Origin of the sequence: Lutibacter profundi (assembly GCF_001543325.1) — a bacterium.
Classification (GTDB): Bacteria; Bacteroidota; Bacteroidia; order Flavobacteriales; family Flavobacteriaceae; genus Lutibacter; species Lutibacter profundi.
Window position 1 is genome coordinate 461,372 of record NZ_CP013355.1, and the last position, 115,343, is coordinate 576,714.

The 115,343-nt window shown below is 29.5% G+C and carries 95 protein-coding genes and 2 pseudogenes (2 of these 97 running past the window's edge); 35 read left to right on the forward strand and 62 right to left on the reverse strand.

Translation table 11 applies throughout. The features are described from left to right. Positions 1–770: the 3' portion of a Kelch repeat-containing protein gene (locus Lupro_RS02080; protein ID WP_068205841.1), read on the forward strand. 340 nt of this gene lie to the left of the window's left edge; only the last 770 of its 1,110 coding nucleotides appear in the window; its start codon lies off the left edge, out of view; it ends in the stop codon at positions 768–770. Beyond that, positions 736–1,212, forward strand: coding sequence for a hypothetical protein (locus Lupro_RS02085; RefSeq protein ID WP_068205843.1), 477 nt, complete (start codon positions 736–738; stop codon positions 1,210–1,212). Before Lupro_RS02080 ends, Lupro_RS02085 begins: the two co-directional genes overlap by 35 nt. 56 nt (positions 1,213–1,268) lie before the next feature. On the opposite strand, the gene Lupro_RS02090 is transcribed toward Lupro_RS02085, so the two are convergent. From Lupro_RS02090 to Lupro_RS02110, 5 genes are all read right to left on the reverse strand, one after another. After that, positions 1,269–1,709 (reverse strand): cold-shock protein, encoded by a 441-nt coding sequence (locus tag Lupro_RS02090; RefSeq protein WP_068205845.1) that lies wholly within the window; start codon positions 1,707–1,709, stop codon positions 1,269–1,271. Between the two features lie 251 nt (positions 1,710–1,960). Then, positions 1,961–2,806 carry a 5-oxoprolinase subunit C family protein gene (locus Lupro_RS02095; RefSeq protein ID WP_068205847.1) on the reverse strand — a complete coding sequence of 282 codons (846 nt, stop codon included), beginning with the start codon at positions 2,804–2,806 and terminating at the stop codon, positions 1,961–1,963. Continuing rightward, positions 2,800–3,525 carry a 5-oxoprolinase subunit PxpB gene (gene pxpB / locus Lupro_RS02100; RefSeq protein WP_068205850.1) on the reverse strand — a complete coding sequence of 242 codons (726 nt, stop codon included), beginning with the start codon at positions 3,523–3,525 and terminating at the stop codon, positions 2,800–2,802. The genes Lupro_RS02095 and pxpB overlap by 7 nt, the downstream gene beginning before the upstream one ends. Continuing rightward, positions 3,522–4,250 carry a 5-oxoprolinase subunit PxpA gene (gene pxpA, locus Lupro_RS02105; protein ID WP_068205851.1) on the reverse strand — a complete coding sequence of 243 codons (729 nt, stop codon included), beginning with the start codon at positions 4,248–4,250 and terminating at the stop codon, positions 3,522–3,524. The genes pxpB and pxpA overlap by 4 nt, the downstream gene beginning before the upstream one ends. Position 4,251: 1 nt before the next feature. Continuing rightward, complete coding sequence (locus Lupro_RS02110) at positions 4,252–5,454, reverse strand: Nramp family divalent metal transporter (protein ID WP_068205855.1); 1,203 nt, start codon at positions 5,452–5,454, stop codon at positions 4,252–4,254. 85 nt (positions 5,455–5,539) lie between these two features. Here Lupro_RS02110 and Lupro_RS02115 point away from each other — a divergent pair, with 85 nt between their 5' ends. Continuing rightward, entirely contained in the window at positions 5,540–6,223 is a 684-nt protein-coding gene (locus tag Lupro_RS02115; RefSeq protein WP_068205857.1) for an SIR2 family NAD-dependent protein deacylase, read from the forward strand. On the opposite strand, the gene Lupro_RS02120 is transcribed toward Lupro_RS02115, so the two are convergent. From Lupro_RS02120 to priA, 7 genes are all read right to left on the reverse strand, one after another. Beyond that, on the reverse strand, positions 6,195–6,674 hold the full coding sequence (locus tag Lupro_RS02120; RefSeq protein ID WP_068205859.1) for a DUF6495 family protein: 480 nt from the start codon (positions 6,672–6,674) through the stop codon (positions 6,195–6,197). The two genes, Lupro_RS02115 and Lupro_RS02120, sit on opposite strands and share 29 nt — an antisense overlap. A gap of 61 nt (positions 6,675–6,735) precedes the next feature. Beyond that, positions 6,736–9,876: a TonB-dependent receptor gene (locus Lupro_RS02125; protein ID WP_068205861.1), complete on the reverse strand. Its 3,141-nt coding sequence runs from the start codon at positions 9,874–9,876 to the stop codon at positions 6,736–6,738. A 132-nt stretch (positions 9,877–10,008) separates the two neighbouring features. Next, positions 10,009–12,120, reverse strand: coding sequence for a M3 family metallopeptidase (locus Lupro_RS02130; protein WP_068205863.1), 2,112 nt, complete (start codon positions 12,118–12,120; stop codon positions 10,009–10,011). A gap of 123 nt (positions 12,121–12,243) precedes the next feature. Next, a complete protein-coding gene (rplI, locus tag Lupro_RS02135) occupies positions 12,244–12,696 on the reverse strand; it encodes a 50S ribosomal protein L9 (RefSeq protein WP_068205865.1) in 453 nt (150 codons plus the stop codon). 12 nt (positions 12,697–12,708) lie between these two features. Next, complete coding sequence (gene rpsR / locus Lupro_RS02140; RefSeq protein ID WP_068205867.1) at positions 12,709–13,002, reverse strand: 30S ribosomal protein S18; 294 nt, start codon at positions 13,000–13,002, stop codon at positions 12,709–12,711. Positions 13,003–13,007: 5 nt separating this feature from the next. Further along, positions 13,008–13,349, reverse strand: coding sequence for a 30S ribosomal protein S6 (rpsF, locus tag Lupro_RS02145; RefSeq protein WP_068205869.1), 342 nt, complete (start codon positions 13,347–13,349; stop codon positions 13,008–13,010). Positions 13,350–13,432: 83 nt separating this feature from the next. Next, positions 13,433–15,877, reverse strand: coding sequence for a replication restart helicase PriA (gene priA / locus Lupro_RS02150; RefSeq protein WP_068205871.1), 2,445 nt, complete (start codon positions 15,875–15,877; stop codon positions 13,433–13,435). 129 nt (positions 15,878–16,006) lie between these two features. Between priA and Lupro_RS02155 the strand changes: the two genes are divergently transcribed. Both Lupro_RS02155 and Lupro_RS02160 read left to right on the forward strand, forming a co-directional pair. Then, complete coding sequence (locus Lupro_RS02155; RefSeq protein WP_068205872.1) at positions 16,007–17,032, forward strand: cytochrome-c peroxidase; 1,026 nt, start codon at positions 16,007–16,009, stop codon at positions 17,030–17,032. A gap of 133 nt (positions 17,033–17,165) precedes the next feature. Then, positions 17,166–18,269 carry a hypothetical protein gene (locus Lupro_RS02160; RefSeq protein ID WP_082703842.1) on the forward strand — a complete coding sequence of 368 codons (1,104 nt, stop codon included), beginning with the start codon at positions 17,166–17,168 and terminating at the stop codon, positions 18,267–18,269. Positions 18,270–18,616: 347 nt separating this feature from the next. Here the strand turns inward: Lupro_RS02160 and Lupro_RS02165 are convergent, their stop codons facing one another. Next, a complete protein-coding gene (locus Lupro_RS02165; protein WP_068205874.1) occupies positions 18,617–19,798 on the reverse strand; it encodes a THUMP domain-containing class I SAM-dependent RNA methyltransferase in 1,182 nt (393 codons plus the stop codon). A 133-nt stretch (positions 19,799–19,931) separates the two neighbouring features. Between Lupro_RS02165 and Lupro_RS02170 the strand changes: the two genes are divergently transcribed. Together Lupro_RS02170 and Lupro_RS02175 are read left to right on the forward strand one after the other, a co-directional pair. Further along, complete coding sequence (locus tag Lupro_RS02170; protein ID WP_068211365.1) at positions 19,932–20,660, forward strand: SAM-dependent methyltransferase; 729 nt, start codon at positions 19,932–19,934, stop codon at positions 20,658–20,660. Beyond that, the gene (locus Lupro_RS02175; RefSeq protein WP_068205875.1) at positions 20,657–21,328 is read left to right on the forward strand and encodes a ZIP family metal transporter; all 672 of its coding nucleotides are present in this window, start codon (positions 20,657–20,659) and stop codon (positions 21,326–21,328) included. The genes Lupro_RS02170 and Lupro_RS02175 overlap by 4 nt, the downstream gene beginning before the upstream one ends. A 7-nt stretch (positions 21,329–21,335) precedes the next feature. On the opposite strand, the gene recQ is transcribed toward Lupro_RS02175, so the two are convergent. After that, positions 21,336–23,534, reverse strand: coding sequence for a DNA helicase RecQ (gene recQ / locus Lupro_RS02180; RefSeq protein WP_179945747.1), 2,199 nt, complete (start codon positions 23,532–23,534; stop codon positions 21,336–21,338). 158 nt (positions 23,535–23,692) lie between these two features. Between recQ and Lupro_RS02185 the strand changes: the two genes are divergently transcribed. From Lupro_RS02185 to Lupro_RS02205, 5 genes are read left to right on the forward strand one after another with little or no spacing between them, the layout of a single operon-like run. Further along, the gene (locus tag Lupro_RS02185) at positions 23,693–24,658 is read left to right on the forward strand and encodes a KpsF/GutQ family sugar-phosphate isomerase (RefSeq protein WP_068205876.1); all 966 of its coding nucleotides are present in this window, start codon (positions 23,693–23,695) and stop codon (positions 24,656–24,658) included. Positions 24,659–24,660: 2 nt separating this feature from the next. Continuing rightward, positions 24,661–25,482 carry a twin-arginine translocase subunit TatC gene (gene tatC / locus Lupro_RS02190; protein WP_068205877.1) on the forward strand — a complete coding sequence of 274 codons (822 nt, stop codon included), beginning with the start codon at positions 24,661–24,663 and terminating at the stop codon, positions 25,480–25,482. 1 nt (position 25,483) lies between these two features. Further along, positions 25,484–25,852, forward strand: a complete 369-nt coding sequence (locus Lupro_RS02195; protein ID WP_068205878.1) for a carboxymuconolactone decarboxylase family protein — start codon at positions 25,484–25,486, stop codon at positions 25,850–25,852. Between the two features lie 18 nt (positions 25,853–25,870). After that, on the forward strand, positions 25,871–26,608 hold the full coding sequence (lptB, locus tag Lupro_RS02200; RefSeq protein WP_068205880.1) for an LPS export ABC transporter ATP-binding protein: 738 nt from the start codon (positions 25,871–25,873) through the stop codon (positions 26,606–26,608). Positions 26,609–26,621: 13 nt separating this feature from the next. After that, positions 26,622–27,533, forward strand: coding sequence for a glutaminase (locus Lupro_RS02205; RefSeq protein ID WP_068205882.1), 912 nt, complete (start codon positions 26,622–26,624; stop codon positions 27,531–27,533). Between the two features lie 20 nt (positions 27,534–27,553). On the opposite strand, the gene Lupro_RS02210 is transcribed toward Lupro_RS02205, so the two are convergent. After that, complete coding sequence (locus tag Lupro_RS02210) at positions 27,554–28,318, reverse strand: CDP-alcohol phosphatidyltransferase family protein (protein ID WP_068205884.1); 765 nt, start codon at positions 28,316–28,318, stop codon at positions 27,554–27,556. 80 nt (positions 28,319–28,398) lie between these two features. On the opposite strand from Lupro_RS02210, the gene Lupro_RS02215 reads away from it, so the two are divergent. From Lupro_RS02215 to Lupro_RS02225, 3 genes are read left to right on the forward strand one after another with little or no spacing between them, the layout of a single operon-like run. Continuing rightward, on the forward strand, positions 28,399–29,367 hold the full coding sequence (locus tag Lupro_RS02215) for a YheT family hydrolase (RefSeq protein WP_068205886.1): 969 nt from the start codon (positions 28,399–28,401) through the stop codon (positions 29,365–29,367). A gap of 55 nt (positions 29,368–29,422) precedes the next feature. Beyond that, a complete protein-coding gene (locus Lupro_RS02220) occupies positions 29,423–30,487 on the forward strand; it encodes a putative type IX sorting system protein PorV2 (protein ID WP_227807466.1) in 1,065 nt (354 codons plus the stop codon). Position 30,488: 1 nt separating this feature from the next. Continuing rightward, the gene (locus Lupro_RS02225; protein ID WP_144439094.1) at positions 30,489–31,682 is read left to right on the forward strand and encodes a lipoprotein N-acyltransferase Lnb domain-containing protein; all 1,194 of its coding nucleotides are present in this window, start codon (positions 30,489–30,491) and stop codon (positions 31,680–31,682) included. On the opposite strand, the gene Lupro_RS02230 is transcribed toward Lupro_RS02225, so the two are convergent. From Lupro_RS02230 to Lupro_RS13090, 24 genes are all read right to left on the reverse strand, one after another. Further along, complete coding sequence (locus Lupro_RS02230) at positions 31,662–33,047, reverse strand: exopolysaccharide biosynthesis polyprenyl glycosylphosphotransferase (protein WP_068205890.1); 1,386 nt, start codon at positions 33,045–33,047, stop codon at positions 31,662–31,664. The two genes, Lupro_RS02225 and Lupro_RS02230, sit on opposite strands and share 21 nt — an antisense overlap. Positions 33,048–33,098: 51 nt before the next feature. After that, positions 33,099–33,848 (reverse strand): glycosyltransferase family 2 protein, encoded by a 750-nt coding sequence (locus Lupro_RS02235; RefSeq protein WP_068205893.1) that lies wholly within the window; start codon positions 33,846–33,848, stop codon positions 33,099–33,101. Between the two features lie 7 nt (positions 33,849–33,855). After that, the gene (locus Lupro_RS02240) at positions 33,856–35,145 is read right to left on the reverse strand and encodes a phenylacetate--CoA ligase family protein (RefSeq protein ID WP_068205894.1); all 1,290 of its coding nucleotides are present in this window, start codon (positions 35,143–35,145) and stop codon (positions 33,856–33,858) included. Further along, a complete protein-coding gene (locus Lupro_RS02245) occupies positions 35,135–36,157 on the reverse strand; it encodes a glycosyltransferase family 4 protein (RefSeq protein WP_068205895.1) in 1,023 nt (340 codons plus the stop codon). The genes Lupro_RS02240 and Lupro_RS02245 overlap by 11 nt, the downstream gene beginning before the upstream one ends. Further along, positions 36,129–37,472 (reverse strand): O-antigen ligase family protein, encoded by a 1,344-nt coding sequence (locus tag Lupro_RS02250; RefSeq protein WP_068205896.1) that lies wholly within the window; start codon positions 37,470–37,472, stop codon positions 36,129–36,131. Before Lupro_RS02250 ends, Lupro_RS02245 begins: the two co-directional genes overlap by 29 nt. Further along, on the reverse strand, positions 37,469–38,488 hold the full coding sequence (locus Lupro_RS02255; RefSeq protein WP_068205898.1) for a glycosyltransferase: 1,020 nt from the start codon (positions 38,486–38,488) through the stop codon (positions 37,469–37,471). Before Lupro_RS02255 ends, Lupro_RS02250 begins: the two co-directional genes overlap by 4 nt. A gap of 221 nt (positions 38,489–38,709) precedes the next feature. Further along, a complete protein-coding gene (locus Lupro_RS02260) occupies positions 38,710–38,994 on the reverse strand; it encodes a GIY-YIG nuclease family protein (protein ID WP_068205899.1) in 285 nt (94 codons plus the stop codon). Between the two features lie 337 nt (positions 38,995–39,331). After that, on the reverse strand, positions 39,332–40,726 hold the full coding sequence (locus tag Lupro_RS02265; RefSeq protein WP_068205900.1) for a glycosyltransferase: 1,395 nt from the start codon (positions 40,724–40,726) through the stop codon (positions 39,332–39,334). A 46-nt stretch (positions 40,727–40,772) separates the two neighbouring features. Next, positions 40,773–41,771: a glycosyltransferase family 2 protein gene (locus tag Lupro_RS02270; protein ID WP_068205902.1), complete on the reverse strand. Its 999-nt coding sequence runs from the start codon at positions 41,769–41,771 to the stop codon at positions 40,773–40,775. 2 nt (positions 41,772–41,773) lie between these two features. After that, entirely contained in the window at positions 41,774–43,309 is a 1,536-nt protein-coding gene (locus tag Lupro_RS02275; RefSeq protein WP_068205903.1) for a glycosyltransferase family 2 protein, read from the reverse strand. Further along, positions 43,306–44,460 (reverse strand): glycosyltransferase family 4 protein, encoded by a 1,155-nt coding sequence (locus Lupro_RS02280; protein ID WP_068205909.1) that lies wholly within the window; start codon positions 44,458–44,460, stop codon positions 43,306–43,308. The genes Lupro_RS02275 and Lupro_RS02280 overlap by 4 nt, the downstream gene beginning before the upstream one ends. Beyond that, complete coding sequence (locus Lupro_RS02285) at positions 44,457–45,851, reverse strand: glycosyltransferase family protein (RefSeq protein WP_068205912.1); 1,395 nt, start codon at positions 45,849–45,851, stop codon at positions 44,457–44,459. Before Lupro_RS02285 ends, Lupro_RS02280 begins: the two co-directional genes overlap by 4 nt. Further along, entirely contained in the window at positions 45,848–46,687 is an 840-nt protein-coding gene (locus tag Lupro_RS02290) for a polysaccharide pyruvyl transferase family protein (protein ID WP_068205913.1), read from the reverse strand. Before Lupro_RS02290 ends, Lupro_RS02285 begins: the two co-directional genes overlap by 4 nt. Positions 46,688–46,693: 6 nt before the next feature. Beyond that, positions 46,694–47,575 carry an N-acetylneuraminate synthase family protein gene (locus Lupro_RS02295; RefSeq protein ID WP_068205914.1) on the reverse strand — a complete coding sequence of 294 codons (882 nt, stop codon included), beginning with the start codon at positions 47,573–47,575 and terminating at the stop codon, positions 46,694–46,696. A gap of 581 nt (positions 47,576–48,156) precedes the next feature. Beyond that, on the reverse strand, positions 48,157–49,317 hold the full coding sequence (locus tag Lupro_RS02300) for an acylneuraminate cytidylyltransferase (protein WP_068205915.1): 1,161 nt from the start codon (positions 49,315–49,317) through the stop codon (positions 48,157–48,159). A gap of 60 nt (positions 49,318–49,377) precedes the next feature. Beyond that, on the reverse strand, positions 49,378–50,862 hold the full coding sequence (locus Lupro_RS02305; RefSeq protein ID WP_068205916.1) for a hypothetical protein: 1,485 nt from the start codon (positions 50,860–50,862) through the stop codon (positions 49,378–49,380). Positions 50,863–50,877: 15 nt separating this feature from the next. Then, entirely contained in the window at positions 50,878–52,011 is a 1,134-nt protein-coding gene (locus tag Lupro_RS02310; protein WP_068205917.1) for a glycosyltransferase, read from the reverse strand. A 1-nt stretch (position 52,012) separates the two neighbouring features. Then, positions 52,013–53,077, reverse strand: coding sequence for a glycosyltransferase family 2 protein (locus tag Lupro_RS02315; RefSeq protein WP_068205919.1), 1,065 nt, complete (start codon positions 53,075–53,077; stop codon positions 52,013–52,015). Further along, positions 53,077–53,649, reverse strand: a complete 573-nt coding sequence (locus Lupro_RS02320) for a hypothetical protein (protein ID WP_068205922.1) — start codon at positions 53,647–53,649, stop codon at positions 53,077–53,079. The genes Lupro_RS02315 and Lupro_RS02320 overlap by 1 nt, the downstream gene beginning before the upstream one ends. A 275-nt stretch (positions 53,650–53,924) precedes the next feature. Next, a complete protein-coding gene (locus tag Lupro_RS02325; protein WP_068205923.1) occupies positions 53,925–54,944 on the reverse strand; it encodes a glycosyltransferase family A protein in 1,020 nt (339 codons plus the stop codon). Continuing rightward, entirely contained in the window at positions 54,928–55,857 is a 930-nt protein-coding gene (locus Lupro_RS02330) for an NAD-dependent epimerase/dehydratase family protein (protein ID WP_068205924.1), read from the reverse strand. The genes Lupro_RS02325 and Lupro_RS02330 overlap by 17 nt, the downstream gene beginning before the upstream one ends. Continuing rightward, positions 55,854–56,759, reverse strand: a complete 906-nt coding sequence (locus Lupro_RS13425) for a glycosyltransferase family 2 protein (RefSeq protein WP_068205925.1) — start codon at positions 56,757–56,759, stop codon at positions 55,854–55,856. The genes Lupro_RS02330 and Lupro_RS13425 overlap by 4 nt, the downstream gene beginning before the upstream one ends. Before the next feature lie 11 nt (positions 56,760–56,770). Continuing rightward, on the reverse strand, positions 56,771–57,598 hold the full coding sequence (locus Lupro_RS02340) for a hypothetical protein (protein ID WP_068205926.1): 828 nt from the start codon (positions 57,596–57,598) through the stop codon (positions 56,771–56,773). Between the two features lie 12 nt (positions 57,599–57,610). After that, on the reverse strand, positions 57,611–57,757 hold the full coding sequence (locus Lupro_RS13090; RefSeq protein WP_082703843.1) for a glycosyltransferase family 2 protein: 147 nt from the start codon (positions 57,755–57,757) through the stop codon (positions 57,611–57,613). Between the two features lie 275 nt (positions 57,758–58,032). Here Lupro_RS13090 and Lupro_RS02345 point away from each other — a divergent pair, with 275 nt between their 5' ends. Both Lupro_RS02345 and Lupro_RS13500 read left to right on the forward strand, forming a co-directional pair. Continuing rightward, entirely contained in the window at positions 58,033–58,416 is a 384-nt protein-coding gene (locus Lupro_RS02345; protein WP_068205927.1) for an HU family DNA-binding protein, read from the forward strand. 1,594 nt (positions 58,417–60,010) lie between these two features. Then, a complete protein-coding gene (locus Lupro_RS13500) occupies positions 60,011–60,187 on the forward strand; it encodes an HU family DNA-binding protein (protein ID WP_158499544.1) in 177 nt (58 codons plus the stop codon). A gap of 36 nt (positions 60,188–60,223) precedes the next feature. Here the strand turns inward: Lupro_RS13500 and Lupro_RS02350 are convergent, their stop codons facing one another. From Lupro_RS02350 to Lupro_RS02370, 5 genes and pseudogenes are all read right to left on the reverse strand, one after another. Further along, the gene (locus Lupro_RS02350) at positions 60,224–60,946 is read right to left on the reverse strand and encodes a hypothetical protein (RefSeq protein WP_068205929.1); all 723 of its coding nucleotides are present in this window, start codon (positions 60,944–60,946) and stop codon (positions 60,224–60,226) included. Then, positions 60,940–62,211: an ABC transporter ATP-binding protein gene (locus Lupro_RS02355; RefSeq protein ID WP_068205930.1), complete on the reverse strand. Its 1,272-nt coding sequence runs from the start codon at positions 62,209–62,211 to the stop codon at positions 60,940–60,942. Before Lupro_RS02355 ends, Lupro_RS02350 begins: the two co-directional genes overlap by 7 nt. A 78-nt stretch (positions 62,212–62,289) precedes the next feature. After that, positions 62,290–62,636 (reverse strand): annotated as a pseudogene (locus Lupro_RS13925) (four helix bundle protein). Between the two features lie 101 nt (positions 62,637–62,737). Further along, the gene (locus Lupro_RS02365; RefSeq protein WP_068205932.1) at positions 62,738–63,607 is read right to left on the reverse strand and encodes an ABC transporter permease; all 870 of its coding nucleotides are present in this window, start codon (positions 63,605–63,607) and stop codon (positions 62,738–62,740) included. Between the two features lie 249 nt (positions 63,608–63,856). Further along, positions 63,857–64,918, reverse strand: coding sequence for an NAD-dependent epimerase/dehydratase family protein (locus Lupro_RS02370; protein ID WP_068205934.1), 1,062 nt, complete (start codon positions 64,916–64,918; stop codon positions 63,857–63,859). A 254-nt stretch (positions 64,919–65,172) separates the two neighbouring features. On the opposite strand from Lupro_RS02370, the gene ftcD reads away from it, so the two are divergent. Together ftcD and Lupro_RS02380 are read left to right on the forward strand one after the other, a co-directional pair. Next, complete coding sequence (gene ftcD, locus Lupro_RS02375; RefSeq protein WP_068205935.1) at positions 65,173–66,864, forward strand: glutamate formimidoyltransferase; 1,692 nt, start codon at positions 65,173–65,175, stop codon at positions 66,862–66,864. Between the two features lie 71 nt (positions 66,865–66,935). Beyond that, positions 66,936–69,635, forward strand: a complete 2,700-nt coding sequence (locus Lupro_RS02380; protein WP_068205936.1) for a S9 family peptidase — start codon at positions 66,936–66,938, stop codon at positions 69,633–69,635. Between the two features lie 317 nt (positions 69,636–69,952). On the opposite strand, the gene guaB is transcribed toward Lupro_RS02380, so the two are convergent. The 4 genes and pseudogenes from guaB to Lupro_RS02400 form a co-directional block, all read right to left on the reverse strand. Further along, the gene (guaB, locus tag Lupro_RS02385) at positions 69,953–71,422 is read right to left on the reverse strand and encodes an IMP dehydrogenase (protein WP_068205937.1); all 1,470 of its coding nucleotides are present in this window, start codon (positions 71,420–71,422) and stop codon (positions 69,953–69,955) included. Positions 71,423–71,487: 65 nt separating this feature from the next. Next, positions 71,488–72,996 carry a bifunctional metallophosphatase/5'-nucleotidase gene (locus tag Lupro_RS02390; protein ID WP_068205939.1) on the reverse strand — a complete coding sequence of 503 codons (1,509 nt, stop codon included), beginning with the start codon at positions 72,994–72,996 and terminating at the stop codon, positions 71,488–71,490. Between the two features lie 98 nt (positions 72,997–73,094). Then, positions 73,095–73,781 (reverse strand): alpha/beta hydrolase family protein, encoded by a 687-nt coding sequence (locus tag Lupro_RS02395; RefSeq protein WP_068205941.1) that lies wholly within the window; start codon positions 73,779–73,781, stop codon positions 73,095–73,097. Between the two features lie 56 nt (positions 73,782–73,837). Next, a pseudogene (locus Lupro_RS02400) lies at positions 73,838–74,164 on the reverse strand (hydroxymethylglutaryl-CoA lyase); the annotation flags it as partial. Between the two features lie 301 nt (positions 74,165–74,465). On the opposite strand from Lupro_RS02400, the gene Lupro_RS02405 reads away from it, so the two are divergent. Then, the gene (locus tag Lupro_RS02405) at positions 74,466–74,945 is read left to right on the forward strand and encodes a YfaP family protein (RefSeq protein WP_068205944.1); all 480 of its coding nucleotides are present in this window, start codon (positions 74,466–74,468) and stop codon (positions 74,943–74,945) included. A gap of 190 nt (positions 74,946–75,135) precedes the next feature. Here Lupro_RS02405 and Lupro_RS02410 read toward each other — a convergent pair whose 3' ends face one another. The 5 genes from Lupro_RS02410 to recG all read right to left on the reverse strand — a co-directional run bounded on the left by Lupro_RS02410 (position 75,136) and on the right by recG (position 82,812). Then, the gene (locus tag Lupro_RS02410; protein WP_068205945.1) at positions 75,136–75,999 is read right to left on the reverse strand and encodes a hydroxymethylglutaryl-CoA lyase; all 864 of its coding nucleotides are present in this window, start codon (positions 75,997–75,999) and stop codon (positions 75,136–75,138) included. Positions 76,000–76,023: 24 nt separating this feature from the next. Continuing rightward, positions 76,024–76,641, reverse strand: coding sequence for a LysE family translocator (locus Lupro_RS02415; protein ID WP_227807467.1), 618 nt, complete (start codon positions 76,639–76,641; stop codon positions 76,024–76,026). Position 76,642: 1 nt separating this feature from the next. Next, complete coding sequence (locus Lupro_RS02420; RefSeq protein ID WP_068205947.1) at positions 76,643–77,698, reverse strand: quinone-dependent dihydroorotate dehydrogenase; 1,056 nt, start codon at positions 77,696–77,698, stop codon at positions 76,643–76,645. 384 nt (positions 77,699–78,082) lie between these two features. Next, on the reverse strand, positions 78,083–80,509 hold the full coding sequence (gene pheT, locus Lupro_RS02425; RefSeq protein WP_068205949.1) for a phenylalanine--tRNA ligase subunit beta: 2,427 nt from the start codon (positions 80,507–80,509) through the stop codon (positions 78,083–78,085). A 197-nt stretch (positions 80,510–80,706) separates the two neighbouring features. After that, complete coding sequence (recG, locus tag Lupro_RS02430) at positions 80,707–82,812, reverse strand: ATP-dependent DNA helicase RecG (protein WP_068205950.1); 2,106 nt, start codon at positions 82,810–82,812, stop codon at positions 80,707–80,709. A gap of 90 nt (positions 82,813–82,902) precedes the next feature. Between recG and Lupro_RS02435 the strand changes: the two genes are divergently transcribed. From Lupro_RS02435 to Lupro_RS02445, 3 genes are all read left to right on the forward strand, one after another. Beyond that, the gene (locus Lupro_RS02435) at positions 82,903–83,394 is read left to right on the forward strand and encodes a hypothetical protein (RefSeq protein WP_144439095.1); all 492 of its coding nucleotides are present in this window, start codon (positions 82,903–82,905) and stop codon (positions 83,392–83,394) included. A gap of 194 nt (positions 83,395–83,588) precedes the next feature. Beyond that, entirely contained in the window at positions 83,589–84,797 is a 1,209-nt protein-coding gene (locus Lupro_RS02440) for an RsmB/NOP family class I SAM-dependent RNA methyltransferase (RefSeq protein WP_068205952.1), read from the forward strand. Between the two features lie 74 nt (positions 84,798–84,871). Further along, entirely contained in the window at positions 84,872–87,697 is a 2,826-nt protein-coding gene (locus Lupro_RS02445) for an endonuclease (RefSeq protein ID WP_068205955.1), read from the forward strand. 130 nt (positions 87,698–87,827) lie between these two features. Here the strand turns inward: Lupro_RS02445 and Lupro_RS02450 are convergent, their stop codons facing one another. The 9 genes from Lupro_RS02450 to hisG all read right to left on the reverse strand — a co-directional run bounded on the left by Lupro_RS02450 (position 87,828) and on the right by hisG (position 96,022). Then, positions 87,828–88,514 carry a DUF2461 domain-containing protein gene (locus Lupro_RS02450; protein ID WP_068205960.1) on the reverse strand — a complete coding sequence of 229 codons (687 nt, stop codon included), beginning with the start codon at positions 88,512–88,514 and terminating at the stop codon, positions 87,828–87,830. 44 nt (positions 88,515–88,558) lie between these two features. After that, positions 88,559–89,155 (reverse strand): bifunctional phosphoribosyl-AMP cyclohydrolase/phosphoribosyl-ATP diphosphatase HisIE, encoded by a 597-nt coding sequence (gene hisIE / locus Lupro_RS02455; protein ID WP_068205962.1) that lies wholly within the window; start codon positions 89,153–89,155, stop codon positions 88,559–88,561. Between the two features lie 58 nt (positions 89,156–89,213). Further along, positions 89,214–89,969 (reverse strand): imidazole glycerol phosphate synthase subunit HisF, encoded by a 756-nt coding sequence (hisF, locus tag Lupro_RS02460; RefSeq protein ID WP_068205964.1) that lies wholly within the window; start codon positions 89,967–89,969, stop codon positions 89,214–89,216. Between the two features lie 91 nt (positions 89,970–90,060). After that, entirely contained in the window at positions 90,061–90,807 is a 747-nt protein-coding gene (hisA, locus tag Lupro_RS02465) for a 1-(5-phosphoribosyl)-5-[(5-phosphoribosylamino)methylideneamino]imidazole-4-carboxamide isomerase (RefSeq protein WP_068205966.1), read from the reverse strand. 104 nt (positions 90,808–90,911) lie between these two features. Continuing rightward, positions 90,912–91,493, reverse strand: coding sequence for an imidazole glycerol phosphate synthase subunit HisH (gene hisH, locus Lupro_RS02470; RefSeq protein WP_068205968.1), 582 nt, complete (start codon positions 91,491–91,493; stop codon positions 90,912–90,914). Positions 91,494–91,560: 67 nt separating this feature from the next. Continuing rightward, complete coding sequence (gene hisB / locus Lupro_RS02475; RefSeq protein ID WP_068205969.1) at positions 91,561–92,697, reverse strand: bifunctional histidinol-phosphatase/imidazoleglycerol-phosphate dehydratase HisB; 1,137 nt, start codon at positions 92,695–92,697, stop codon at positions 91,561–91,563. 1 nt (position 92,698) lies between these two features. Continuing rightward, entirely contained in the window at positions 92,699–93,748 is a 1,050-nt protein-coding gene (hisC, locus tag Lupro_RS02480) for a histidinol-phosphate transaminase (RefSeq protein WP_068205973.1), read from the reverse strand. A gap of 114 nt (positions 93,749–93,862) precedes the next feature. Continuing rightward, complete coding sequence (hisD, locus tag Lupro_RS02485; protein WP_068205975.1) at positions 93,863–95,146, reverse strand: histidinol dehydrogenase; 1,284 nt, start codon at positions 95,144–95,146, stop codon at positions 93,863–93,865. Between the two features lie 18 nt (positions 95,147–95,164). Continuing rightward, positions 95,165–96,022: an ATP phosphoribosyltransferase gene (hisG, locus tag Lupro_RS02490; RefSeq protein WP_068205978.1), complete on the reverse strand. Its 858-nt coding sequence runs from the start codon at positions 96,020–96,022 to the stop codon at positions 95,165–95,167. Positions 96,023–96,522: 500 nt separating this feature from the next. On the opposite strand from hisG, the gene purL reads away from it, so the two are divergent. From purL to Lupro_RS02550, 12 genes are all read left to right on the forward strand, one after another. Next, positions 96,523–100,299, forward strand: coding sequence for a phosphoribosylformylglycinamidine synthase (purL, locus tag Lupro_RS02495; RefSeq protein WP_068205981.1), 3,777 nt, complete (start codon positions 96,523–96,525; stop codon positions 100,297–100,299). A gap of 200 nt (positions 100,300–100,499) precedes the next feature. After that, complete coding sequence (locus Lupro_RS02500) at positions 100,500–102,281, forward strand: AMP-dependent synthetase/ligase (RefSeq protein ID WP_068205982.1); 1,782 nt, start codon at positions 100,500–100,502, stop codon at positions 102,279–102,281. A gap of 45 nt (positions 102,282–102,326) precedes the next feature. Then, positions 102,327–104,015 carry a DNA polymerase III subunit gamma/tau gene (gene dnaX / locus Lupro_RS02505; protein WP_068205983.1) on the forward strand — a complete coding sequence of 563 codons (1,689 nt, stop codon included), beginning with the start codon at positions 102,327–102,329 and terminating at the stop codon, positions 104,013–104,015. 50 nt (positions 104,016–104,065) lie between these two features. Further along, complete coding sequence (locus Lupro_RS02510; RefSeq protein WP_068205984.1) at positions 104,066–105,991, forward strand: monovalent cation:proton antiporter family protein; 1,926 nt, start codon at positions 104,066–104,068, stop codon at positions 105,989–105,991. Then, positions 105,991–106,572 carry a MiaE family protein gene (locus tag Lupro_RS02515; RefSeq protein WP_068205985.1) on the forward strand — a complete coding sequence of 194 codons (582 nt, stop codon included), beginning with the start codon at positions 105,991–105,993 and terminating at the stop codon, positions 106,570–106,572. The genes Lupro_RS02510 and Lupro_RS02515 overlap by 1 nt, the downstream gene beginning before the upstream one ends. After that, positions 106,573–107,010, forward strand: a complete 438-nt coding sequence (locus Lupro_RS02520; protein ID WP_068205987.1) for a DUF4268 domain-containing protein — start codon at positions 106,573–106,575, stop codon at positions 107,008–107,010. Between the two features lie 39 nt (positions 107,011–107,049). Continuing rightward, positions 107,050–108,465, forward strand: a complete 1,416-nt coding sequence (gene mnmE, locus Lupro_RS02525; protein ID WP_068205991.1) for a tRNA uridine-5-carboxymethylaminomethyl(34) synthesis GTPase MnmE — start codon at positions 107,050–107,052, stop codon at positions 108,463–108,465. Between the two features lie 411 nt (positions 108,466–108,876). Continuing rightward, a complete protein-coding gene (locus tag Lupro_RS02530) occupies positions 108,877–110,307 on the forward strand; it encodes a Cas10/Cmr2 second palm domain-containing protein (protein ID WP_068205995.1) in 1,431 nt (476 codons plus the stop codon). Positions 110,308–110,309: 2 nt separating this feature from the next. Further along, positions 110,310–112,355: an RAMP superfamily CRISPR-associated protein gene (locus Lupro_RS02535; RefSeq protein WP_068206001.1), complete on the forward strand. Its 2,046-nt coding sequence runs from the start codon at positions 110,310–110,312 to the stop codon at positions 112,353–112,355. After that, the gene (locus tag Lupro_RS02540; protein WP_068206006.1) at positions 112,356–113,843 is read left to right on the forward strand and encodes an RAMP superfamily CRISPR-associated protein; all 1,488 of its coding nucleotides are present in this window, start codon (positions 112,356–112,358) and stop codon (positions 113,841–113,843) included. It abuts the gene before it with no gap. Beyond that, positions 113,830–114,285, forward strand: coding sequence for a TIGR04423 family type III CRISPR-associated protein (locus tag Lupro_RS02545; RefSeq protein ID WP_068206007.1), 456 nt, complete (start codon positions 113,830–113,832; stop codon positions 114,283–114,285). The genes Lupro_RS02540 and Lupro_RS02545 overlap by 14 nt, the downstream gene beginning before the upstream one ends. A gap of 3 nt (positions 114,286–114,288) precedes the next feature. After that, positions 114,289–115,343, forward strand: partial view of a TIGR03986 family type III CRISPR-associated RAMP protein gene (locus tag Lupro_RS02550; RefSeq protein WP_068206009.1) — the 5' portion only. It continues 922 nt past the right edge of the window; only the first 1,055 of its 1,977 coding nucleotides appear in the window; the start codon lies at positions 114,289–114,291; its stop codon lies beyond the right edge, outside the window.

Below are 115,343 nucleotides of genomic sequence, written 5' to 3' on the forward strand. Positions count from 1 at the left end.
TGGGCGGTTATCATGTATTTAAAGATGGCACTGAAGTTTCATCAAATAAAGTACATCGTTATGCTATTAAAAGTAATCGTTTTTTAACAGACGGAACTCCAATTCCAATTCCTATTGATGATCACGTACAAACTGTTTGGAGAGATAGCCTTATTTATATAATTACTGGATGGAGTCAAAAAGAAAACATACCCAATGTTCAAATTTACAATCCATTTAAAAATAGTTGGCAAGTAGGTACTTCTGTACCAAATAATTATAAATTTAAAGTTTTTGGTGCAAATGGTATTATTAGTAAGGATACTATTTATTACTTTGGTGGCGCTGCAATGGGTGAATTTTTCCCAATCCAATTACGTTTAAGAAAAGGGGTTATTAATCCAAAACAACCTACAAATATTATTTGGTCAAGTATTGAATTAGATAGTACATTTAGTAGCTACAGAATGGCTGCAACTATTGTTAAAAATAGTCCTCATTTTATTGGAGGTAGTACTTCATCCTATAATTATAATGGGATAGCTTATGATAAGAATAAAATTTCAATACCAAACAATGCCGATTTTTATTATATAAATGGGAAACTAAAAAAAGCATATAACAAATTATTACCAATGGATTTAAGAGGGATTGCATCAATAAATGATACTGTTCAATATATTTATGGAGGCATGAAAGAAAATAATAAAGTTTCTAATAGCATCTTAAAATTAGCTTGGTATAAAAATTTTATCAATGAAAGTAGCAACAATAAAAGAGTTAAAAATTGAATTAAGCAATCATTCTCATAATGAAATTATAGAATTGTGCTTGAGATTATCAAAATTTAAGAAGGAAAATAAAGAGTTGTTAACCTATCTTTTATTTGAATCTTCAAATGAAAGTGATTATATAAAAACGATTAAAGTTGAAATTGATGAACAATTTGAACTCATAAATACGAAGACCTATTATTTTATAAAAAAAAGTATTCGTAAAATTTTACGCACTATAAAAAAATACATCAGATATTCTAAAAAGAAAGAAACAGAGGTTGAACTACTACTCTATTTTTGTAAAAAATTGATAAATTTCAAACCGTCAATACAACAGAATACGGTTCTTAAAAATATTTATGTACGGGAGATGAAATCGATTGAAAAAAAGATACTTTTTTTACACGAAGATTTACAATATGACTATGGTATAGAGCTACAAAAGTTAATTATTTAAGAAATTATCACTTATTAACCCAAGTAATTAAATAGTAGTTTTTTTTAAAATTAAATTTATATTTTTTTAACCCTTACTGCGTTCATGCCTTTTAAGCCTCTTTCTAACTCAAAGGTAACTTTATCATTTTCTTTAATTTCATCAATTAATCCACTAACGTGCACAAAATATTTTTCTTGAGATTTACTATCAATGATAAAACCAAATCCTTTAGAAGTATCAAAGAAGGATACTTTACCTACTTTATCTTCTTCTGGTTCTTCTATTCTATCTTCTTTTTTAGGGATACCAATTTCAATGGTTGAAGCATCAACTTTTATTTTCCTGGTTGGATCTGGCGGAGTATCAGTCAATTGCCCATATTCATCTACATAAACAAACTCGCTATCTTGCCCTTTTGATTTACGCTCTTCTTTTTTTAGCAGTTTATCTTTTCTTTTTTTTAAACGTTTTTTTTCTCTTTCTTTTTTACCAAATGTTTCTTGTGATCCAGCCATTAATTATATGTTATATTTTTATTGTTACAAACTATTATTTCCTAAACAGTTAAGGTTGTCATTTTAAAACGAGACAGTTAAATTGAAAAAGATAATATATTATTTTATCTAAAGTCGTTAGAATGACCAGTTTTAGTGCTTCATATATTTTATTAAAATACCATTAAAACTTTTGCAAATATAGTGTTTCAAATTCAAAATTCATAAAACAATTTATGTAATTTATTTTTTTATTATGCGAACTAATCATATTAAATTAGTAAAAAATTAAAGATATCGCCTTCTTTTTTTTGTGCTAAAATGGCAATTGACTTTTCTGTTAACTGTAGTACTCGTGGATAACCGCCCGTTGTTTGGGCATCTTTCATTAGTACAATTAACTGACCTGAAGGTGTTAATTGGACAGTTCCAGGTAAAACAGGGCTTGTAAGAATTGATTTATGATGTTTAACAACTATTTCTTTCATCCTATAGCCCATTCTATCAAATAAATTTGAAACAGTATGTTTATTTGAGAGTATTTTTTGTTGCTCTTCTAATGTAAATAAATTAAAATCTGGGCCTTTATAAACTTCTATTACTTTAGTTTCGAAAAATAAAGTTGAACTTTTAATTACTGAATTAGAACTATTTTCAGAATACATATAGCTATTATATAATACGATATCATTTTTATTTAAAGATTTTTTTGAAGTAATTCCTTCATAAAAAGATCTACTATTTAAAACCTTTGCAGTTTTAAAGCCTCCTTTTACAGCCAAATAGCATCGTAATCCTTTTTTAAGCTCTCCAAATGAAAGAATATCACCCTTTTTAATTGAATATTTTTTATAATTAGCAATGGTTATATTGTTAAGCTTTACAGACATTTCAGCTCCTGTTATTGAAAGAATTGTAGGAACTGTAAAAGCTAGTTTTGGCCCAAGCATTGTAATTTCTAATACTGCATCATTTTTCTTATTATTCAATAATGCATTTGCAAAATTTGCTGAAATAATATCCATTGTTCCACTGGTAGGAACACCAATGTTTCTATATCCAAACCTCCCAATATCTTGAATAGAAGTATGTAAACCCGCCTGAAGAATTTTTAGCATAAATCTATTTTTTTTAATGTTACTTCCTTTTTAGATTTTAGCTGTTCAAATTCTTCTTTTGAAATTGAATTGAATTTAACGTTATCACCGGGTATTATTAAACAAGGTTTACTATTTTTTATATTAAAAATTGAAATAGGAGTTTTTCCAATAATATGCCAACCTCCAGGCGAAATTTTAGGATATACACCTGTTTGGTTCCCTCCAATAGCAACAGCACCTTTTGGGACTTTTAAACGAGGTGTATCTCTTCTTTTAAGATGTAATTTTTTTGATAAGCCACCCAAGTATAAAAACCCTGGCAAAAATCCAATACCATATACTGTGTAATAAGTGCTACAGTGTGTTGAAATGACCTCTTCAACACTTATTTTTTTTTGCAAAGCTAAATAAGGTAAATCTATACCAAACTCAATATCATAACAAACAGGTATTTCCCAAGTAGTTTTTTTTAAATTAATATTTTCTACTAGTTTTTTATTATAGATAAATTGTAATTCTTTCTTTAAATCAAAATAATTTATGTTATCTGATTTGTATATCACTAGTAATGAGCTATATATAAAATTAACTTCAAGAATGTGTTTAATGTTTCTTTTTTTTATTTTAAAATTAAAATTACGAATATCATCTAAAATATCAATCGAAATTTGTTGAGGCCATTCAATTAAAATAGCTGATTCTCCAAAAGGTTTATATGTTAATTTAAATGTACTCACAATAAACTTTCACCTACTTTTTTTAGAGATAAATATTTTACAATTTCTACAGCATTTTTAGTGTCTGAATGCACACAAAAAGTAGCAGCTTTTATTTCTTTTTTACTTCCTGTAATTGTGGTTACTTTTTCTTCAGTCAACATTTCTAAAACATGATTAAAAATAGCCTGTTTACTTGTAATTAACGCTTCTTTATTTTTTCTTGAAACCAAACTTAAATCATCATTGTAATTCCTATCGGCAAAAGCTTCATAAATAACAGCAAATCCGTATTTTAAGGCATTTTTTGAGATTACTGAATTATATGGAACATATAACTTAACACTGTTTTTATAAGGTAAAATACTCTCTAAAAATTGAGATGCTAATTCTTCGTTTTTTGCTACATCATTATACAATGCTCCATGTGGTTTTATATGATGTAATGTTGCTCCTTTTTCCTCAATAATTTGAAGGAGGTTATTTATTTGTTTTTGAATTGATTTTTTGAATTTATTTTTTTCAATAACCATTGTCTTTCTACCAAAATTTGCCCTATCAGGATAAGAAGGATGAGCTCCAATTTTGACATGATATTTCATCGCCAATTCTACAACTAAACTCATTGTTTTATTATTTCCTGCATGACCTTTACAAGCTATATTGCACGATTGTATGTAAGGCATTAATAAATCTTCATTATTAATACCTTCACCTACATCACAATTAATCTCTAGCTGTTTCATTTTACAATAATTCAAAAACCTTTAGAACACTTTTAAATCCTAAAATTATGGTAATTAGGATTATAATTCCAGAAATAATATTTTGAAAAATACCATTTTTATAAGTTCCTAAAACAGTTGTTTTGTTAACAATCCACAATAAAAATAAAGCTATAATTGGCAGTAAAATACCATTGGCCACTTGTGCGAATTTTATAATTTCAATAGGGTTAATTTTTAAAGATGAAAATACAACTCCTAACACTAAAATTATAAGCCATACAATTCTAAATTTAAGGTTTTTTAAACCTACATCCCATCCAAAACAGCTTTTAGCTACATAGGCAGCTGCTAATGGTGCTGTAATAGCTGATGTAATACCAGCAGCAAACAATCCTATACCTAAAAAATATTTTGCGAAATTTCCATATAAAGGTTCTAAACCTTTTGCTAAATCTATCCCGTTTTTTATTTCTACTCCTTTCATAGCTGATGCTGCCACAATAATTGACATAGATACAAATCCTCCAAAAACAATAGCTATAAAAGTGTCTTTCCTAGAATATTTCAAATCATTTTTATTTTTCCATTTTTCTTTTACTAAAGAAGCATGTAAAAATAAATTATACGGAACAACAGTAGTTCCTATTAGCCCTATAATGGTTAACGTACTACCATTAGGAAATGAAGGAATAAACATCCCTTTTAACATTAAACTAATATTTGGCTTGGTTATAATTGCTGTTAGTAGAAACGATATACTCATAATTATCACTAAAAAAACTAGACTGCGCTCTAATACTTTGTAATTTCCAATATATAATAACCCAAAAGCAATAACACCAATAATTATAGGGTATAAATAATATAGATTATTGCCAAACAAAGCTGAAATACCCAAAGATGCACCACTTATATTGCCGGCTTCATAAGCCGCATTTCCAACTACAATGGCTGATAAAATTAAAATAATGGTAATTTTAGTAAGTATAGGTGATTTAATTTGCTCTTTTATAACTGAGACTAACCCTTTTTGGGTAATGATACCAATTCTTGCAGACATTTCTTGTAATACAACTGTTGCCACAATAGATAAAGTCATTGCCCAAAGTAATGAATACCCATATTTAACACCTGCAAGTGTGCAAAGAGTTACTGTACCTGGACCAATAAATGCTGCCGCAACTAACACTCCAGGCCCTGTGTTTTTAAACCATTTTATCATTTTATTAAATTTATCAATAAAAACTTTAATCTCAAAAATACCTAAAAACTTTAATATAAATTTTACTTTTGGATAAATTATTAATATGAAAAAAATAGTGGTTCTTACAGGTGCTGGTATTAGTGCTGAAAGTGGTATTAAAACTTTTAGGGATGCTAACGGACTATGGGAAGGTTATGATATTATGGAAGTAGCTTCTCCTATTGGATGGGCAAGAAACAAAGATTTAGTATTAGATTTTTACAATAAGCGTAGATCTCAGTTACTCAACGTTAAACCAAATCAAGGACATAAAGCATTAGTATTACTGGAGAAGAAATACAATGTTACAATTATAACTCAAAATGTAGATGATTTACACGAACGTGCTGGAAGCTCAACTGTTTTACACTTACATGGAGAACTTTTGAAGGTAAGAAGTGAAATAAACCAATCTCTTGTTTATGATTGGAGAAAAGAACTAAAAATAGTAGATGTTTGTGAAGAAGGAAATCAACTAAGACCACACATTGTTTGGTTTGGAGAAGCTGTTCCAATGCTTGATAAAGCTATAGAAATAATAAAGGAAGCTAATATTTTAATAATAATAGGAACATCAATGCAAGTATACCCTGCTGCTAGTTTAATTAATTATACAAAAGATAATATTCCAATGTATTTTATTGATCCAAAACCTACAATTGAACGTCAAAGTTTTTCAAATTTAAAGATAATTGCAGAAAAAGCATCTGTTGGTGTAATTAAAGTGGTAAATGAATTAACTGACTAACGGTAGCAAACAATTTACCATTTGAAATTTGACTTCCTTTTTCAATCAAATCAAAGATTTCTAAATTTCTTGCTTTTGAATATTTTTTTACAGCTTTAAAGTACTCAATACTATCATCTAAAGGGTTTTGTAAAAACCATTTAAAATCAGTTGCGTTTAAAAAATTTTTATCTTTATTTTTAAGTTTAATATAAATTCGTATCATTTCTTTAGCATTACATTTGAATAAATTAATTCCATCATCAGAGATATGTTCTAAGTAGTTTGTTTTTGTTAGTACATCTTCCCAAACCAAATCACTAAATATATTTAATTCCTCTTCAACCATTAAAGGTTTTTCTTTTTTAATGGTACTCCATTCATCAATATCAATTTGCTGAGAAGCTAAAAATTTTGCGAATTCGTTGTGTAATTCTAAAAATTGTTCTTTTGTTAACTGTCGATATTTCATAATTCAGAAAATAAAAAAAACCGCCCAATTTTGGGCGGTTCAAATATAATAATTTTAAAATTTAGAAAATGTAACGCAATCCAAATTGCATTTGCCATCTAGATAATAAAGTAGCATTATACACAAAAGTATCCTGTAAATTAGGGTTAAATGTATATGTTGGTGTTCCTGTGTTATCAACAGTAACCCCAATTGGTTGTACAGCATTCGGTTGTTGTACCAATCCCCAATTTGAATTTAATAAATTTCCAACATTTAAGATATCAATACTAAATTGAATTGCATTTTTATCTCCAACTTTAAGCTCTTGAATAAATTTCATATCTAATTTCCCTCTCCAAGGTGCTAAAGCTCCATAACGTTCAGCATAGCTTCCTCTTCTTCCACTTAAATAATCATCTTGTTGAATAAATTGCTCAAATGCAGCTGCTTGTCCAGCACCTGAAAATTGCATTTGGTTTATTTCATCTGAAGTAGGAACATAAATTAAATCATTTAAATTAGATCCATCATTATTTATATCACCACTATAAGTGTAAGAAAATCTTCCACCTCTAGCTAGTTCATAAAATGAAGAAATGGAGGTTTCCCATTTATCATCAACTCCGTATTGCCAAGTTTTAGATGTTACCATAATAAATCTATGTGTATCACCGTATTTAGAAAATGCTAATACATCATTATTTACATTTCCTAAAGCTGGATTAAAAGCAAATGCATCTCCAGTAATTTCAGCTTCAATTGAGTTTACATCTTTAGAGTTTAAGTAATTATACGCTGCCATAATATACAATCCATTTTCAAAAGTTTGTTGTGCTTTAATAGTTCCATTAAAGGTTCTTCCTTTGTTAGAATTTGTAAAAACGTAAGCGTTGGTTGGGGCTCCCCAAGGTAATAATGTTTTATCTGCAATTGTATAAATAGGTCTATTATCAACACCTGCTAAAGATCCAGATGGTGTTTTTAAGCCCCAGTTTTGTACGTGTGCTCCATTAATATCTTTGGTATAAGCTAAATCGGTTGAAATTATCAATCCACTTTCAAATTTATAATCCAATCCTAAACTACTTCTCCAAACCTGAGGAAATTTAAAATCTGGATCAACAACTTGATAGAAATAAAAATTAGGATTTCCAATTTGGTTTCCTAGCCATACAAAAGGAAAACGTCCTGTAAATAAACCTGTACCTCCTCTTAATTGAACCGTTTTATCTCCTTTTACATCCCAGTTAAACCCTACTCTTGGTGAAATTAAGAATTGATTATTAGGCATTTTTGTTGAGTCAAAGAAAGCAGGGTCACCTGTATCGGGATCAGTGTATTCAAGAAATGGGAAATACGCACTTCCATCATCAATAACATCCTGTGCTTTTCTACTTGAATCAAAAAATAAAGGCTTATCAAAACGAACACCATAAGACAATCTGAAATCTTCACTAATATTCCATTCATCTTGTGCATAAAAAGCCATTTGACCAACGTTTGTTTCAGCTAAAGCCCAAGAGTTATTAGCATTATTGGTATCAAAAACATTTTGAGCATTTGCCATAGCATCAGCTAACAATCCATTTGCAATTCCTGCACGGAAAGCATCCATATCAGCAAAGTCTCCAAAAAATGCACCTACATAACCTCTTGAATCTCCAAATCCATAAACTCCTAAATTAAAAGAATTATCAAATTGAAACTTCTCGAATGAAAAGCCTAATGTATAATTATGATCTCCTTTACTTATGTTTAAATTATTTGTTAACTGAAATACTTTTTGGTCTAATTTATTATTAATTGAAAAAGGCTCATGCCCAGCAACTATATAATTCCCTCCACTTCCATCTTGTATTCTAAAAGCTGGCATTGGAGAAGATTTAGGTACTCTAAAGTCATCAAAATGAGTATATCCAACTTGAAATTTATTAGTTACATTATCAGCTAAAGTAGAATTTAATTCTACTAAAAACGATTGGATATTATTATTAATTTGGTATCCTGAATTTTCAAATTGTAAAATTTGTGAGCTAGGGCCTCTAAAACCTAAAGCTGTTGGATGTGCTGTTAAATCTCTCGATGCATTTAAAAAATTATAAATAAATGCCAAACGATTATTTTCATTGATATTCCAATCTAGTTTTAAAAGACCTTTTGTGCTATTTGAAGCATGTGTAAACCCTTCATAAGCACCAGTATCATATCCTATGCCTGCTAAAGCAGCTTGGACTTCTTGTAAGTCTGATTCTAATACTCTCGATTCATTGATAGCTCCAGAACCCGTATTAGGTAACCAAGATTGTCCTAAATCTGTTCTTTCATCTTTTTCAAAATTAACAAAAACAAATAATTTATCTTTTACAATTGGCGCTCCAACACTAAAACCATATTGTGTTTGCTCTAATTTTGGAACAAATATACTTTCTCCTTTAATTTTACTTCCTGTTAGGTCTTGATTTCTAAAAAAACCATATACCGTTCCAGATACGGTGTTAGTACCACTTTTAGTTACGGCATTAACCGAAGCACCTGTAAAACCTGATAATGTAACATCATAAGGAGCTGTTGAAACAGAGATTTGTTCAATTGCATCTAGTGATACTGGCTGAGCACCTGTTTGACCTCCTGGTGTGGCAGCATCCAATCCAAACGGATTGTTAAAAATTGAGCCATCTAAGGTAAAGTTATTAAATTGATCATTTCTTCCTCCAAATGAGCCATTAGAAGCAGAAGGATCTAAACGTGTAAAATCAGATGCAGATCTAGAAATTGTTGGTAATTTTGTAAGTTCTCTTCTCCCTACACTTGTTTCTGCTCCAGTTCTACTATTATTGAATGTTGAACTTTTTCCTCCAGTAATTACAACTTCTTGTAATTGTTCACTTTCAGGAACCATTTGTACACTTAAATCAAATGCAGTCCCTAAATCTAAATATACATCTGTATATTCTATTGTTTTAAAGCCAATATAGCTAATTGTTATTGTATAAGGCCCTCCAACACGTAAATTTGGTAGTGAATACCTTCCACTCTCAAGTGTCATAGTACCTGCAACTGTTCCCGTGGGGATGTGTTTAGCAATAACATTTGCACCGTACAGTCCTGTTGAAGTGTCATCGGTTACTACTCCTTGAATTTTTGAAGTTGTAACTTGTGAAAAACCTACAACAACAGAAAATACAGTAATTAGTAAAGAAAATAATAATTGTTTTTTCATATGAATTAATGTTAAGTTTAGAATAATTAATTGTTTTCAAATATAAAGAAAAAAGATTACTCAGTTCATGAGTTTTACTTACTTTATTAACGATAAGGTGTTAATTACTTTTACAGAAAAATAAATACTTCCTTAATTTAAACCTCTAGCCTTAATCATAGGTTCAATTTTAGGCGATGATCCCCTAAAATCTTTATACATTTTTTCTAATTCTAATGTATTTCCTTTTGAAAGAATCATATCCCTAAATCGTTGTCCGTTTTCTCTAGTTAGCCCACCATTTTCAGTAAAATAATCATACGCATCATGACTTAATACCTCTGTCCATAAATAAGAATAATACCCCGCAGAATATCCTCCACTAAAAATATGAGCAAAATAGGTAGAACGATATCTTGTAGGAACTTCTTTTAGTAGCAAATGAACCGACTCTAAAGCATCATTTTCAAATTTATTAACATCGGTAATTTTTGTATTTGCAGTAATAGTATGCCAAAGCATATCTAAATTAGAAGCAGCTAATACTTCTGTTATACTATAACCTTGATTAAAAGTACTTGCATTTTTTATTTTATCAATTAATTTATTAGGTATTTTATTTCCGTTTTTATAATTCAAGGCATAATTTTTTAAAATTTCAGGATATAATGCCCAGTTCTCATTAAATTGAGAGGGGAACTCAACAAAGTCTCTTGCCACAGATGTACCAGATAAACTAGGATAATGTTGATTTGCGAAAAAGCCGTGTAAAGCATGTCCAAATTCGTGAAACATTGTTTCAACTTCATCAAAATTCAATAAAGTTGGTTCTCCTTCAGCAGGTTTAGCAATATTCATAACATTATAAATAACTGGTTTTTTGTTGTACAATGTAGATTGTGTAACAAAATTATCCATCCAAGCTCCACCGCTTTTAGAAGGTCTTGCATAATAATCTGCATAAAATAATCCTAGCGTACTACCATCTTCATTAAATAATTCATACGTAATAACATCTTTTTGATATGTTGGAATATCAGTACGTTTTTTGAAAGTAATTCCATACAATTTTTTAGCAGCATAAAAAACACCTTTTTCTAAAACGGTATGTAACTCAAAATATGGTTTAATTTCATTTTCATCTAAATCATATTTCTCTTTTCTTACCTTTTCAGCATAAAAATTCCAATCCCAAGGTTCTAATTTGAACGTTTCTCCTTGTTTTTCTATCATTTTTTGAATTATAGCAGCTTCTTTTCGTGCTTTTGAAGTTGCTGCAGGAACCAATTTTGCAAATAAATCTAATACTGCTTGAGGCTTTTTTGCCATTGTATTTTGCAATTGCCAAGAAGCAAAATTGTTAAACCCCAATAGTGTTGCTTTTTGAGCACGTAACTCAACCATTTTTTTTACCAATTCTTTTGTACTATACTTCCTTCCATTGGTTCTATTCCACCCTGCTTCAAATAATTGTTTTCTAACATCTCTATTTTTTAAATATTGTAACTGGGATTGTTGCGTTGTATTTGTAATAGTTAACAGCCAAGTATTTTCTTTCGTTTTATCTTTAATGTTGGCAATTTGAGTTTCTGAAAATCCATCCAATTTACGTATATCATGAATTTCAATAGTTGCAGCTTTATTTGCTTCTAATAACGTTTGATTAAATGTTGTGCTAAGTGAGGCTAATTGCTCATTAATATCTCTAAGTTTTATTTTATTGTCTTCTGTTAAATTGGCTCCAGCAATCGTGAATTTTTTATAATAATATTCTACTAATTTTAAAGATTCCGAATCTAATTTTAATTTATTACGTTTAGCATAAATATATTTAACTTTTGAAAATAAGGAGTCATTTAAGTATATTTCATCAAAATGTTTTGCCAACAATGGAGCAGTTTCAGATTGCACTTTTTTTAGTAAATCATTAGTATTTGCTGCTGTTAAAGCATTAAATACATTATTAACTCTATCTAACATCTCTTTACTTTTTTCTAGAGCAAGAATTGTATTTTTAAAAGTTGCTTCCTCATTATTTTTTACAATTGAATTTACAGCATCTGTTTGTTGTCTTAAGGCTTCAATATATGCAGGCTTAAAATGCTCATTTTTTATTTCAGTAAAATTAGGAACAGAATATGGTAAAGTACTTTCTTTTAAAAATGGATTGTTCGTTAGGTTATTTTCCATTGGAGTATTTTCTTTCTTTTGATTACATGATAAAATGGTAATCAGCAATATTAACAATAGGGTGATTTTTTTCATGATTGAAATTTTAAATGTATCTGGTAAATTTAGGAATGCTTCGGGGAATTAACAGCTATATTTATTACACAAAAAAAAAGCTCACTTTTTAAAGTGAGCTTTATAAATTTAAATTATCTAATTTTAGTTTGCTTCTGCAATAATTTCAATTGGTATTTCTACAATTACAGCTCTGTGCAACCTAATTATAGTGTTGTATTTACCAAGTCTTTTAATGTTTCCACCTTCAACTTTAATAAATTTTTTGTCAACATCTTGTCCTGCTGTTGCCAAAGCTTCTGCTACATTACTATTATTTATTGATCCAAATAACTTAGAGCCATCACCTGTTTTTGCAGTAATCTTAATTTCCAAAACTTTAATAGCTTCAGCAATTTTAGTTGCATCTTTTATTAGTTTTTCTTCTTTAAAGGCGCGTTGCTTTAATGTTTCTGCAAGTACTTTTTTCGCTGAAGTTGTTGCCAATACAGCAAATCCATGAGGTATTAAATAGTTACGACCATAACCGTTTTTCACAGTTACAACATCATCTTTAAAACCTAAGTTTTCAACGTCTTGTTTTAATATAATTTCCATAATTCCTACCTCTTATTTTAGCATATCTGCAACATAAGGCATTAAAGCCAAATGACGCGCTCTTTTAATAGCGACAGATACTTTACGTTGATATTTTAATGAAGTTCCTGTTAAACGACGAGGTAAAATTTTACCTTGTTCATTAACTAAATACAATAAGAATTTAGCATCTTTATAATCAATATACTTGATACCATTCTTTTTGAAACGACAGTATTTTTTTACTTGTTTAGTGTCAATATCTAATGGAGTTAGGTAACGAACATCACCTTGTTTTCCTGCTTTTGATTGTTGTTCTATAGACATAACTCTTATTTTTTGAATGCTTTATTTCTTTCTCTTCTTTTTTCAGCCCAAGCAATAGCATGTTTATCTAACTTTACAGTTAAATAACGCATAACGCTATCATCTCTCCTAAATTCAAGTTCAAATGGAGTAATTGCTTCTCCATCAACTTTGTATTCAAATAAGTGATAAAAACCACTTTTTTTATTTTGGATTGTATAGGCTAATTTTTTCAGCCCCCAATCTTCCTTTGATATCATTTCGGCACCTTTGGAAACAAGATAGTCCTCGAACTTCTGTACTGTTTCCTTTATCTGAGTATCAGATAAAACGGGATTCAAAATGAAAACAGTTTCGTAATGATTCATAATTAATATTTAAGTTTTACTTTTAAGCGTGCAAATATACAATATAAATCTTACTCAACAAGTGTAAATTAAGGAAAATATTGTTAATAATTGTCTACATCAATATTAAACCGGATAGACCGAAATTCTTTGATCGCCTGAAATGTATTTTTTACACGTAATATGTTTTTTTTAGTGACAATTAAAGAATGTTTTTGAGGAATTTTCACAATTAATGTTCTAATATAATAATTTCTTATTCTAGAGATAGATGGTATTGAAGGGCCTAAAACATTTTCTTTAAAAATAGCCGTTAACGATTTACCTAGCCAGTTTGCAGCTTCATCTACCCTATTAAAATCTTTGTGTCGTAATGTTATTTTTATCAATCTAAAAAATGGAGGATAATGATATTGCCAACGCTCATCTAATTGTTCTTTATACATTTCTTCATAAGAATTAGTAGAAACTTGTTGTAATATTTGATGAAATGGGTTGAAGGTTTGTATGGCTACTTTTCCCCTTTTTTTAACTCGTCCTGCTCTACCTGAAACTTGTACCATTAATTGATAACTTCTCTCATGAGCTCTAAAATCAGGGAAATTCAGCATATTGTCAGCATTTAAGATACCTACTAAGGATACGTTTGCAAAATCTAACCCCTTAGAAAGCATTTGTGTACCAACCAAAACATCAATTTCTTGAGCTTGAAATTTACCTAATATTTTTTGATATCCATATTTTCCACGCGTTGTATCTAAATCCATTCTTCCAATTTTAGCAGTTGGAAATAGTTCTTCTAGCTCTATCTCAATTTGCTCGGTACCAAAACCTTTGGTGTTTAATTTTTCACTTCCGCAAGCGCTACAATTGTGCAGCATAGATTGGCGATAGCCACAATAATGGCAACGCAATTCTTTTTTATAGCTATGAAATGTTAAACTCACATCACATTGTGGACATTGAGGCGAAACACCGCAAGTATCACACTCTACAATAGGCGCATAACCTCTCCTATTTTGAAATAAAATAACTTGTTCTTTATTTTCGATAGCTTCTGTAATCATCTCTATTAAACGATCAGAGAAATGACCTTTCATCCTTTTCTTTCGATGCTTCTCTTTAATATTTACCAGTTCAATTTCAGGTAATAATACATTTCCAAAGCGTCTATTTAATTCAACAAACCCATATTTACCCTGTTGTGCATTGTAGTAACTTTCAATAGAAGGTGTTGCAGAGCCAAGAAGTACTTTTGCGCTATGCATTTTTGCTAAAACTATTGAAGCATCTCTAGCATGGTATCTTGGAGCAGGGTCATATTGCTTAAAAGACGGTTCATGCTCTTCATCAACAATAATCAATTCTAAACTAGAAAAAGGTAAAAACAATGAAGAACGAGCCCCCAAAATTAGCTGGGCTTTTTGTTTGTTAGCTATAACATTATTCCAAACTTCAACACGTTCATTCATGGAGTATTTAGAGTGGAAAACCGATAAATATTCTCCAAAATAATATTGTAACCTTTCTATTAGTTGCGTGGTTAAAGCAATCTCAGGCAGCAAGTATAATACCTGCTTGTTGTTTTTAAGTAAAGCTTTAATTAACTTAACATAAATTTCTGTTTTTCCACTACTTGTAATCCCTTTTAATAAAACTGTTTGTTTGGTTTTAAAATTTTCTTTAATGGTAGTATATGCAATTTGTTGATGCTCCGTTAATTCTTTTATTTCTGAAGAATTCCCTGTGAAATTAATCCTGTCTGTCTGAATAAAATAATACTCAAAAACACCCTTATCAATCAGTGATTTTATAACTGCTGTTGAACAATTTGATTTTTTTTGAAGTTGGGAAACTTCAATTGGTTTTTTAGTTGCCTTCAGTTGAAAATAAGTTAAAACAACATCGCGTTGTTTTTTTGCTCTACTCAAACTTTCTAATAAATCATTTAACTTACTATCTGTACTCCACTCCTCTTTTAAATGAATGTATTTTATTAGTTTTGGTTTGTATTGTTCATAAATTTGCTCTTTTACCGTAATTACATTTTTTTCAATTAAACGTTTAATAATAGGAAATATAGATTTTTTACCTAAAATCTCAATTATTTGTTGAATAGAGAGTCGAGACTGGTGTTGTAAAGCTTCAAAAATTAGAAATTCATCACTAGAAAGTATTTCTTCATTTGAAAAGCTTTGAACCAATTTAATTTCTGTTTCACTTTCAAGTAAAAATGCAGAAGGCATTGCAGCTCTGTAAACTTCTCCTAAAGAACACATGTAATAATTGGCAATCCATTCCCAATGTTTCAATTGAAATTCATTTACTATTGGAGTTTCATCTAAAATTTGATGAATATCTTTAGCTTCATAGCCAATTGGTGGTTCATTATGAATTTTGTATACCAAAGCTGTGTATACTTTTGATTTGCCAAATTCTACAGCAACACGCATTCCTTTACTTAAAAAAGTAGCTTCTGCCTCAGTTATTTTATAGGTAAATAACTTTTGAAGTGGTATTGGTAAAATAACATTTATAAAATAGTTCAAAGCGTCTAAAAATTATTAAAAAGTAAAAGTATTCAAATCAAATCAAAATTATATAAAAATGGTAATTAATGTTACGTATGATGTCTTCAATTTAAAATAATTTTGTTTTTAATTTAAATCAATACACTTATGAGAAAATTTTTATTACTAACTATACTAATAACAAGCGTTTTTAGTTGCACAACTAACAAAAAAGAAAAACAACCTAAGGTTGAAGATAATTCGGCATATGTTGCGTTACAAAAAACAGCTTCATCAATGTTTGGAGTATTGCCAACTTCAGCAAAAAGTAAGGATAACCCATTAACCAAAAAAAAAGTAGCTTTGGGAAAAAAGCTTTTTTTAGATAAAAGATTGTCTAAAGATAATACTCAGAGTTGCAATACTTGTCATAATTTAAAAACTTATGGTGTTGACAATTTAAGTACTTCACCCGGTAATAATGGAGGTTTTGGCACAAGAAACTCACCTACAGTTTTTAATGCAGCGCTTCATGTAGCACAGTTTTGGGATGGTAGAGAACCTGATGTTGAAGCACAAGCAGGTGGTCCAATTTTAAATCCAGTTGAAATGGCTATGCCTAGTGAAAAAGTTGTTGTGAAACGACTTTCAAAGATTGACGAATACAACAAGTTATTTGCCAAAGTATTTCCTAATGATAAAGAGCCTATTACCTATAAAAATATTGAGAAAGCAATTGGAGCATTTGAGAGAACACTAATAACGCCTTCACGATTTGATGAATTTATTAAAGGTGATTTATCGGCTCTTACAACTGAAGAAAAAGAAGGTTTACAATTATTTATAGATAAAGGTTGTGTTGCTTGCCATTCCGGCAATGCAATTGGCGGGAAAATTTTTCAAAAATTTGGAATTTATGATGACTATTGGAAATATACTAAAAGTAAAAAAATTGATAATGGTAAATTTGATGTTACAAAAAATGAAAATGATAAGTATATCTTCAAATCTCCCTCATTAAGAAATATAGAAAAAACATATCCATATTTTCATGATGGTAGTATTAAAGATTTAAAAGAAGCAGTTTCAATAATGGCTAAAATACAATTGAATAAAGATTTTTCAGAAAAAGAATTAAATGCTTTGGTACAGTTTTTAAATTCATTAACAGCAAAAATACCTGAAACCATATAAGCTTAGCATAAAAAATAGATATGATTATAGATGCCCAATATTTTGGGCATTTGTTTTTGGCATACTGTTTGTATTTAAAAGTAATGTGAGTCACTCACAACAAAATGAAGTATGAACCTTTAAACTATTTATTATGAGAAACAAGATATTAATATTCGTAACGTTTGTATTTGTTAGTTTAGGTGCTTTTGCAACTACAAATACATTAAAACACAATCTTTATAATAATAGTTATGGAGATTCATTCACTTTTGTTGAACGAGGTGTTACATTTTCAGTTTTTCAAAATGGAGAATTTGATTTTTACATTAATCCAAGAAATGATTTTCAAATAGGTTATCGCAATAGAAATGTGAACATTAGTTTTAATTCAGGCTACAATTATGATGCCTATGTGCAATATGATGCTTATGGTGCTATTATTCAAGTAGAAGACATTCCTATTTATTATGATTATTACGGTAGAGTTCATCGCATTGGAAACATAAACCTTAGTTACCAATATGGAAGGTTAGCCAGATTAGGTGGAATGTTTGTTCATTATGATAATTATGGATATTACTCTTACTATACTGGATATATAAATAATTACAATCGTACTTATTCATATCACCCGTATCACAATTACTTTTCAAGACCTCTTTTTGAATTTAGAGTTGTAAGTTACAAACCTTATAGAAGCCATTACAACCCAAATAGGTATAGATATTATAGAGATCACTCAAGAAATACATATTCTAGAAAAAACTATAAACGAAATGGTTATAATACTAGAAAACGTATAGCTACTAATAGAATTCCCAAGCGAAAAAATAACAGCTATAATAACAACACTCGAAGAAATAACACCAGAAGCTATACTTCTTCTAACAGAACAATTAGAAATACACGTAACAGTAATTTTAATAGCGGTATTAAAAGAAATACAGCTGTTACAAAAACAACTAGAAATACACGTGCTATTACTAATAGAGCAAGAAATATAAAAAGATCAACTCGAAATTCAGAAAGAGTTGTACAACAAAACCGTAAACCTGTTAGAGTTCAAGAAAGAAAAAGTACAGTTACGAAAAATAAAAGAGCTGTAATTTTTCAAAATAAATACAGAAAGAATAGTGTAAAAAGTAAACCTATTAGAACTCTAGAAAGAACTAAAACTATAACAAATAAAAACAGAAACCCTATGCGTAAAGAAAGAAGTAACAGGGTTGAAAACACAAGAAAAAGAAGAAGTTAATATATTGAATGAGTTAGTTTTAATAAAAAGAGGCTGTCTAAAAAGTGTCATTCTGAATGTAAATGAAGAATCTCCTTGAAATTAAACACTTACATATCAAGATGTTGAGATTTTTCACTTTGTTCAAAATGACAAGTATAATTGCTTTTCAGACAGCCTCTTTTTGTTAAAAACACCATTTACCCATTGTGTGTTTTTTAAAGAAATATTAACAAAATAAAATATTATTAAACGGAACAGGTTCTTAACCATATCTAAAAAAAAGGGTCAGACTTTAATTAAAACCTAACCCAAGTTATTTTTAACTTACACCTTTTCAGGATAGTGCCTAATAACGTAACTTTTAATTACAAATCTTCTTCCTCTTTTGGTGTTTTCTTTTTTGCTTTTTTACTGCCTGCATACATGTCATACCGTACAAATTTACAATTCAAATCGCCATTTTTAACAGGGATTTTTCTTGAAGTTCTTAAACCAACGTATTTCAAGGCTTCAAAATCTGATGTAATAAACCACACTGTAGAATCTGGATAACCTTGCTTAAGCGTATCTCCTATTTTTTTATAAAACTCTTGAACATCAATATTTAATCGTTCTCCATAAGGAGGATTGAATAAAATAATTGTTTGCCCAAATACTTCCTTCATTGAATTAAAGAAATTTACATGATGTACACCAATAAATTCTTCTAAGTTGGCATTTTCAATATTTTCTTTTGCTTTTCTTATTGCTGAGGGTGCCTTATCAAATCCCATAATTTTAAAATGAGAACTCCGTATTTTTTTCAATAAAGAATCTTGAATTATAAAGAATAAATCTTCATCGTAATCTATCCATTTTTCAAAACCAAATTCTTTTCTATTAATATTTGCAGGAATATTATTTGCAATCATAGCTGCTTCAATTAAAATAGTTCCTGAACCACACATTGGATCAATAAAATTACAATCTCCTGTATAACCCGAAAGCAACACCAAACCAGCAGCTAAAACTTCATTAATTGGTGCAATGTTGGTAGAACTTCTATATCCACGTTTATGCAAAGAATCACCAGAACTATCTAAAGAAACTGAGCAAAAATCTTTTTGTATATGCACATGTATTTTAAGATCAGGGTGTTTAACATCTACATTGGGTCTTTTATGATATTTATTTCTAAAATAATCTGCAATTGCATCTTTAGATTTTAATGAAATATAATGGGAGTTCGTTGTGAAATTATTAGAATTTACTACGGCTCCTATTGAAAAAGTACTATCAACACTCAAGTAGTTCTCCCATTCAATTTTCATTAGTTTTTTATATAAATCATCTTCATCTGCAACTCTAAAACGCTTAATAGGTTTTAGTATCCTAATCGCTGTACGTAAAGCTAAATTTGCCTTATACATAAAACCCTTATCACCTTTGAAAGACACACTTCTAACACCTGCTTCAATATCTTGAGCTCCTAAATTTTTAAGCTCCGTTACCAATAATTCTTCAAACCCAAACATGGTAGTAGCAACCATTCTAAAATCTCGATTCATTTTTTTAATTTTTGCAAATTTACTGAAAGATTTGCTATTAAGTACGTGCTCTAACTTTAAAAGTATAAACTTCTTTAAAACTGATATTATAACTAAAAACAATTTAGTATTTTTGTTAGCAGTCAAAAAAATTATGAATAAAAATAAAGATTGGTTTGAATCGTGGTTTAACACGAGATATTATCATATTCTATATGCTCACAGAGATTATTCTGAAGCTCAGAAATTTATACAGAACATTACAACCGTTTTAAATTTAAAAAAAGATGATATATTGTTAGATTTAGGATGTGGAAAAGGGCGTCATGCAATTTATTTAAACGCATTGGGTTTTCATGTTGTTGGAGCTGATTTATCTAAAAACAGTATTGAATATGCTAAACAATTTGAAAATGAATCGTTAAAATTTATGGAGCACGATATGCGTACCCCACTTACATCTACCTATAATGCCATTTTTAATTTATTTACAAGTTTTGGTTTTTTTGAAGATGACAATGAAGATATAGCGGTACTTCAACATATAAAAAACGGGTTAAAACCTACTGGAAACGCTGTTATAGATTTTATGAATGTAGAGAAAGTTATCTCAAATTTAGTTTCTGAAGAAATCCAAACCATTGAAGGAATTACTTTTGAAATAAAAAGATACATACAAAATGGGTTTATTGTTAAAGAAATTAACTTTAACTCAGAAGGCGACCATCATACGTACTTTGAAAAAGTTAAAATTTTAGACCTCCCAAAAATTAAAAAATATTTAAAGGCTGTTAATTTTGAAATAAAACATATTTTTGGGAATTATCAATTAGAGAAATTTAATCAGAAAAATTCAGATCGTTTAATTTTAGTTTTAGAATGACATACATTGCTCTTATATTATCAGTTTTAGTGGGGCTTGCAATTGTTTTTGGTTTAAAACCAAATAACAAGACTATTCAATTGTTATTAGCTTTTAGTGGAGCTTATTTACTCTCTATCTCCATTCTTCATCTATTACCTGAAGTTTATACAACTAAAGAGGTTAATGTTGGATTATTTATACTTATTGGGTTGCTATTACAGCTCATTTTAGATTTTTTTTCAAAAGGAGCAGAACATGGTCATATTCATGAAAAAAAGAATACCATTTTTCCTTGGGCTTTATTTATAAGTTTAAGTATTCATGCTTTTATGGAAGGTATTCCTTTAGCTCATAATCTTCATCATGAGCGTTTACTATGGGCTATTGTTGTTCATAAAATACCTATATCTATAATACTTGGAACTTTTTTTGTAAATTCAAACATTCCAAAATTTAATGCAATCGCATTTTTGTTACTATTTTCATTGATGTCTCCATTAGGAAGTTTAGCAGGTGAAAATTTTCATTTTTTAACAATTTATAAAACTGAAATCACAGCCATTATTATTGGAATATTTTTACATATTTCAACAATTATACTATTTGAGTCTTCAAAAGATCACACATTTAACCTTTTTAAATTTATTGCTATATTAATTGGAATGTTTGTGGCCTATTTAGTATAATTTTTATTTAATTAGCAACCTGACTTATAAATTTTATACGCATTAAACGCAATTCTTCATCGTCATAATCGCCATCAAACTCATCCATTGCATCTTGAATTTTATCACTTTCGGATTCCATAAAATAGTCGAAAATTTCTTCTTGTTGCTCCTCATCAAGCATTTCATTAATACAATAATCAATATTTAATTTTGTACCACTGTATACAATTCGTTGCATTTCTTCAATTAACTCGTCAAATTTGAGTCCTTTTGACTTGGCAATATCCATCAAAGGAATCTTTCTATCGGTATTTTGAATGATATATAATTTTAATCCAGAGTTTACACCTGTACTTTTAACAACAAAATCATCAGGACGTAAAATATCATTTTCTTTAACATACTTTGAAATTAACTCAACAAAAGGCTTACCAAATTTTTTAGCTTTCCCTTCTCCAACTCCATAAATATTTTTTAATTCATCAATTGTAATAGGGTATTTTAAAGCCATATCATCCAATGAAGGCTCTTGAAATACAGCGTATGGAGGAACACCATTTTTTTTAGCAACTGATTTTTGTAAATTTTTCAATAGTTTTACTAAAACTTCATCTGCAGCTGCTGAGTTACTTTTAGTATTGGTTATAATACTTGAATCGTCATTTTCATCATAAATATGATCTTCAGTCATCATAAAAGATGTAGGATTTTCTATGTATTTCAACCCTTTTTCAGTAATTTTAATTACACCATATTCTTCAATTTCTTTTCTAATAAATCCGGCAACTAGTGCTTGTCTAATTAAAGCCATCCAATATTTGTCGGTTTGATTTTTTCCACAACCAAAAAAAGGTTGATTGTCTGTTTTATGAGACTTTAATAAAGCATTTACTTTCCCAATTAAAGTATTAACTAGTTCTTTTGCTTTATATTTTTGGTTTGTTTTTTTTACTACTTCCAGTAATATTTTTAAATCCTTGTTAGCTTCATGTTTTTTCTTAGGGTTCACAACATTATCATCCATATTGGCACCTAAGCCGTTAACTTCATCAAAATCTTCTCCAAAATAATGTAATAAATATTTTCTACGAGACATAGAGGTTTCTGCATATCCTACAACTTCTTGCAACAGAGCATTTCCTATTTCTTGTTCAGCAATTGGTTTTCCTGATAAAAATTTCTCTAATTTTTCAATATCTTTATAAGCATAATAAGCCAAACAATAGCCTTCACCGCCATCACGGCCTGCTCTACCCGTTTCTTGATAATAACTTTCTAAACTTTTGGGAATATCATGGTGAATTACAAACCGAACATCAGGTTTATCAATTCCCATTCCAAATGCAATTGTTGCTACTACAACATCTACATCTTCCATTAAAAACATATCTTGATGTTTCACTCTTGTTTTGCTATCCAATCCAGCATGATAAGGAACTGCTTTTACACCATTAACTTGCAAAACTTGAGCAATTTCTTCTACTTTTTTTCTGCTAAGGCAATAAATAATACCTGATTTATTAGCATGCTGGCGAATAAACCGAATAATATCACCATTGATATTTTTAGTTTTTGGGCGAACATCATAAAATAAATTAGGACGATTAAAAGATGCTTTAAACGTTTTTGCTTTAGACATTCCAAGTGTTTTCAAAATGTCTTCTTGCACCTTTTCAGTTGCGGTAGCTGTTAACCCAATAATAGGAACGTCATCAATTTTTTCAATAATATTTTTAAGGTTCCTGTATTCTGGTCTAAAGTCATGTCCCCATTCTGAAATACAGTGTGCTTCATCAATTGCAACAAATGAAATAGTTTGTTTTTGTAAAAAATCAATGTATTCCTCTTTTATTAATGATTCTGGAGCTACATACAACAATTTGGTAATTCCTTTTTCTATATCACTTTTAACTTGTGCTACGTCGGTTTTATTTAATGAAGAGTTTAACACGTGAGCTATTCCATATTCCGAGGAGATCCCTCTTATTGCATCAACTTGATTTTTCATTAATGCTATTAATGGTGAAACAACAATAGCTGTACCCTCTTTCATTAAAGCGGGTAGCTGGTAGCAAAGAGATTTTCCACCTCCAGTGGGCATTATAACAAAAGTATCATTTCCTTTTAATATACTTTTTACAACATCTTCTTGTAGTCCTTTAAATTTATCAAATCCAAAGTACTTTTTTAAAGCCTCATGTAAATCTATATCTTTACCGTTCATTCTATTTTTTTAAATTACATATCAAATTTAAAAATCTTTAAATTAAAAAACATAAATTTGATTTTTATTTTTTACTTGTTTATTCAATTTCTAATTAAATAAATTTATTTTTGCTAGTTACTAAGATAAAACATTTTTTTAATTCAAAAACCTAATCTTTGAAAAATAAAAATAGAATACTAGAAAATGCAAAGCTTACAATTTTAGCTGAAAGCGAAGCGATTGCGAATTTAGTTAATTTTTTAAATGATGATTTCAAAAATGCAGTAAACTTTATACATAATTCTAAAGGAAGGGTTATTGTAACAGGTATAGGTAAAAGTGCTCATATTGCTTCTAAAATTGTTGCAACATTTAATTCTACAGGTACACCAGCAATTTTTATGCACGCAGCTGATGCAATACATGGCGATTTGGGAATTATTCAAAAAAATGACGTTGTTATTTGTATTTCTAAAAGTGGAAATACTCCAGAAATTAAAGTTTTAGTACCCTTAATTAAAAATTATGGCAACAAAATTATTGCAATAACAGGCAACACGCAGTCATTTTTGGGAATTAATGCTCATTTTACAATAAGTTCATATGTTAAAAAAGAAGCTTGTCCAAATAATTTAGCTCCAACAACTAGCACTACGGCACAAGTTGTAATAGGAGATGCTTTGGCTGTATGTTTATTAGAGTTAAATAATTTTTCAAGTAATGATTTTGCTAAATATCATCCTGGAGGCGCATTGGGTAAAAAATTATATTTAAGAGTACGCGATTTAATTGAAAAGAATGAAATTCCACAAGTAATTTTAACCACTCCTATTAAAGATGTTATTATTGAAATATCTAAAAAGCGTTTGGGTTGTACAGCTGTTATTGAAAACAATAAAATTGTTGGAATTATAACAGATGGAGATTTAAGACGAATGCTAAAAAACAATTCAGATATTAGTTACTTAATTGCGAAAGATATAATGAGTAAAAAACCAAAGACTATTAAAGTTGATGCTATGGCAATTAAAGCTTTAGAAACTATGGAAAATAATAATATTACTCAAATTTTAGTTGAAAAAGATTCGAATTATGTTGGTGTTGTACATTTGCATGACTTGTTAAAAGAAGGTATATTTTAAGTATGAATAAAAAAATTAAAAAAGAAGGTAAAGACATGTCCTTTTTAGACCATGTTGAAGAATTGAGATGGCATTTGGTACGCTCATCACTTATAATATTGGTTTTTTCTTTTGTTGCCTTTTTTATGAAAGATTTTATATTTAACACCATCATATTTGCACCAAAAAATCCAGATTTTTTTACCTATCAATTTTTCTGTAAAATTTCACAATTTTTTGGCGGTGATGCCTTTTGTTTAACAGAAATGCCCTTTACTTTTCAAAGTTTAGCCATGGCTGAACAATTTAGTGTTCATATTTGGACATCTATTACTGCGGGTTTTATCATCGCTTTTCCTTTTGTAATATGGGAATTTTGGAGATTTATTAGCCCCGGTCTTTATGACAAAGAACGCAAAGGAGCAAAAACATTTATTATAATTTCTTCATTCTTATTTTTTATTGGAATATTATTTGGATATTATGTAGTTACACCTCTTTCAGTAAATTTTCTGGGGAATTATTCTATTAGCGACATTGTTGAACGTAACATTAAAATTGGTTCATATATTTCATTGGTTCGCTCATCTGTATTAGCTTCAGGTTTAATATTTGAATTACCTATAATTATGTATTTTTTAACAAAAATGGGGTTAATAACACCCGATTTCTTGAAAAAATACAGAAAACATGCACTTGTTGTAGTGTTAATTTTGGCGGCTGTTATTACTCCTCCAGATATTATTAGTCAAATTATTGTAGCAATACCAATAATGTTATTATACCAAGTAAGTATATTTATATCAAGGGTTGTAATTAAGCGCGAACTTAAAAATAAAAAATAAAATGTCGAATCAAATAGAAGATTTTAATGCGTATCGTTTAAAAATGAATGCTAAAATTTTGGCTGAAAATAATAAAGTTATAAAAAGAATCTTCAACTTAGATACAAACGCATATAACAAAGGACATTTAGATGTCAAAACAAAAGAGTTATTAGGTTTAGTAGCTTCTGCTGTATTACGCTGTGATGATTGTATTAAATACCACTTAGAAACTTCTTTTAAAGAAGGTGTAACAAAAGAAGAAATTATGGAAACACTCTCTATTGCCACGTTGGTTGGTGGTACAATTGTGATTCCTCATTTACGTAGAGCCTATGAATTTTGGGAAGAGTTAGCACAAAATAGTATTCATAAAAATACTGCGATTTAACAATTAAATTAAAAACAAGTGATTTTAAGAGCTGAAAATATTAAAAAAAAATACGGTAGTAGATATGTGGTTAAAGGGATTTCATTAGAGGTTGAACAAGGTCAAATAGTGGGACTTTTAGGCCCAAATGGAGCAGGAAAAACAACTTCATTTTATATGATTGTTGGTATGATTAAACCCAATGAAGGAGAGATATATTTGGACGGAGAAAGAATTACCGATTTTCCTATGTATAAAAGAGCTCAACAAGGAGTTGGGTATTTGGCGCAAGAAGCTTCTGTTTTTAGAAAATTATCGGTTGAAGATAATATTTTATCCGTTTTACAATTTACCAATCTTTCAAAAGCCGAACAAAAAGAGAAATTAGAATCGTTAATTGATGAATTTAGTTTAGGACATGTTCGAAAAAATAGAGGAGATTTATTGTCGGGAGGAGAAAGAAGAAGAACAGAAATTGCTCGTGCGTTGGCTTCAGACCCTAAATTTATTTTATTAGATGAGCCTTTTGCGGGTGTTGATCCAATAGCTGTAGAAGATATTCAAAGCATTGTAGCACATTTAAAGGACAGAAATATTGGTATTTTAATTACGGATCATAATGTACAAGAAACATTGGCTATAACCGATAAAACATATTTAATGTTTGAAGGAGGTATTTTAAAAGAGGGAACTCCGCAAGAATTAGCTGAAGACGAAACAGTTAGGCGGGTTTATTTAGGTAAAGATTTTGAATTGAAGAAAAAGAAATTTAAATAATTCACTACAAACTATGAATTATAATAACATATTTTCTGAAATTTATAAAAAAATAGAAAATACTGACAGTGGAAAAGTAGCAAGCTATATACCAGAATTAAGTAACGTTAATTCTACAAAATTTGGAGTACACCTAACAACAGTTACTACTAAAAATTTCAGTTTTGGAGATGCTAACGAGAAATTTTCAATTCAAAGTATTGCAAAAGTTTTAGCCTTAGCACTTGCTTATAACCTTGAAAATGAAAAGTTGTGGAAACGCGTTGGTGTTGAGCCTTCTGGGACAGCTTTTAATTCTCTTTTTCAATTAGAAACAGATTTAGGAATTCCAAGAAACCCTTTAATTAATGCAGGTGCCTTAGTTCTTTCAGATATCTTAATAAGTCATCTAAAAAAACCTAAAAAAGAGTTTATTGCGTTTGTTAGAAATATTTCTGGTATTTCAACTATTGATTATTGCCCTAGAATTGTAGCTTCAGAAAAATCTACGGGTTATAGAAATACAGCTTTAGTAAACTTGATGAAATCTTACGGTAATATTGAAAATGAAATTGAGGAGGTAATGGATTTTTATTTTAATTTATGTTCAATTGAAATGACTTGCCAAGAACTTTCTAAAACATTTCTATTTCTTGCAGATTATGGAACTTCTCCTTTTTCAAAGGTAAAAATATTGAGTAAAAGTAAATCTAAACGAATTAATGCAATTATGCAATTATGTGGCTTTTATGATGAGGCTGGTGAATTTTCTTTTAAAGTAGGTTTACCTGGAAAAAGCGGTGTTGGTGGTGGAATTGTTGCTATTTATCCTAATAAATACAGTATTGCAGTTTGGAGTCCTAAACTTAACAAACGAGGAAATTCATACAAGGGAATTAAATTTTTAGAACTATTTACCACGGAAACTCAAACATCTATATTTTAGTTTCTGTATTGATTTAGAAATTAAATCCGTTGTTTAGAACTCGAAAATATTGAAATTAGGACATATAGTAAAATAATAATTGGTATTGCAATAAATTTAAAAAATACACTTAAAAGTATTGTAAGTAGTATAAATAGAAACTTAAACTTATTATTTTTCCAAGTATATTCCTTAAATTTTAATGTAAACAATACTATTTCTGCATTCATTAAATAACTAAGCAGTAATGTTATACCAATTAAAAACCAAGTATTATTAACAAAATTATTAATCAACTCATTATCAGCATACATTAAAATTAAAGGTAGTGAAACTACTACCAATGCTGCCGCAGGTGTTGGTAATCCAATAAAAGAACTTGTTTGACGCTCATCAATATTAAATTTTGCAAGTCTATATGCTGCTGCTAACGTATAAAACAAACCAATAATTGAAATTAGAAATGTAGTTGTAAAATTATCCCATATTGAATGATTTACTGTTGTATTTGTAATAAAATCCCAACTTTCTTTAGTCAAAGACTTCGTAATTAGTTGAAGTAAAATAATTCCCGGTACTACCCCACTAGTTACAACATCAGCTAAAGAATCTAATTGTTTTCCTAATTCACCTTGCACTTTTAATAAACGAGCTGCAAATCCGTCAAAAAAATCAAAAAAGATACCTAAAAAAACAAAAGCAGCCGTTATTTCTAGTTGATTTTTAACGGCAAAATAAACAGCTATTGTTCCTGATAATAAGTTGAGTAAAGTTAGTACATTTGGGAGTTGTTTTTTAAAACTCATTTTTGAAATTTTTTGTTAAATTTAATGAATTGTTTTATACGATGCTGCAATTCTACTTAATTTTTATATTTTAACGCAATATGCCTATTATTAAATCAACATATCAACCTCCTTTTCTTTTTAAAAATAATCATTTGAATACCGTTTATAAAACACTATTTTATAAAAACAGTATAAGTTATAATAGACAACGTATTTTTACTCCTGACAAGGATTTTTTAGATTTAGATTTTTCAATAGTTGGCTCAAATACGTTAGTTATTGCTATGCATGGTTTAGAAGGGAGTTCTAAATCTCATTACTTGGTATCAGCCATTCACTATTTAAATTCTCAAAATATTGATTGTGTAGCTCTAAATTTTAGGGGCTGTAGCGGAGAAGACAACAATCAACTTTATTCCTATAATAGTGGTAAAACAGATGATTTGAGTGTAGTTTTAAACTATATCTTAGAACATTATTCCTATAAAAATATTATTCTTCTAGGTTATAGTATGGGCGGAAATATTACTTTAAAATATATGGGGGAGACCAATAATATACCTTCTGAAGTAAAAGGAGCCGTTGCTATTTCTGTCCCCTGTGATTTAGAAGGTTCATCTAATGTTTTAGCAAAATGGTACAACACGGTATATATTCAAAAATTTTTAAAATCGTTGAAGAAAAAGACATTTATAAAACTTGAAAAATTTCCTGAGAACACTATTGATAAAGTAGCTGTCTTAAATGCAAAAACATTTGAAGATTTTGACAATGCAGTTACAGCTCCCCTATTTCAATTTAAAAGTGCTAAAGATTATTGGAATAAGTGTAGTAGTAAACCATTTATTCATGCTATTACGAAACCAACATTGTTAATTAATGCTATAGATGATTCTTTTTTATCTGAAAGCTGCTACCCAATTAAAGAAGCCAAAAACCATAAATACTTAACATTTGAAATACCTAAATATGGCGGTCATGTTGGATTTAACACTTCCTATGTTAAAAAAGATTTATTATGGAGTGAAAAACGTATTTCAAATTATATTGAACATATTATTTCTTAATAATAAACATTAACTTATAAAGTTTTTTTACATTCGCTTTTAAATATCTAAAACATTGAAAAAAATTGTACTAGTTGTTTTTTTTATAACCCAATTGATACACAGTCAAAGTGTGCGCAAATATTCCAATGAGTTTTTGAATATAGGTGTTGATGCTGCAGCATTTGGGATGAGTAAATCTGTTGTTGCTACAAGTAATGATGTAAATTCAATATATTGGAATCCTGCAGGTTTAACTGCCGTTAAAGATTATCAAGGATCCTTAATGCACGCTGAATATTTTGCTGGTATTGCTAAGTATGACTATGTAGGTTTTGCAATGCCCATTGACGATAGAAGTTCATTAGGAATATCAATAATTAGATTTGGAGTTGATGATATTTTAAACACAACTGAGCTTATAGATAATGAAGGTAATATAGACTACAACCGCATTCGTTTATTCTCAGCCGCTGATTATGCCTTAAATTTTGCATACGCACGAAAATTACCACTCAAAGGACTAAACATAGGTGTAAATACCAAAATTATTCGTAGAATTATTGGCGACTTTGCAACTTCCTGGGGATTTGGAATTGATGCATCTCTACAATTTGAAAGAAACGATTGGAAGTTTGGAGTAATGCTTCGAGATATTACCACTACTTTTAACACTTGGAGTATTAATGAAAGTGAATTTAACAAAATTAAAAATGCTATTCCTGATCAAAATCAAGAGTTACCAGCTAATACAGAGATAACATTACCAAAAGCACAAATAGGTATTGCAAAAGAAATTGATATTAATAGAGATTTTAACGTGCTTACAGCATTTGACTTAAACCTTCGATTTACAAAAACAAACGATATAATTTCAACATCAGTTGTTAGTATAGATCCCTCTTTTGGCTTTCAAGTAGCATATTTAAAAACCGTATTTTTACGCGGAGGCATTGGTAATTTTCAAAACGAATTGCAGTTTGATGGCAGTAAAGAACTTGTAATGCAACCAAATTTTGGTGTTGGATTTAAATATAAAGGAATTCAGATTGATTATGCCCTTACAAACATTGCTAGTATTGGTAACGCACTATACTCAAATGTTTTTTCAATTATAGTAGATTTTGATTATTTTAGATAATATGTATAAAAGAAACCTTTTCGTATTTATGTTGTTTTTTGTGTTCATACAATTAACAGCACAACAAAAATTATCACCAAAAGCAACTGTAAGTGTTATAACATGTGGCCCTGGGAGTGAATTATACACCGCGTTTGGGCATAGTGCTTTTAGAGTTTACGATCCTGTCTTAGGCATAGATAAAGCTTATAATTACGGAACGTTTAATTTTAATGCTCCTAATTTTTATTTGAATTTTGCAAAGGGCAAATTAATCTATCAGCTTTCTGTTACCAATTTCAATCGATTTTTAAGAATTTATCAATATGAAAATCGTTGGGTCAAAACACAAGAATTAGCAATAAATACCTCTGAAGTACAAGCTATTTTTAATTTTTTAGAAAATAATGCAAAACCACAAAATAAGTACTATCAGTACGATTTCTTTTACAACAACTGTTCTACCAAAATTGAAGAAATAGTTAAAATTATTTTAAAAGAAAAAGTTTCTTTCAGTAATTCACATTTAACGAGTAATAAAACTCACAGAGATTTAATTGCAGATTACACAAAGAATTTTAAATGGTCAAAATTTGGAATAGATTTGGCTTTAGGTTCTGTAATTGATAAGAAAGCAACCAAAGATGAATATAAATTTTTGCCAGATTATATTTTTAAAGCATTTGAAAATGCTACTATTACAAGTGTAAATGGCAAAAAACAACCTTTAGTAAAAAAAACAAGGCTTATTCTTTCAGAGAAAAAAATTAAAGCACCCTATAATTTGTTTTCTCCTTTTAACACTATTTTATTAATAAGTTTACTTATTCTTTTTATTTCTTATAGAAATTATACCCATAATACTAGAACTAAATTTATAGATTTCATATTGTATTTTGTTACAGGTATTATTGGTGTTGTTGTTTTATTATTATGGTTTGCAACATCTCATACCGCAACTTATAAAAATTTAAACTTTTTATGGGCTTTTGCACCAAATTTAATTGTTGCTTTTATACTTTTAAAAAATAGGGTGCCTAAATGGATTATTATTTATAATAAAATTTTATTGTTATTGATAGCTTCTACTCTAATAATCTGGATTTTAAAAATACAAGTATTTAACATCGCTATCATTCCTTTTCTGGTTGCTTTAATTATTAGATATAGCTATTTAATTAAATTTAGAAACAGGTTAAGTTCCTCTAAAAAATAAAATGGTACTAATTGTTTTAATAACAATTTTAAGGTCTATTAAAATATTTCGCTCTTTAATATAGTATAAATCGTACATCAATTTTTTTTGTTGATCTTCAACGGTACTGGCATAGGGATGCATTACCTGTGCCCAACCTGTTAAACCAGGTTTAATTACGTGACGAATAGCGTAAAAAGGCAACTCTTTTTCTAATTTTTCAACAAACTCTGGTCTTTCTGGTCTTGGGCCAATTAAACTCATATCATTTTTAAGAACATTTATAAACTGAGGTATTTCATCAATTCTTGATTTTCTTAAAATTCTACCAAAGGGAGTAATTCTTACATCATTTTTTCTAGCCCAAACAGCACCATTTTTCTCTGAATTAGCAATCATAGTTCTAAATTTAATAATTATAAATTTTTTACCATGTTTACCTACTCTTATTTGTTTGTACAATAATTTACCTCTGTTGCCAATTATATTTCCAATTAAAACAAAAGGTATTAGAAGTAAAAAAAATAGGATTCCAATCAACGAAAAAAATAAGTCAAAACCTCTTCTAAATGTTAAATACAAATTATTTTGATGACTTTTACTAAAAGAAAAATAATTGTAAAAATCTTGTTTTAATTGATATTCAGAAATACGGTTTGTGTCTTCCTCTATAAAACTATCTATTGATCGGATCATTAACCCCTTTTCAAAAAGCTCTATTAACTGTGAGTTTAAGGTGTTTGTTATAAATTGAAGGCTACTTGAAGATACTATAATTTCATTAATAAAATTAGTTCTAACCATTTGTTCTAAATTAACCGTTTCAAAACTTTCATAAGCCAATGCCGTTGAATTAGCTAAGCTTTTATTTGATACATAGGCAACAATTTTATTTGTTCCTTTATTTTGGTTGTTTAAAATAACATTCTCTATTTGCTCAGTATCGGCAATTATAAGTATATTTTTTAAAAATTTAGGTGAAAATATCAGCTTCATATAGAAAAATCTATTAACTGATAAGGCTATTAATATCACCAAAAATAAATAAGCTATTTGGATTCTATTTTGGGGTAATTCAGGAGATAAAATTGGTGTAAAAACATAAAATAGTGTCGTAAAAACAGTTGTAATAACGGTACTTCGCAGGGTTAAATAAATATCACTTGCTACTTTTAAATTATACATTTCAAATATTTCTCCAAAAAAATATAAATAAAAAATTAAGAGTAACATCCAAGTTAAAATTTGGGTATTTGAAAAATCAAAATATTGAAAATCAAAAAAAGTATCAAATAGGTATAATCCAATTAAAATAAAAGCCGCATCTAAAAAACGCAAATATATTTTTCGCTCTGAAATACTAAAATGTATATTAGAATGGGGCATTAAAAAAGTTTTAAATACAAGTTACTTAAATATTCAAAGTTATGATATTTTTTATAATATATATTTTTTAAAGCCATAAAAACTCCATAGAGCAAAATAATATATGGAATTAAAAGTACTTAAATGTTCTACATTTCTATAAAAATACCATTGATGTATTAATAAATTTATCTTATTTCTAGAATGAGACTTTTTTCGAATTCTATAAATTGCTAAAGGTTTTTGTATTCCTACTGCATATTTAATTTTTTTTAGATAAAACAGCCATAAGCCCATATCTTGCCTATATAAAATTTGTGGCATTTGCCTTTTTCCCAATTTATCAATATCAATAAAGGCTGTTAAACAACTAATAGAGTTTGATTTAAGTATATCATAATAGTTTACCCTTTTAGGAACTTTAAAATCTCTCAAGTACGGATTAAGATTTTCATCATATCTATGATAAGATGCAAAAACAAAACCTTCTGTATTTTGTATGACTTTAATTGAACTTTCTAAAAATTTAGGAAACCACAAATCATCACTATCTAAAAAAGCCATATAACTTCCTTTTGAAACTTCAATAGCTTTATTTCTAGCAACTGCAGGTCCAGAATTCTTGCTAAGTTTAATAAGTTTTATGCGTTTATCTTTATTAATAAAATCATTAATAATTTTAACGGAATTATCTGTAGAACAATCATCTACAATAATTAATTCCCAATTTTTATAAGTTTGATTAATAACACTTTCAATAGTAGTTGCAATATATTTTTCGCAATTATAATTTGGAGTGATTATAGATACTAATTTAGACATACTTTTTTTAGATGATTTCTGATATAAAACTTTTTGATTTCTGCTTTTTACTAGAATTAATTTTTTGATTATCTATAATTTTAAATGTAACATCCTGCTTAAAGTGCTTAATGATTTCCTTTTTTAGCAAGAGTAAAGATCTTTTATCTAAAGTTTCTTCAATTTTAAAAATTAAGTTTCCCTTTGTTTTTTGAACTACTTGATACGTTAAAAACAGAGAATTTTCTATTCCCAAATTCTTAAAAATATAATAAATATATAAACTTGGATAGCTATTTTTAAGCCCAAAGATTACAACACCTACTCTACCCGTAATTTCTTCAATAATTAAATGATTCATACCACAAGAACATTTTTTTTCTTTTGGAGCTAATTTAATATAATCTCCTAATTTGTAACGTATTACAGGAAAAGAAGTCATTTGTAAGTTTGTGATTACTATTTCATTAGCTATTTCTTCTACTAGTACACCTTCCATGTTTATATGCATATTTCCATTGGTACATTCAAAAGCAATAATCCCCGTTTCTGCAGCGCCATATTCGCTTATCATTTTTATTCCAAATGCATTTTTAATTTCAATTTGATAACTGTCGAAAATCTTTTCAGAAGTACCTTTAATCATTTTTAAATGAAATGGTTTAGATAGTCCATTTTTATTAATAAACTTTGCCACTTCATATATCATGGATGAATATCCATGTAAATAACTTGCCTTTTTAAGCTTTTTGTTAAATTTCCGTAATGGTTTTTCATTAAAAGTGAATATTCTAAATCTATGCTGAATCTTATCTAATAATTTAAATTTTAATCGTTTAAATAAAGATAAATTATATCCCCAAAAATATCCGTTCAATTCCCAAGGGTTAACCTTATACCACGAATATCCTCTAAAAATAGCAGCTCTATTAAAAGAATCGGCTGACTCTTCTCGTAAAAAATTTAAAGATTGCCCAGTACTTCCAGAAGTACTAGCTTTAAAAACTTTTTTAAATTTAATATTGGTAGTTATGGTTGATTTGTTTTTTATCAAATCTTCTTTAGATAAAATGGGTAATTTTTGAATATCGTCTAAAGTCTTAATATCAGAAGGATTGATTCCAACTTCATCCAATTTATATTTGTAATAATACGATTGTTTATAAGCCAACTGTACTAATTCTTGCAATTTTTTTAATTGATATTCATAAAGTTCTAATGAAGACCATTTCTCGGTTTTTTTTAGAAACTTTAACCACTTTTTTAAAGATGGATTTCTAAAACTTTGTCCTATTTTAAATATAAACTTATAAAACATTTCTCAATATTTTCAACCATTCTTTCTTTATGTTTTCACTATCAAAAGTACTTGCTTTTTTTCTCGCATTCATAGAAAGTTTAATTGCAATTTTAGGGTTTTTAATTAATTTTTCAATTGCTTTAACTATATATTTTTCATTCTTTGGTTCTATTAAAATTCCATCCACATTATCTTCAATTAAATAAGGTAACCCGCCTACATTTGTAGAAATTACAGGAAATCCCAAAGCCATTGCTTCAATAATACTTACCGGCATATTATCAACATTAGTTGTATTTATAAAAATATCATATTTCTTTGAAAGTTGCTGCCAATCTTCTTTTTTTAACACTCCGGTAAAAGTTATTGAATTAATTATATTTAGTTTTTTTGCCAATTGTTTAGCTTCCATTAAGGAGCCATCTTTATCTGGCCCTACCATGCATAAGGTTGCCTTTGGATATTTTTCTTTTAATTTACATAACACTTTTATGGCTAATAAAGGATTGTAAATAACATCAAAAGCTCTAACCCATAATAACTTAGGTTGTATATTCTCTCTTAATTTAAAAGTGTAATTTTTTAAATTAATTGAATTTGGTATGTAAGAAGTTTTGAAATTTCTTTTTTTAAATTCAAATTCTAAATACTTTGAGGGTGATACATTTAAATAAGCATTATCGAAAATTAATGTTGAAAAAAATGGCGTTTTATCTAATCTAATTGGCAAATTTCCTCCGTGTAATATGGGTATGTATCTTAATTTTAAAAATTTAGCTAATTGAGAAGTTATGAACGCATACCAGAAATTCAACGTACTAAAAGTATCTATAACTACATAATCTGTACTTTTCCTGTATTTTATTAGGGTTAAACACATCTGTGCCAAACGTATTATTTTATTTTGTTTCGAAGAACTTTTTATTACAGTAAACCCCTCAGTAAGTAATAAACTACTCAAGGTTTCCATTGCTGAATGGTACTTGCTTTTTTTAGCAAGATTATTCCCTATGTAAATTATTTTTTTCATTCATTAAAATTATTGAAACACTTAACCCATAAATAAATCCTGGAAATGCTATTCGCATTGCCGAATGATTAATGGTTAAAAACCAAAATATAAAAAAGGAGCCTAAAAAAGCTTTAGCCAAAGGAGGTTGATTCCTCATGTTTTTTATAGGGACTACTATGAGTAAGAATAAAATAACCAAACCAATCATGCCATGTTCACCTAACAATCTACTTATTTCATTATGAGAAGCTACCACTTTATCTAACCTGCCTTCTCTATAAAATTTTCCGCTTCCTACACCTATTCCAAAAAAAGGATGTTCCATAAATTCTCCCAGTTCACTTTTGAAAATTTGAATTCTACCCGTACTAATGTCTTTTTTAGCAATTCCAGCAGCATTTTTGTTTGTATATCTGTTTATTAACATCCCCCCTGTTACATTGGCAGCATAAATCCATAAAACAATACCAATCACAAAAATTAATCCAATATATTTAGTAAAATCTTTTATTTTATTTTTAGTTGATAACATATAAAAAAATAAGAAAAAAGCAATGGCTATAAATGCAGTTACCATCCCTCCTCTTGAAAAAGTAATTAACCCTCTATAAATTAGGTACATAAAAACAAGTACATCTATGAAAAAAAGGAGGAAAAAGCGTTTTTTTAAAACAAGGTGAACACCAAATATAAAAACACCTACACCTAAGTTAGTTGCAACTTGATTAGGGCCATAGCCCCCAGATGCAGCAAAATTAGCACTAGTGCCAAAAGCGATACTTTTAATATCAGGTGTTTTAAAATACAATAAACTCAACATCGAAATTATGGGTAAAGCCATATAAAATAGCATGTTCATTAAATTTTGTAAGGTGATGTTACGTTTATAAAAATAAATAGCAGAAACACCTAATAAGATGGGGCCACTCAAATTAAACGCAATGGCTTTTCGTATAGATTCATTAAAAGGAATATTGCTAAAAGCAATTCCAATCAATAATAATAAAATATACACTAAATAAGTAATTGAAATATGGTGTTTTTTTCGCTCCACATATAAACCTGTAACTAAAAAAATAAGTACCGTATATTTTGGGAGTTCATAAAAAAACATACCTCCAGACATTCTAAATAACACCTCTGCACCTACCAAATAAGCACTCCACATCATGGCTTGGTTATGTTCATTTTTAGATTTGATAATAAATAGAATTCCAACAGCAACTATTAATGTAGAATACACCTTTGTAACAATACCTATAAGCAGTAAAATACCTAAAACTAGGTGAAATAGAGATAAAAATAATCGACCGTATGTTGAATTACTATTCAATGATATATTTTAATTAATTTAGAAATATAACTCTCTTTAGAAAAATTATGTTGAATATTTTTATATAAATTAGTACCAAAGCTAATTCTTAATTCATTATTACCAATAAGTTTTAAAATTGCATCAGCTAATGTTATCTCATTAGCAGGTTCAACAAGTAATCCATTAACATTATTTTGTATTACTTTACTGCAATCACCTACATTGGTAACAACTACTGCTAATTTTGCCAATCCGTATTCTAATAAGGAAACAGGTAATCCCTCTGATTTAGAAGATAATACACCAATTGTTGCTTGTTCTAAAATATTGGATATATCTGAACAGCTACCATATAAAAATACAGAATTCATTATTTTATTTTCTGTAATAACGTTTTTTATTTTGGTAGAATAAGAATCATTCAAATCTAAGCCTACCAAATGCAAGGTCCAGTCAGGGCTTTTTGCATGTACAAGAACAAATGCTTTTAATAGGTTTATATGATCTTTTTGCGGACGCAAATTTGCTAAACAAACGATTTTTTTACCTTCTTCTCCTTTCAAAAAGGTGGTTTTAGGAATATTGATATCTAATGAGGCAAAGTTTGGAACTACATATACTTTTTTTGATTTTAAATGTTGTTTTGCCCATTTTTCTAGTAATTTATTAACTGAAATTATACTGTTGAATAAGTTAGACATTATTTTTATAGGAAATATTTTTCGGGACTTTAAATTTTCACTATTACCATAATGATCGTGCCAAATTATTCTAATTTTAAGGAAAGTCAGTTTAATTAAAACGGCTATAAAATAAGAAGATGAGTGCGCATGAATTACAGATATTTGATTCTCTTTTATAAATTTTCTTAATTTTATAAACGCTTTTATATCTAAAACTACTTTCTTCTTTAAAAATAAATAACCTACATCTTCTTTAATTTTAAGTTTTAAATTCCCTTCTTTTCTAGTTGTACAAATATAAGATTGAAAACCTGCATTAGCTAGTTCATTAGCTATATTTACAGCCATCATTTCAGCTCCTCCAGAGTTTAGAGAATCTATTATTTGTATGACTTTTAGTTTTTTGATACTTTTAGTTTTTTTTAAATAATATTTAAATCGTCATGCTGAATTTATTTCAGTATCTGTCAATTCATTCCAAATGATGAGATTCCGCAACAAGTACGGAATGACGTGTCCGTTTCGTCATGCTGAACTTGGTTCAGCATCTGTTCATCCGTTTTTAAATTACATTATAATTGATCATACAAATCTATTAAATTTGGATTTGTTTCCTTAATTAAATTCCATTCCCATGCTTTATTCCAATTCTTCAATTGTTTTTCTCTTTTTATAGCTAGATTTATATCATTAAACTCCTCAACATATAATAAATCATGAACATTGTATTTTTTTGTAAATATTGAACCAATACCGTTTTTATGTTCTTCAATTCTCTTAAGTAAATTAGAAGTCACACCTATATACAGCACTTTTCTATTTTTATTACTAAGTATATAAATAAAATTTTCTTTCATAGCCTTTTTTATTTTATTCTAAAGATTGCTAGTCGAGCTAGGAATAAAATGTGTTCGTCATGCTGAACTTGGTTCAGCATCTATTAATTAGATTTCCAAACCATATTCTAAACTATAACTCATGAGACCCTGAAATAAATTCAGGGTGACGTGTCCGTTTCGTCATGCTAAACTTGGTTCAGCATCTCTATTAATTAGATTTTCAATTTATAATTTAAACTGTAAATCATAAGACCCTGAAATAAATTCAGGGTGACGTGTCCGTTTCGTCATGCTGAACTTGGTTCAGCATCTGTTTCCTTTTTTAAAAGATTCTCCGCTAAGCTGAGAATGACGCTTATTTCAACAACTTACCTATCTCATTTTCAAACCTCTCCAACGTATATTGTCTCGACCATTCCATTGCTTTTTTTACTTGAACGTTATACTTTTCTTCATTTGCAAGATAACTTTCTACAACTGAAACAATTTCATTTATATTTGGATTAACAATTGTGCCTCTTGTACCATTTCCCAACATATACGGAATGCAAGATACATTACTTGTTATTGGTAAACAAGCCCAAAACATAGCTTCTGCAACCACTTTTGGCCAACCTTCAGATTTGGATATAAAAAGCAGGAAATGAGCTTTTTGATAGGCTTTTTTTACAATTTCTTTCGATGTATTTCCATATAAATGAATTGTCTTTTGCAATTGATTTTCTTTTATATATGCTTCAATGTTATTTCTTTCTGCTCCGTCACCATATATTTCTAATTGAACATTATAATTTTTATTTTTTAGTTGCTCAACTACTTTTACACTTAATAAGGGCTGTTTTCCTTTGGATAAAGCTCCTACAAATAAGAAGTTCAACTTAGCGTCATTACGAAGAGGATACGATGAGGTAACCTTTTTATTGGATAAGATAGCTTCACGTTGTTCGCTATGACGTTTTACTTCGTCATGCTGAACTTGTTTCAGCATCTCATCATAAGATTCCGCATCAAGTGTAGAATGACGTTCTACTATTTCCTTTTCTGAATAGGTAGCCGTAAAAAACGGAATTATATTTTTACTTTGGTTTGGCCATTCTCCATATACTAAAACTTTAGAATTTTTAGTTAGAAAAGTATTGCTGAGTATCCACTTTTGAAGTCTATAGCTTAACGGTTGTTTACTTTTAGAATCCCAATTACCTGCATATTTAATGGTTTTGGGTTTATTTGGAAACAATATTTGTACAATACAGCTTAACAACCCAATATTACCCGGACATCTCAGGTGAATATGATCTGCCCATTGCATTGCTTTGTATATTACTCCTAAAATTTTTGGGATTTTAAAAATTGCTATAATTCCATTTTTTAATGATTTTATGTCAAATGACTGAATAGGTATTAATTCAATCCCGTCATTCCCAACTTGATTGGGAATCTGTTTCTTGTATTTCAAATCATGAGATCCCCAGTCAAGCTGAGGATGACGTTTGTTTTCGTCATTGCGAGGAGTGCGTGACGTAGCAATATTTTCATTGGATGAGATAGCTTCACCTTGTTCGCTATGACGTTTATTAAACTGATACTTACTTTCTATTGAAGTAACTTTCTCTTCTGAAATAGGAGCTACAATTTGTACTTCATCTACATATTTTATCCACAAGTTCATCTCGCGAACATAAGGTTCATAAGCATAAATATGATTATTCTTTAATTTATGTTCAGCATGGGTTATGATTGCAAATTTCATTTTTTTGCTAAATTACCTTTAGACGGTAAATATATTGTTTAAATTATTAAAAGTTCAGCTTTGGCTTATTCAAAAATAAAGAAAACCACCCCACTAATCTACCAATACCTTCTGTAAATGCTTCTTTTTTATGAGTTCCGTAAAAACTATTTACAAAACGAAGCTTTAATAGTAAAATAACATTTAAATGAAATAACACTTTAGCTTTAAATGTAGGTTTAGGATACTTAACTCTCCACACATACCATCCATTTCTAACTACCATTTTACCATAGTTAAAATTATTTGGTCTTCCTGCTTCTTCATGATGATGTTCTAACTTAGCACCTGTATTTACGTATAATTGCCCAATTTTAGATGCTCTTAGGCAAAAATCTAAATCTTCATACAAGCCATAACCTTCAAAATAGGTTGAAAATTTTATTTTATCAAATACTTCTTTTTTAAATGAAGAAACACCTCCCATAAAAAATTCAACGGGATAGATTTTATTACTTGGCGGTAAAAAACTTATTGATCGCCCATGCGAAAAACTAGGCATAAACCCAGGTGGCGTTTTATCAATTAATTTTAAAAACTTACGAATCCTAAATCTAAGTCCTTCTTTTCTTTTAAAGCCATCGATACAATAATATGTTCTAAAACATTTTTCTTCTTTTTGAATCTTCCATTCAACTTCATTGGTAATATATCCACCTATTCCAACGGCATTCGGATAGTTTGTGTACGAGTGAATTAATTCTTTAAAGTAATTTTTAGCTAAAATGGTATCGTCATCTAAAAAACAAACAACCTCAATAGCATCTGTTACTTTTTTAATTCCGTAATTGCGTTGTTTAGTAAGCCCTCTATCCTTTTCCGTTACTTTAAAATAACGGATATTTTTAAAAGGTTTTTTGGTTAAAATGTTTTTGGTATCATCATCTTCAGAACCATCAACAATTAAAATCTCATTAGGATAAATCGATTGTAATTGTACCGATTTTAAAAGGGTTACAATAGCTTTTGAACGTTGATATGTACATATAATGAGGCTAAATTTCATTTTTAATTTTTATGAATTAAACGATTTGCCCAGAATATACTTTTATTCCATCTTTTGTTCATCTCTTTGTAATACTTAAATGGATTTTTAATAGGTTGCAACTTATAAAACTTGAAGAACAAAATGGTTTTATACCCCTCAAATTGCTCTTTAGTCGCATGTTTAAGTTTAAAAACCATAATGGTAGGCGATGGTTTTGGCTGAATAGATTCATTATCCCATTTATTTATAATCTTTTTTCTAAATCCACCTATAGGAGCCTTTAAATGTAGCATAGATACTTTAGGTACTTTTAAAATATCTACCCCATTATTTCTTAGCTGCATTCCAAAATCAGCATCCTCGCCATAACCAAATTCATAAGCCATATCAAATTTAATATTCTTTAAAGCACTTGATTTAACAATACTGGTTCCTGATCCAAAAGTAGCCGATTGTGTAATATGGTTACTTTTTTCTGTTTCACCTTCTTGCAAGCAACTAACACTAATTACATCAGCTTTATAAGAGTGGTTATAATTAATTGTTTTTTGAAGAAATAATGAGTCAATTCTAATATCATCATCAGCAAAAAATACCCAATCAGAAGTTACTTTACTTAGCCCAATATTTCTTGCGTTGCAAGCCCCCAATTGATAAATAAGTGTATGGTCAATTTTAAAAGGCCATTTTTCAGATAAAAAATCTAATTTTGAAACTGCTCCTTTAATAGCATTTTGCTCAACAATAATTACTTTAGCAGGTAGTTTCGTTTGCTTAGCTAAATCGATCAATACATCGTATAAATATTTTTCTCTGCCCAGTGTTGGAATTAATACATCAATAGATTCGTTTACATTTTTAGAAGTGACAGATAAAGGGGTAAGTTTGCCAGTATTCTTAATTTTTTTCTTAAAAAGTACTCTTAAAAAACTGGCAATGTGTAGCTTATTTTGATAAACAAAATTGTTGAACACAAATAGGAATACCCACCTAAATCTATAAGTTGATTTTATAAACCATAGTAGCTCTACAGTAGTAATTTTAGGGATGTTTATTGTACTATGTAGCAGGTTTTTTTTAACTAGTTGAGGATTGGAATAGCAAATTAATCCTTTTTTCATCCCAATTTTTGCCACTAAATTTATAAAAAAATCAAAACTAACCTTTCGTTTTGTCAATTCACTAAATGATGTAATTACCGAGGCGTGAATACCACCTATATTTGAAGACATTAGCCAAGTAGGATACTCACATTTTTTATTTACGTTTATAAATGGTGTATCTTCTACATAACCTATTCTAGCATCAATAAAATTTTCAGATGAAGTATTGTATGAAGCCATTAACAGTTGGTGTTTAAATATGTGCTTCCAAGCTTCTATATTCATTTCATTTTCTAATTCAATGTGACACCATCCAATAAATTGGGTTGGGTACTTGCCTGCGAGTGTTACCATAACCTCTTGAATGCTACCCTCTAAATCATTCAATCTTAATTGATTACCACTATTAATGATTTTAACTACTCGATTATTTTTATGAAAAACAAGTATCACTTTTTAAGGATAGATTTATAATAATTTATGTTTTTAGCTCCGATAACTTCTAAAGAGAAAAATTGATGTATTCTTTCCTTAGCATTTATACCAAAGGTAGCGTTTAACTCTTTATTTTCTAGTAGTTGTAGAATCTTATCTGCATACAATTGATGCGCTACAGGATTTTCAGTAAAACCAGTTTTGCCATCAATCATTAATTCATTTGCCCAACCAATATTAGATGTCACCAACCCTTTCCTCATAGCCATAGCCTCTAGCCAAGTCATTGGAAATGCCTCTGCAAAACTAGGTAATACAATAACGTTAGCCTTCCTAATATGTTCTTTTACTTTCTCATAGGGCACATGATTTATATGTATCACATTTTGTTTCGCTTCGGAAGATAATTTAGTCATAAACAATTCTAAAGTAGATTTATTTTCAAAAATATCTATCACATCTTTCCCCAACAGTGTTAATTGCGTACTTGGTCTTTTTTCTACGACTTTATTAAAAATTTTAGCCAGTTCTAATACTCCCTTTTTTCGAATAACAGAACCAAAGTATAAAATAGTCTCTCCCAATTCTTCTTCAAAATAAAAAGTGTTTTGCCTGTTATAAAACTGGGTAGTATTAATACCATTATATATTACCTTGATTGCTGTTTTAATATTGAAAATTCGTTTTGTTTCTAGAGCTGTAAATTCACTTACAGATGCTATATAATCAGCTGATTTTAAAGCAACTTTTTCAAAGAAATAATTTTTAATCTTTTGCTTTCTTCCTTCAAGTTTACAAAAATAAGCGTCAGTTCCGTGCAACCGGATTAATAGCGGACATCTGAATTTTATAAATGCTGTAATTCCTGTCCAATCTGGCGCTTCTATTAAGTCAATTTGATTCACTTTAATTATGTTGTTTATATAATTTTGAAGCTGTTTTCGATATAAATACCAACTAAGCATAGGATATTTTTTATATCCAATTTTATGAATAGAAATACCATTATCCTCAAATATTTCATTTGAATCCTCACTATACACAAATACCGTAACTCTATGATTATTCTGTAGTAATTCAACAGCTAAGTTTTTAATACTGGATCCTATTCCCGCTGAATGTGAAGTTTTTGGATGTGGATATTCAGGTGTTAAAAAAGCTATTTTCATGATGTAATTTTATCTATAGTTTTCCAGATATTGCTTGAAGCTTCTGTTGGGTTTAATCCTACAACTATTTCAAACCATTTTTTACCTTCTTTTACATTTGATATTTCACCGTCTAAAATTGCTTTTATAGTAATTGTAAGTTGATTTTTATCTTTACAAAAAAGGGCTGCATTAATTGAAGGCATAGACCGAAAGTGTATATAATTATAATTCTGACCAATATCACGAATTCCTTTAATTAATTGAGGTTGCTCGTAATTAAAAAATAAACATGATTTATTATGTGCAACAAAATCAAATACCATAGAAGATGCTATATTAGCAACAAATTCAGTGTGTTCACAAATATTAGCTTGTAGTGCAAAATCTTCTTTTGTTGGCATAATTTCATTCCAACTTTCTCCTATAGGTACCCATAAAGGATCAATAACTTTTATTACACTGTTATATTTTTCTATAATAGCAACGTATCTATCCGTAAAATCAACAGGGCATTTTCTATAAATAACACCTAAATTATACCCTTGCTTATTTAATTCTATAACTGACAAAGCTAAATCTTCTAAATAATATTGATCTAATGGAGATGTTACAACATCGTCACCTGAAAAACAAATATATTTTTTATGCAAATCTAATTGGTGTTCTCTAAAAAATGATTTTCGAGACTTTATAATATTCATACTAAAATGGCTTTCAAATTGAGGTGTTCCAGTTATAAAAATTTGATTACCTTCAACATATGAGCAATACTGTAATAATTCCTTTTTCATATATTCGCTCCAAACCATATAGTAATCCGGTTCTATAAGTGTTGTTGCTTTTGGTAAATTATCCCAAGAGAATATAAACGTGACTGTAGGAATCCCTAAATCTTGTGCGGCTAGAATAGGTGCAATTGCCTGAGTTGGTCTTGGATTAGTACAAAAAACCATTACTGGTTTATGAATTTCCAATTGTTTTTTACAATATTCATATTTCGTGTTTTTCCTTTCTAATTTTTTTATTTTGTTACGTATGTATAAAAATCCCCTATCGCTTGAACAAAGAAGAACCAATATATTAACAAATATACTTTTCAATAAATTTTTCAATCCTTTATATGAATGTGGAAAAGTATATGTATTATATACCGTCTCATTAAATTTTTTATCAAACAAATTCAATTCCACTCTTTTTCTAGCTCTAGTGTAAATAGTGGTTAAGGGATGTAACTTATGATTTTCAATTATAACTTCTTTATAATTGAAATTTTCTTTTAAAGAAAAAACAGTATTATTCCAATATACAATTTCATAACCTTTTTCATCTCCCAACTCTTTAAATCTTGTTAATGCAAAATTGCGTAACCCTACACCATCCGGTAAAAAAATAAAAATCTTTTTTTTCATCTACAATTATAGTTTGTTGTAAAAGGACAAACCTTTAGCAATCCTTTTTTTAATTCTTCAATATCTTTTTTTAATGGTAATGATGGTAATTGTTTAAAAAGTTCTTTCAACTCAGAATCAGAATATTGTTGCTCTTTAATTTTTGGTTGATATGATTTTATTTTAACAGATTCCATATAATCTTTATATTTAATGTCATCCCCGAAAACATTATTTGAAAATTTTTGCCAAATTGCAGGAATTCTATAGGCATGTGCTATAATGATTCCATGGAGTGAAGATGATATAATTTTTTCACACCTTAAAAATTCATCAGTCTTAGTTTCTATATCATTTGTCATCATATCAATTATACAAATATCTTCTCTATCAGAAAACCAATTATTAATAACTTTTAAATCATTATAATGTGGAACAATACCATATTTATATTTTTTTGATACATTAGGATTGAAATAATTTGGTAGAAGTAATGCAGGGTCTCCATAAATCTCTGGGACTTTGTAGCCTAAATTAAGTAAATAGTTTCGTGTTTTGGGACCCCTAACTGCCAAAAACTTTGCTTTTTTAATTGGATATTGTTCAGATATAATACCACTTCCCCATACAACACAATACTTATTTACATTTGTTAAAACACTTCCTATAGTAACGTATATAGGATAAAACCAATTCCAAATTGAAAATTTGGCTGGGCTAACCCATACAACCTTTTTTTTAGAAATTTTCTCAACAAGATAGCGCCCTAATAAGTCTCCATAATTCTCTTTTTGCTTCCCTTGTAACTTAACTTCATTCCACCAAAAAAGTCGTATCCTATTCTTTTTATTGAACATACTAAATTAAGCCTTTTTATATTTTAATTTATCCCGCTGAACTTTTTCAATAGGTAAAACATCTTTGTTTTTGTATGTTAATGATTTATGGACTGCATTTAGATCTCTCGTTAATTTTCTTAATCCCATAGGCTCTAAAGAAGCTGCATGGTCAGTTCCTTTCCAAGTTCTATCTAAAGTATAATGTCGCTCAATAATTGAAGTTCCTAAAGTATATGCTGCAATGTCAACTGCAATACCTAAGTGATGACCTGAAAAACCAATATTTTTTACTTTACCTCTATATTTTGATATCAAATTATTTATTTCCAACAAGCATACATCTTCAAAAGGTACAGGATAACCAGAAGTACAATTATAAAGTACTAAATTTTTATTTTTCTCTTTTTTAATGAAAAAATTCACTAATTCTTCTATCTCTTTCTTTGTTGTCATACCCGTTGAAACATGCAACTCTCCCTTATAATTTTCGCATAACCATTCTAACATTTCATAATTATTATTACATGCAGATGGGATTTTTATAAATAATGGATTTAAGGACGCTATTTCTTTTGCTGAAGTTGTATCCCAAACAGAAGTTGAATAAATAACACCTATTTCTTCACAAAATTTCTTTAATTCTGAGTGTTCCTGTAAATTAAACTCAAGATATTCTCTATGTAAACCATAGGTGTCTCCGTATGAATTTGAAGGATTAGGGTGTGGCTGGTTATATTGTTCCTCTGTTAATAATTCCTTATTATTTCTTTTTTGAAACTTTACAGCATCAACATTACAAAATATTTTAGCTACTTTAATTAGCTCTTTGGCTATTTCAATATCTCCCTTATGATTACAACCAATTTCAGCAATAACAAAGGGCTTATTATAGTTACTATTTTTCATTTATTTTTTTCAAATTTATCATCCAAACGATTCCTCTATATTTTTTTTGTCCTCTCTGCTCCCTAAAACCACCTAAATGACGTTTTTCCGTTTAATTTCAATAGCACGTCTCAATGTTTATTATTACGTCAGTTCGAGTGCGTAGCGTATCTAGAACAAGAATTAGAACTTCTTTTTTGCTAAATTAACTAAAGTCATAAAATCATCATTAATTAATGCTTCTTTTTTTGATTTTAAACACTTTTATATTTGTTTCTACTTTTTTATTACCATATTATTATTTGTAAATACCACAAAAAAACCAATTCTATTGATCTTCTGGAAGCCATTTAGCTATTTAGGTAAACCCCTAAATTATACTTAAACATCCTGTTTTCTAAATTACTAGTAATACCAATGTAGCAGGTATTATCAAAAATATTTTAGGATATTTACATAAAATTAGTTTCATTGTATTAATTTCTTATCGATACTATTTTAGTCCTCTCTGTTTCTTAAAATCAATCGAAGTGATGTTTGTCAACTATTATACGTCAGTTTAAGTGATTTTAATATGAATGGAATTCATGCTGAAATTGTATCTAGAATCGCTTATTATACTTCATAATAAACTCACATCCTTCTCTAATAGCGCCGTTACCAGAACCTTTCGTCAAAATAACATCCGCATGTTGCTTTACTATAGTAGTTGCATTATTTGGTGTTAATGACCAGCCTACACTACACATATTGGCTAAGTCATTTACATCGTCACCCATATAAGCAATGTTGCCCATCGCTAAAGATTTTTCTTTTAATAAATAATTTAACAATGCATATTTATCTTTTACGCCAAGGTAAACATTCTCTATCTTTAATTTTTTCATGCGTTGTGTAACAATATCAGACTGCTCTGAAGTCATAACAAGAATCTCAATACCTTGTTCTCTTAGTATTTCCAACCCCATTCCATCACGCATATCAAATTGCTTTGCCATTTCCCCAACGTTTGAATAAAATACAGTACCATTGGTAAATACACCATCAACATCCAATACTAAGTGTGTGATTTTCTTAGATTCTTTTTGTTTTTTTTGTCGTTCCATTAACAGTTGTTCAACAATTAACCAATCAGATTCTGAATCAATTTCATGCAATGATTCTCCTGGCATTTCAACCAATCCAATGTTACCACTTACTCTATTTCCTGATGCTATAAAAGCATTTTTTGTTGTACTGTAAACTGCTCCATTTTCTATTAACAAGCCCTCAAAATCTTGACGGCGAGGGCGTTTAAATACATCATAATTTGTAGGACTTCCTTTTGTATTCCATGTAAACCTATGTGTATTTACTACAGTTACTACTGAATCAAAACCTTCCTTTTCAATTTTATTTAAACAATTATTAATATCATTCCTAGTTGTTAGAGGTGAAGTTGCTTGCAACAAACACAATACATCATAGTCATGTTTTATGCTTTTAGAAAATTCTTCCATTGCAAATTCTGTAGATGCAGTATCTGTAGCAGTTTCTTTACTTCTTAATAGTGCTTTTACTTTAGGTGACCATGCATATTCCGTATTAATAAATTCAATTAAGTCTATATCGTCTGTAAATACATACACCTCCTCTAATTTTGAGAAGATAGCTTCACCTAATACCCACATAAACAAAGATCTTCCAACCATTTTACGAGTATTTTTCCCAACGATACTTTTTGATCCTTTACGAAGTGGAATAATTCCTATTTTTTTAAGCATTGTTTATTTTTTAATTGCAAGATATTTATTTTTAATTGTTCTATAAAGAAAACATATAATTTATAATAAAGGATTTACAATTTCAATACTTTTTGTATGTATCCTGTCTTTTTCCACTTTTTTAATTAAAGTATGAAATTTCTTTTCAAATGTTGTACTATCTTTATTTGAAAAAAACACCAATTTATCATCAATATATTCTTTGAATATTTCTTTACCAATTTCATGAATCAATAAAGTTGAAATACCCATTAATTGTGCTTCAATTAAGCAACCTGAAAAATTAGTAATATGCAGAATCGTAGAATTAAGCATATTGGGTAAAGAGACTTCAATTGCATCTTGAATTATTGTATGTTCAAATATACCATTAGATTTTATATATTCCTTTAGATATACTAAATCAATATTATTTCTTGGGTGAAGTCTGAGTATCCATTTATAATCAGACTTTTTAATTAAAGAAATTATTTTAGGTGTTAACATCTCTTCAACTGAAAAAATAGGTGCCGTCTGTAAACTATATAGTATTATTTTATTTTTACTTTTAATGTTATTATGTTTTTTTAACCAATAAGAAATATATGGTTGCCCAACAAATTTAGATTTTGTATTATTTGTTAAATTAGCCCACTCATCTATATTCTCTTTAGACTTTTTATCCCAACTCCAAAATTTTAATGGCATCGTATTATATCCATACAATGGAACCTTAGTCCAACTTGAGAATGCCATATGAACATTTGTTTGAGGACCATGTTGAAAGTCTATTGTGTTAATGTCTAATTTATTAGCCGCTACAAGTGCAGCATATAAATTATCTAAACCGTAATAGCCTAAAAAAAAGATTTTAGAAGGTTTGATTTTTTTATACATTTTAATAAAGAACCCCTCTATAGAATTTATTTTTATTGCCCATTTTATTATATTAACTTCAGAAATTCTTAAAGAATTTAAATCTATTTGAATTCCTTCTAAGTTTTTGTAAAATTCAGTATAACCATCTAAAGAAACAGTATTTGTTGATTGCTTAAACCTATTAAAAAATTTAAATAATAATTTGTAATCGTTTAAATATTTATTCAAATCTATTATGGCATTTTTATTATATATAGATCCATATACAGTTGTATACTCTACCATATAAACATCCTCATGCAGTTTATGATAATCGACCATTGCATCATAAAACCTATTAAAATAGTTGCCATCTTGTAAAACACGATGATAATGCGCACCATAAAACATTATTTTTTTTCTTTTTAAGGCTAAAAAGAATAATGGCAAACGAAAAAAACTTCTTATTAATTTTAAAATTGTTACTATTTTACTTCCAAGATTAAAGGTTTTTTTAATTTTAATAGTATTCGTAAAATTTTGTTCAGTTGAATTTTCATGCAATGATGACAACAAATGAATGTATAATTTAATTCTAACGTAAGGCCAAATATGAACACCATTAACCATCCAACTGTCAACAGCCCATTTGTCTTCTATTTGCAGTATTAGGTTTTTTATATGCTCTTGGGTTTTTATGCTTTTCACTTAAATAGTAACTTATTAAATTTTTAAATATGATTCTAAAACTTTTTTCTTTATGAATTCTCTTTCAAATTGTGGTTTCAAATGTTGTTGGTTTATTTCAAAAGCACCTTTTAATAACATAGTATTTAAAACTACTTGTAAAATAATATTTTTTATCTCATCAATATTTTCAAAATCTTCAATTATTAAACCATTCTCTGCATTAACTATAATTTCTTCAGTCACCTTCCCTGGATTAGATTGTATTGGGAAAGCACCCAAGCAAATAGCTTCCAATAATGTGTTTGGTATTCCATCAGAATTGCTATTCCCAATATAAATTAACGCTTTCCCCATTAATTTTAAAACTTCAGTATGACTTACTTTTCCAATAATTGAAAAGTTTTTCCATTGTTTTAATTCAGATTGGTTTGAATAATTTATAACTTCTTCATCTGCACCAAAAACAACTATTTTAAATATTTTTAGTTGTTCTTGTAATTTTTCAAGTGCTTGTAATACTTGTATCGCTCTTCCAGACCTTCCCTGATACCCCTTAATAATTATGGTATTTCTATTTTCTAATGGCAATATATAGGTATTCATCATTTCCAAATCAAAACCACCTCCTCCAGGATAAACTCCTAAAAATTCTCCTTTAAAACCATACCTTAGAGATAATTGATAATCTCGTCTGCAATCGGAAAATAAATAATCAACTCTTGGTAATACATTTTTAATATCCTCTAAAAAACTTGATTCATTTTGAAAATAGTACAAATCACTCCCCCAGGAAGAATAAATCCATTTTATATTTTTATAGTGTTGCATAACACTCAAAATAGGCGTACACGAAACATATAACGCAAAACTATGTACTACATCTGGTTGAATTTCTTTTAGTTTTTTTTCAAAAACGATTGCCACTTTTCTATCATTTAATTTTTGAAAAAATGTATATAATCCTGTCATTTGTTTTTTAAAGAAATATCTACCTGGATAATTCCAACGTCTTTTCCAATTGACTATTTGATGTACCCAATCTAACCGTTTTATTTTTTTTCCTCCATCGTTAATGTCAAACCAATACACTTCATGACCTGTATCTTTAAGTTGTTCTGTCCATCTAAAAAAATGAATGGATGCCATAGAAACTAGTAAGATTTTCATATTACAATGCTATAATAAGTTTAATAATATTAATTTCCTTATCCCATTCATAAACATATTTACAATTTCTATATTGAGCTATAATACTAACTAATATTAAATCATTTAACTCTTTAAAATCATAACATGCAATAGTCTTTTTATTAAAAACCTTTTTAATATTGTTTTTTAAGGACATACATTCTTTATGAGGTTCAATCTTTAAATATATATTTTTATTTTTTATTGTATTTAACAACCCATACAAAAAGGCATCTATTTCGCTTTTTTGATTCGTAATAGAAAATTCTAGCGCATTTTGAATTGATAACTTCCCTTCTATTGGAAACTCTCCCCAATTAAAAGTTGTGTTTGCCATTACTTTTTTAGTGCTTATTACCATTTGTAAGTATTGGTGATTTATTTTTTCTAAATAAGAATGATAGGGTTCTTTACTTTTTGAAGACCTATAAACTTTTGGATGCCATTGATGTAATAGTAAAACTTCCGTATCATAAAACTGCACCTTATATCCGGCATTTTTCAATCGGATATGTACATCTGTATCCTCAGCCCCCCATCCATGGTAAAATTCATCATATCCGTTAATGCTTTTCAATAGATTAGTTGGATATAATGTGATTCCTGTGGCTTCAAAATTAGATACATGTTTTATATTATAATTATGAAATTGTTTTGAAAGCAGTGATTCTTCCCTACTTAAAAAACCAACTTGAAAATATATAATTTTGTCGAACTTTTTCTTTTTATTTAAAAATTCAACAAAATCATTTCTATATATCATATCTATATCACCAACAAGTAAGTATGGAGTATCTGAATGTTTTAAAGTTATATTAATTGCTCTACTTTTATTCCAAAGTTGTCCTTGAGTTGAACAATATATTAATTGTATAAACGAATATGCTTTTATTAATTTCTTAAGTGGTTTAGCAAACTTATCATCACTTCCATAATCTAACAATATCACTTTAAATTCTTCACTAGTTTGTGTATGTAAAGAATCTAAACATTTTTTTACGATGCGTATATCTCTATTTCGGTATGTTAGGGCTATGGTAATCATTATTTTCTCATTGCCTCACAACAAACCATTTTACCCTTTTCTAACAAATAAACCATTTTAACTTCTAAAGTTGAGTATTTTTCAATTTGGTTTTTTAAAGTATACGGACTATACCAACAATTATGATCTGGATGAACAACTTCAATAAATTCATTCTTTTCAACATGATAATTTTTAATTCTAGATTTTGAAAAACAGTTTGGAGCTGTTATATAAAATTTTGTAGCATCAATTTTTGAAATAAATTTTAAAAAATCAGCAACATTATCAACGTGTTCAATACCTTCTTTATCAACATCAAAACCATCAATACTTTTACAGACATTTGCCAGTTTAATATGTAAATTATTTTTAGAATTAAAAATAGGCCAATCTGTACACCCAAAATGAAGTACATTTTTATTTTTGCATTCTGAAATAAAAAAACTTAAACGATCATCAATTTTCTTATAAGGTATTTTTTGTACCCAAAAATTATTTGAAGTTTTATAATATGGTTTTCTTATAATAAAGTTATATATGTATAATGTACTCTTTTTTGAGTGAGCCAGTATTTTTCTTATTTGATTCATTATTTTTTAAAATTGATTTCTTATAAAAATGATTAATTCTTAAATTTACATTAATATTCCGTGAGTGGGGATTTTTTTTATTCAATCTCTTTTCTTTTAAATAATAGCATACTAATAATAAACAAATGTGGTTTAATAACACCTAGAAAACTAAAGTCACATAATTAATAAATAATTTTTAATCTATTGTAGTTATTTACCTCGCCTTTATTTTTTCTAATCTTAAAACTCATGAAATGCCCAAATAAATTTTTTAGATATAACTCTATTTTAAACTAAAAATCTTGTACTTGAGCATCTGTCAAACCTTTCATTTTAAATATTCTTTTTTTTAACCAACCTATTGAGATTAAAAAATTAAAACATTTCTCAGATAACCTATAATTTATCAAAGGCTTTTCTAACATTTTAAAATTAAATTTAACATCCGATTTATATTCCTCTTTTAGATTTTTATAAATATCAACCATCCAACCTTCCAATATATTACCCATATGATATGTATAATTATCTTCGGTTGACAAACGATACCCTCCTTTTTTAATAACAGGTACATCAGTATATATATGTTCACTATTACCTCTTATTTTGAATTCAGTATTTTCTGATGGAATTTCTGTAAATACCTCTCTTTTATACGTAGCAACAAAATGAGAGCAACCAACCATTGCAACGGTACCGTTTGTAGCTTTTAACGTTGCATACACATCTTTATATTTATCATCTAACCAAGGCCAACCAATACTATTGGCAAATTTTGTCATAGCTGCCGGATTTTTGACTGGCATAAATTTAAGTCTATTTGAAAATAAATACTTTAACCATATGTTACTTGTTAATTGAAAGTGTTTTCTGAAAACAGGTGTAGGACATACCGCTCCTGCCTTTGGAAAAGCTTTAAATACATCCAGAATTGCTTGTTCCCATCCATTCACAAATAATACATCTGCATCTGTAATGGTTATAAATCGCTCATCGGCTGTTCTAAGTGCTTTTAAAACACTGTTGATTTTGCCTATTCCCTCTCTTTCAATTATTAATTCGTCAATGGCATGTTTTTTTTGAAATGCTACTAATTTATCATTTACTGCATCATTACAACCATTACTTATTATCGATATTTTTAAGTTAGTAATACTTGTTTTTATTATTGAAGATAGGCAGTATTCAAAAATTTGTAATGCATCTTTAAAATAATCGGTTTCATGAGGTATATAAACTGGTACAATTACACGATGTAGCGTTTTGTTAGCTTCAACAATTTTATGATTACTTGGATTATTTCCTATTCTCATAATATTTCATTATTTTTTTTATCCCAACTTCCAACGAAATTAATTCTTTTCCTAAAATTGCTTTCATTTTTGATGTATCTGGACAACGCCGTGTCATATCTCCTTCTTCCAAAGCAGGTACATGTATTATTTTAGATTTGGATTTAGTAATTGCTATTAGTTGTTTTGCTAAATCTAAAATACTCATTTCAATATCACTCCCTATATTTAGCACATCATTTATACAATTTTTGTCATTCATAGCTTTAATACAAGTTTCTACATTGTCATCTACATAACAAAAAGAACGTGTTTGTAATCCATCTCCATATATAGTTATAGGCTCATTGTTTAATGCCAACTCTAGAAAGCGTGGAATTACAAAGTCCTCACTTTGGTTAACCCCATACGTATTAAAAAATCTAAAAATTGTATATTCCAATCCATACTCTTGATAATATGATTTAAAAAAGGCTTCTCCTACATTTTTAACAATTGCATATGGCAGACGTGAATTTAAAGGGGTTGTATGTTCATTTTGTGGAATTTCAAAAGGCTCTCCATATACTTCTGACGAACTTGAATAAAATACCCGTTTTACACCTGAATTTTTTGATAAGGATAATATATTCTTAATCCCTTCAATATCATTTAACACTCGCATTGGATTGTCTAAAGTTCTTTTAACACCAACTACTGCAGCATAATGAAAAACATAATCAAAATTATAGCGTCCAAATACAGGTACTATGTCATTATAATTATTTACATCAGATTTTACAAAATGGACATTCTCTTTTTTTGGCACTTTGTACAAACTACCTGTTAAAAGGTTATCAATAATTACAACAATATTATTAATATCCTCACTTAATTTTGTAGCCAAAGCACTCCCTATATTTCCTGCGCCTCCTGTTATTAGTATTGTTTTCATCTATTTTTAGAAAAATTAGTTTTTAAATTAAAAAATATTGATTTTAAAAATTCAGAATAAAAAGTAAATAAATAATTTGAAAAATAAATTTTTGATATTTTAATAAACATTAACATATTCTTCTTATCATTTAAATAGCATTTATTAATTTTATTCAACAATATTTTTCTTTGCTCGTCAGTAAATTTATTATATTTTGAAGACAATAAATAATAGTAAAAACTAAAAACAGCTTTTAATTTAATTTTCATATTGTCGCTTCTTCCAGAAATACTTATTTCAGATATGCGAATGTATATTAATGCTGTTTTAATTGAATAAACATTTCCAAAATTTGAAAATTCTAAAACAGCTAAAACATCTGAAAACCATCCTAAGGGATAATCTTTAAAGCCAATTGCATTAATCTTTTTTTTATTAAATACATATTCACTTAAAGAACTTCTTGTTTTTCTAAAAAAAAAATCTACTGCATTTTCAATCTTAGGGTGTTGGTAAACATCGGAAATTAAATTACCCAAATCATTTATTTTACACGTTGAAAACCTAATTACTGTAATATTCTCTTTCTTAATTTCAGGTAAATTTTTGTAAAATAATTTTACTACATTTTCTCCCAACACATCATCATCTCCCAAAATCATAAGCCAATCTTCCTTATTAGCCATTTTAATACAACGCTCCCATTGTTTAACTAATGAAATGCAACCTAAATTATTTTCAAACTTTGTATATACAAAATCAAATTTTTTGCTATATTTTTCTAATATTTTAGAAGGGTCTTCTGGACTAGCATCATCACCAATATATACCTTGAACCTCTTATCTGTTTGATTTGCTAATGACTTTAAGGTCTCTTCAAAAAATGTAATTTTATAATATGGAATTACTATTGCTATCATAAATCAAATAATTATATTTTTAAAAGTTCATCTATAGCATTATCCATCTTATTAAAATCTGATCTTAGTTTTTGCCTGCCTTTTAAACCATTTATATAAATATTTGGTAAATGATGAATTAAATTATCTTCAAAATCTGATATACATATTAATTTTTTCATTCCTCCATACTTAAAAATATCAGTATTAACCTTACATTTTACGCTGTAAATATTATGCCTTGGTATATTTAAACCTAATTTTCGTTTAACTTTTCTAATAATCAATTCGAAAACACTTAATTCAAAATCATTTACTAATTCACAAAAATTGATTTTTTTACCAATTTTGATTAATTGTTCTTTAGTTAAGATAAATGTAGCTTGATGAACATTATTAAAATGTGCAAATACTTTATCCTCATAGATTTCAACCGAGTTAAAATCCCAGTCAAAATCTAAGTGATATCCTGGATAATACTTTCCAGTTTCATCCTCTTCAAATTGAATTAAACCTGAAATTCTAGTTTTAGGTAATATTTTAGAGTATTTAATATGATTATCTATATGTTTTTCAAGAAACAAATGATCGTTTTCTCCATAAATAAAAATATCAAACTCATTTTTATTCTCCCAAATAACTTTTCTGCAAGTTTGCGGCAATAATTGGTAATCATCTAGTTCAAAGACATTTACTTTATCAATACCTTCAATACTCAAATCCATATTTGAATTTACAATTACTGTTACATCATATTTACTAAACCCTTTTAGTTCTTTTACAACTTGCTGGAGGTAATTAATTTGCTCATCACCATAATTTACTAATACCGCTAAAATTCTAGGTAAACTTCTTATCATGATATATAAACCTTAATTTTCTAATACTATAGTTCTCGTATAATTCACAATACATTCCCAGTTGGTATAGGTTTGTGCCAATATACTATCCAACGTTTCACCAATTAAATGAGCTCGGTTATAGGTTGGAATGATAATAGATACTAAAGGGGTTTGCATATAATTTAGTTAATTAGCGTAAAAATAGCAATTTAAACTTAGCACCTAAAATTATAACGAAAAGAAATAAAATTATAAGAATTATTTTGAAATAAAAACAACATACAACCTTTATTAATATGCGAAAATACAAAATATTTCAGTGTAAAAAAGTCAACTTTTCAACATTAAAATGTTATTAAGTAATTTTAATTAAAGACTTTAAACCTTAAATAACATTTATTTTTACAATAATGATTTCAACGAAGAAGTCAGGTTAAATACATATTAATAATATGATTGAAATAAAGTCTATTTCAAGGGGAAACCCGCAGGACGAAACTGCGGTTCCAAAGTATTATGCACACGCTATTTCTACGGGGAAAGTAGATTTTGAGCGTTTGGCATATTTAGTGTCCAACCAATGTACTGTTCGTGTTCCGGATTGTCTTGCTGTTCTCCGAGCATTGGAGATGAACATGATTGATGAACTGGAACAAGGTAAAATTGTACAGTTTGGTGAATTGGGAAATTTTCAAATTGGTGTACGTTCAGAAGGGGAAACTCTCACTGAAGAAGTAAGTGGTAACAGTGTTACTTCAGCACATTTGAATTTTAGACCTGCAAAACGTTTACGCAAAATGCTTAAAACGTTGGAATTTAAATTAAAAGCGAGCTAGCGCCCTGTAGTTAATTTAATTTGATAAAAACCTCGATCGTTCTAGCGACCGAGGTTTTTTTATACGTCATTGCGAACCTTTTGAAAAAAGGAGTGGCAATCTGCAGTAATTTTAGTTAAATTTGCTATAGCAATTTGCTCAAACTGCTAAGAAGTTTTAAAATATTGCTAAGCGATTTGTTTCAACTGCCAAGCAGTTTTTTATCATGGCTAAGCAAATTTAAAAATTCCTCAAATTAAGACTAATTCATTGTATGTTTTAGTAAAAATTAGGTAATTAGAGCGTGATTTTTAAGCATTAAAATGAATAGAGCGTCTATTTATTTGGTGAATGAAGTTCTCAATACAGTTTTTTATCAAAAACTAGTCGAACTGTCATTGTAAATAACTACAAAACACGAAATTACAACAATAATTTATTAACGTTTTGACCTCAAAAGTAATAAAATAATATAGAGGTAAGTAGCTAGTTTCATACGATTAATTTAATAAATTCTATTTGTTTGTGTCTGGTCGAGCGCAGTCGAGACCTATTTATGTGTGCTATAGTTCTCGACTGCGCTCGAACAGACAAATTATTTTGCATTACACTTTTTATATTCAGTGTTTTACCATTTCAAATTTATATGTAGTTATCTACTGACCTCTAAAATAATAATTAAATTAGGTGAACTATGAAACTAAAAAACATAAAAAAACTCAATAATTAATGGCTAGCACCCTGTAGTTATTGAGTTATAATTTGATAAAAACCTCGATCAGTTCTAGCTAATCGTTTTATTTAACTGGGTAAAAATAAGATATCAGTTACTATATTTCAACTATTTTTTGCTTTATTTTTGTTTTGTTTGTGAACAAATACACTAATTTGTTAATAAAAAGGTTGCTAGGTATGCTGTTTTATAGGTTTTAGTAGGTTAGTAAAAACGTCATTGCGAATGAAACGCAGAGGAATGAAGCAATCTGCTGCTATTCATGAAATTGCTTTGTCGTTTGTTCTGCTCTCCCCACAATGACGTGTCCAAACGTCATCCTCAGCAGGTCACTGAGCGGAGTTGAAGTGTTAACTGGGAATCTTTTAAAACATACCGTCATTCTCAGCTTGACTGGGAATCTTTTGAATTGTAGTTGAAATTTATAATTAAGTTCTAAAATTTCATTCTTATCAGGTCACTGAGCGGAATCGAAGTGTTAACTACGTAAAACTATAGATTAAAGGTATGTTTTTAATTGTTGTATTTAGTTTTGAAGTTATTTGTTAATACTTTTTTTCATTGATAAAAAAAGTATTCAAAAAAATCTAGGCTTATGAAGATTTATCTAAATTTTTTATTCGATTTCTAAATTTCAGGAACTCGCTTTCTTGATTTTAACAATATAAAACATTCGTTTAGCTCAAACAGCCCGAAATTTTTAACGAAATTTTCATTTCAAATTTTACGATAAATTTTCAATATGCCGTAATTAAAAATACAGATTGAATAACAAAAAGTGTAGAGCCTGTACTGAGCACAGTCGAAATATCATCCTCAGCAGGTCACTAAATTTTGAAGAGTTGACTACTATTGTTGCTAGTTGCCATTTATTGATTGCTATTGCGTTTTATTACACCTAGAAGAAACAATGATACACGAAAAGTTGTACGTTTAGGATGTATAGGCAGTTATCAGTTAGGTGTTTGTTCTAATGGATTTGCAACTGAAAAGCAAGTAACATCCAGTACTATTAACAATGTTAAAATAAATTTTAGAACTGGAAAAGAGTTGAAATAAATGGTGAAAACGTTGATTTATAAGAAAGTAAAATAGTTAAAAAGATTTTACACTTTTATACTTTTCAGTTCCTAGAACACCTACACTTTTATTACCAGAATATTCCCCCCAATAAATTGTAATACCCTTTTCTTTTAACATCTTTAAGAGTTCTTGCACAGTTTCCTTTTCCCCAATTCGCTGGTAGTCGTCTATGATTATTATGAATTCATCATTTTTAGTAAAATCTCGTGCCAATTCAACAATATCATACCTTGAATAATTTTCACTTCCAAAAGGCCCATCTACAATGTATAAATCAAAATTTTGATTGATAATATCTTCTATTCCTGAATAAGAATTTACGTCACAATTAAATACTTTTCTTTTATATAATGGACAAATAGCAACTTTAGAAAGTAACGAGAGTTGAAATTTTAATTTAAAATTTTGATGCCAAGTTTCATCTTGTTCTATAATTAAATGGTTAGAGTTTTTCAACTCATTTTCTAAATAAGTCGAAACAAATTTACTTGATTCTCCCAATCCAAATTCTAAAATAGAATTAGGTTTAAAATCGGTTAAAATTCTATTCAACAGATAAAAAAACGGGTAATTTCCTGCCCATCTACCAATATTTAAAGGTAATTTTTCTAACCAGTCTTTACCCCTAATACTGTCGTGATATATATGAGCCCATTCCAATTCTTTCAACTGTAATAAATTTTCTTTATGCAACTGACGGTTTTCTCGTATAAGATTTTTAATTTTTTTTAACATTCCTTATAATTTAGATTAAAATCCATTAATATTTTACTTTGAACCAATGGTATTTTATTTCCATTATTATAAAAGTCACCTTCAAATATCTCAAAAGAAAAAGCATTTTGAATATGATCTGCTAATTCTTTATTTACTTCTAAGTAAGTTGTAACATAATAAATTCCTTGGTTTAAATTACAACGTTGAATTTCAAAATTCAAAATTTTGAAAATATCATTACTTCCATTTGTTGGTTTTAAAACAGTACTAAACCAAGCTATTCTTTGTCCCATAGCGTCATCTATTCGAAAGTCAAATCGTACATCTTTTAATAGTACATTATTTTGATTCTCAAATTGATATTCAAAATTTAATTTAGATCCTGAAATTGCTGAAGAATCCTTATCATCACCATATACTTCAACACTTTTTGTTTTAATTCTCCCATTTCCTTTTCTGTCCTTAATATCTATTAGGTCTTCAGACGTTAGATTGCCTTTTAAATAAAACAATATTGCGTTTTCTGTTTTACCATCAAAAACAACTCCACCATTCTCCAACACAATCCCTCTTGTACATAAATTTTGCACCGCCGCCATATTATGGCTCACAAATAGCACCGTTCTTCCATCTCCTTTACTAATATCTTGCATTTTACCAATGGCTTTTTTTTGAAACTCGGCATCACCAACAGCTAAAACTTCATCTATCACTAAAATATCGGGTTCTAAATGAGCTGCTACGGAAAATGCTAAACGAACCGTCATACCGCTGCTATAGCGTTTAACGGGTGTATCTATATATCGTTCACAGCCCGAAAATTCTACAATCTCATCAATTTTGGCGTTTATTTCAGCCTTGGTCATCCCTAAAATAGCGCCATTCAAAAAAATATTTTCTCTACCGGTAAGTTCAGGGTGAAAACCTGTACCTACTTCTAATAAAGAAGCTATTCGCCCTTTAGATTTAATACTTCCAGTAGTTGGGCCTGTTACTTTTGAAAGAATTTTAAGTAAGGTAGATTTTCCAGCGCCATTTTTACCAATAATACCTAAAACTTCTCCTTTTTTCACTTCAAAATTAATATCCTTCAAAGCCCACACGTAGTCAGATGTGCCTTTGGTTGCCCTGTCATTTACTTCTCCAACTTTTAAAAAAGGGTCTTCTTTACCACGTACTTTATGCCACCAACGATTTAAATCATGGCTTATAGTACCCGTACCAACAGTTCCTAGTCGGTATTGTTTGCTTAAGTTTTCTATTTTTAAAATAACTTCGTTCATTGCATTCGTTCAATGTAATCTGTTTTGTTAGTGAACCGTGAACTGTTATCTGTGAACGCTTCACTCTTCACTTACTATTTAAATTTTACTTACTAAATACTTTTTTAATCCAATTAACAATTTCCTCACTATCACAATCTCATCAAAAATAGTTGAATCATTTATATATTTTAATCGTTGTGCAATAATCATCTGTGTTTCTAATTCGCTCAATGAACCTATAGAAATATTCAAAATCGAACATATTCCTTTTTTGAATCTCTACCAGCACCTTCAGAAATATTGGAAGGAACTGCAACAGCTGACCTTCTCATTTGACTTGTAATTCCGTACTCTTCAATTTTCGGAAAAGCCTTTGTCACTTTATATACTTCAGCTACCAAATCAATACTCGTTTTCCATACATCTAAATTTTTATGATCCATTCTTTTAGCAATTTTTTATTTTTAATTATTCGTGAACTATTTTTCTAGGTGAACGGTGAACGGTTCTCACTTCACTCTTCACCCTTAACTCTTCACACTCCCTACACCGTATCAATAAAGCTTTTTTCTGTTCTATTAAATATCAATAAACCTACAAAAAATATAACAATGGTAATTATTACTGAATACAAAATTCCATAAAAATCAAATTCTCCATCATTTAATAACATTATCCTAGAAGTTTCAATAATATGTGCCATTGGATTATATTCTACAATCCAAGAATAAGTTGACAATTTCTCTTTTACTAACGATATTGGGTACATTACTGCAGAAACATACATTAATAATTGCACTCCAAACCCCACCAAAAAAGTTAAATCTCTATATTTTGTAACCATTGATGAAATTATCATACCCAATCCCAAACCTAGCATTCCCATAATAATTATTAACAGCGGGTATACTAAAACAAATGAATTTGGGGCAATTTGATATCCATTATAAACGTAATACAGATAAAACCCTATAAATACGCCAAGCTGAATTCCAAATTTTAATAAATTGGAAATTACAATACTCATAGGCATAATAATTCTCGGAAAATAAACTTTACCAAATAAACTAGCATTCTTTTTAAAAGTATCAGAAGTGGCTGTTAAACATTCTCTAAAATAGTTCCAACTTGTAACCCCAGCTAAATTGAATAAAAAGGGAGGAATATTCCCTGTATCAATCCCAGCAATTTTGTTGAATATTATTGTGAATATTATTGATGTAAATAAAGGTTGAATTAAGTACCAGAGAGGCCCTAAAATAGTTTGTTTGTATAATGTAACCACATCACGTTTTACAAACAACATCAATAAATCTCTATATTGCCAAACTTCCTTCAAATTTAAATTGAAGAGTTTATTTTTGGGGGTTATTTCAAATAACCAATTTTCTGTATTTGATTTTTGATTATTCATTATTTAAGCCTCAATTATTTTTGGGAATATTTTTCATTATCTGCTGTAAATATAGGGTATTGCTTTAGAATTTGAAAATTAATTTTAGGAGTTTGTTTGGTTGCGTAAGTCTAATCTTAGCAAAGATTTTTTATACCTTATTTTATTTTAAAATACACCTCGATTCCGCTCACGAGTGAAACTACTTTTATACGAGTTCTCTATACTCCTTGGTAAACGTAGTTACTTGAACTGACAAATATACACTCTTTACTTCTCACGCTTCATTCCTTCCAACTCCAAATACCTATCTACAAATGCTTTAATACCTTCTTCAATAGTTGTTTTAGGTTTAAATCCTATATAATTAAACAAATTCTCTACATTGGCATAGGTAGATTGTACGTCTCCTGGTTGCATTGGTTTAAATATAATTTTCCCTTTTTTGCCTAAGGCTTTTTCTACTGCATGAACATAATCCATTAGAGCTACCGGACTATTATTTCCTATATTAAATAGTTGGTAGGCTTTAGAACTTTTAGAGGACACCGGCTTTTTTGGATTAAATGCGGGATTATTTTCTTTTGGTGGGAGCGGTAATAAGCGTTTAACACTTTCTACAATATCACCTACATACGTAAAATCACGACTCATATCTCCATTATTAAACACCTCAAAAGGTTTGTCTTCTACCATTGCTTTGGTAAAAATATGCAATGCCATATCAGGTCTTCCCCAAGGGCCATACACTGTAAAAAACCGTAATCCTGTACAAGGAATACCGTATAAATTAGCATACGAATGCGCCATCATTTCATTGGCTTTTTTACTAGCAGCATACATTGCCAATGGATGGTCTGTACAATTATCTTCTTTAAAAGGAATATCTTCACTTAAACCATACACAGAACTTGACGATGCAAACACCAAATGTTCAACAGGAAATGCTCTACAACTTTCTAAAATATTCAAAAATCCTGTAATATTACTGTCAACATACGAATGTGGATTTTCTAAAGAGTACCTAACGCCTGCTTGTGCAGCTAAATTAACCACATAACTAAATTGCTGATCTTCAAATAATTGCTTTAAGTTACCTAAATCTGTTAAATCCAATTTTATAAATGAAATAACAGCATTAGTTAAAAGTTTGTTGTAAGCTATTTCATTAGTATCAAAGCCTAAATCTTGCAAACGTGCTAATTTTAAATTAGGATCGTAATAATCGTTGATATTGTCCAACCCTACAACTTCAAAATTTGACTTTACTAATAACTTTGCTAAATGATGGCCTATAAAGCCGGCCATTCCTGTAATTAAAACTTTTTTCATAAAAATAATACATTCATTGATTTAATATCTTCTAATAGATTTCTAATTACGTCATTGCGAATAAAATGAAGCAATCTGTTTCTCAGAAATCGACTACTTCAGCCATCCCTCTTTCGTAATGACAATTAACCATTTCCTCCACAAAAGTAGAATTTAATTGCACAAACAGTTAACATATCTTTTATTTATTTTAAAATAGTATCAACAAAAATCAAATTAACTTTCTAAATTTGAAACTTAAAATATAACTTTTAATGAATAAGCAATTAATTGAATGTGTACCTAATATTAGTGAAGGACGCGATACCGTAAAAATAAATACCATTGCAAGTGTAGTTGAAACCGTTGAAGGTGTTAAATTGTTAGACGTTGACCCTGGAAAAGCAACCAATAGAACCGTTATTACATTTGTTGGCGAGCCTAAAAATGTAATTGAAGCCGCTTTTAAATTAATTAAAAAAGCTGCTGAATTAATTGATATGAGTAAACATACAGGCGCACATCCTCGTTTTGGAGCTACAGATGTTTGTCCGTTAGTACCCATTTCAGGAATTACCTTGGAAGAAACAGCTGCTTTCGCACATAAATTAGGTGAACGTGTTGGAAAGGAATTAGGAATTCCTGGATATTTTTACGAGAATGCCGCTAAAGAAGAGAAACGAAAAAATTTGGCAAATTGCCGTTCTGGTGAATATGAAGGTTTAAAAGAAAAGTTAGAAAACACAGCGTGGAAACCTGATTTTGGTCCCGCTGAGTTTAATTCAAGTGTTGTCAAGTCAGGCTGTACAGCTATTTCTGCACGAGATTTTCTAATTGCTTACAATGTAAATTTAAATACCACATCAACACGTAGAGCCAACGCTGTTGCTTTTGATATTCGTGAAGCTGGTAGAATAAAACGTGAAGGAAACCCGTCAACAGGTAAAAAAGTATTGGATAAAAATGGTAATCCTGTTCGTATTCCTGGTAAATTAAAAGCTGTAAAAGGTATTGGATGGTTTATTGAAGAATATGGTATTGCACAAATTTCTTATAATTTAACCAACATTAGCATAACATCAATGCACGTTGCTTTTGATGAAACTGTAAAAGCTGCAACCAAACGAGGTTTGCGTGTTACTGGTTCTGAATTGATAGGGTTAATACCTCTTAAAGCAATGTTAGATGCTGGAGATTATTTTTTACGCAAACAACAGCGCTCTTTAGGTATTTCTGAAGAAGAAAAAATTAAAATTGCTGTAAAATCTTTAGGTTTAGACGATTTAAAACCCTTCAATCCAACTGAAAAAATAATAGAGTATTTATTAAAAGACAATAGCCAAAAATTAGTAGATTTAACTGTTGCTGGTTTTGCAGAGGAAACAGCCGGAGAATCTATGGCTCCGGGTGGCGGTTCCATTGCTGCTTATGTTGGTACTTTAGGGGTTTCATTAGGTACCATGGTTGCAAACCTATCGGCTCACAAAGCAGGTTGGGATGCTAAATGGGAGTTTTATTCAAATTGGGCAGAAAAAGGACAAACCTATAAAAATAAATTGTTGTATTTAGTTGATGAAGACACCAACGCTTTCAATAAAATTATTGAAGGGTTTAGAATGCCTAAAACTACCAATGATGAAAAAGAAGTACGAAAACAAGCGATAGAAAAAGCGACAAAGTACGCTACTGAGATACCTTTTCAGGTAATGGAAACAGCTTATAACTCTATGGAAGTAATGCAAGCCATGCTAAAAGAGGGTTTACAAAGCTCGTTATCTGATGCTGCTGTTGGAATTTTATGTGCTAGAACAGCCGTTATTGGTGCTTATTTCAATGTTAGAATTAATGCGAAAGATATAAAAGACAGTGTTTTTGCTGAAGACATTTTAGTTCGTGCAAAAAAAATATATGATGCTACAATTACTATTGAAAAAGAAGTCATGGATTTTATTGATGAAAAAATGTAAAAAGAGGTTTCTAATAAATTTTAAGCCAGCAATATAAATTATACAACCACATAAATACTAAATTTCAACTTATGGAAAATAAAAATTTATTCACCTTCTTATTCCTTATCATTACTTTCAATTTTATTGTGACTGCACAGGAAAAAGATAAAACACGTTGGACTCCTGAAGATATTATAAATACAGAATATATGAAGTCTGTTTCTGTATCTCCAAAAGGAAATATGATTGTGTGGACAAAAAAGAAGGCTGTAAAAAAGAAAGATAAATTTGTATCTGATATATATTTAACGCTATTAAATATTCAAGAAAAAGAAACTTTTAAAACTATACAACTTACATTTTCTGATGAGAATGATTTTAACCCTATTTTTTCTCAGAATGGAGAATCTATTTATTTTTTATCCGCTCGTGATAAAGGTAAAAAATTATGGAGAATGAGTATTTATGGTGGTGAAGCTGAAGAGGTGAAAGAATTTAAAAAAGGTATTTCAAATTTACAGTGGCAAAACGAAAATACCCTATTATTTCAATCGAATGAAGGTAAAACACTGTACGAAAAAGAGCTAGAAGAAATTAAAGATAACGTAACAGTAGTAGAAGATTCATTACACTGGAAACCAACTAGAGTTTATGCCTATAATTTGAAAGAAAAAACAATAAAACGCATAACAAATAATAAGAAGCCTTTAAGCGGTTTTGTTATTTCTCCCAATGGGAAATGGTTGGTTTATAGAAAGAATAGAAGTCGTAGCTACGCTTCAGATGCGCAAAAAGATCCTTTTAATTACCTTCAAAATTTAGAAACAGGAGACGTAAAACAAATAATAACCGATAGAGGTTTCCCATCTAATTCATTTCAATTTACTAGAGATAATAAAGGCTTTTACTTTACATCAACCTACGCTTCAAATCCAAAATGGAATGGAGCAGGTATTTCAGAACTCTATTATTATACAATTGCTACCAATTCATATAAAAAAGTAAATTTAAAGTGGAATTTAGGCATAGGACGTGGATATCAAGTTGTTGGAAACGATGCAATTGTAACATTAGCAAATAAAGCGTATTATAAATTGGCGTATTATAAAAAAAATGGAAATGCTTGGGTTAAATCATCTATTAATTTAGGAGCAAAGAACAATCATACTACCATACTTTCTGTTTCTAAAGATGGTTCAAAAGTAATTTATCAATATTCTACAGCTTCAAAATTACCTACTTATTACATTGCTGACATTAGCAAAAATAAATTTTTAAATGAAAAAGAAGTTGTAAAACTAAATAAAAAACTAGCTAAAAAACCAATTACAAAAAGTGAAGTAATGGTTTGGAAAGGTTACAATAATGAAGAAGTAGATGGTATTTTATATTATCCTTCAACTTATGAAAAAGGAAAACGGTACCCTTTAATTTTATCTATTCACGGTGGGCCAGCAGGTACTGATACGGATATGTGGAGCGAACGATGGAGTACTTATCCTAATATTTTAGCACAACGTGGTGCTTTTGTTTTAAAACCTAATTATCATGGTTCATCCAATCATGGGCTTTCGTTTGTAGAAAGTATCAAAGGGAATTATTACGAACCTGAGCTTGAAGATATAACCAAAGCTATTGCTATTTTAGATAAAAAAGGGTTGATTGATAGAAACCAAATGGGTACTATGGGATGGTCTAACGGTGCTATTTTAACTACAATGCTTACAGTTCGATTTCCTGATATGTTTAAATTTGCAGCACCTGGTGCTGGTGATGTTAACTGGACTTCAGATTATGGCACATGTAGATTTGGCGTTAGTTTTGATCAATCTTATTTTGGTGGTGCTCCTTGGGATGATGTAAATGGTAAATTTTACAATGAAAATTATATTATTAAATCTCCCCTATTTGAGATTGAAAAAATAAAAACACCTACCATTATTTTTCACGGTAGTAAAGATAGAGCTGTTCCACGTGATCAAGGATGGGAATATTATAGAGGTTTACAGCAAGTTGGTAAAGCTCCCGTTCGTTTTTTATGGTTTCCTAATCAACCGCATGGTTTAGGTAAAATTACACATCAATTGCGTAAAATGAAGGAAGAATTAGCTTGGATTGACACGTACTTGTTTACTAAAAATCCTTCAAAAAATGAGACCTTTAAAAAAGAGAGTCCGTTAGCACAACTTTTAGAAATTGAAAAAGCAGCTACAACTACAACTGGAAATTATGGTGTTTTATTCAATGGGAAATTAATTCCTGAAACCGTATTGGTCAAAAAAGATTCAATTGAAATAGCACGGTTTGAAGTTACAAATGCTCAATATAAATCGTATAATTCAATGCATAAATATAACGTTGGTTTGGATAACTACCCTGTTACAGTAAGTAAAACTGAAGCTACAAATTATGTACACTGGTTAAGTTCAATAACCAATAAGAAGTATAGATTGCCAAATTTAGCAGAAGCTAAAAATTTACATAAAAAAGCATTTAAGGCAGCTAAAAATGAAAACACCTTAAATTACTGGGCTGGTTATGCCATTACTATTGATGAAGTAAGGCAATTTAACAACAAACTAGAGGAAGTGAATACAAATTTATTTAAAAAGGTTGGAGAATTTAAAGGTACATCTATTGTATCTGCAAAAATTTATGATTTAGGAGGGAATGTTGCTGAATATTATGATAATGGTATTTATGGTTATAGTGCTTACGACTTTTATGATGCTAATAATTCTGAAATGCTTACTAGTAAGCATGTAGGTATTCGAGTTATTAAAGAATAATTAAAATTTAACCCAGTTATTTTTATTTATACTCTTTTTAAGGTAGTATCTAAAGTTCGTAATTTATATTCACGAGATTACTTCAATTGTACCTCTTTTGCAATGATACGGTTGGTGATTGCATTGTTATTCTTAAATTTTGTATGTGTTAAGGATAGTAGTGACATCCTTTTTAGGCATCGACTAAAAAGATATAGCGGATAGCCTGACCCGATAGGGGAACACCCAAAAAATGATGACTGAGGTTTTTATTTAGCTGCATAATACGAATAAGTGTTGCCTAATATTATTCTATTTTAGATTGTTTATTTATTAAGTTATCTTGAGTAATTAGGCGCTTCCTTGGTTATAGTTACATCGTGAGGGTGGCTTTCTCGCATACCGGCAGAAGTAATTTTAACAAATTTTGCTTGTTTTTGAGCTGCTATATTTTTAGCTCCACAGTACCCCATACCTGCACGTAATCCTCCTATAAATTGATGCATTGTTTCATGTAATTCGCCTTTGTAGGGTACTCTTCCTACAATACCTTCAGGAACTAGTTTTTTAATATCTGCTTCTACATCTTGAAAATAACGATCTTTTGATCCTTTCTCCATTGCTTCAACAGAGCCCATTCCTCTATACGATTTAAATTTTCTTCCTTCAAAAATAATAGTTTCACCTGGAGATTCTTTAGTTCCAGCCAACAAAGAACCTAACATTACACTATCAGCTCCTGCAGCAATTGCTTTTGGAATGTCACCTGTATAACGAACACCTCCATCGGCAATAACAGGAACTCCTGTGCCTCTAATTGCTTCAGCAACTTCAATAATAGCAGAAAGTTGTGGATAACCTACACCAGCAACTACACGTGTTGTACAAATTGAACCAGGGCCAATACCAACTTTTACGGCATCTGCACCAGCTTCTACCAAATATTTTGCAGCTTCTGCAGTAGCAATATTTCCAACAACAATATCAGTAGTAGGATATGTAGCTTTAATTTCTTTTAAAATAGTTACCACACTTTTTGTATGCCCGTGAGCTGTATCAATTACCAACGCATCAACACCTACTTTAATGAGTGCTTCAGCTCTTTCAAATGCATCTCCAGTAACTCCAATGGCTGCTGCAACACACAAACGTCCATACTTATCTTTATTTGCATCGGGGTTTTCAATTACCTTAATAATATCTCTATACGTTATCAATCCAACTAATTTATAGTTTTCGTTTACAACAGGTAATTTTTCAATTTTATTTTCTTGCAAAACAAGTTCAGCTTGTTTTAGTGAAGTTCCTTCTGGCACAGTAACCAAATTTTTAGAAGTCATAACTTCAGAAATTTTACGTTTATTGTCATTTTCAAAACGCAAGTCTCTATTAGTAATAATACCTATAAGTGTTCCTTCACTGTTAATTACAGGAATACCTCCAATACCGTATTCTCGCATTAAGCTTTTTGCTTTAAGCACTGTTTCATTTTTTGTTATAGTAACAGGTTCTAAAATCATACCTGATTCAGAGCGCTTCACCTTTTTTACTTCTTTGGCTTGCTTTTTAATAGACATATTTTTGTGTAAAACGCCTATACCTCCTACTCTGGCCATAGCAATTGCCATTTCAGATTCTGTTACTGTATCCATAGCCGCTGAGACTACAGGTACATTTAGTGTAATATTTTTTGTGAATTTTGCTTGAATATTTACCTCGCGTGGTAAAACTTCTGAAAATGCCGGAATTAATAGTACGTCATCGTAAGTTAAACCTTCTCCTACGAATTTTGAAGTGTGTGAAATCATATTGCAATCAACTTAGAAATTAATTGCGAGCAAATTTAAACTAATTATATTAAATAATTGATTTTTTATAAACTTTTTAGATATATAATTATAGCTTTTCGAATATCTTTTGCTATCGCTGTATCTTCATTTTGATAAATTTTAACAACATCTTTGTTTTCAGGTTTTAAAAACGGTATATCAAATCCTTTCAGCAAATAATCACTAAAGGCTACAGTATAAATTTTAGCATCAATAATTGCTTTGTTATTTACCAACCACTTTTTAGTTATTTTATCATAAGTTGCGTTATAGCGTTGTAAATAAGTGCCTTTTCCAGCTTTTAGCCTACCGTAATTTAATACTTTTTTTAGTAAACGTCCTTTTAATTCAACTTTCAATACTTCACCACCAAAGGGTAAAACTCTAAAAATATCTATGCCTGTAATATCTCCCTGTAGTTCATCATCTATTCTTATAGATCCACCATTTACCAATGCGCAATCAACCTTATTATCAAAACTATAAGCCATTGCTTTTGTAATTAGCAAGCCTAAATTTGTTTGCTTACTTCTAATAGGTGTATCTCTTCCATCTAATGGATTAATTGCTGAATAAATTACTTCATTTGGATTAGGAAGAATTTCTTTAATTTTTTCATCGAGTAATACATTCCATTTCTGAACAATATTATCAACTTTTGTGTTTACTCCTATTTCTTTTGTAATTGGTATTAACGCTGAATTTATTGTAGTTTCTTTTGTTTTAATATTGTAAGAAATTCGGTGTACATAAACCGTTTTAGCATTCGCATCAGCTTTTGTGATTTTAGAAGTTCCAACAGGAACAGACATATGCACATGTTCATGACCTCCCATAATTAATGGTACTTTAGGAAACATGTTTGCAAGCATTTTATCTTGCTCAATAGTAACATGTGTAAGTCCGAAAACGATAGCTGTCTTTGGTTCTAAGGTATTGTATGCATATTTTGCTGATTCATAAAAATCACCATAGTCTACATAATCTTTCGGATTTGCATTTATTGTAGCGCTAAAAAAACCTATATTTATTGATTTCCCTTCTTTGTTTTTAATATTGAAAATAACTGTTTTAGGGAGTTCTTTATAGATACTATCTTTAAAAATAGTAAAAGGTTTACTAGTTCCATCCTTAAATTTATGAACAGGATTTGTGGCAATCCACTGAAAGTTTGATTCATTTAAACGCTGTTGAAATTCTTGTTCATTTAAATCAAATTCATGATTTCCTAAAGCAACTAAATCAAAATTCATAGCGTTCATAACTTCAATCATTTGCTTTCCTTTAATACGCTCTCCTTTGTATTTAATTGTTCCTAACAGAGATGGATTTAAAAAATCTCCTGCCATAAACATAAAAGTATTGGGATTCTCTTTTAATAAATTTTGATGTAATTTTTCAACTCTTGCCATTCCTCCTACTTTACCACCTTCTAAAGGTGCTATTTCATACACATCATTTAGTTGTAAAAAAGTAAATTCAACAACATTATTTTCTTTTGAACAAGAAACCAATAAACTTAAACTTATTAAAATATAAAGTGCTTTTTTCATACTATTTTTTAAAGAAAAACAAAGTTATACTTATTAATTTATTTAAAAAAAATGTAGGGAGAAAATTTTTTCTAAAATTTGAGCTTCTAAATTACTTGCTAGTAGTCAGGTATGTTTAAAAAATTAAGAATGAGATTGATAAGTTCTTCTCTATGCTCAGATCTAAACATATTTTGGGCATGGGATGCTCCTGAGAATATTTTTAGTTCTTTAGGCTTACTTGATTCGGTGTATATTTTATTTACACGAGTAAAAAGACGTTCATTTTTAGAAACTACAAATAACTTTTTTATAGACTTACTTGTAATTCCATCACCACCTGCAGGTGCAAGTAGTATTACTTTATTTATAACTTTATCGGTTTTTGTATTTAGCGCATTTAAAACTGCTGCACCTCCCATACTTCCTCCTACAATTGCAATTTGATTAAAGCCTTTTTCTTTTAAAAAATTAATGGCTCCTAATATATCTAATGAGCGTTTATTGGTACTTCCTTTTTTACTTTTTCCATACCCCCTAAAGTCTATACAAAAAGACGAAACACCCTCTTTTTGTAATTTTTTAGCCATAAAATACCAACTTTCTTTATTGAAAATTGCTCCATGAGCAAAAATAACCACAAGCTTTTTATTTCCTTTGAAGAATGAAGCCTCAATAGTTCCTCCATCTTCAGTATGATAATTCACCAATTTAAAATGGGTAGTATCAACAACCTTTTTAGATTGTGCATTTAAGCTTCCTAAAAAAAGGAACAAAAACATAATGTGTACATATTTATTTTTCATTTTGTGTTTATATTAAGTGTGCGATTATAAATAATGACAATATAAATGTAATAACTTTAAATAACGTTAAAAATCTTTAAAGCTTCATTGTAGGCGCTTTCAAAACTCATGGCATTAATTCCTGTAAAAGCCTTTTGCTGTTGGAAATAAGAAAATAATTTTTCGGTTGGTATATTTCCCGTGAGTTCATCTTTAGCCTTAGGGCAACCACCATAACCTTTAATTGCACCATCAAATCTGCTACATCCTGCTTTAAACGCAGCATCAACTTTTTCAAACCAAGTTGATGGTGTAGAGCTACCTACTGTATCTGATAATAATAAAATGGTAATACCCATTTTTGATAGTTTATCAGTCCAATCAGATACAATTTCAACATTCCAAGTTGGGTTAATATCGTAGTTGTAGTAATAGCAATTTTAAGTGTTGTTGCGTATTTTAAAAAGAAAAAATTTAAGCTTAATTAAGTTTTAATTTATATTAAAAAGACTCTCAAATATTAGATCAGTTTTGAGAGTCTTTTTTTGAAAATTACAAATGGAATTTCCTATTACTATTAACAGCTAATACTAATTATTAAACTATTGATAATCAGTATAAATTAGCGTGAAAATTCTAAAATAATAATTAAATTAAATGATTTTTAATTAAATTTGAGTCATATAATCTTTAAAATTAATTATTATGAAAATTGTTTTTTTACAAATTATGGTCGCCTTTACTATTGTTCTTTTACTAAATTCTTGTAGTAAAGACAAAAACAATGAATCTGATGAGCCTGTTTTGGTTGGTATGGATGGAAACCCTAGATTTAATTTACAATTTACAAATCCCGACAATGTTGATTTAGATTTGTATGTTAAAACTCCTAGCGGAGCCATCATTTCTTATTCAAGTCCACAGGCAGATGGTGGCACATTGGATGTTGACTGTTTATGCTCGGATTGTCCTCAAGGGCCTACTGAAAATATTTATTGGACAAATGGTAGCGCTCCATCTGGAACCTATGAATATTGGGTTAATTATTATGACTATTGTGAATCTGAAGGTGCTCAGTCTAGCTTTACATTAAGAGTAATTCAAAATGGAGTTGTAAAAGGCACAAAAACTGGAACGATGAGTGTTGTTGATAGCGATACTGAACATTGGACTTTTGTACAATAAGAAAATTTAATTAAAAAAGCTGCTTAAAAATAAATCTAGGTAGCTTTTTTTTTATAACATCAGAATCATTAAGTTTTAAAAATTTGTAAAGAAAAACATAATGTGTACATATTTATTTTTCATTTTGTGTTTATATTAAGTGTGCGATTATAAATAATGACAATATATGCTATTAAAAAATGTAATAACTTTAAATAACGTTAAAAATCTTTAAAGCCTCATTGTAGGCGCTTTCAAAACTCATAGCATTAATTCCTGTAAAAGCCTTTTGCTGTTGGAAATAAGAAAATAATTTTTCGGTTGGCATATTTCCCGTGAGTTCATCTTTAGCCATAGGGCAACCACCATAACCTTTAATTGCACCATCAAATCTGCTACATCCTGCTTTAAACGCAGCATCAACTTTTTCAAACCAAGTTGATGGTGTTGTATGTAAATGGGCTCCAAACTCTATATTTGGATAAGCTGGAATTAAATTTGAAAACAAATAGTCAATAATTTGTGGTGTAGAGCTACCTACTGTATCTGATAATGATAAAATGGTAATACCCATTTTTGATAGTTTATCAGTCCAATCAGATACAATTTCAACATTCCAAGGGTCACCATAAGGATTTCCAAAGCCCATAGATAAGTAAGCTACAACTTCTTTATTGGTTTTAACTGAGATATTTAAAAGTTTATCTAAAATTGCTATCGATTGCGCTATTGTTTTACCAGTATTACGCATTTGAAAATTTTCTGAAATAGAAAAAGGGTATCCTAAATAATTTATTTCTTCAAATTGCGAAGCATCTTCACCACCTCTAACGTTTGCAACAATTGCCAATAATTTGCTCTCTGTATTACTTAAATCTAATTTGGTAAGTACCTCTGCCGTATCACGCATTTGAGGAATGGCTTTTGGAGAAACAAAACTTCCAAAATCAATAGTATCAAAACCAACTCTCAATAACGCATTAATGTATTGAACCTTGGCTTCAGTAGGTATAAAATGTGATTTTATACCTTGCATAGCATCTCTTGGACATTCTATAATTTTCACACTTTGCATCTATGGTCAAATATACAAAACCAATTAAGACAATACTATAAAAATAGCAATTGCAACAAAGATTAAAATTTTAAACCATTTTAGCTTTGTATTAAAAGTTGGATGATTTTTTAAATAGGAAGCAAAATAGCCTGACAGAAAAGAAACCATTGAAAAAATTAATAAAGCTTGAAACATAAATAAGATTCCTAATACATAAAATTGAATTACTGTATTTTGTGTAGTACTGTATAAAAATCCTGGAAAAAAGGCTAAAAAGAAGATAGAAACTTTAGGGTTTAAAACGTTCATTATAAAACCTTGCTTATACAAATTTCTTAAATTTTTCTTTTTTACTTCTGAATCTAAAAAAATTTCATCTGCAGATTTATAGGTTTGAAATGCTAAATATATTAAGTAAAAAGCGCCAAACAATTTGATTGTAAAATATAAATTTTCAGATTGTTTTAGTATTGCTGAAACCCCAAAAGCAACTAAAGATGTGTGAATTAGAATTCCTGACACAAGACCAAGTGCAGTAACTATTCCATATTTTTTTCCATTAGTAATACTTTGAACTAATACATAAATAATATCTGGCCCAGGCATTATTGTCAACAGCATTGAAGCTCCAATAAATGATATAAGGATTTCGTAATTCAAATCAATTTTTTATTTCTTTAAGCATTTCACGTTTAAGAATAGCCTTGTTAATTTGTTTAATTAAAACTGGACCTTCGTAAATAAAACCTGTGAAAATTTGAATTAAATCGGCTCCTGCATTTAATTTCTCTAATGCATCTTCCGCTGAATGAATTCCACCTACTCCAATTATAGGGAATGCTTTATTTGACTTTTTAGCTAAATATTTAATAACTTCCGTACTTCTATCGTTAATAGGTTTTCCGCTCAATCCTCCATTTCCTATTTTTTCTAATTCCCTTTCTGAAATTTTTAATCCTTCTCTATGCACCGATGTATTTGAAGCTATAACACCATCAATTTTGGTTTTTATAACCACTGCAATAATTTCATCCAATTGAATTTTATTTAAATCTGGTGCAATTTTTAATAAAATTGGTTTTTGCTGCTGAAACTTTTTATTTTCTTCCTGAATAGCTGTAATAAGTTCAATTAAATAATCCTTATCATTTAATTTAGCATGACTATTTACGTTTGGACAGCTAATATTCAATACAAAATAGTCTACATAAGGGTGTAATTCTTGAAAACACGTTAAGTAATCTTCTGTATAATTAGTAGGTAAAGTAGTTGTATTTTTGCCAATATTCCCACCAATTATTATTTTTCCTTTGTTCTTTTTTAAATTTTTAACAGCTGCGAAAACGCCTTTATTATTAAATCCCATTCGGTTTACAATAGCCTTATCCGCTTTCAGCCTAAACAATCTCTTTTTAGGGTTTCCTTCTTGTAATTTTGGAGTTACTGTACCAATTTCAATAAATCCAAAACCAAAATTTGCGAATTCATTATATAAAATTGCATTTTTGTCAAACCCTGCTGCTAACCCTACAGGGTTTTTAAATGTTAAACCAAATAAATTTCTCTCTAGCCTTTTATCTTCAACGGTATATATTTTTCTTATAAAAAATGAAATTCCCGGAATTTTAAAAAGGTTTTTTATAAGAACAAAAGTAAAATGATGAACTTTTTCAGGATCAAATAAAAAAAATAACGGACGAATAATTCGTTTATACATTGAATTTAATTTCTGTAAAAATAAAAAATACTTTCATCTAAAAACAATACTTATAGTATAAACCTTTTAAAATACCAATTATTTTTTTGTGTAGGTATTAATTATAGAGTTATTGACACTTACATTTCCTATATGTTTTACTCTCTAATTTGCATATACGATTTAGGGTGCAAACAAGCTGGACAACTTCTAATGCTCTTTTACTTTCATAAACATATCCACAATTAATACATTTCCTCCAAACTTTTTCATCTTTTATAAATACGTTGTCTTCCGAAATATTTTGAAGTAATTTTAAATATATCCTTTCATGTTCAGCCTCAACGCTGGCAATTATTCTATGGGCGATTAATGACCTATTAACTATTATTTCTGAAAAACTTTTTAGCGTAAAGTAGCACCTATATTTTTTTCAAATGTAAGTTGTAGCTTTTGCATTATTTTGTCTATCTGCTTATCGTTTAATGTTTTATTATTATCTTGAATTAAAAAGCTAACAGCATATGATTTTTTCCCTTTTTCTAAGTTATCACCTTCATAAACATCAAATAAATCAACTTCTTTTAAAAAGTTTTTTTCAGCCTGAAAAGCCAAGTTATAAATCTCATCAAAAGTTACTTTTTCATCTACTAATAAAGCAAAATCTCTCTTAACTGCTTGAAATTTTGATAATTCTGAAACTTTCACCTTCGATTTACCTCCAATTTTTAATATATTTTCCCAATTAAAATCTGCAAATAAAACTTCTTGTTTTATATCAAATTCTTTTAAAATAGAAAATTTAACAACCCCTAAATCTACTAATTTAGTTTTGCCCAAACTCAATGTAATTCCTTCTGAAAAGACATCATTTTTAGTTAGTGTTGTTTTTGTTTTTTGAATACCCAAGCGTTGTAACAACGCTGAAACAACACCTTTGAGATAGAAAAAATCTGATTTTTTCTGAGTTATATTCCAACCATTCTTTGTTCTTTTACCAGTTATAAAAAGTGTTAAGTGTTTTTGCTCATTGTAACCACTTTCAAAGTGGTGATATGTTTTGCCAAATTCAAAGAATTTTAATGAGTTATTTTTTCTGTTAATATTGTAAATAACAGACTCTAACCCACTGAATAATAACGACTGACGCATTACACCTAAATCACTACTTAAAGGATTCAGCATAACTACATTGTGTTCTTCTTTTAGCATTTCACTTAACGAAATATAATCTGATTTTGTTAAAGAATTAGCCATAGTTTCATTAAACCCTTGAGAAATTAATTGCGTAGCAACAATATTTTCAATCTTCACATTATTAAAATCAGAAAAAGAAATAGAGGTATTTAACTTGTGTGAAAACTCTACATTATTGTAGCCATACACGCGCAATATTTCTTCAATTACATCGGCTTCTCTAGTAACATCTACTCTGTAAGAAGGGACTGTTAATCCTATACCACCATCTGTAACACTATTAAATTTAATATCTAATGATGCTAAAATATTTTTCACTGTTTCTCTTGGTATTTTTGCTCCAATTAACCGATCCATTTTTTCATAAGATAAAAATACTTGGTGATCTTCAATTTTAGTAGGATATAAATCTACAATCTCTGAAGATACTTTACCTCCTGCAACCTCTAAAATTAAGTTTGTAGCACGTTTTAAAGCGTATTTGGCAATATTTGGATCAATTCCTCTTTCAAATCTAAAAGAGGCATCTGTATTTAAAGCATGCCTTTTTGCTGTTTTTCGGATTGTAACTGGGTTAAAGTAGGCACTTTCTAAAAAAATTGAGGCAGTATTATTTGTAACTCCAGAATCAATCCCTCCAAAAACACCTGCAATACATAAAGGTTCTTCATTTCCGTTACAAATCATTAAATCTTCTTCATGTAACAAACGTTCAACTCCATCAAGAGTTGTGAATTTAGTCCCGTTTGACAGTGTTTTTACAATTATTTTATTTCCTTTTACCTTAGAAGCATCAAAAGCATGTAAAGGTTGTCCTAATTCATGCAATACATAGTTAGTTACATCAACTACATTATTTATAGGTGTTAAACCTATTGCTTTCAATTTGGTTTGAAGCCACTTTGGAGAGTCTTTAACCGTTAAATCTGAGATTGTAATTCCAACATAACGAGGTGCTTTATCTATATTTTCAACTTCAACATCAAATTTTAATGTTCTGTCATCTACTCTAAAATCACTTACTGAAGGGGAAATTAACTCTAAAGCAATTTCTTTATGCAATAACCCAGCTCTTAAATCTCGAGCCACACCAAAATGACTCATAGCATCGGCACGGTTTGGAGTTAGCCCAATTTCAAAAACTTCATCAGATTCTATATTAAATACTTCTGCAGCTTTTGTTCCTGCTTCAATAGCATCATCTAGCACTAAAATTCCTTCATGGCTACTTCCTAATCCAAGTTCATCTTCAGCGCAAATCATTCCTAAACTTTCTTCGCCTCGTATTTTTCCTTTCTTAATTTTAAATCCTTTTCCCTTTGCATCATATAAAGTAGAACCAATGGTAACTACGGGTACTGTTTGCCCGGCAGCTACATTAGGAGCTCCACAAACAATTTGTACAGGTTCTCCGTTACCTAAATCTACCGTTGTAACTTTTAATCTATCTGCATTTGGGTGTTGATTACAAGTTAATATTTTACCTATAACAACACCTTCTAAACTTCCTTTAATAGATTCTACAGTTTCAATCCCTTCAACCTCAAGTCCTAAATCGGTTAACAATTCACCTGTTTTTTCTGCTTCCCAATCAACTTTTAAAAATTGTTTTAACCAATTGTATGATATTTTCATCCTTTATGCTTTTTTTCGATTTGCAAAGATAAAAAATAGAATTAAGTTGTTGAATTGTTTGGTCGTTTATTTACTATTAAAGATTTTATGTATTTCTAAAATAGTAAATTGTTGTTTGTTATTTCAAATTTTAATGGTGCAATTTGCAATTGTTATTACCAACGCAGTGAAGTAATCTTATGAATTGGAACTGCTATTTAACTAATATTTGACCAAATAGTACTGTTCTTACTAAGTTCTTGGTAGGCTGCTCTAATAAAAATATTCTCTGGAGATTTTAATATAGGATCCACTGTTAATAAATCAATAGCAAATTTTCTAGCAGTTTTTAATAATTGAGCATCTTTAACAATATCAGCAATTCTCAAGTTTAATGCCCCACTTTGCTGAGTTCCCATTATATTTCCAGGGCCACGCAGTTTTAAATCTACTTCAGCTATTTTAAAACCATCACTGGTTTCAACCATTGTATTTAAACGGATTTTAGCCTCGTTTGATAATTTAAAACTAGTCATTAAAATACAATAACTTTGTTCTGCTCCTCGTCCTACTCTACCTCTTAGCTGATGTAATTGCGATAAACCAAAACGCTCTGCACTTTCAATAACCATAACACTCGCATTTGGAATGTTTACGCCTACTTCAATCACAGTAGTTGCCACCATTATTTGTGTTTCTCCTTTTATAAAACGTTGCATTTCGTATTCCTTATCAGCTGGCTTCATTTTGCCATGAACAATACTTATTTGATAATCTGGTTTTTGAAATTCCCTTGAAATACTTTCATAGCCATCCATTAAATCTTTATAATCCATAGCTTCAGATTCATTTATTAAAGGATACACTATATAAACTTGCCTTCCTTTAGCTATTTCTTCTTTTAAAAATTTAAAAACTGATAATCGGTTTGCATCATATCTATGTGCGGTTTTAACTTCTTTTCGTCCCGGAGGTAATTCATCAATTACAGAAATATCTAAATCTCCATACACACTCATTGCTAACGTACGTGGTATGGGTGTGGCTGTCATTACTAAAATATGAGGTGGTAATTCATTCTTTTGCCATAATTTAGAGCGTTGAGCAACTCCAAAACGGTGTTGTTCATCAATAATAGCAATTCCTAAATTGTTGAATTTTACTTTGTCTTCAATTAACGCATGTGTTCCAATTAAAATATCCAATTCACCCGATTCTAATGCTGCATGTAATATTCTTCGTTCTTTAACTTTTACTGAGCCTGTTAACAATTTCACAGAAATATTCATTCCTTTTAAAAGCTCAACTAACGAATTATAATGTTGTGTTGCTAAAATTTCTGTTGGCGCCATTAAAGCCGCTTGAAATCCGTTATCTATTGCTATAAGCATTGTTAATAAAGCAACAATTGTTTTACCTGAACCTACATCACCTTGTAATAATCTATTCATTTGTGCATTTGAACCAATATCTTTTCGAATTTCTTTCAATACCTTTTTTTGAGCATTTGTTAAGTCAAAAGGCAATTTATTTTTATAAAAATTATTGAAATGTTCACCTACTTTTTCAAAATTAAAACCTTTAATTTTTGCCTTTCTAACAATTTTTTTCCTTATTAATTGTAGCTGTATAAAAAATAATTCTTCAAATTTTAATCGTTGCTGTGCCTTCGTTAATAATTCTTGTTTTTTTGGGAAATGGATATTAAATAATGCCTCACTTTTAGAAATTAAATCTAAATTATCAATAATTGATTTTGATAATGTTTCTTTAAATTCCAAACCTAATTCTTTAAATAAATGCTGAATCATTTTTGAAACCAGCCTATTTGAAATCCCTTTATTAGTAAGTTTTTCAGTTGAAGCATATATTGGCTGCATAGCTGTTCTTAAACTTTTTTTATAAGTTTCTAACAATTCCATCTCAGGATGAGCCATTGTAACCACCCCATTAAAAGAATTAACTTTACCAAAAACAACATAGGGTGTATTTATTTTTACAGCATCTTTTATCCATTTAATTCCTCTAAACCAAACCAGTTCCATAAAACCAGTTTCGTCTCTAAAAGTAGCAACCAACCTACTTCCTCTTTTTTGTTTAACCGTTTTAATATTGGTTATTTTTCCTATTATTTGAATTTCTGAATAATTTTGTTGTAACTGATTAATTTTAAAAAATTGTGTTCTGTCTATATACCTATTAGGAAAAAAGTTAAGCAAATCACCAAAAGTATGTATTCCCAATTCGGTTTTTAACAAATCTGCTCGGTTAGGGCCAACACCTTTTAAATACGAGATAGAAGTATTTAAATTATATAACGACATTTATTTTATTTAAACACGAAGGTAATAATTCAAACAGCAAAAAAAAATTATTGCAATTTTAATGTATCTTTATTGCTAGTTATGCGCCAAATGAAAACAGATGAAATTAAAGAATTGGTAAGAAAGAAACGTTTCTTAATTGAATCTTTTTACTATTCAATAACACTAAATAAAAACAACTCGCGAGATAATGCTTTAGGAATGGCTGTAACTACGCATTTTTTACAAGCTATAATAATAGAGTTAATAATTAAAACTCTTTTCGAATTGAATTGTAAAGAAACTGCTCCATATTCTCATAATATTTTAAAAATATTCAACAATTTGAATCAAGATACGAGAAGCGAACTTGTCATATTATACGATAGAGCAAGAATAAGAAAGCAAGAAATGTTTAAAAAATTCGCAATACCTGATGTTCAGTTTCATCCGCTCGAAAAAGTGCTTAAAAATAACGAATTAACAATTAAGAACTTCAAATATGATGCTATGGGAAATGACAGTAACTCTTCATTAGATGGCATGTTTATGACTGACGTTTTTACGCTTTTCGATTTAAAAATTAAAGAATTCGGCGCATAACACTATATAGCATATAATCTTTAGATTGAATTTGTAAAAACAAATTAGCTTTTTTGTAAAAACTTCTCCTAATAATGGTTTATCACTATAATTTCGTTTATCTCAATATCGTTTCTTCAATTCTGAAAATCAACAAATTATTAACCCATTTTTAAGTAACTAATTTCGTATATTTGCAAACTTAATTTTTTCACATGAGATTACATAGAAACTTAGTATATACAGTTATTGATTCAATAAAACTTATTTTTAATGAAGGTGAATATGCCGATAAAGTTGTTCAAAAAGCACTAAAAAGAGATGCTCGTTGGGGAGCTAGAGACCGAAAATTTGTTGCAGAAACTATTTATGAAATGGTGCGTTGGAAACGGTTATATAATGAAATTGCATCTACAAAATATCATTATTCTACCGAAAATATTTGGAAAAATTTTGCGGTTTTTGCAGTTTTAAAAGGTTATAAATTACCCGATTGGAATCAATTACAGGGTGTACCTACCAGAAGGATTAAAGGAAAATTTGATGAACTTCAAAAAGTGAGAGTTTTTAAAGAATCTATTCCTGACTGGATGGATGAAATAGGTGTGACTGAATTAGGTGAAAAACAGTGGAGTAAAGAAATTAGTGCCTTAAATAAGCAAGCTGAAGTTATTTTACGCACCAATACGCTTAGAACAATAAAAAAATCTCTTCAGAAAAAATTAGCAGAAGAAGGTATTGCTACCGAATTTATCCCTGGATATCCCGATGCATTACGATTGGTAGAACGCGCAAATGTTTTTAGAACAAAATGCTTTAAAGATGGACTGTTTGAAGTACAGGATGCCTCTTCTCAACTAGTTGCCGCATATTTAGATGTAAAACCCGGAATGCGTGTAATTGACACCTGTGCGGGCGCTGGAGGGAAAACATTACACTTAGCAGCTCTTATGGAAAATAAAGGGCAAATTATTGCAACTGATATTTATGAAAGTAAATTAAAAAAATTAAAAATAAGAACTCGTAGAGCTGGCGCACATAATATTACCACAAAAGTAATTGAATCTTCTAAAGTGATGAAGAAAATGAAAGGCACTGCCGACAGAGTTTTAATTGATGCTCCTTGTAGTGGAATTGGCGTATTACGAAGAAACCCAGACAGTAAATGGAAATTACAGCCTGAATTTGTTGAAAATATTATCAAAACACAAGCTGAAATTTTAGAAAGCTATGCGAAGTTAGTTAAAATTGACGGAAAATTAGTGTATGCAACATGTTCTATTTTACCTTCGGAAAATGAAAATCAAGTGAAAAAGTTTCTAAAAAATAATACAAATTTTAAACTTTTAAAAGATCATAAGGTTTCTCCTTTCAAATCTGGTTACGATGGTTTTTATATGGCTTTGCTTGAACGTATAAACTAGTTAACATTAAATTAAACTTACTTTTTTTAATAATTAAATATATATATTTAAGTTTGCCTCCCAAATATTTTTTTATGAAGAAACTAATACTTTTATTTTATCTGATATCATTCTCAATATACAGTCAAATACCTGCGGGTTATTATGATACTGCTACAGGAAGTGGTTATACCTTAAAAACACAACTTTACAATATTATTAAAGGACATATAGATAATGGTTATACTCCCGGATTATGGGATACCTATCAAACATCTGATAGAGATATCTATTATGAAAATGATGGTACAATTATGGATATCTATTCTGAAAACCCTACAGGTGTTGATCCATATAATTTCACTTACTCCACCGATCAATGTGGATCGTATGCCAATGAAGGCGATTGTTATAATCGCGAACATATTATACCTCAATCTGTTTTTAATCAACTATCACCTATGCGAAATGATGCTCATTTTGTAATTCCTACAGATGGAAAAGTAAATAGTATACGATCAAATTATCCACATGGAGTGGTTGGTACTGCAACCACCACTACCCAAAATGGATCAAAACTTGGAGATGCACTAAACTCTGGATATTCTGCAGGATATTCAGGAACTGTATTTGAACCTATAGATGAATTCAAAGGCGATGTTGCAAGACTTTATTTTTATTTTGCCACTCGTTATGAAAATGTTCTCACAACTTGGGGTGTTTCTTATGCTATGTTTAATGGTACAACAGATCAAGTATTTGCTGAGCCTTTTTTAACAATACTTATGACATGGCATACCAATGATCCTGTAAGTAATCTAGAAATAGATAGAAACGATGCAATTTATGCGCGTCAAAATAATAGAAACCCATTTATTGATCATCCGGAATATGTAAATCAAATTTGGAACCCAACTCCAGATACACAAGCACCAACTGCACCAACAAATTTAATTGCATCAAATATTACAAATACAACTGCAGATTTAAATTGGACTGCTTCAACAGATGATGTTGGTGTTACTAGTTATGAAATTTTTAAAGATGGCGTGTTTTTAGCTTCTACAACAACCAATTCATACAATGTAACTGGTTTAACACAAAATACTAGCTATAATTTTACAGTATATGCTAAAGATGCTGCAGGTAATACTTCAACAGTAAGTAATACGGAAACCTTTACAACTACCAATATTATTGATGTAGATCCTCCAACGGTTCCTACAAACCTTATTGTTAGTAACGAAACTAGTTCTACTTTAGATTTATCTTGGACTGCCTCTACTGATAATGTAGGTGTTACAGGGTATGACATTTATGTTGATGGTGTTTTTAATGGAACAACAAGCACTACTGCATTCACAATTACAGGTCTTTCACCTACAACAACATATAGCTTAACCGTTTTAGCTAAAGATGGGGCATCTAATGCTTCAGCTCAAAGTACACCTGTAAATGGAACAACTATTGCACTCTCTAGTAATTGTGCTTCTGAAACATTTACAAATATTGGAGCTAATAATTCTACATATACAACTGTTAATTGGACTGGTGATGATGGTGGCTCTTGGTCTTCAACAGATTCTAGAACCGACCAAACACTTACGGGAAAAGCAATTACTATAAGAAATGGTATATTAACAGCTCCAACAACTGCAAATGGTATTGGAGATTTAACCGTTACAACCCAGTTGGTGTTTTCTGGTTCTTCGGGATCTTTTAATTTGAAAGTTAATGGCGCAATTGTAGGTTCTATACCTTATAGTTCAGCGTTACAAACTACAACTATTACAGGAATCAATGTCTCTGGAAATGTTACTATCGTGTTTGATGGTAATAGCGGAACTTCAAATAGAGTAATATTTGATGATTTATCTTGGACATGCTTTGCAGGAACACCTGATACAGAAGCTCCTTCAGCAATAGTAGATTTAAGTAGTAGTAACACCACAAGTACAACAACAGATTTAGCTTGGAGTGCTTCAACTGACAATGTTGGAGTAACCTCGTATGAAGTTTTTAAAGATGGTGTGTTTTTAGCCTCTACAGCAACTAATTCATACAATGTAACTGGTTTAACAGCAAGCACTTCATATAATTTTACAGTATATGCTAAAGATGCTGCAGGTAATACTTCAACAGTAAGTAATACAGTAGCCGTAACAACTACAGCTGCCACTACTGGTAGTACTGAATTATTTATTTCTGAATATATTGAAGGTAGTGGTAACAATAAAGCCATAGAAATTGCGAACATTACTGGAAGCTCTGTTGATTTATCTAATTATTCTATAAAAAAACAAGTTAATGGTGCTGGAAGCTGGGTAAATGAATTAATATTAAATGGTATTTTAAACACCAATAATGTGTATGTTGTTGGAAATGGAGGCTCAGCTACTGGAATAACAGATGTATCTGATTTAATTATAACAGGTGCACCAATTGATTTTAACGGAAACGATCCAGTTGGATTATTTAAAAATGGTGTTTTAATTGACGTTGTTGGGAATTTTAATGGTGGCTCAGCTAATTTTGCTAAAGATGTTACTAAAAGAAGAATAAATACCATAACTTCTCCAAATACAACGTATACACCTAGTGAGTGGAATGATTTTGCTGTTGATACCTTTAGTGACTTAGGTCTTTATAATGTTACACTATCTATTTTAGAGTTTAAACCCAACCTATTTAGTGTATATCCAAATCCTGCAACAGCTTCTAAGATAACTATTTTAGTTGAAGATAATACTGAAGTTAGTGCGATTCAATTTTATAATTTACTTGGTCAACAAATTATTAATATTCAACAACCAAAAATTATACAAAATAGAATTGAGGTACAAAATTTACCTGTTGGAATGTATATTGTTAAAATAATTAATGAAAAATCTTATTCTACCAAAAGAATAATCGTAAAATAACTAAAGACAAAGAGGCTGTCTAAAAAGTGTCATTCTGAATGTAAATGAAGAATCTTCTTGAAATTAAACACTTGTATATCAATATGTTGAGATTTTTCACTTTGTTCAAAATGACAAGTATAATTGCTTTTCAGATAGCCTCTTTATCTATTGTAGAAACACCATTTAAATCGGTGGTTAAAATTTCGCTCATATAATTAAAAAAAGGTCGCATTGCTATAAAATAATTATTCACTTTTTCTAAAAAATCAGCTGATAATACTTCTTCATCAGTAAATTTATGTGTTACTATAAATTGCTTCATTTTAATTAAATCCATATCTGGATGTTCTTTATCAAAACCTCGTGGAGCTGTTTTTAATGCATTTCCTTTTAATTCGCCAAAATGAGTTACAAAAGTTGTATCCTCAATAATTTCTCTAATTTCTGTGGCATCCATTTCAAATTCTTTCCGAATGCGAAACAAATCCTCTTTATTTGGAGCCCAAAACCCACCAGCCAAAAAAGATTCTCTCGGACTTATTTGTAAATAGTAACCTCCTCGTAATCGGCTAGTTGCTCGCACAAAATGACCTCCAAAATGAGTTTTATAGGGAGTTTTATCTTTTGAAAAACGCACATCTCTATAAATTCTAAATACTTTTAATTTTTCTATTGCATCATGAGTATTTAGCTTTTCGTTTAAAGCAGCATAAAATACGTTTACCTTATCTTGTTCAGCTATAAACACTGCTTTATGTTTATTAAACCAATCTCTGTTATTATTTTTCTTTAACTTATATAAAAATTCTAAAGTTTTTTTGTTTATTAAGTTCATTTTTAAGTTATTTAAAACTTCCCATTTATAAAAAATATTTTCTACTAATGTCTTCCTTCTAAAACATCCACAACATCTTTCAATGCAAACCCTTTTGCTTGTAATAAAATTAAATAGTGAAATAGTAAATCAGCCCCTTCATTTAAAAATAAATCATCATTATTATCCTTAGCTTCAATTACAATTTCTACTGCTTCTTCTCCAACTTTTTGAGCTATTTTATTAATCCCTTTTTTAAACAATGAAGCTACATAGCTTTTTTCTGAATCGGCAGCTTCTCTCCTACTTTGAATCACCTTTTCTAACTCAGATAAAAAACCGAAAGATTGATTGTTGGTTTCACCCCAACACGTATCAGTTCCCTTATGGCAAGTTGGACCAACAGGATTTACTTCAATTAACAAGGTATCATTATCGCAATCATTTTTTATGGAAACTACATTTAAAAAGTGACCACTTTCTTCACCTTTAGTCCACAATCTATTTTTAGTTCGGCTAAAAAAAGTTACTTTATTTGAATCAACAGTTTTTGTATATGCTTCTTCATTCATATACCCTAACATTAATACATTTTTTGTTAAAGCATCTTGTATAATTGCAGGCACTAAGCCATTTCCATTTTTATTAAAATCTATGTTCATCATTTAATTTTATTAATTTTTTATTTAAAGCTCATTTTGATAAGCTCAGTGTGACATTTTATAATCTAACAGGTATGTTATTTTTTTGCAACTCTTTCTTTAAATCTATAATTTCAATTTCTTTAAAATGAAAAACACTTGCTGCCAATGCTGCATCTGCATTTCCTTTGATAAACGTATCTGTAAAATGTTGCATGTTTCCAGCTCCTCCAGAAGCAATGATAGGGATATTTACCAACTCACTTAAATGTGCCAACTCTTCATTTGCAAATCCGTTTTTAGTACCATCGTGATCCATTGAAGTAAATAAAATTTCTCCTGCACCACGTTGCTCAACTTCTTTAGCCCAATCAAATAATTTAATTTTTGTTGGCTCTTTTCCTCCTACCAAATGCACTATCCATTCATTATTAATTTGTTTGGCATCAATGGCTACAACAATACACTGACTTCCAAATTTAGCGGCTAAATCATTTATAAGTTGCGGATTTTTAACTGCGGAAGAGTTTATAGAAACCTTATCGGCTCCTGAATTCAACAATACTTCTACATCTTCAACTGATGAAATTCCACCACCAACTGTAAATGGAATATTTATTGTTGAAGCAACGTCCATTACTAATTTAATCAATGTTTTTCTCTTCTGCTCCGTTGCTGTAATATCTAAAAACACCAATTCATCGGCTCCATTATTCGCGTAAATTTCAGCCAATTCAACAGGATCTCCTGCATCACGTAAATCAACAAAATTCACACCTTTAACAGTTCTCCCATTTTTAATATCTAAGCACGGTATTATTCTTTTTGTTAACATTCTATGTTTAATTTCGTCATTGCGAATGATAATGAAGCAATCTCTTTCTTTCAAACAGATTACCACGTCGTTTCACTCCTCGCAATGACAATTAATTATTCAATATATAATTTTCAATTTCTTTCATACTAATTTTATGCTCGTAAATGGCTTTTCCAATAATAGTTCCTTCACATCCCATTGCGGCCAATTTTGGCAATTCATCAAATGTTGAAATTCCTCCCGAAGCTATTAATTTTATATTCTCGACTTCGCTCGATGTGACATTAATTTCATTTAAAATTTTTTGATACAATTCAAATGAAGGCCCTTGCAACATGCCATCTTTAGAAATATCTGTACAAATTACATACCTAATTCCTTCTTTTACATAGTTTTGAATAAAAGGAATTAATTCCTCATCAGATTCTTCTAACCACCCACCCACAGCCACCTTTTCGTTGTTTGCATCTGCACCCAATATAATTTTATCGGTACCAAATTTTTGCAACCAACTTTTAAATACAGCTGGTTTTTTAACTGCAATACTACCTCCCGTAATTTGATTTGCACCCGATTCAAAAGCAATTCGTAAATCTTCATCAGATTTTAATCCACCGCCAAAATCAATGCTTAAATTTGTTTTGGCTGCAATGGTTTCTAACACTTTATAATTTACAATATGACTTGCTTTTGCGCCATCTAAATCAACCAAATGCAAATAGTTAACTCCGTGATTTTCAAACATTTTAGCTACTTCTAACGGATTTTCATTATAAATTATTTTTGTGCTATAATCTCCTTTTGAAAGGCGTACACATTTGCCGTTTATAATATCTATTGCGGGTATTATTCTCATTTTTATTGTTTATTTATTCGTCATGCTGAACTAGTTTCAGCATCTCATGATTATTGTACCTTTTAGTTTGTGACCCTGAAACAAGTTCAGGGTGACGTTTATTTTTATAACGCTAAAAAATTCTTTAATATTTGTTCCCCAGCCTTGCTACTTTTTTCTGGATGAAATTGAGTTCCATAAAAATTATCTTTTTGCAATGCAGAAGCATATTTTATTCCATAATCTGTAATTGCAATGGCTTCATTATTTAATGGAACATAAAAACTATGTACCAAATACATATACTCTTTTTCCTTAATTCCTTTAAATAAATCCGATTTTAAATTTTCAATTTGATTCCATCCTATTTGAGGAACTTTAACGCTATTGTTAAACTTCACAACGTCACAATCAAAAATACCTAAGCCTTGTGTATTGCCCTCTTCACAATAATTACACATTAACTGCATTCCTAAACAAATTCCTAAAACAGGTTGTTTCAACGTTGGTATTAACCTATCTAAACCGCTTATTTTTAGCTTTTTCATAGCGCTACTTGCCTCTCCAACACCAGGGAAAATAACTTTATCTGCCGTTTTTATGGCTACTGCATCATCCGATAAAATTGCTTCATAACCCAAACGCTGAATGGCAAATTTTATAGATTGGATATTTCCTGCTCCGTAGTTTATAATTACTATTTTCATTCTATAGTATTGTGTATTAAGTATTGAATAAAAAATTAAAATCTAATATTTCAATTCTCACATCTTTTTATAGCATTCCTTTTGTACTTGGTAAAATCATTTTTTCTGAATCTCTTTTTACAGCGGCTTTTATAGCTTTTGAAAATGCTTTAAAAATGGCTTCAATTTTATGATGTTCGTTAGTTCCCTCAGCTTTTATATTTAAATTACATTTGGCACCATCGGTAAACGATTTAAACAAGTGGTAGAACATTTCAGTTGGCATTTCACCAATTTTTTCACGTTTAAAATCTGCATCCCAAACCAACCAATTTCTACCTCCAAAATCAATAGCAACTTGTGCCAAACAATCATCCATTGGTAAACAAAAACCATAACGTTCAATGCCCAGTTTACTTCCCAAAGCTTTAGCATAAACTTCACCCAAGGCAATCATAGTATCCTCTATTGTATGATGTTCATCAACTTCTAAATCTCCTTTTACTTGTAGGGTTACGTCCATATTTCCGTGACGTGCAATTTGATCGAGCATATGATCAAAAAAAGCAATTCCTGTTGAAATATCACTTTTCCCTGTTCCATCTAAATTTAGTTTAATATAAATTTTAGTTTCGTTGGTATTACGAGTTAGTTCAGCAGTACGATTTTTCAGTTTTAAAAATTCGTAAATTTGTTGCCAATTGTTGCTTTCCAGAGCAATAACATCATTTAATTCGTCTCTTTTTACCGTGATTTCGCTAGTTCCTAAATTGGTATTATCATTGATAAAGATTCCTTTTGAACCTAAATTTTTAGCCAATTCAACATCTGTTAATCGATCTCCAATTACATAAGAGTTTTCTAAATCATAATCTTCAGAAAAATATTTCGTTAGTAATCCTGTTCCCGGTTTACGTGTATTTGCATTTTCATGTGGAAAAGTTCTATCTAAAAAAACTTCATTAAATACAACGCCTTCATTTTCAAATGATTTCATTATAAAATTGTGAACAGGCCAAAAAGTATCTTCAGGAAAAATTGCTGTACCTAAACCATCTTGATTGGTAATCATCACCAATTCAAAATCTAACTCTTTTGCTATTTTTCCTAAATATGTAAATACTTTAGGGTAAAATATCATTTTATCAAATGCGTCAATTTGTTCATCAACAGTTTCTTTAATTAGTGTGCCATCTCTATCTATAAATAATACTTTTTTCTTCATTTTATAACTCTTTTAATGCATTTATCAATTTTATATTTTCACTTTTTGTTCCAACGGTTAAACGCAAGGTGTTTTTACACAAAGGCTGTGTTGTTCTATTACGAATTACAATTCCTTTTTCAATTAATTGACCATACCTTTTAGTGGCATCATCTACTTTAACCAACACAAAATTTGCATCTGTTGGATATACTTTTTCAATAAAAGAAATCAATTTTAATTTAGCTATCAACTTATCTCGTTGTTCTAAAATTTTTTCAATTTCATTTCTAACTTTATTTTTTGTTAAAATTCGCTTTAAAGCTCTTTGTTGCGTTAATTCATTTACGTTATAAGGAGGTTTAATTTTATTTAACACCGCAATAATTTCTTCGGAAGCATAACAAATTCCCAATCGTATTCCTGCCATACCATAGGCTTTTGACAAGGTTTGTGTAATAATTAAATTCGGAAATTCACTTAAACGTTCTAACCAACTTTTTTGGGAAGAAAAATCGATATAAGCTTCATCAATCACCACCAATCCGTTAAAAGATTTTAATAGTTTTTCAACACTTTCATTAGAAAATGAATTTCCTGTAGGGTTGTTAGGTGAACATAAAAATAACAGTTTAGAATTGGCGTTAGCAACTTTTAAAATTTCATCAACATTAGGTTCAAAATTAGTAGTTAATAAAACCTCATTATCTTCAATATTATTAATGTTTGCCAACACTTTATACATTCCATACGTTGGCGGTAGTGTAATAATAGTATCTTGTTTTGGTTCACAAAATGCTCTAAAAATTAAGTCCAATACTTCATCACTTCCATTTCCTAATAAAATTTGATTTATAGGAACTCCTTTTAAATCAGACAACTTATTTTTAACTCTTGTTTGTTGCGGATCAGGATAACGATTTACACCATTTTCAAACGGATTTTCATTTGCATCTAAAAATACCATTTCATTATCAAAATCCTTAAATTCATCTCTTGCAGATGCATATGGTTTTAGTGATTTGATGTTTTCACGAACTAAATTGGTGATGTTAAATATATTTGCTTCCATTTATTACATTCTATACTTAATTTAAAGTCTCATTTAAAATTATTTCTCATTTACTGTGGCAATCTCAATCTTTAAAACCCATTATCACGTCACTATTATTCCTTATAATAACATTTACTTCAAACTATTTAAGCGTAAAGTTACTGCATTTTTATGCGCATCTAAGCCTTCAGCTTCCGCCATTAGTTCAATTGTATTTCCAATATTTTGAATTCCTTTTTTTGAAATTTTTTGAAATGTAATAGCTTTTAAAAACGAATCTAAATTTACTCCTGAGTAGGCTTTTGAATAGCCATTTGTTGGCAACGTATGGTTTGTTCCTGAAGCGTAATCTCCTGCGCTTTCTGGCGTGTAATTTCCAATAAATACAGAACCTGCATTTTGAACTCCATCTATATAAAAATCGTTATCATTTGTACAAATTATAAAGTGTTCAGGGCCGTATTCATTAATTAATTCTAAAGCAGTTTCTTTAGTTTCAAGATATATTAATTTTGAATTTTCGATTGCTTTTTCAGCAATCTTCTTTCTAGACAAATTCAGAATTTGCTTCTCAATTTCATTTTCTATTGCTTCTAATTTAGTTTTAGATGTTGATACTAAAATTACCTGACTATCAATACCATGCTCTGCCTGACTTAACAAATCGGAAGCCACAAAACTTGCATTTGCTGTTTCATCTGCAACCACTAACAATTCACTTGGCCCAGCAGGCATATCAATAGCAACTCCGTATTTTGTTGCCAATTGTTTGGCTGCTGTTACATATTGATTTCCTGGTCCAAAAATTTTATAAACCTGTGGGATGGTTTCCGTTCCAAAAGTTAAACTTGCAATTGCTTGTATGCCTCCTACTTTTAATATTTTAGTGATTCCACATAAATTTGCTGCATATAAAATAGCGGGATTTATTTTTCCTTTTTTAGTAGGTGGTGTAGCTAAAATAATTTCTTTACAACCTGCAATTTTAGCTGGAACAGCTAACATTAACACTGATGAGAATAAAGGAGCTGTTCCGCCAGGAATGTATAAACCCACTTTTTGAATAGGCCTTTTTTCTTGCCAACAAACAACACCTTCAACAGTTTCTACAACTACTTTTGAAGTTTTTTGAGCAATATGAAATTTTTCTATATGTTGCTTCGCAATTTTAATTGCTTCTTTTAAATCATCTGAAATCATATTTTCAGCTGCTGTAATTTCTTCTTTAGAAACAAAAAAATTAGTTAATTCTACGCCATCAAAAATAGAAGAATATCGCAATACACCATCATCTCCATTTCTTTTGATATCACTAAATATAGAAATAACCGTCTCTTCAATAGATTCAAAAGATTGTGTAGGTCTCTTCAATATTTCAGACCACTCTTTTTTTTCTGGTTTTATTATTTTTTTCATGTTCAAGTATTAACAAATTTACAATACCATTTTTTCAATTGGAATTACTAATAAACCTTCTGCACCTTGTGCTTTTAATTCATCTAAAACTTCCCAAAATGAATTTTTTTCAATTACCGTATGAATAGAGCTCCAACCTTCTTCAGCTAAAGGTAAAACAGTTGGACTACGCATTCCTGGTAATAATTTAATAATTGCTTCAATTTTATTATTTGGAGCATTCATTAAAATATATTTTGATTTCCGTGCTCTTAATACAGCTTGAATTCTAAACTGAAGTTTATCAAGATTTTTTTGATTTTCACTAGAAATTTTTGGAGATACTGCTAAAACCGCCTCACTTTTCAGCATTACTTCAACTTCCTTTAAGTTGTTTTTAAATAAGGTACTCCCGCTTGAAACAATATCGCAAATAGCATCAGCCAACCCAATATTTGGTGCAATTTCAACGGAACCATTAATTAAGTGAATATCAGGCGTTACATTGTATTTTTTGAAGTAATTTAATACTGTATTTGGGTATGAAGTGGCTATTCTCATTCCATCTAAATCCTCAATACTATTGTAAGTGTTTTCTTTTGGTATTGCAATAGAAACTCTGCATTTTGAAAATCCTAACTTTTCAGCAATGCCAATATCTGTTCCTTTTTCAATTAATACATTTTCACCAATAATAGCAATATCTACTACTCCATCTCTTAAATATTGAGGAATATCGCCATTTCTTAAATATAAAACTTCTAATGGAAAATTACTTGCTATTGCCTTTAATTGATCTTTACCATTATCAATTGAAATTCCACAATCTTTAAGTAATTTCAAAGAATCTTCATTTAATCTACCTGATTTTTGAACTGCGATTTTAATTTTTTTCATTTGTTTATTATATGTGTTAAAGAAAATCAAGTAGTGTTCAACAAAAAACCCGCTTGATTTACTCAAACGGGTTTAAAATATATTTTTAATTTATTCAATACATTTTTAGCTCACTTGAGTGTAAGTATAAAAATGATGATGATGTGATTGAATAAAATTCATTAATCTAGTTTTGTTGTGCAAATATATAAATTAGTTTTAAATCTTCACTAATCATTGTTATTAATTTAACAAAAAGGTACTTTCTGTTAAAATAAATTTTAAAAGTCAGTAGATAATTATTTAAAACTATAAAATGTGGGATATAAAATAGAAGAATATTTCGACTGCACTCTACCTGACACTCATAAAGAGAATTACTCAATTCTTAATATGAAATTCAATTAAATTGTTTACAACTCCTTAATAACTTCAACCTTTTAACTTCGTTTGGTTTTAAGCAATTATGAATTATTTATTTAAATTTGTGCATTCTAACAACACACTAAATAAATCAATTTATGATTCTCTTCTTTGGAAACACAAACAGTAAAATATACGCTGTACAAACGTCAAAAGAACTTTCGCAAGAAAACACGCTAAAATTAATCTGGCTTTTTGGAAATTTACAACTACTATCTAAGGCATCTATTGATGCTTTTTTTATTGGTCCACGTGCAGCTATGATTACTCCTTGGAGTACAAATGCTGTTGAAATAACCCAAAATATGGGTATAAAAGGTATTCTACGAATTGAAGAATTTATAGCTTCAAACAAAGATGAAGATTTTGATGCAATGATTTTTCAAAAATATAAAGAATTGAATCAAGATATTTTTAGAATTGATGTAACACCTGAACCTATTATAGAAATCGAAGATATTCAAGCTTATAATCAACAAGAAGGATTATCCTTAAACAAGGAAGAAATTGATTATTTAAATAAACTAAGTACCAAAATTGGTCGGAAATTAACTGATTCTGAAGTGTTTGGATTTTCACAAGTGAATTCTGAACACTGTCGGCATAAAATATTTAATGGCACATTTATTATTGATGGTAAAGAAATGCCCTCTTCACTATTTAAACTCATTAGAAAAACTTCAGAACAAAACCCTAACGGAATTGTTTCAGCATATAAAGACAATGTTGCCTTTGTTAAAGGGCCAACCGTAGAGCAATTTGCACCAAAATCTGCCGACAAACCCGATTTTTATGAGAAAAAAGAATTCAATTCAGTAATTTCTTTAAAAGCTGAAACACATAATTTTCCAACAACCGTTGAACCTTTTAATGGTGCAGCAACGGGTTCAGGAGGTGAAATTAGAGATAGACTTGCCGGAGGAAAAGGCTCCTTGCCTTTAGCAGGAACTGCTGTTTACATGACTTCGTATTCTCGTTTAAATGACACTTCAACTCCGCTCAGCAACCATAACAGACCTTGGGAGCAAGCTATGCAAGAACGTAAATGGTTGTACCAAACACCCATGGATATTTTAATAAAAGCTTCAAACGGAGCTTCTGATTTTGGTAATAAATTTGGACAACCCCTAATTACAGGTTCGGTACTTACTTTTGAGCACGAATACTTCGACAAGCTCAATATGACATCTCGTAAATTAGGTTACGATAAGGTAATTATGCAAGCTGGAGGTATTGGATACGGAAAAGCGGAACAAGCATTAAAAGACAAACCTGCCAAAGGTGATAAAATTATTATTTTAGGTGGTGATAATTATAGAATTGGTATGGGTGGTGCCGCTGTATCTTCTGCTGATACTGGTGAATTTGCAAGTGGTATTGAATTAAACGCCGTACAACGTTCCAATCCTGAAATGCAAAAAAGAGCTGCAAATGCCATTCGTGGAATGGTTGAAAATGATGTCAATACCATTGTTTCTATTCACGATCACGGTGCTGGCGGACATTTAAACTGCTTATCTGAATTGGTTGAAGAAACAGGCGGATTAATAGATTTAGATAAATTACCAATTGGTGACCCTACGCTGTCGGCAAAAGAAATTATAGGAAACGAATCTCAAGAACGGATGGGATTGGTTATTGGAGAAAAAGATGCTGAATATTTGCATAGAATTGCAGATCGTGAACGCGCTCCTTATTATGAAGTTGGAGAAGTTACCAATAACAATCGTTTTACTTTTGAATCTAAAACTACAGGCGAAAAACCAATGGATTTAGATTTGTTTGATATGTTTGGAAGTTCTCCTAAAACAATTATGAGAGATCAAACTATTGTTTACAATTATACGGATTTAGAGTATTCAATAAGAAATATTTCAACCTATTTGGAACAAGTACTTCAATTAGAAGCTGTTGCTTGTAAAGATTGGTTAACCAATAAAGTTGATCGTTGTGTGGGCGGAAAAGTTGCTAAACAACAATGTGCCGGTCCTTTACAATTACCTTTAAATAATTGTGGTGTTATGGCGTTGGATTACAATGGGAAAGAAGGAATTGCTACTTCTATTGGGCACGCTCCTATTGCTGCATTAATTGACCCAGCGGCCGGAAGTAGAAATGCCATCGCTGAATCTTTATCAAATATTATTTGGGCACCTATAAAAGATGGTTTAAATGGAATTTCTTTGTCTGCAAATTGGATGTGGCCTTGTAAAAATGAAGGTGAAGATGCTCGTTTGTACAAAGCTGTAAAAAGCTGTTCTAATTTTGCTATTGAACTGGGAATTAATATTCCAACAGGGAAAGATTCACTTTCAATGAAGCAAAAATACCCAAATGAAGAAGTAATTGCTCCTGGTACAGTTATTATTTCTGCCGCAGGAAATTGCACGGATATTAAAAAAGTGGTAGAACCAGTTTTACAAAAAGATGGTGGTTCTGTTTACTATATCAATCTTTCTCAAGACAATTTTAAATTAGGAGGGTCTTCTTTTGCTCAAACACTCAATAAAATAGGTAACAATGCACCTACAATTAAAGATGCTAGTTTTTTCAAAAGAGCCTTTAACACTATTCAGGAATTAATTATAGAAGAAAATATTATTGCAGGACACGATATTGGAAGTGGTGGATTGATTACAACTTTACTAGAAATGTGTTTTGCTGATTTAAATTTAGGATTAAAAATAGATTTTTCCGTTTTTGAAGAGAAAGACATTATCAAATATCTTTTTGCTGAAAACATTGGTATTGTTTTTCAATCTAAAAATGATAAAACCGTTGAAAATAAATTAAAACAAAATAATGTATCCTTTTATAAATTAGGAACCGTAACCAACGAAGAAACCTTAGATTTTGGTCCTTGCAAACTTGATATTCCAACATATAGAGATATTTGGTTTAAAACTTCTTACTTGTTAGATGCTAAACAGTGTGCAAATAACAAAGCACAAGACAGATTTGAAAATTATAAAAACCAACCTTTAAAATTTACATTCCCAAAACATTTTACAGGTAAATTAAATGACGTCATTGCGAGTGAAACGAAGCAATCTGTTTCTAAAGAAGAGGTTGCCACGTCGCAAACTTGTCTTGAGCTGAGTCGAAAGGCTCCACGCAATGACGGAAAGAGACCAAAAGCCGCTATTATTCGTGAAAAAGGTTCAAACTCTGAACGTGAAATGGCAAATGCCATGTATTTAGCTGGTTTTGATGTAAAAGATGTACATATGACCGATTTAATTAGCGGTCGTGAAACCTTAGAAGATATTCAATTTATTGGAGCTGTTGGTGGTTTTTCAAACTCAGATGTTTTAGGTTCGGCCAAAGGTTGGGCTGGTGCATTTTTGTACAATGAAAAAGCAAAAAAAACACTAGATAATTTCTTTAAAAGAGAAGATACATTATCTGTTGGTATTTGTAATGGCTGTCAGTTATTTATGGAATTAAAAGTGATTAACCCTGAACATAAAGTGCATGGGAAATTAGAGCATAACAACTCTCAAAAGCACGAAAGCAATTTCACTTCGGTTACCATTCAAAAAAATAACTCAGTAATGCTATCAAGTTTAGCAGGAAGTACTTTAGGGGTTTGGATTTCACATGGTGAAGGTAAATTTAAGTTACCAATGGAAGAAAACCAATACAATATTGTAGCTAAATATGGTTATAATGCGTATCCTGCCAACCCTAATGGTTCTGCCTATAATGTTGCAATGATGAGTTCAAAAGATGGTCGTCATTTAGTAATGATGCCACATATTGAACGGTCCATATTTCAATGGAATTGGGCGTATTATCCTGAAGGAAGAAAAGACGAAGTTTCACCTTGGGCTGAAGCATTTTCAAATGCATTTAAATGGCTAAAAAAGAACTAAAATATTTGTGAAGAACTTAAAATCTTAACGCAATCAAAATTTCATATATAATCCTAAATTTATCACCTACTTAATGGTGTATTTATTTTTCTGTTTATATTCTTATTTTTAATGAAAATAAATTTAATTATTACTTCTACACTATTTGTTAAATCCTATTAATTTTTATATTTTGCAATTCAATATTCAAACAATTGAAAATGCCTATAGAAACAACAAGACTCTTTGATTTTGCTTATTACCAACTAGAAAATTTTAATTTAGAAAAAGCCCTTATCACTAAAAAAAATGGTGAATGGATTTCAACTTCATCAAAAGAATATATAGACAAAGCAAATGCAATTAGTAGAGGCTTGTTAAAACTAGGTATTAAACCCGGTGATAAAATTGGTGTAATTTCAACTTCAAATAGAACAGAGTGGAATATTTTAGATATTGGCGTACTCCAAATTGGAGCAACAAACATTCCTATTTATCCAACAATATCTAAAAGTGACTATGAATATATTTTCAATCATGCTGAAATAACGCATTGTTTTTTATCTGATAGTGAACTATTTGAAAAAGCGAATGCCATTAGAAGCAATGTACCTACTCTAAAAGAAATATACTCATTTGATGAAATTGAAGGATGTAAAAACTGGGAGGAAGTTTTAGAATTAGGTAAAGATGAAAGTAATCAACCTGAAGTTGAACGCTTAAAAGAAAATGTAAAATCAGATGATTTAGCCACCATAATATACACTTCAGGAACAACCGGAAGACCGAAAGGGGTAATGCTCTCACACAACAATATTGTTTCCAATGTTTTAGATAGTTTCCCTAGATTACCTTTATCCCTTGGAAACATGAAAGTATTGAGTTTTTTACCTGTTTGCCACGTTTTTGAACGAATGCTACATTATTTGTATCAATATGCAGGAATTTCAATTTATTTTGCTGAAGGAATGGACAAAATTGGAGAAAATATAAAAGAGGTTAGCCCCTCATTTATGTCGGTAGTTCCAAGACTTTTAGAGAAAATTTATGACGGTATTATTAGCAAAGGATCAACATTAAAAGGAGTTAAGAAATTTTTATTCTTTTGGGCAGTAGATTTAGGCTTAAAATATGAACCTTATGGCAAAAATGGTTGGTGGTATGAGAAAAAATTAGCTCTTGCTAATAAATTAATTTTTAGCAAATGGAGAGAAGCATTAGGAGGTAACTTATCTACTATGGTTTCGGGTAGTGCTGCACTACAACCCCGTTTAGCAAGAGTATTTACAGCTGCAAAAATGCATGTAATGGAAGGTTATGGACTAACTGAAACATCTCCTGTAGTTACCGTAAACATGTATAAAAATAAGTTAATGAGAATTGGGACTGTTGGTAAGCCAATAGACAATGTTGAAGTTAAAATTGCTGAAGATGGTGAAATTTTAGTGAAAGGTCCAAATGTAATGCAAGGCTATTACAAAGATGAAGAAAAAACAGCAAGTGTAATGACTGGTGATTATTTTCATACTGGTGATAAAGGAGAACTTGACGCAGATGGATTTTTAAAAATTACAGGAAGAAAAAAAGAAATTTTTAAAACATCAGGAGGAAAATATATTGTTCCTGCTTTACTTGAAAATGAATTAAAACAATCACGTTTTATTGAGCAGGTACTAGTTGTTGGAGAGGGACAAAAAATGGCTACAGCTATTATTCAACCTAGTTTTGAATTTTTAAGAGATTGGTCTAAAATTCATCATGAACCTGTTTTGGGTGATAATCAAGTCTTAATAGAAAACCCACACATATTAAATCGCATTGAAAAAGAAGTGAAAAAATGCAACAAAAACTTTGGGAAATGGGAAACCATCAAACGCTTTGAATTAACACCTGATGTATGGGGTATAGATAACGGCTTATTAACACCAACAATGAAGCCAAAGCGTGATGAAATTATTGCTAAATACTTGCATTTATACAATAAAATGTATGAAATAAAATAGTGTTTAAACAACACCTTTGATATTTTACGAAAATTAATAAACTTAATGGAACAATTTATAGTATCTGCCCGTAAATATAGACCTCAAACTTTTAAGGACGTAGTTGGGCAACAAGCTATTACCAATACGCTAGAAAACGCTATAAAAAGTAACCACTTAGCACAAGCTTTACTTTTTACAGGCCCTCGCGGGGTTGGAAAAACTACTTGTGCACGAATTTTAGCGAAACAAATAAACCAAGCCAGTTCTGAAAGTTTAGACGAAGATTTTGCTTTTAATATTTTTGAATTAGATGCAGCCTCAAACAACTCGGTAGATGATATTAGAAGTTTAACTGATCAAGTTAGAATTCCTCCTCAAACAGGTAAGTATAAAGTTTATATTATAGATGAAGTTCATATGCTTTCATCAGCCGCTTTTAATGCCTTTTTAAAAACATTAGAAGAACCTCCTGCACATGCTATTTTTATTTTAGCTACTACCGAAAAGCACAAAATAATACCAACCATACTTTCAAGATGTCAAATATTTGATTTTAAGCGAATTGGAGTATTAGATATCAAAACTTATTTAGGAAAAATTGCACTTCAGGAAGAAATTAATGCTGAGGATGATGCACTACATATTATTGCTCAAAAAGCTGATGGCGCTTTACGTGATGCACTCTCTATTTTTGACAGAGTTGTTAGTTTTTCAGGAAAGGAGCTAACACGTAAAGCAGTTACAGAAAACCTAAATGTATTAGATTACGATGAGTATTTTAAAACCACCGATTTAATTCTAGAAAACAAAATACCCGAAGTGCTACTTCATTTCAATACTATTTTGTCAAAAGGGTTTGAAGGTCATCATTTTATTAGTGGTTTAGCATCTCATTTTAGAGATTTATTAGTTGCTAAAGACAAAATAACTATTGATTTATTAGAAGTTGGTGACAATGCCAAAAAAAAGTATTTAACACAATCTGAAAAAAGTGATTTGAAATTTTTAATAAAAGCGATAGATTTAGCAAACGACTGTGATTTAAAATACAAAACAAGTAAAAATCAACGATTGCTAGTTGAACTTACATTAATGCAATTGGCTTCTATTACTTTTAATAACGAAAAAAAAAACAATAAACCATACATAATTGCTTCGCTTCACTTTAATACAGGCATAATTTCAAAACCTACTACTAAATTAAAAACCAATCAAGTAAAAGAAATTATAGCAAAAGAAAGTAAGGTAGAGAATCCCATAAAAGAAATTGTAAAACCTATTTTAAAAAGTAAAAATAGAAGACCTTCTGCCCTCTCACTAAAAAGTGTTGGTCGCAAAAAAGAAATTGAAACATTAGATGTTGAATATGAAGAAGTTGAAGGGAAGCCTTCTGATAAATTTACTGAAGACAGACTGGTTTATCTTTGGAAAAAATACAGTACAAAGTTAATTGAGCAAGGTAAAAAAAGTGTTGCTTCTATAATGAGCTCTTGTAAACCCGTTATAAAAAACAACAACGTTCATATAGAACTTCCTAATACAATAATGGAAGATCAATTAAACAGAGCCAAAGGTAATTTATTAACTTTTCTACGTGAAAATCTCAATAACTATAAAATTAATATTGTAATTAATGTTAATGAAGAGATCACAAAAAAATATGCTTATACCCCACAGGAAAAATATCAAAAACTCAAAGAAAAAAATAGCACACTAGCTTTATTGAAAAAAACATTTGATTTAGATTTATAATGCTTAATTTCATTTGAATACTGTATATTTAACTACTTAAATTATTTAATTTGGATATAGATATAAAATTATTAATTACATTTATTATTGGCTTTCTTATTGTTGCAATTGCGGCCAATCAAATAGCAAAAGTTTTTCAAAAAATAAAATTCCCTTTAATTACTGGATTAATTATTACAGGAATTATTGCAGGATCTTCTGTATTAAATTTTATATCTCCTGTAGCTGTAAAAAAATTAAACTTTTTAAATGATATTGCATTGGCTATTATAGCCTTTTCTGCCGGTTCAGAGTTGTATTTAAATGAATTACGCAGCCGAATTAAAAGTATCAAATGGATGGTTATTGGGCAACTTGTGATAACTTTTGTTATGAGTGCCACAGTCATCTTTTTTATTGCCGACCAAATTCCTTTTATGGCTAATTTACCTGCAACTCATAAATTTGGAATATCCATTTTATTTGCAACTATATTTATTGCCCGATCTCCCTCTTCTGCTATTGCAGTTATCAATGAAATGAGAGCCAATGGCCCATTTACCAAAACCGTTATGGGTGTTACCGTTGTAAAAGATGTACTTGTTATCATTTTATTTGCCATTAGCTTATCAATAGCCAAAGCACTTATAAATGATGAGGCTACTGACTTTTTGTTTTTTATCATCTTATTTTTTGAACTTATAGCCTCCTTTGGAATTGGATTTTTAGTTGGTAAAATTTTACAACTCCCTTTTTTAACCAAAATGGACAAACAGCTTAAGGGTATTTCTATTATTCTTATAGGCTATAGTGTCTATTTATTTTCTGATTACATCCGTTTTAAAGCTTTCGATGTATTTCAACATGAATTTATTTTAGAACCCTTGTTAATTTGTATTATTGGTAGTTTTGTATTAACTAATTATAGCAAACACAGAATTGAATTTGGGAAAGTACTCCAAGAAATTAGTCCTATTATCTATATCATCTTTTTTACGTTAACAGGTGCGTCCTTATCTATGCAAACACTAATGAGTGTTTTTGGAATTGCTGTTGGTTTTTTCTTTTTACGACTAATTACCATATTTTTTGGAGGTATTTTTGGTGTTTTTGCAGCTAAGGATTTTAAAAAATACGCACTAATTGCTTGGATGCCTTATTTAACACAAGCAGGTGTTGCTTTAGGTTTAGCTACCATAATTTCTAATGAATTTCCTGTTTGGGGACATGAATTTGAAACCATTGTAATTGCTATTATTGTAATAAACCAACTCATAGGCCCTCCATTATTTAAATGGTCTCTTAATTACGTAAAAGAAAGTCATTTAAGAGCAAAAACTTCAAAATTTGAAGGAAAACAAAACGCTGTAATATTCGGATTGGAAAATCAGGCAATAGCTTTAGCAAAACAACTACAAAAAAACAATTGGGGAGTGCGCATTATAGATACTGATAAAAATTATGCTCATGAAATTAAAGATGTTGAAATTTTAGAATTAAAAAATATTAATTATAAAAATCTTAAACAACTAGAATTAGAAAAAGCAGAAGCCATTATATTATTGCTCTCTGATGAAGATAATTATAAAATTGCGGAGCTTCTTTATGAAAAAATAGGAACAAAAGATGTTATTGTTCGTTTAAATAATAGAGATTATTTTGAGAAGTTTCATAAACTTGGAGCCTTAATAATTGAACCTGCAACTGCCATGGTTAGCTTATTAGATCATTTTGTACGCTCACCGAATGCCGCATCACTATTACTTGGTATGGATGAAGATCAAGACACATTAGATGTTGAAATTAGGAATAAAGATATCCATGGAATGCGTTTAAGAGAACTACGTCTTCCTTCTGATGTACTAGTCCTTTCTGTTAAAAGAAAAGGACAATTATTAGTTTCACACGGTTATACGCGCTTGCGATTGGGTGATATTATTACATTGGTTGGAGCTGGAAGTAGTTTAGAAGAACTTAAATTTAAATTTGACACATAATGTTAGGCTTAAAATCAACAACAAATCCCGAATGGGCTAAAATAGTAGAAGCTAATTTAGGAGCATTTTTAACTGACCACGCGTTTGCAGAACAAAAGGCTGCTGCTGGTGGGTTTTCATTAATTATTTCATATTCTGAAGAAACTGAATTAGTAAAAGCCCTTAGTGAATACACTATTGAAGAAACAGAACACTTTAAACTAGTACATGATTTTATGACTGCTCGTGGCTTTAAACTTGGTAGAGATACCAAAAGTAATTATGCAGCTCATTTACTTAAGTTTTTTCCAAAAACAAAAGATAGAATTGAAAGTTTGGTTAGCAGGTGCTTAATTGCGGCACTTATTGAAGCTAGAAGTTGTGAGCGTTTTAAAACACTCGCTGACTATACTTCTGACAAGGAGTTAGAGCAATTTTATAGAGATTTAATAGCTTCTGAAGCAGGTCACTATTCACAATTTCTTAAATTCGCCAAATCTTATCAAGATAAAAATGTAGTGGATAAAAAATGGGATGAATTACTAACTTATGAAGCTATTTATATGGAAACACAAGGAAAAACACCTTTAGTTCACGGATAAATGTTTAGTAAAGCGGAATCTGCACAACTCAGAAAAGAATTTTGGACTAGTTTTGGAAAATCGTTTCCTAGAAAATGGATTTTATACAATACTCAAATTAAAGGCTTTAGCTTTAAATTTGATGCTAATAAACAACAAGCCCTAGTTTGTTTAGATATTGAATCTAACGATTCCATAAAAAATGAACTGCTTTTTGAACAACTATTATCACTAAAAAATATTTTAGTTGAAACATATTTACCTGATGTTATTTTCGATAAAAAATACACTTTAGAAAACGGTAAAACAATTTATAGAATTTATGTAGTACATCAACAAAAATTCAATATTCACAATAGAAATACTTGGAGAGAAACCTATAAATTTTTCAATATAACAATGCTTCAATTTGAATTATTTTATTATGATTTTGAAGATTTTATTAAACAAGCTATTTAATTTCATCTTTCATTTTAAATAAATATTACTTTTGTACCTATGAATAATACCATACAAAATGATACTATAATTGCTTTAGCCACATCTTCAGGTGTTGGAGCTATAGCTGTAATACGTTTGTCAGGTGAAAATGCCATAAAAATTGCAACTCAATTTTTTCAATCAAAATATGGAGATAAAGATTTAACAAAAGTAAAATCACATACGATCCACTTAGGTAATATTATTGATGATAATCATATTATTGATGAAGTTTTAGTCTCTGTTTTTAAAAATCCTAAATCCTATACTGGTGAAAATGTAGTAGAAATAAATTGCCATGGTTCGGTATATATTCAACAGGAAATCATCCAGTTATTCTTAAAAAATGGGGTTCGTAATGCAAATCCTGGTGAATTTACATTACGTGCTTTTTTAAACGGGAAAATGGATTTAAGTCAGGCTGAAGCTGTTGCCGATTTAATAGCTTCAAATTCAGCAGCCTCTCACCAAGTAGCTTTACAGCAAATGCGAGGAGGTTTTAGTTCTGAAATTCAAAATTTACGGCAGCAATTACTCAATTTTGCAAGTTTAATTGAATTGGAACTCGATTTTGCCGAAGAAGATGTTGAATTTGCTGATAGAACTGAATTTAAAAATTTAATAGCTAAAATTAACACCGTTTTAAAACGCTTAATTGATTCATTTGCTTTAGGAAACGTTTTAAAAAACGGAATTCCTGTTGCTATTGTTGGAGAACCAAATGTTGGAAAATCTACGCTCTTAAATGCTTTATTAAATGAAGAAAAAGCAATTGTAAGTCATATTGAAGGAACCACAAGAGATGCTATTGAAGATGAAATAATTATAGAAGGTGTAGCTTACCGGTTTATTGATACTGCTGGTATTAGAGCTACCAAAGATTTCATTGAAAGTATTGGTATTAAAAAAACATTTGAAAAAATTGAACAAGCACAATTAGTTGTCTATTTATTTGATTTAGAGAAAATTAAAAACAATAAACTTACACTCGAAAAGTGTATTTTAGAAATAAAAAAAATTAAAAATCAGTTTCCGTCTAAGCAATTACTTATTATTGCTAACAAAGTAGATTTAGTACATGATAAAATTATCACTAAAACAAAAAATGCTTTTAAAAATACGCCTCTTATTTTCCTATCTGCCAAAGAAAAAAAAGGAATTTCAAAACTCACCTCTACCCTTACTCAATTAGCAAATAAAGGAGCTTTAAGTAATAATGAAACCATTGTGAGTAATTCACGTCATTTTGAAGCGTTAAATAACGCCTTTAACTCCATAAAAGAAGTACAAAAAGGAATTGATAATGATATAAGTACCGATCTTTTTTCAATTGATGTACGCCAAGCTTTATTTCATTTAGGTGAAATTACTGGTGAAGTAACCACAGAAGATTTATTAGGTAATATTTTTGCTAATTTTTGTATCGGGAAGTAAAAAGGTCTATTAAAAAACTCGACGTATTACTACAATAAGGTTAATTAAATTTTTAGCTCCTTAATGTTATCCAATTTATTAGTACAATTGGCTGTCTCTAATTTATAATTTTTATAAATTATATTTTTATAGAAATATATGGTTATATATTCCATTATTTTTAACTAAATTTATTCACAAAAATTTAAGCTATGGATTTATACGATGCTGCTTTGTTTACAATTCGTATTGAAAACGATAATCTAGTACACTTTTAAGATGATGAAATTGAGTATTCTAACTTAAAATTTTGAAGAGAATTAATGTTTAATTGTTAAAGGATTAAATCAAATTTCTCATTTAATTTTTAACTTTTTGTTAAAATCTATAGTTTGTTTATCTAATTTTATAAAATTTATAATACTCAATAGCATGGGACAAAACTACCTCTACGGACTTACCGTCCAAGGCATACAATCTTACATTTTTGAAACCAATAAACTAAAAGAAATTATTGGTGCTAGTGAAATTATTGAACAACTGTGTAGTACTTGGTTTGATAAATTTCTTGAAGAAGAAAAATTAACAGGTGTAATACATCTAAATGCCGCAGGAAATATCCGTTTTCTAACTGATGAGATAACAGCTAAAATAATTTTTGAAGAATACCATTTTACATTATTAGAAAAAGCACCAGGTGTTCCTTTTTGCCAAGCGGTTGTTAAAATTGAAGGAGGCAAGGAATACGAAGCTAACCAAGAACTAGATAAAAAACTTCGTGGCCAACGAAATGTTCCTTTATACGAAACAGATTTAGGTTTAATGACTCGAAGTAAATTTAGACGAACAGGTAGTTTTTCCGTTAATATAGAGAAAGACCTTGACACTAAAGATTATTTTGATAATGTAACTTCTGTAAAACATACCCATAGTACTGAAACAGTATTAAGCCAAAAAGTGAGCATAAATGGGTATGACTTAACCTACCCTAGTGAATTTAAAGAAATAGCCAAAGACAGTAAACACAATTGGTTAGCAGTAGTACATATTGATGGTAATGGTATGGGCTTAATTATTAAAGATATTTTAGATAATAGTGAAAATAAATTTACCGACTTACAAGATTTTTCTACAAAAATAGGTAAATGTACTTTTGCCGCTTTTAAAACAGCAATAGAAGAAGTTTTAATATCTAAAGATGAACAAGCCAAAAAAGATGAACAAAATCCCAACAAAATCACTTTACCTATTAGACCCATTATTATTGGTGGTGATGATGTAACTCTAATTATAAGAGCCGATTTAGCCTTAAAATTTACACGTGTCTATTTAGAAATTTTTGAAAAAAAAACAAAAACGGCAGAATTAAATAACAAACAAGGTGTAACCGCTTGTGCAGGTATTGCCTACGTAAAAGAAAAGTTCCCATTTCATTATTCGGTAAATTTGGCAGAAGAATTATGTACCTATGCTAAAAATGAAAGTAAACGTAAAGCCTCTTGTGTACAATTTCATAAAGTGCAAGATTCTATTATTGATAATTATAAAGAAATTGAGCAAAGAGAATTAACTGTCAATAATTTTATATTTCAAAATGGTCCTTATTATTTAGATAATTATACAGATAAAAATAAAATAAGCGATTTAGTAAATGAGGTAAAAACACTTAAACAAGATGATTCGCCCAAAAATGGTATACGTGAATGGATAGATGCTAAATTTAACAATCCTGCTATGGCTAAAACCTTAATAGAGCGATTAGAAAATAAAACTAAAAAAGAGGAATACAAAGAAATCCTTAAAAAAGAAAAATCTTTTATGGATTATCACACATTATTAGCAGTAAACACTAAAACCAATTAATTATGAAAGTTAAAATAAAATTTTATTCTAATTGGGCAATTGGGAGTGGTAAAGGTGGTGATAGTAAAGACAGTATTATTTTAAACGATGATAACGGTCTGCCTTTTATACCTGGTAAAACTTTAAAAGGTTTGATTCGTGATGCGTTTTTAGAATGTAATTATTCTAAAGAAGATGCTATTAGATTATTTGGGCAAGAAAAAAACTTAGACATAAAAACAGATGATTTAGAAGAAGGTATATTACGTTTTAATTCTGCCTACTTATCAGATGCATTTATTTCGTTACCAAAAGATATAAAAGCGAAACTATTTACCTCAAAAACGGCTACAAGATTAGATGAAAAAAAACAAGCAATAGATTATTCACTACGCAAAAATGAAGTGTGTATTCCATTAGAACTACATACTACTATTTTGGTAAAAGAAAATAATTCTGAATTAGTTGAAGATAATTACAAAAAAATAGAAAAAGCTCTAAAAATGCTCAAAATAATGGGCGAAAAAAGGCATCGTGGTTTAGGCAGGTGTTTGATTACTGTTCCAGAATTTGATACAATAGTAATTAATAATACGGACACAACTGAAAAAAGTAAGACTTCTAAAGTTACAGTTACTGCAAATACCATTCGTTTTAAATGTAAAGTAACCGAATCTTTAGTTTTGGTTAAAAAAGCAAAAACAGGACAAAATATAGAATCTTTAGATTATATACCAGGCAACACATTTAGAGGTATTGTTGCAGGTGCAATTTTTAACGGCGATACAAACGAATTTAACGATATTATCTTTAACAAGACCGTTCAGTTTGGCGATGCTCATTTATTAATTGATGGAGAAAGAAGTCTTAAAACGCCTTTTTCTTTTTATTATGATAAAAATAAAGATAATAATACCTTATATAATTTTCATCATTTAAAAGATAATGACTGGATAGATAAAAAATTAAAATCTCGAAAAAACGGATATTTAATTGGAACAGAAGATGGTTTTAAAATCAAAAATATTGAATACGGTAATCGTATAAAGTCCTCACGAGACAGAAAGAAAAGAAGTTCAGAAAAAGGTGGTATGTTTTCTTATCACTATATCAAAAAAGGACAAGAATTTGAGTTTGAAGTGCGTTCAGAAAACAGTGAATATCTAACTAAAATAATTGAAATTTTAGATAATAAAACCAAATACTTTGGTAAAAGTAAGTCTGCGGAATTTGGTGGGGCTATTGAAATAAAATTTATGAAAGAGGTAGCAGATCAAACTATTACAAAAAATGGAAAATACCTGTATGCCGAGAGCAATCTATGTTTTTTAAATGAGTATGGCGAGTTTACAGCAACACCTTCAATTAAAGATTTAACAGAAGATGAAAACGCAGTAATAGATTGGGAAAAATCACAAGTAAAATTTAGAACTTTTGCACCGTATAATTTTCATAGAAAAAATTACGATTTTGAACGCTTAATTATAGAAAAAGGTTCTGTTTTTGTTTTTGAAAAGGAGGTTGATTTTAATGAAGTTACCTTAAAAAAAGGTTTGGGCTGTTTTTTAACAGAAGGTTATGGTAAAGTCCTTATTAGCCCTTCTTTTTTAAAAGATAAAGAAGTAAAAACAATACCAAAAGATACAACAGAAAAAAATAAGCAAGAAACAACATCAAAAGATGCAACAGAAGAAGATAAAACTCTTATTCAATTTATCAAATCTAAACATAAGAAAAATCTAACAGAAATTGGTATTGATAATAAAGTTAAAGAATATATAACTAAAAATTATTTTCAAAAAAAACCAAGCCAATGGGCAAGAGTATTTAACGCCACTACACAAGCAAAAGATACTACTGAATTAGAAGGATTGTTATTTGGTAATGAGGATGATACAATTTACACAAAAGACAAATCCATATTTTATGGTGGTTCAAAAAATTGGAATAAAAGTGATATTGCTAAAATCACAACATTCTTTAAAGAGGATATTATAAAAGACAAAAAAATAGTCGCTTTAAGAAAATTAGCCAAAAAAATGATTCACAAAACTAAAAACAGCAAGTAAATGGAATTTAGATATAGATATGTAGCGCAAATTGTAGTAGAAGCCCTTACGCCATTAGCCATTGGTAGTGATTCTTTACAATACGACCAAGACGCTCCTGTAGATAAGGACTTTAATGATTTGCCTTATATACCAGGAACCGCCATTACGGGTTATTTACAAAAACAATTACCCAAATTAGAATCTTTATTTGGTGAAAAGCCAGATAGTAATTCTGATGAACCAAAAGGCTCTAACATTATTGTTAGTGAAGCCTTTTTAATGGATAAAAAAGGTGAAGTACTACAGCAACCAAAGATAATCAAAGATGAATTCTTAAAAAAATATTCCAAATTACCCATACGCCAACATACCGCTATAAACGAATTTGGTGCCGCCAGCGATGGTAGTAAGTTTGATACCGAAATAGTATTTAAAGGCTCTCGTTTTAAATTTGAAATAGAACTACAAGTTGCTATAAAAATGGATGCAGATTGGAAAACAATACTAAACGCCTTTTTTCAAAATAACTTCTATCTCGGTGCAGGAGAGTTTAACAATTTTGGCGAATTAAAAGTGATTGAAATTAAAGAAAAAGCATTTGATTTAAAGAAAGATTTAGACAACTATTCAGGTCACAATGTGGATTTGAATGATGTAGATGATGATATATTTAAACCTTATAAAAAACCTAAAATTAATAGAATTTACAATACTTGTTATTTAAAACTCTCAGGCAAAGACTCTTTCTTTCATTTTGGAGCAGGTTATGGCGATACCGAAGTAGATAATATCAATTATTCTGAATTAGTTTTAGAATGGAGTGCTGATAATAAACCAACTTGGGTAGAAAAATTTGTAATACCAGGTACCAGCATTAAAGGTACTTTAGCACATAGAGTGGCTTTTCATTATAATAAAGAGAATAATGTTTTTGTAGAAAACTTAATACCTGCATTTGAAGAGTCTGTTTCCAAACAACTTAACAAAAAATACAAGATTGATAATTTTAAACTAGCCGACAGTATAGCCGCTTTAGAAAAACAAAAATCACAATTAGAAACACACTTAAAAGCATTAGAAAAGGAAGCATTAAATACTGCCATACTTTTTGAAGACTATATTGGCATAAATAACAAAGGTGTGACCGGTTTGTTTGGTACAGCAAAAGATTCTAAAAAAGACAAAGGCAGTAAAGGCACTATTATTATAAAAGATATTTATTTACCAATAGACACACCACAAACCATATTTACACACAATAAAATTGACCGTTATACTGGTGGTACTATTGACACTGCTTTATTTAACGAAAAAGTATTGGCTATTGATGAGGTGACACTTAGTATAAAATCAACAGAAAAGATTGCAGAAACTAATGAAACTACCAAATATTTACAAATGACACTAAATGACCTTAAAAAAGGAATGCTACCACTTGGTGGTTTGGTAAATAAAGGACACGGTATTTTTACAGAACTAAAAACAACAAAAGATGAAACTAAGTAAAGAAGATTTTATAAAAGACTACAATAATAAATTATTTATTGGATATATATGGATGGTAAGTTCAAAAGAAGGACCAAAGACTTATCTAAATAAGGCTAAAATTGATTTTGAAACATTATATGATAAAAAAGAGCCACACAACAAAATACAAGAAGCCTATTTGTACGATGGTACAAACAGTATTCATATAAAAAACATTGATGGCGAAGAGCTATTCTACATTCATAATATTGAAAAATTTTCTGACAAAACGAAATATAAGAATAAGGATTTAGAATTCCCATCTCATATTATAACAGGCAAAAACCTAAAATTTAAACAAGTGTATCAACTTAAAGAAAGTTTAAGTGGTACGGAATTTAAAACTTGGCAACCAATTGTACATCTTTTTAAAGGCTTTGAACCTAAAAACAATACTCAAAACCAACCTAAAACCGATTAAATTATGGCAAATGTAAGCGCACCCTATAATTTTGTACCCTTAAACGAAAAAGTATTTTTTCCACCTTGGGCAAATCTCGTAAACCACGATGTACCGTTTAAAGAGGGCTTAAGTGGGCAAATTGAATTAGAAATAACTGCTGAAAGTCCTATTTTTATTCGTAAACCTTATGAAGAAAGCGATGAAATTGATTCTTATTACACAAATGCAAAAGGTGTAAAAATTTCAAAAGAATTTTGCCATATTAAAGATAAAAATGACGAAAAAAGGTATTACATACCTGGAAGTTCTATAAGAAATATGTTGCGTTCTGTGGTGGAGATTATGAGTTTTAGTAAGTTAAGTTTTTTTAACAAACCTAACAAATTTTCGTTTAGAGATATGGCTAATACCAATTTATACAGCTTAATGAATAACGCTAACAATCTGAATATGGGATGGTTGGTTAAAGAAGATCAAGGAATTAAAATATTATATGTTGGAGACTTAGGTAACTTAAGAGGTCAAAATGTTAATTCTATTTATAGACCCGATAATTATGACAATAGAGATTTAGATTTTTTTAAAAAAATAAGTTCAAATGATTATACTGATTTTATTTCACCAGACACAAAACTAGAAAAAAAGTATAAAATTTATAACAATTCAGAAAACGATTTTAGAAATGGATATAAGGAATCAGCAGCAACATTAAATAATTATAATGATAACCAATTTGACGATGTTATAGTAATTACTGGAAACATTGACGGTAAAAGGAATGAATTTCTATTCAAGAAACCACAACAAAATAACATCAAAGATAAATATGATATAAGTGGTAAAGTATTTCAAAGTTTTGTTATTTCTAATACTGTGAAAGATGAAAATAGTGACAATTGGAATTTTTGGGAATCAAAATTTAATAATAATGAATACATTCCTGTTTTTTTTAGAACTAATAATGATAACGTAATAGATTTTGGTTTAGTTGTGTTATATAAAATGGCATACAATTTTTCATTATTAGAAACAATTAAAAGGAATCAACCAGAAGTTTTTGATAAGAAGCTGGATTT

What these genes read in the sequence shown, in the direction of transcription:
- Lupro_RS02085 (WP_068205843.1), top strand. Translation starts at nt 736, where the DNA reads ATGAAAGTAGCAACAATAAAAGAGTTAAAAATTGAATTAAGCAATCAT.
- Lupro_RS02090 (WP_068205845.1), bottom strand. Translation starts at nt 1,709, where the DNA reads ATGGCTGGATCACAAGAAACATTTGGTAAAAAAGAAAGAGAAAAAAAA.
- Lupro_RS02095 (WP_068205847.1), bottom strand. Translation starts at nt 2,806, where the DNA reads ATGCTAAAAATTCTTCAGGCGGGTTTACATACTTCTATTCAAGATATT.
- pxpA (WP_068205851.1), bottom strand. Translation starts at nt 4,250, where the DNA reads ATGAAACAGCTAGAGATTAATTGTGATGTAGGTGAAGGTATTAATAAT.
- Lupro_RS02110 (WP_068205855.1), bottom strand. Translation starts at nt 5,454, where the DNA reads ATGATAAAATGGTTTAAAAACACAGGGCCTGGAGTGTTAGTTGCGGCA.
- Lupro_RS02115 (WP_068205857.1), top strand. Translation starts at nt 5,540, where the DNA reads ATGAAAAAAATAGTGGTTCTTACAGGTGCTGGTATTAGTGCTGAAAGT.
- Lupro_RS02120 (WP_068205859.1), bottom strand. Translation starts at nt 6,674, where the DNA reads ATGAAATATCGACAGTTAACAAAAGAACAATTTTTAGAATTACACAAC.
- Lupro_RS02125 (WP_068205861.1), bottom strand. Translation starts at nt 9,876, where the DNA reads ATGAAAAAACAATTATTATTTTCTTTACTAATTACTGTATTTTCTGTT.
- Lupro_RS02130 (WP_068205863.1), bottom strand. Translation starts at nt 12,120, where the DNA reads ATGAAAAAAATCACCCTATTGTTAATATTGCTGATTACCATTTTATCA.
- rplI (WP_068205865.1), bottom strand. Translation starts at nt 12,696, where the DNA reads ATGGAAATTATATTAAAACAAGACGTTGAAAACTTAGGTTTTAAAGAT.
- rpsR (WP_068205867.1), bottom strand. Translation starts at nt 13,002, where the DNA reads ATGTCTATAGAACAACAATCAAAAGCAGGAAAACAAGGTGATGTTCGT.
- rpsF (WP_068205869.1), bottom strand. Translation starts at nt 13,349, where the DNA reads ATGAATCATTACGAAACTGTTTTCATTTTGAATCCCGTTTTATCTGAT.
- Lupro_RS02155 (WP_068205872.1), top strand. Translation starts at nt 16,007, where the DNA reads ATGAGAAAATTTTTATTACTAACTATACTAATAACAAGCGTTTTTAGT.
- Lupro_RS02160 (WP_082703842.1), top strand. Translation starts at nt 17,166, where the DNA reads ATGAGAAACAAGATATTAATATTCGTAACGTTTGTATTTGTTAGTTTA.
- Lupro_RS02165 (WP_068205874.1), bottom strand. Translation starts at nt 19,798, where the DNA reads ATGAATCGAGATTTTAGAATGGTTGCTACTACCATGTTTGGGTTTGAA.
- Lupro_RS02170 (WP_068211365.1), top strand. Translation starts at nt 19,932, where the DNA reads ATGAATAAAAATAAAGATTGGTTTGAATCGTGGTTTAACACGAGATAT.
- Lupro_RS02175 (WP_068205875.1), top strand. Translation starts at nt 20,657, where the DNA reads ATGACATACATTGCTCTTATATTATCAGTTTTAGTGGGGCTTGCAATT.
- recQ (WP_179945747.1), bottom strand. Translation starts at nt 23,534, where the DNA reads ATGAACGGTAAAGATATAGATTTACATGAGGCTTTAAAAAAGTACTTT.
- tatC (WP_068205877.1), top strand. Translation starts at nt 24,661, where the DNA reads ATGAATAAAAAAATTAAAAAAGAAGGTAAAGACATGTCCTTTTTAGAC.
- Lupro_RS02195 (WP_068205878.1), top strand. Translation starts at nt 25,484, where the DNA reads ATGTCGAATCAAATAGAAGATTTTAATGCGTATCGTTTAAAAATGAAT.
- Lupro_RS02205 (WP_068205882.1), top strand. Translation starts at nt 26,622, where the DNA reads ATGAATTATAATAACATATTTTCTGAAATTTATAAAAAAATAGAAAAT.
- Lupro_RS02210 (WP_068205884.1), bottom strand. Translation starts at nt 28,318, where the DNA reads ATGAGTTTTAAAAAACAACTCCCAAATGTACTAACTTTACTCAACTTA.
- Lupro_RS02215 (WP_068205886.1), top strand. Translation starts at nt 28,399, where the DNA reads ATGCCTATTATTAAATCAACATATCAACCTCCTTTTCTTTTTAAAAAT.
- Lupro_RS02225 (WP_144439094.1), top strand. Translation starts at nt 30,489, where the DNA reads ATGTATAAAAGAAACCTTTTCGTATTTATGTTGTTTTTTGTGTTCATA.
- Lupro_RS02230 (WP_068205890.1), bottom strand. Translation starts at nt 33,047, where the DNA reads ATGCCCCATTCTAATATACATTTTAGTATTTCAGAGCGAAAAATATAT.
- Lupro_RS02235 (WP_068205893.1), bottom strand. Translation starts at nt 33,848, where the DNA reads ATGTCTAAATTAGTATCTATAATCACTCCAAATTATAATTGCGAAAAA.
- Lupro_RS02240 (WP_068205894.1), bottom strand. Translation starts at nt 35,145, where the DNA reads ATGTTTTATAAGTTTATATTTAAAATAGGACAAAGTTTTAGAAATCCA.
- Lupro_RS02245 (WP_068205895.1), bottom strand. Translation starts at nt 36,157, where the DNA reads ATGAAAAAAATAATTTACATAGGGAATAATCTTGCTAAAAAAAGCAAG.
- Lupro_RS02255 (WP_068205898.1), bottom strand. Translation starts at nt 38,488, where the DNA reads ATGATGGCTGTAAATATAGCTAATGAACTAGCTAATGCAGGTTTTCAA.
- Lupro_RS02260 (WP_068205899.1), bottom strand. Translation starts at nt 38,994, where the DNA reads ATGAAAGAAAATTTTATTTATATACTTAGTAATAAAAATAGAAAAGTG.
- Lupro_RS02265 (WP_068205900.1), bottom strand. Translation starts at nt 40,726, where the DNA reads ATGAAATTTGCAATCATAACCCATGCTGAACATAAATTAAAGAATAAT.
- Lupro_RS02270 (WP_068205902.1), bottom strand. Translation starts at nt 41,771, where the DNA reads ATGAAATTTAGCCTCATTATATGTACATATCAACGTTCAAAAGCTATT.
- Lupro_RS02280 (WP_068205909.1), bottom strand. Translation starts at nt 44,460, where the DNA reads ATGAAAATAGCTTTTTTAACACCTGAATATCCACATCCAAAAACTTCA.
- Lupro_RS02285 (WP_068205912.1), bottom strand. Translation starts at nt 45,851, where the DNA reads ATGAAAAAAAAGATTTTTATTTTTTTACCGGATGGTGTAGGGTTACGC.
- Lupro_RS02290 (WP_068205913.1), bottom strand. Translation starts at nt 46,687, where the DNA reads ATGTTCAATAAAAAGAATAGGATACGACTTTTTTGGTGGAATGAAGTT.
- Lupro_RS02295 (WP_068205914.1), bottom strand. Translation starts at nt 47,575, where the DNA reads ATGAAAAATAGTAACTATAATAAGCCCTTTGTTATTGCTGAAATTGGT.
- Lupro_RS02300 (WP_068205915.1), bottom strand. Translation starts at nt 49,317, where the DNA reads ATGCTTAAAAAAATAGGAATTATTCCACTTCGTAAAGGATCAAAAAGT.
- Lupro_RS02310 (WP_068205917.1), bottom strand. Translation starts at nt 52,011, where the DNA reads ATGAAAATCTTACTAGTTTCTATGGCATCCATTCATTTTTTTAGATGG.
- Lupro_RS02315 (WP_068205919.1), bottom strand. Translation starts at nt 53,077, where the DNA reads ATGATTACCATAGCCCTAACATACCGAAATAGAGATATACGCATCGTA.
- Lupro_RS02320 (WP_068205922.1), bottom strand. Translation starts at nt 53,649, where the DNA reads ATGAATCAAATAAGAAAAATACTGGCTCACTCAAAAAAGAGTACATTA.
- Lupro_RS02325 (WP_068205923.1), bottom strand. Translation starts at nt 54,944, where the DNA reads ATGAGAATAGGAAATAATCCAAGTAATCATAAAATTGTTGAAGCTAAC.
- Lupro_RS02330 (WP_068205924.1), bottom strand. Translation starts at nt 55,857, where the DNA reads ATGAAAACAATACTAATAACAGGAGGCGCAGGAAATATAGGGAGTGCT.
- Lupro_RS13425 (WP_068205925.1), bottom strand. Translation starts at nt 56,759, where the DNA reads ATGATAGCAATAGTAATTCCATATTATAAAATTACATTTTTTGAAGAG.
- Lupro_RS02340 (WP_068205926.1), bottom strand. Translation starts at nt 57,598, where the DNA reads ATGATAAGAAGTTTACCTAGAATTTTAGCGGTATTAGTAAATTATGGT.
- Lupro_RS13090 (WP_082703843.1), bottom strand. Translation starts at nt 57,757, where the DNA reads ATGCAAACCCCTTTAGTATCTATTATCATTCCAACCTATAACCGAGCT.
- Lupro_RS02345 (WP_068205927.1), top strand. Translation starts at nt 58,033, where the DNA reads ATGATTGAAATAAAGTCTATTTCAAGGGGAAACCCGCAGGACGAAACT.
- Lupro_RS02350 (WP_068205929.1), bottom strand. Translation starts at nt 60,946, where the DNA reads ATGTTAAAAAAAATTAAAAATCTTATACGAGAAAACCGTCAGTTGCAT.
- Lupro_RS02355 (WP_068205930.1), bottom strand. Translation starts at nt 62,211, where the DNA reads ATGAACGAAGTTATTTTAAAAATAGAAAACTTAAGCAAACAATACCGA.
- Lupro_RS02365 (WP_068205932.1), bottom strand. Translation starts at nt 63,607, where the DNA reads ATGAATAATCAAAAATCAAATACAGAAAATTGGTTATTTGAAATAACC.
- Lupro_RS02370 (WP_068205934.1), bottom strand. Translation starts at nt 64,918, where the DNA reads ATGAAAAAAGTTTTAATTACAGGAATGGCCGGCTTTATAGGCCATCAT.
- ftcD (WP_068205935.1), top strand. Translation starts at nt 65,173, where the DNA reads ATGAATAAGCAATTAATTGAATGTGTACCTAATATTAGTGAAGGACGC.
- Lupro_RS02380 (WP_068205936.1), top strand. Translation starts at nt 66,936, where the DNA reads ATGGAAAATAAAAATTTATTCACCTTCTTATTCCTTATCATTACTTTC.
- guaB (WP_068205937.1), bottom strand. Translation starts at nt 71,422, where the DNA reads ATGATTTCACACACTTCAAAATTCGTAGGAGAAGGTTTAACTTACGAT.
- Lupro_RS02390 (WP_068205939.1), bottom strand. Translation starts at nt 72,996, where the DNA reads ATGAAAAAAGCACTTTATATTTTAATAAGTTTAAGTTTATTGGTTTCT.
- Lupro_RS02395 (WP_068205941.1), bottom strand. Translation starts at nt 73,781, where the DNA reads ATGAAAAATAAATATGTACACATTATGTTTTTGTTCCTTTTTTTAGGA.
- Lupro_RS02405 (WP_068205944.1), top strand. Translation starts at nt 74,466, where the DNA reads ATGAAAATTGTTTTTTTACAAATTATGGTCGCCTTTACTATTGTTCTT.
- Lupro_RS02410 (WP_068205945.1), bottom strand. Translation starts at nt 75,999, where the DNA reads ATGCAAAGTGTGAAAATTATAGAATGTCCAAGAGATGCTATGCAAGGT.
- Lupro_RS02420 (WP_068205947.1), bottom strand. Translation starts at nt 77,698, where the DNA reads ATGTATAAACGAATTATTCGTCCGTTATTTTTTTTATTTGATCCTGAA.
- pheT (WP_068205949.1), bottom strand. Translation starts at nt 80,509, where the DNA reads ATGAAAATATCATACAATTGGTTAAAACAATTTTTAAAAGTTGATTGG.
- recG (WP_068205950.1), bottom strand. Translation starts at nt 82,812, where the DNA reads ATGTCGTTATATAATTTAAATACTTCTATCTCGTATTTAAAAGGTGTT.
- Lupro_RS02435 (WP_144439095.1), top strand. Translation starts at nt 82,903, where the DNA reads ATGAAAACAGATGAAATTAAAGAATTGGTAAGAAAGAAACGTTTCTTA.
- Lupro_RS02440 (WP_068205952.1), top strand. Translation starts at nt 83,589, where the DNA reads ATGAGATTACATAGAAACTTAGTATATACAGTTATTGATTCAATAAAA.
- Lupro_RS02445 (WP_068205955.1), top strand. Translation starts at nt 84,872, where the DNA reads ATGAAGAAACTAATACTTTTATTTTATCTGATATCATTCTCAATATAC.
- Lupro_RS02450 (WP_068205960.1), bottom strand. Translation starts at nt 88,514, where the DNA reads ATGAACTTAATAAACAAAAAAACTTTAGAATTTTTATATAAGTTAAAG.
- hisIE (WP_068205962.1), bottom strand. Translation starts at nt 89,155, where the DNA reads ATGAACATAGATTTTAATAAAAATGGAAATGGCTTAGTGCCTGCAATT.
- hisF (WP_068205964.1), bottom strand. Translation starts at nt 89,969, where the DNA reads ATGTTAACAAAAAGAATAATACCGTGCTTAGATATTAAAAATGGGAGA.
- hisA (WP_068205966.1), bottom strand. Translation starts at nt 90,807, where the DNA reads ATGAGAATAATACCCGCAATAGATATTATAAACGGCAAATGTGTACGC.
- hisH (WP_068205968.1), bottom strand. Translation starts at nt 91,493, where the DNA reads ATGAAAATAGTAATTATAAACTACGGAGCAGGAAATATCCAATCTATA.
- hisB (WP_068205969.1), bottom strand. Translation starts at nt 92,697, where the DNA reads ATGAAGAAAAAAGTATTATTTATAGATAGAGATGGCACACTAATTAAA.
- hisC (WP_068205973.1), bottom strand. Translation starts at nt 93,748, where the DNA reads ATGGAAGCAAATATATTTAACATCACCAATTTAGTTCGTGAAAACATC.
- hisD (WP_068205975.1), bottom strand. Translation starts at nt 95,146, where the DNA reads ATGAAAAAAATAATAAAACCAGAAAAAAAAGAGTGGTCTGAAATATTG.
- hisG (WP_068205978.1), bottom strand. Translation starts at nt 96,022, where the DNA reads ATGAAAAAAATTAAAATCGCAGTTCAAAAATCAGGTAGATTAAATGAA.
- purL (WP_068205981.1), top strand. Translation starts at nt 96,523, where the DNA reads ATGATTCTCTTCTTTGGAAACACAAACAGTAAAATATACGCTGTACAA.
- Lupro_RS02500 (WP_068205982.1), top strand. Translation starts at nt 100,500, where the DNA reads ATGCCTATAGAAACAACAAGACTCTTTGATTTTGCTTATTACCAACTA.
- dnaX (WP_068205983.1), top strand. Translation starts at nt 102,327, where the DNA reads ATGGAACAATTTATAGTATCTGCCCGTAAATATAGACCTCAAACTTTT.
- Lupro_RS02515 (WP_068205985.1), top strand. Translation starts at nt 105,991, where the DNA reads ATGTTAGGCTTAAAATCAACAACAAATCCCGAATGGGCTAAAATAGTA.
- Lupro_RS02520 (WP_068205987.1), top strand. Translation starts at nt 106,573, where the DNA reads ATGTTTAGTAAAGCGGAATCTGCACAACTCAGAAAAGAATTTTGGACT.
- mnmE (WP_068205991.1), top strand. Translation starts at nt 107,050, where the DNA reads ATGAATAATACCATACAAAATGATACTATAATTGCTTTAGCCACATCT.
- Lupro_RS02530 (WP_068205995.1), top strand. Translation starts at nt 108,877, where the DNA reads ATGGGACAAAACTACCTCTACGGACTTACCGTCCAAGGCATACAATCT.
- Lupro_RS02535 (WP_068206001.1), top strand. Translation starts at nt 110,310, where the DNA reads ATGAAAGTTAAAATAAAATTTTATTCTAATTGGGCAATTGGGAGTGGT.
- Lupro_RS02540 (WP_068206006.1), top strand. Translation starts at nt 112,356, where the DNA reads ATGGAATTTAGATATAGATATGTAGCGCAAATTGTAGTAGAAGCCCTT.
- Lupro_RS02545 (WP_068206007.1), top strand. Translation starts at nt 113,830, where the DNA reads ATGAAACTAAGTAAAGAAGATTTTATAAAAGACTACAATAATAAATTA.